Source organism: Acinetobacter sp. 161(2023) (genome assembly GCF_037027805.1).
In the GTDB taxonomy this organism is placed as follows: Bacteria; Pseudomonadota; Gammaproteobacteria; order Pseudomonadales; family Moraxellaceae; genus Acinetobacter.
Genome location: NZ_JAZEYD010000015.1, coordinates 1 through 115,343 on the forward strand (window position 1 = coordinate 1; position 115,343 = coordinate 115,343).

105 protein-coding genes and 4 pseudogenes (1 of these 109 running past the window's edge) are annotated in these 115,343 nt (G+C 38.5%); 62 read left to right on the plus strand and 47 right to left on the minus strand.

Annotated elements, in window-relative coordinates; all coding sequences use genetic code 11:
- Window positions 1-675: 675 nt before the first annotated feature.
- The gene (locus tag WA249_RS14750) at window positions 676-1,827 is read right to left on the minus strand and encodes an alpha/beta fold hydrolase (protein WP_336169788.1); all 1,152 of its coding nucleotides are present in this window, start codon (window positions 1,825-1,827) and stop codon (window positions 676-678) included.
- A 360-nt stretch (window positions 1,828-2,187) separates the two neighbouring features.
- On the opposite strand from WA249_RS14750, the gene gltS reads away from it, so the two are divergent.
- Together gltS and WA249_RS14760 are read left to right on the plus strand one after the other, a co-directional pair.
- The gene (gene gltS / locus WA249_RS14755; RefSeq protein WP_336169790.1) at window positions 2,188-3,423 is read left to right on the plus strand and encodes a sodium/glutamate symporter; all 1,236 of its coding nucleotides are present in this window, start codon (window positions 2,188-2,190) and stop codon (window positions 3,421-3,423) included.
- A 208-nt stretch (window positions 3,424-3,631) separates the two neighbouring features.
- On the plus strand, window positions 3,632-5,461 hold the full coding sequence (locus WA249_RS14760) for a monovalent cation:proton antiporter-2 (CPA2) family protein (protein ID WP_336169792.1): 1,830 nt from the start codon (window positions 3,632-3,634) through the stop codon (window positions 5,459-5,461).
- An 86-nt stretch (window positions 5,462-5,547) separates the two neighbouring features.
- Here WA249_RS14760 and WA249_RS14765 read toward each other — a convergent pair whose 3' ends face one another.
- On the minus strand, window positions 5,548-6,381 hold the full coding sequence (locus tag WA249_RS14765) for an SDR family NAD(P)-dependent oxidoreductase (RefSeq protein WP_336169794.1): 834 nt from the start codon (window positions 6,379-6,381) through the stop codon (window positions 5,548-5,550).
- Window positions 6,382-6,431: 50 nt separating this feature from the next.
- Window positions 6,432-6,809 carry a DoxX-like family protein gene (locus WA249_RS14770; RefSeq protein ID WP_005046200.1) on the minus strand — a complete coding sequence of 126 codons (378 nt, stop codon included), beginning with the start codon at window positions 6,807-6,809 and terminating at the stop codon, window positions 6,432-6,434.
- Between the two features lie 841 nt (window positions 6,810-7,650).
- Between WA249_RS14770 and WA249_RS14775 the strand changes: the two genes are divergently transcribed.
- Window positions 7,651-8,211 carry a TetR/AcrR family transcriptional regulator gene (locus WA249_RS14775; protein ID WP_336169796.1) on the plus strand — a complete coding sequence of 187 codons (561 nt, stop codon included), beginning with the start codon at window positions 7,651-7,653 and terminating at the stop codon, window positions 8,209-8,211.
- Window positions 8,212-8,434: 223 nt separating this feature from the next.
- On the opposite strand, the gene WA249_RS14780 is transcribed toward WA249_RS14775, so the two are convergent.
- Window positions 8,435-8,764 (minus strand): hypothetical protein, encoded by a 330-nt coding sequence (locus tag WA249_RS14780; RefSeq protein WP_336169798.1) that lies wholly within the window; start codon window positions 8,762-8,764, stop codon window positions 8,435-8,437.
- 149 nt (window positions 8,765-8,913) lie between these two features.
- Window positions 8,914-9,495 carry a TetR/AcrR family transcriptional regulator gene (locus tag WA249_RS14785; protein ID WP_336169800.1) on the minus strand — a complete coding sequence of 194 codons (582 nt, stop codon included), beginning with the start codon at window positions 9,493-9,495 and terminating at the stop codon, window positions 8,914-8,916.
- A gap of 160 nt (window positions 9,496-9,655) precedes the next feature.
- Here WA249_RS14785 and WA249_RS14790 point away from each other — a divergent pair, with 160 nt between their 5' ends.
- The 11 genes and pseudogenes from WA249_RS14790 (at window position 9,656) to WA249_RS14835 (ending at window position 21,506) form a co-directional block, all read left to right on the plus strand.
- Window positions 9,656-12,718, plus strand: a complete 3,063-nt coding sequence (locus tag WA249_RS14790; protein WP_442891979.1) for a DUF2345 domain-containing protein — start codon at window positions 9,656-9,658, stop codon at window positions 12,716-12,718.
- Window positions 12,715-14,145 carry a hypothetical protein gene (locus WA249_RS14795; RefSeq protein ID WP_336169802.1) on the plus strand — a complete coding sequence of 477 codons (1,431 nt, stop codon included), beginning with the start codon at window positions 12,715-12,717 and terminating at the stop codon, window positions 14,143-14,145. Before WA249_RS14790 ends, WA249_RS14795 begins: the two co-directional genes overlap by 4 nt.
- A 2-nt stretch (window positions 14,146-14,147) precedes the next feature.
- A complete protein-coding gene (locus WA249_RS14800) occupies window positions 14,148-15,215 on the plus strand; it encodes a PoNe immunity protein domain-containing protein (protein ID WP_336169804.1) in 1,068 nt (355 codons plus the stop codon).
- A gap of 57 nt (window positions 15,216-15,272) precedes the next feature.
- A pseudogene (locus WA249_RS14805) lies at window positions 15,273-15,368 on the plus strand (GAD-like domain-containing protein); the annotation flags it as partial.
- 75 nt (window positions 15,369-15,443) lie between these two features.
- Entirely contained in the window at window positions 15,444-16,583 is a 1,140-nt protein-coding gene (locus WA249_RS14810) for a hypothetical protein (RefSeq protein WP_336169805.1), read from the plus strand.
- Window positions 16,584-16,615: 32 nt separating this feature from the next.
- A pseudogene (locus tag WA249_RS18965) lies at window positions 16,616-16,705 on the plus strand (hypothetical protein); the annotation flags it as partial.
- A 2-nt stretch (window positions 16,706-16,707) separates the two neighbouring features.
- Window positions 16,708-17,583, plus strand: a pseudogene (locus WA249_RS14815) (PoNe immunity protein domain-containing protein); the annotation flags it as partial.
- 136 nt (window positions 17,584-17,719) lie between these two features.
- Entirely contained in the window at window positions 17,720-18,328 is a 609-nt protein-coding gene (locus WA249_RS14820) for a paraquat-inducible protein A (RefSeq protein WP_336169807.1), read from the plus strand.
- Window positions 18,325-19,134 (plus strand): paraquat-inducible protein A, encoded by an 810-nt coding sequence (locus WA249_RS14825; RefSeq protein ID WP_336169809.1) that lies wholly within the window; start codon window positions 18,325-18,327, stop codon window positions 19,132-19,134. Before WA249_RS14820 ends, WA249_RS14825 begins: the two co-directional genes overlap by 4 nt.
- A 7-nt stretch (window positions 19,135-19,141) precedes the next feature.
- Window positions 19,142-20,809 carry a PqiB family protein gene (locus WA249_RS14830; protein ID WP_336169810.1) on the plus strand — a complete coding sequence of 556 codons (1,668 nt, stop codon included), beginning with the start codon at window positions 19,142-19,144 and terminating at the stop codon, window positions 20,807-20,809.
- Window positions 20,799-21,506, plus strand: a complete 708-nt coding sequence (locus WA249_RS14835) for a PqiC family protein (protein ID WP_336169811.1) — start codon at window positions 20,799-20,801, stop codon at window positions 21,504-21,506. Before WA249_RS14830 ends, WA249_RS14835 begins: the two co-directional genes overlap by 11 nt.
- A gap of 56 nt (window positions 21,507-21,562) precedes the next feature.
- Here WA249_RS14835 and uraH read toward each other — a convergent pair whose 3' ends face one another.
- Together uraH and WA249_RS14845 are read right to left on the minus strand one after the other, a co-directional pair.
- Window positions 21,563-21,964 (minus strand): hydroxyisourate hydrolase, encoded by a 402-nt coding sequence (gene uraH, locus WA249_RS14840; protein WP_336169812.1) that lies wholly within the window; start codon window positions 21,962-21,964, stop codon window positions 21,563-21,565.
- A gap of 10 nt (window positions 21,965-21,974) precedes the next feature.
- Window positions 21,975-22,442, minus strand: a complete 468-nt coding sequence (locus WA249_RS14845) for a GlcG/HbpS family heme-binding protein (RefSeq protein WP_336169916.1) — start codon at window positions 22,440-22,442, stop codon at window positions 21,975-21,977.
- 125 nt (window positions 22,443-22,567) lie between these two features.
- On the opposite strand from WA249_RS14845, the gene WA249_RS14850 reads away from it, so the two are divergent.
- The 10 genes from WA249_RS14850 to WA249_RS14895 all read left to right on the plus strand — a co-directional run bounded on the left by WA249_RS14850 (window position 22,568) and on the right by WA249_RS14895 (window position 32,883).
- Window positions 22,568-23,239 (plus strand): heavy metal response regulator transcription factor, encoded by a 672-nt coding sequence (locus WA249_RS14850; RefSeq protein ID WP_336169813.1) that lies wholly within the window; start codon window positions 22,568-22,570, stop codon window positions 23,237-23,239.
- Entirely contained in the window at window positions 23,236-24,639 is a 1,404-nt protein-coding gene (locus WA249_RS14855; protein WP_336169814.1) for a heavy metal sensor histidine kinase, read from the plus strand. Before WA249_RS14850 ends, WA249_RS14855 begins: the two co-directional genes overlap by 4 nt.
- Before the next feature lie 96 nt (window positions 24,640-24,735).
- Window positions 24,736-25,299, plus strand: coding sequence for a lipocalin family protein (locus WA249_RS14860; protein ID WP_336169816.1), 564 nt, complete (start codon window positions 24,736-24,738; stop codon window positions 25,297-25,299).
- Between the two features lie 119 nt (window positions 25,300-25,418).
- Entirely contained in the window at window positions 25,419-26,390 is a 972-nt protein-coding gene (locus WA249_RS14865) for an acyl-CoA desaturase (protein ID WP_336169817.1), read from the plus strand.
- The gene (locus WA249_RS14870; RefSeq protein ID WP_336169819.1) at window positions 26,387-27,649 is read left to right on the plus strand and encodes an NAD(P)/FAD-dependent oxidoreductase; all 1,263 of its coding nucleotides are present in this window, start codon (window positions 26,387-26,389) and stop codon (window positions 27,647-27,649) included. The genes WA249_RS14865 and WA249_RS14870 overlap by 4 nt, the downstream gene beginning before the upstream one ends.
- Window positions 27,650-27,670: 21 nt before the next feature.
- Window positions 27,671-28,462 (plus strand): DUF1365 domain-containing protein, encoded by a 792-nt coding sequence (locus tag WA249_RS14875; RefSeq protein WP_336169821.1) that lies wholly within the window; start codon window positions 27,671-27,673, stop codon window positions 28,460-28,462.
- Window positions 28,459-29,658, plus strand: a complete 1,200-nt coding sequence (locus tag WA249_RS14880; protein WP_336169823.1) for a cyclopropane-fatty-acyl-phospholipid synthase family protein — start codon at window positions 28,459-28,461, stop codon at window positions 29,656-29,658. Before WA249_RS14875 ends, WA249_RS14880 begins: the two co-directional genes overlap by 4 nt.
- Window positions 29,659-29,687: 29 nt before the next feature.
- A complete protein-coding gene (locus tag WA249_RS14885; protein ID WP_336169824.1) occupies window positions 29,688-30,467 on the plus strand; it encodes a DUF1295 domain-containing protein in 780 nt (259 codons plus the stop codon).
- A gap of 8 nt (window positions 30,468-30,475) precedes the next feature.
- Entirely contained in the window at window positions 30,476-31,525 is a 1,050-nt protein-coding gene (locus WA249_RS14890; protein WP_336169825.1) for an SAM-dependent methyltransferase, read from the plus strand.
- 29 nt (window positions 31,526-31,554) lie between these two features.
- The gene (locus WA249_RS14895) at window positions 31,555-32,883 is read left to right on the plus strand and encodes a sensor histidine kinase (protein ID WP_336169826.1); all 1,329 of its coding nucleotides are present in this window, start codon (window positions 31,555-31,557) and stop codon (window positions 32,881-32,883) included.
- On the opposite strand, the gene WA249_RS14900 is transcribed toward WA249_RS14895, so the two are convergent.
- The 3 genes from WA249_RS14900 to WA249_RS14910 are packed head-to-tail and all read right to left on the minus strand — an operon-like array spanning window position 32,880 to window position 34,626.
- The gene (locus WA249_RS14900) at window positions 32,880-33,575 is read right to left on the minus strand and encodes a response regulator transcription factor (protein ID WP_336169827.1); all 696 of its coding nucleotides are present in this window, start codon (window positions 33,573-33,575) and stop codon (window positions 32,880-32,882) included. The genes WA249_RS14895 and WA249_RS14900 overlap by 4 nt on opposite strands.
- A gap of 17 nt (window positions 33,576-33,592) precedes the next feature.
- A complete protein-coding gene (locus WA249_RS14905) occupies window positions 33,593-34,087 on the minus strand; it encodes a chalcone isomerase family protein (protein WP_336169829.1) in 495 nt (164 codons plus the stop codon).
- Complete coding sequence (locus WA249_RS14910; protein ID WP_336169831.1) at window positions 34,054-34,626, minus strand: nuclear transport factor 2 family protein; 573 nt, start codon at window positions 34,624-34,626, stop codon at window positions 34,054-34,056. Before WA249_RS14910 ends, WA249_RS14905 begins: the two co-directional genes overlap by 34 nt.
- Before the next feature lie 279 nt (window positions 34,627-34,905).
- Here WA249_RS14910 and WA249_RS14915 point away from each other — a divergent pair, with 279 nt between their 5' ends.
- The 8 genes from WA249_RS14915 to WA249_RS14950 all read left to right on the plus strand — a co-directional run bounded on the left by WA249_RS14915 (window position 34,906) and on the right by WA249_RS14950 (window position 42,188).
- On the plus strand, window positions 34,906-35,649 hold the full coding sequence (locus WA249_RS14915; RefSeq protein ID WP_336169832.1) for an aspartate/glutamate racemase family protein: 744 nt from the start codon (window positions 34,906-34,908) through the stop codon (window positions 35,647-35,649).
- 136 nt (window positions 35,650-35,785) lie between these two features.
- Complete coding sequence (locus tag WA249_RS14920; RefSeq protein ID WP_336169834.1) at window positions 35,786-36,772, plus strand: quinone oxidoreductase family protein; 987 nt, start codon at window positions 35,786-35,788, stop codon at window positions 36,770-36,772.
- An 11-nt stretch (window positions 36,773-36,783) separates the two neighbouring features.
- A complete protein-coding gene (locus tag WA249_RS14925) occupies window positions 36,784-37,632 on the plus strand; it encodes a TauD/TfdA dioxygenase family protein (RefSeq protein ID WP_336169836.1) in 849 nt (282 codons plus the stop codon).
- Window positions 37,633-37,690: 58 nt separating this feature from the next.
- Complete coding sequence (locus WA249_RS14930) at window positions 37,691-38,743, plus strand: 3-keto-5-aminohexanoate cleavage protein (RefSeq protein WP_075383652.1); 1,053 nt, start codon at window positions 37,691-37,693, stop codon at window positions 38,741-38,743.
- A 116-nt stretch (window positions 38,744-38,859) separates the two neighbouring features.
- Window positions 38,860-40,209 carry an MFS transporter gene (locus WA249_RS14935; protein ID WP_336169838.1) on the plus strand — a complete coding sequence of 450 codons (1,350 nt, stop codon included), beginning with the start codon at window positions 38,860-38,862 and terminating at the stop codon, window positions 40,207-40,209.
- Complete coding sequence (locus tag WA249_RS14940; RefSeq protein ID WP_336169840.1) at window positions 40,206-40,862, plus strand: DsbA family oxidoreductase; 657 nt, start codon at window positions 40,206-40,208, stop codon at window positions 40,860-40,862. The genes WA249_RS14935 and WA249_RS14940 overlap by 4 nt, the downstream gene beginning before the upstream one ends.
- A gap of 14 nt (window positions 40,863-40,876) precedes the next feature.
- Window positions 40,877-41,185, plus strand: a complete 309-nt coding sequence (locus WA249_RS14945) for a Rieske (2Fe-2S) protein (protein WP_336169919.1) — start codon at window positions 40,877-40,879, stop codon at window positions 41,183-41,185.
- The gene (locus tag WA249_RS14950) at window positions 41,178-42,188 is read left to right on the plus strand and encodes a YeiH family protein (RefSeq protein WP_336169842.1); all 1,011 of its coding nucleotides are present in this window, start codon (window positions 41,178-41,180) and stop codon (window positions 42,186-42,188) included. Before WA249_RS14945 ends, WA249_RS14950 begins: the two co-directional genes overlap by 8 nt.
- 92 nt (window positions 42,189-42,280) lie before the next feature.
- Here WA249_RS14950 and WA249_RS14955 read toward each other — a convergent pair whose 3' ends face one another.
- On the minus strand, window positions 42,281-43,291 hold the full coding sequence (locus WA249_RS14955; RefSeq protein ID WP_151827611.1) for an AraC family transcriptional regulator: 1,011 nt from the start codon (window positions 43,289-43,291) through the stop codon (window positions 42,281-42,283).
- A 290-nt stretch (window positions 43,292-43,581) separates the two neighbouring features.
- Between WA249_RS14955 and WA249_RS14960 the strand changes: the two genes are divergently transcribed.
- The 5 genes from WA249_RS14960 (at window position 43,582) to WA249_RS14980 (ending at window position 49,371) form a co-directional block, all read left to right on the plus strand.
- Entirely contained in the window at window positions 43,582-44,187 is a 606-nt protein-coding gene (locus WA249_RS14960; protein WP_336169921.1) for an RBBP9/YdeN family alpha/beta hydrolase, read from the plus strand.
- Between the two features lie 100 nt (window positions 44,188-44,287).
- Entirely contained in the window at window positions 44,288-46,117 is a 1,830-nt protein-coding gene (locus WA249_RS14965; protein WP_336169923.1) for a DUF1302 domain-containing protein, read from the plus strand.
- A 67-nt stretch (window positions 46,118-46,184) separates the two neighbouring features.
- Window positions 46,185-46,595, plus strand: coding sequence for a PH domain-containing protein (locus WA249_RS14970; protein WP_336169844.1), 411 nt, complete (start codon window positions 46,185-46,187; stop codon window positions 46,593-46,595).
- 70 nt (window positions 46,596-46,665) lie between these two features.
- Entirely contained in the window at window positions 46,666-48,039 is a 1,374-nt protein-coding gene (locus WA249_RS14975; RefSeq protein WP_336169846.1) for a PQQ-dependent sugar dehydrogenase, read from the plus strand.
- Window positions 48,040-48,219: 180 nt separating this feature from the next.
- On the plus strand, window positions 48,220-49,371 hold the full coding sequence (locus WA249_RS14980; RefSeq protein ID WP_336169848.1) for a sterol desaturase family protein: 1,152 nt from the start codon (window positions 48,220-48,222) through the stop codon (window positions 49,369-49,371).
- Between the two features lie 45 nt (window positions 49,372-49,416).
- On the opposite strand, the gene WA249_RS14985 is transcribed toward WA249_RS14980, so the two are convergent.
- Window positions 49,417-50,070: a glutathione S-transferase family protein gene (locus WA249_RS14985; protein WP_336169850.1), complete on the minus strand. Its 654-nt coding sequence runs from the start codon at window positions 50,068-50,070 to the stop codon at window positions 49,417-49,419.
- Window positions 50,071-50,296: 226 nt separating this feature from the next.
- Window positions 50,297-51,499 carry an MFS transporter gene (locus WA249_RS14990; RefSeq protein ID WP_336169851.1) on the minus strand — a complete coding sequence of 401 codons (1,203 nt, stop codon included), beginning with the start codon at window positions 51,497-51,499 and terminating at the stop codon, window positions 50,297-50,299.
- A gap of 134 nt (window positions 51,500-51,633) precedes the next feature.
- On the opposite strand from WA249_RS14990, the gene WA249_RS14995 reads away from it, so the two are divergent.
- Together WA249_RS14995 and WA249_RS15000 are read left to right on the plus strand one after the other, a co-directional pair.
- Entirely contained in the window at window positions 51,634-52,206 is a 573-nt protein-coding gene (locus WA249_RS14995) for a TetR/AcrR family transcriptional regulator (protein WP_336169853.1), read from the plus strand.
- Between the two features lie 446 nt (window positions 52,207-52,652).
- Window positions 52,653-53,951, plus strand: coding sequence for a dicarboxylate/amino acid:cation symporter (locus WA249_RS15000; RefSeq protein WP_336169855.1), 1,299 nt, complete (start codon window positions 52,653-52,655; stop codon window positions 53,949-53,951).
- Window positions 53,952-54,118: 167 nt separating this feature from the next.
- On the opposite strand, the gene WA249_RS15005 is transcribed toward WA249_RS15000, so the two are convergent.
- From WA249_RS15005 to WA249_RS15055, 11 genes are all read right to left on the minus strand, one after another.
- Window positions 54,119-54,322, minus strand: a complete 204-nt coding sequence (locus WA249_RS15005) for a hypothetical protein (protein WP_016137675.1) — start codon at window positions 54,320-54,322, stop codon at window positions 54,119-54,121.
- A 344-nt stretch (window positions 54,323-54,666) separates the two neighbouring features.
- On the minus strand, window positions 54,667-55,398 hold the full coding sequence (gloB, locus tag WA249_RS15010) for a hydroxyacylglutathione hydrolase (RefSeq protein WP_336169857.1): 732 nt from the start codon (window positions 55,396-55,398) through the stop codon (window positions 54,667-54,669).
- 160 nt (window positions 55,399-55,558) lie between these two features.
- Window positions 55,559-56,254 carry a methionine ABC transporter permease gene (locus tag WA249_RS15015; RefSeq protein ID WP_336169859.1) on the minus strand — a complete coding sequence of 232 codons (696 nt, stop codon included), beginning with the start codon at window positions 56,252-56,254 and terminating at the stop codon, window positions 55,559-55,561.
- The gene (locus WA249_RS15020) at window positions 56,251-57,276 is read right to left on the minus strand and encodes a methionine ABC transporter ATP-binding protein (protein ID WP_336169861.1); all 1,026 of its coding nucleotides are present in this window, start codon (window positions 57,274-57,276) and stop codon (window positions 56,251-56,253) included. Before WA249_RS15020 ends, WA249_RS15015 begins: the two co-directional genes overlap by 4 nt.
- A gap of 75 nt (window positions 57,277-57,351) precedes the next feature.
- Entirely contained in the window at window positions 57,352-58,224 is an 873-nt protein-coding gene (locus WA249_RS15025; RefSeq protein WP_336169863.1) for a MetQ/NlpA family ABC transporter substrate-binding protein, read from the minus strand.
- A 486-nt stretch (window positions 58,225-58,710) separates the two neighbouring features.
- On the minus strand, window positions 58,711-59,994 hold the full coding sequence (gene purD / locus WA249_RS15030; RefSeq protein WP_336169865.1) for a phosphoribosylamine--glycine ligase: 1,284 nt from the start codon (window positions 59,992-59,994) through the stop codon (window positions 58,711-58,713).
- Window positions 59,995-60,118: 124 nt separating this feature from the next.
- Window positions 60,119-61,693: a bifunctional phosphoribosylaminoimidazolecarboxamide formyltransferase/IMP cyclohydrolase gene (gene purH, locus WA249_RS15035; RefSeq protein WP_336169867.1), complete on the minus strand. Its 1,575-nt coding sequence runs from the start codon at window positions 61,691-61,693 to the stop codon at window positions 60,119-60,121.
- Between the two features lie 85 nt (window positions 61,694-61,778).
- Window positions 61,779-62,048 (minus strand): DNA-binding transcriptional regulator Fis, encoded by a 270-nt coding sequence (gene fis / locus WA249_RS15040; RefSeq protein WP_001086304.1) that lies wholly within the window; start codon window positions 62,046-62,048, stop codon window positions 61,779-61,781.
- Between the two features lie 376 nt (window positions 62,049-62,424).
- Complete coding sequence (locus WA249_RS15045; protein ID WP_336169868.1) at window positions 62,425-63,270, minus strand: zinc-ribbon and DUF3426 domain-containing protein; 846 nt, start codon at window positions 63,268-63,270, stop codon at window positions 62,425-62,427.
- Window positions 63,271-63,283: 13 nt separating this feature from the next.
- Window positions 63,284-64,192, minus strand: a complete 909-nt coding sequence (gene prmA / locus WA249_RS15050; RefSeq protein WP_336169869.1) for a 50S ribosomal protein L11 methyltransferase — start codon at window positions 64,190-64,192, stop codon at window positions 63,284-63,286.
- 156 nt (window positions 64,193-64,348) lie between these two features.
- Window positions 64,349-64,639 (minus strand): hypothetical protein, encoded by a 291-nt coding sequence (locus WA249_RS15055; protein ID WP_336169870.1) that lies wholly within the window; start codon window positions 64,637-64,639, stop codon window positions 64,349-64,351.
- Window positions 64,640-64,871: 232 nt separating this feature from the next.
- Between WA249_RS15055 and mnmG the strand changes: the two genes are divergently transcribed.
- On the plus strand, window positions 64,872-66,752 hold the full coding sequence (gene mnmG, locus WA249_RS15060) for a tRNA uridine-5-carboxymethylaminomethyl(34) synthesis enzyme MnmG (protein WP_336169871.1): 1,881 nt from the start codon (window positions 64,872-64,874) through the stop codon (window positions 66,750-66,752).
- A 377-nt stretch (window positions 66,753-67,129) separates the two neighbouring features.
- Here the strand turns inward: mnmG and WA249_RS15065 are convergent, their stop codons facing one another.
- Window positions 67,130-68,137, minus strand: coding sequence for a helix-turn-helix transcriptional regulator (locus tag WA249_RS15065; protein ID WP_336169872.1), 1,008 nt, complete (start codon window positions 68,135-68,137; stop codon window positions 67,130-67,132).
- Window positions 68,138-68,364: 227 nt separating this feature from the next.
- On the opposite strand from WA249_RS15065, the gene WA249_RS15070 reads away from it, so the two are divergent.
- The 4 genes from WA249_RS15070 to WA249_RS15085 are packed head-to-tail and all read left to right on the plus strand — an operon-like array spanning window position 68,365 to window position 72,067.
- A complete protein-coding gene (locus WA249_RS15070; protein ID WP_336169873.1) occupies window positions 68,365-69,915 on the plus strand; it encodes a circularly permuted type 2 ATP-grasp protein in 1,551 nt (516 codons plus the stop codon).
- 22 nt (window positions 69,916-69,937) lie between these two features.
- Window positions 69,938-70,534, plus strand: coding sequence for an alpha-E domain-containing protein (locus WA249_RS15075; protein ID WP_336169874.1), 597 nt, complete (start codon window positions 69,938-69,940; stop codon window positions 70,532-70,534).
- A gap of 2 nt (window positions 70,535-70,536) precedes the next feature.
- Entirely contained in the window at window positions 70,537-71,316 is a 780-nt protein-coding gene (locus WA249_RS15080; protein WP_336169875.1) for a transglutaminase family protein, read from the plus strand.
- A gap of 16 nt (window positions 71,317-71,332) precedes the next feature.
- Window positions 71,333-72,067, plus strand: a complete 735-nt coding sequence (locus WA249_RS15085) for a proteasome-type protease (protein WP_016137690.1) — start codon at window positions 71,333-71,335, stop codon at window positions 72,065-72,067.
- 58 nt (window positions 72,068-72,125) lie between these two features.
- On the opposite strand, the gene alr is transcribed toward WA249_RS15085, so the two are convergent.
- The 12 genes from alr to ppsA form a co-directional block, all read right to left on the minus strand.
- Window positions 72,126-73,196 (minus strand): alanine racemase, encoded by a 1,071-nt coding sequence (gene alr / locus WA249_RS15090; protein ID WP_336169876.1) that lies wholly within the window; start codon window positions 73,194-73,196, stop codon window positions 72,126-72,128.
- Between the two features lie 32 nt (window positions 73,197-73,228).
- The gene (gene dnaB / locus WA249_RS15095; protein WP_336169877.1) at window positions 73,229-74,674 is read right to left on the minus strand and encodes a replicative DNA helicase; all 1,446 of its coding nucleotides are present in this window, start codon (window positions 74,672-74,674) and stop codon (window positions 73,229-73,231) included.
- 201 nt (window positions 74,675-74,875) lie between these two features.
- A complete protein-coding gene (rplI, locus tag WA249_RS15100; RefSeq protein WP_003652485.1) occupies window positions 74,876-75,322 on the minus strand; it encodes a 50S ribosomal protein L9 in 447 nt (148 codons plus the stop codon).
- Window positions 75,323-75,330: 8 nt separating this feature from the next.
- Window positions 75,331-75,558: a 30S ribosomal protein S18 gene (gene rpsR / locus WA249_RS15105; protein WP_003652483.1), complete on the minus strand. Its 228-nt coding sequence runs from the start codon at window positions 75,556-75,558 to the stop codon at window positions 75,331-75,333.
- 11 nt (window positions 75,559-75,569) lie between these two features.
- Entirely contained in the window at window positions 75,570-75,953 is a 384-nt protein-coding gene (rpsF, locus tag WA249_RS15110; RefSeq protein WP_002119610.1) for a 30S ribosomal protein S6, read from the minus strand.
- A gap of 184 nt (window positions 75,954-76,137) precedes the next feature.
- Window positions 76,138-77,016, minus strand: coding sequence for a heme o synthase (gene cyoE / locus WA249_RS15115; RefSeq protein ID WP_336169878.1), 879 nt, complete (start codon window positions 77,014-77,016; stop codon window positions 76,138-76,140).
- A gap of 10 nt (window positions 77,017-77,026) precedes the next feature.
- Window positions 77,027-77,356: a cytochrome o ubiquinol oxidase subunit IV gene (locus WA249_RS15120; RefSeq protein ID WP_016137694.1), complete on the minus strand. Its 330-nt coding sequence runs from the start codon at window positions 77,354-77,356 to the stop codon at window positions 77,027-77,029.
- On the minus strand, window positions 77,356-77,976 hold the full coding sequence (cyoC, locus tag WA249_RS15125) for a cytochrome o ubiquinol oxidase subunit III (protein WP_005306751.1): 621 nt from the start codon (window positions 77,974-77,976) through the stop codon (window positions 77,356-77,358). The genes WA249_RS15120 and cyoC overlap by 1 nt, the downstream gene beginning before the upstream one ends.
- Window positions 77,977-77,980: 4 nt before the next feature.
- A complete protein-coding gene (cyoB, locus tag WA249_RS15130) occupies window positions 77,981-79,972 on the minus strand; it encodes a cytochrome o ubiquinol oxidase subunit I (protein ID WP_016137695.1) in 1,992 nt (663 codons plus the stop codon).
- Between the two features lie 3 nt (window positions 79,973-79,975).
- Window positions 79,976-81,010 carry a ubiquinol oxidase subunit II gene (cyoA, locus tag WA249_RS15135; protein ID WP_016137696.1) on the minus strand — a complete coding sequence of 345 codons (1,035 nt, stop codon included), beginning with the start codon at window positions 81,008-81,010 and terminating at the stop codon, window positions 79,976-79,978.
- 313 nt (window positions 81,011-81,323) lie between these two features.
- A complete protein-coding gene (locus WA249_RS15140) occupies window positions 81,324-82,082 on the minus strand; it encodes an RDD family protein (protein WP_336169879.1) in 759 nt (252 codons plus the stop codon).
- 64 nt (window positions 82,083-82,146) lie between these two features.
- Entirely contained in the window at window positions 82,147-84,534 is a 2,388-nt protein-coding gene (ppsA, locus tag WA249_RS15145; protein WP_171068103.1) for a phosphoenolpyruvate synthase, read from the minus strand.
- 147 nt (window positions 84,535-84,681) lie between these two features.
- On the opposite strand from ppsA, the gene ppsR reads away from it, so the two are divergent.
- The 5 genes from ppsR to pgaD all read left to right on the plus strand — a co-directional run bounded on the left by ppsR (window position 84,682) and on the right by pgaD (window position 91,875).
- Complete coding sequence (gene ppsR, locus WA249_RS15150) at window positions 84,682-85,518, plus strand: posphoenolpyruvate synthetase regulatory kinase/phosphorylase PpsR (protein WP_075431463.1); 837 nt, start codon at window positions 84,682-84,684, stop codon at window positions 85,516-85,518.
- Between the two features lie 384 nt (window positions 85,519-85,902).
- Window positions 85,903-88,341 (plus strand): poly-beta-1,6 N-acetyl-D-glucosamine export porin PgaA, encoded by a 2,439-nt coding sequence (gene pgaA / locus WA249_RS15155; RefSeq protein WP_336169880.1) that lies wholly within the window; start codon window positions 85,903-85,905, stop codon window positions 88,339-88,341.
- The gene (gene pgaB, locus WA249_RS15160; protein ID WP_336169881.1) at window positions 88,341-90,167 is read left to right on the plus strand and encodes a poly-beta-1,6-N-acetyl-D-glucosamine N-deacetylase PgaB; all 1,827 of its coding nucleotides are present in this window, start codon (window positions 88,341-88,343) and stop codon (window positions 90,165-90,167) included. Before pgaA ends, pgaB begins: the two co-directional genes overlap by 1 nt.
- Window positions 90,167-91,414, plus strand: a complete 1,248-nt coding sequence (pgaC, locus tag WA249_RS15165) for a poly-beta-1,6-N-acetyl-D-glucosamine synthase (protein ID WP_336169882.1) — start codon at window positions 90,167-90,169, stop codon at window positions 91,412-91,414. Before pgaB ends, pgaC begins: the two co-directional genes overlap by 1 nt.
- On the plus strand, window positions 91,411-91,875 hold the full coding sequence (pgaD, locus tag WA249_RS15170) for a poly-beta-1,6-N-acetyl-D-glucosamine biosynthesis protein PgaD (protein WP_336169883.1): 465 nt from the start codon (window positions 91,411-91,413) through the stop codon (window positions 91,873-91,875). Before pgaC ends, pgaD begins: the two co-directional genes overlap by 4 nt.
- Before the next feature lie 39 nt (window positions 91,876-91,914).
- Here pgaD and WA249_RS15175 read toward each other — a convergent pair whose 3' ends face one another.
- The 5 genes and pseudogenes from WA249_RS15175 to WA249_RS15195 all read right to left on the minus strand — a co-directional run.
- On the minus strand, window positions 91,915-92,478 hold the full coding sequence (locus tag WA249_RS15175; protein WP_336169884.1) for a flavoprotein: 564 nt from the start codon (window positions 92,476-92,478) through the stop codon (window positions 91,915-91,917).
- 149 nt (window positions 92,479-92,627) lie between these two features.
- Window positions 92,628-93,632 (minus strand): LLM class flavin-dependent oxidoreductase, encoded by a 1,005-nt coding sequence (locus WA249_RS15180; protein ID WP_336169885.1) that lies wholly within the window; start codon window positions 93,630-93,632, stop codon window positions 92,628-92,630.
- Window positions 93,633-93,765: 133 nt separating this feature from the next.
- Window positions 93,766-94,287, minus strand: a complete 522-nt coding sequence (locus tag WA249_RS15185; protein WP_336169886.1) for a hypothetical protein — start codon at window positions 94,285-94,287, stop codon at window positions 93,766-93,768.
- A 236-nt stretch (window positions 94,288-94,523) separates the two neighbouring features.
- Window positions 94,524-94,943, minus strand: a complete 420-nt coding sequence (locus WA249_RS15190) for a hypothetical protein (RefSeq protein WP_336169887.1) — start codon at window positions 94,941-94,943, stop codon at window positions 94,524-94,526.
- Window positions 94,944-95,140: 197 nt separating this feature from the next.
- Window positions 95,141-95,245, minus strand: a pseudogene (locus tag WA249_RS15195) (LysR family transcriptional regulator); the annotation flags it as partial.
- 181 nt (window positions 95,246-95,426) lie between these two features.
- Here WA249_RS15195 and prfA point away from each other — a divergent pair.
- Together prfA and prmC are read left to right on the plus strand one after the other, a co-directional pair.
- Window positions 95,427-96,515 (plus strand): peptide chain release factor 1, encoded by a 1,089-nt coding sequence (prfA, locus tag WA249_RS15200; protein ID WP_336169888.1) that lies wholly within the window; start codon window positions 95,427-95,429, stop codon window positions 96,513-96,515.
- Window positions 96,515-97,330 carry a peptide chain release factor N(5)-glutamine methyltransferase gene (gene prmC / locus WA249_RS15205; RefSeq protein WP_336169889.1) on the plus strand — a complete coding sequence of 272 codons (816 nt, stop codon included), beginning with the start codon at window positions 96,515-96,517 and terminating at the stop codon, window positions 97,328-97,330. The genes prfA and prmC overlap by 1 nt, the downstream gene beginning before the upstream one ends.
- Window positions 97,331-97,332: 2 nt before the next feature.
- On the opposite strand, the gene WA249_RS15210 is transcribed toward prmC, so the two are convergent.
- From WA249_RS15210 to WA249_RS15220, 3 genes are all read right to left on the minus strand, one after another.
- Complete coding sequence (locus WA249_RS15210) at window positions 97,333-98,172, minus strand: ABC transporter permease (protein ID WP_336169890.1); 840 nt, start codon at window positions 98,170-98,172, stop codon at window positions 97,333-97,335.
- A 3-nt stretch (window positions 98,173-98,175) separates the two neighbouring features.
- Entirely contained in the window at window positions 98,176-99,150 is a 975-nt protein-coding gene (locus WA249_RS15215) for an aliphatic sulfonate ABC transporter substrate-binding protein (protein ID WP_336169891.1), read from the minus strand.
- A gap of 237 nt (window positions 99,151-99,387) precedes the next feature.
- Window positions 99,388-100,416, minus strand: coding sequence for an AraC family transcriptional regulator (locus WA249_RS15220; protein ID WP_336169892.1), 1,029 nt, complete (start codon window positions 100,414-100,416; stop codon window positions 99,388-99,390).
- 169 nt (window positions 100,417-100,585) lie between these two features.
- Here WA249_RS15220 and WA249_RS15225 point away from each other — a divergent pair, with 169 nt between their 5' ends.
- Window positions 100,586-101,356 carry a 3-hydroxyacyl-CoA dehydrogenase gene (locus WA249_RS15225; protein WP_336169893.1) on the plus strand — a complete coding sequence of 257 codons (771 nt, stop codon included), beginning with the start codon at window positions 100,586-100,588 and terminating at the stop codon, window positions 101,354-101,356.
- A gap of 177 nt (window positions 101,357-101,533) precedes the next feature.
- Here WA249_RS15225 and WA249_RS15230 read toward each other — a convergent pair whose 3' ends face one another.
- Entirely contained in the window at window positions 101,534-102,112 is a 579-nt protein-coding gene (locus WA249_RS15230) for a flavin reductase family protein (RefSeq protein WP_336169894.1), read from the minus strand.
- A gap of 173 nt (window positions 102,113-102,285) precedes the next feature.
- Here WA249_RS15230 and WA249_RS15235 point away from each other — a divergent pair, with 173 nt between their 5' ends.
- The 9 genes from WA249_RS15235 (at window position 102,286) to WA249_RS15275 (ending at window position 113,265) form a co-directional block, all read left to right on the plus strand.
- Window positions 102,286-103,062, plus strand: a complete 777-nt coding sequence (locus tag WA249_RS15235) for a HesA/MoeB/ThiF family protein (RefSeq protein ID WP_336169895.1) — start codon at window positions 102,286-102,288, stop codon at window positions 103,060-103,062.
- A gap of 58 nt (window positions 103,063-103,120) precedes the next feature.
- Window positions 103,121-104,419 carry an ABC1 kinase family protein gene (locus tag WA249_RS15240; RefSeq protein ID WP_336169896.1) on the plus strand — a complete coding sequence of 433 codons (1,299 nt, stop codon included), beginning with the start codon at window positions 103,121-103,123 and terminating at the stop codon, window positions 104,417-104,419.
- Window positions 104,420-104,434: 15 nt separating this feature from the next.
- Window positions 104,435-104,815: a dihydroneopterin aldolase gene (gene folB, locus WA249_RS15245; protein ID WP_336169897.1), complete on the plus strand. Its 381-nt coding sequence runs from the start codon at window positions 104,435-104,437 to the stop codon at window positions 104,813-104,815.
- On the plus strand, window positions 104,772-105,209 hold the full coding sequence (locus tag WA249_RS15250) for a 2-amino-4-hydroxy-6-hydroxymethyldihydropteridine diphosphokinase (protein ID WP_336169898.1): 438 nt from the start codon (window positions 104,772-104,774) through the stop codon (window positions 105,207-105,209). Before folB ends, WA249_RS15250 begins: the two co-directional genes overlap by 44 nt.
- A 258-nt stretch (window positions 105,210-105,467) precedes the next feature.
- Entirely contained in the window at window positions 105,468-107,177 is a 1,710-nt protein-coding gene (kdpA, locus tag WA249_RS15255) for a potassium-transporting ATPase subunit KdpA (RefSeq protein ID WP_336169899.1), read from the plus strand.
- An 8-nt stretch (window positions 107,178-107,185) separates the two neighbouring features.
- Entirely contained in the window at window positions 107,186-109,225 is a 2,040-nt protein-coding gene (gene kdpB, locus WA249_RS15260) for a potassium-transporting ATPase subunit KdpB (RefSeq protein WP_336169900.1), read from the plus strand.
- A 13-nt stretch (window positions 109,226-109,238) separates the two neighbouring features.
- On the plus strand, window positions 109,239-109,844 hold the full coding sequence (gene kdpC / locus WA249_RS15265) for a potassium-transporting ATPase subunit KdpC (protein ID WP_336169901.1): 606 nt from the start codon (window positions 109,239-109,241) through the stop codon (window positions 109,842-109,844).
- Window positions 109,845-109,882: 38 nt separating this feature from the next.
- On the plus strand, window positions 109,883-112,537 hold the full coding sequence (locus WA249_RS15270; RefSeq protein WP_336169902.1) for a sensor histidine kinase KdpD: 2,655 nt from the start codon (window positions 109,883-109,885) through the stop codon (window positions 112,535-112,537).
- 11 nt (window positions 112,538-112,548) lie between these two features.
- Complete coding sequence (locus tag WA249_RS15275) at window positions 112,549-113,265, plus strand: response regulator transcription factor (protein ID WP_336169903.1); 717 nt, start codon at window positions 112,549-112,551, stop codon at window positions 113,263-113,265.
- Between the two features lie 75 nt (window positions 113,266-113,340).
- On the opposite strand, the gene WA249_RS15280 is transcribed toward WA249_RS15275, so the two are convergent.
- Window positions 113,341-114,765 carry a glutamine synthetase family protein gene (locus WA249_RS15280; RefSeq protein ID WP_336169904.1) on the minus strand — a complete coding sequence of 475 codons (1,425 nt, stop codon included), beginning with the start codon at window positions 114,763-114,765 and terminating at the stop codon, window positions 113,341-113,343.
- A gap of 408 nt (window positions 114,766-115,173) precedes the next feature.
- Between WA249_RS15280 and WA249_RS15285 the strand changes: the two genes are divergently transcribed.
- Window positions 115,174-115,343 carry the 5' end (the start) of a DUF2799 domain-containing protein gene (locus WA249_RS15285; RefSeq protein WP_336169905.1) on the plus strand. 379 nt of this gene lie beyond the right edge of the window, so the window shows 170 of its 549 coding nt (coding positions 1-170); the start codon lies at window positions 115,174-115,176; its stop codon lies beyond the right edge, outside the window.

The following is a 115,343-nucleotide window of genomic DNA, read 5'->3' on the forward strand; positions in this document are numbered from 1 at the left end:
TTCCTCTGTTTCCAGAGGAAAGATAGTACATATTAATTTTTTGAGATTCTTTTTCTATTATTAAGAATTTTTATATTAATAAAGATAACGTTACCGTTTCTCCAGATCTCTTCATTAATATTCAGCTTTCTATTTAATAGTAAAGAGTGCTTATATGTACTGAAATTAATTATAGAAAAAACAATTAGTTGTGTTGTACGCTTTGGCTTACATAGTTGTGAGAAATTACCTACAATTGTGTAAAAAATAGGCAAAAGTTACAGAATCATATTTAATAAAAATTATATTTAATAATGACTTATATGATTTTACTTTTAAAATAAGCTTTACATAAATAACAAAAAGTAACATACGTTGGATTAGGATAATTTTAAAAAATGAAAAGTATTAATTTAATGGTAGATACTTTGTTTAAATAATTTTTAACGATTGATAAAATATTTTATTCTTAAAATATATTTTTAATAAATAAAATTTATATTTTTGGATAATTTAAATACTTTTTTGAGTTAAAATATCATTATATTTTTATAGTATATTTAAAAATAAGTTACTTTTAAAATTTCGAAGAAAACTACGGTTCAATATAAATAGAGCTAAAAAGAATAGTTTCGCAAAATTTGAATATTGGCCAGTGTAGATATGACTACACTGGTTTTAGGATGTGCGTGTGTGTTAATCTGAACGCGTAGTTAACCAAGTACTCATTTCTGGCCAGACCGCAGTAGGTGCTTGGCTTCCAGAAACGACACCCATATGGCCACCTGGAACGACTTTAAATGTTTTGTCTTGGCTGCTAATTAAATCCATGAGGGGTTTAACAGCATCAGCAGTCACAATAATATCTGTGCTGCCACCGACTGCGAGTACTGAACATTCAATATCTTTTAGATAGGCTGTAAGTTCACCGAATTTAATTACACCGTTGGATAGTTCATTATCAATCCAGAAACGAAGAATAATGTCACGCATGACACCGCCGGGATAGGCGAGCATATTATCGATAAATGAACTTGAGGTTGCATGGTCGACAATAAATTCTCGGTTATCAAGATTCTTAAAAAGTTCCCAATATGTTTTCAAATTTCCAATTGGGTCGGTTAATTTGAAACCTAGCGTATTTTGCCAGCCATGAATATGAAATGCTTCACTTGGCACATGGTGACGAATACGAAATGGCGTATGTTTACGAACCCATTCGGCAGGTTTAGTCAGACTGCCATAAAGTTTCCCCATATAACCCGCTTTATGGGTATCGATAGGGGAAGCGAGAATAATTAAATTTTTAATATCTTTATCTTTAAATAATGCGGTATAGCAGAGCGAAAGTGCGCCGCCTAAACTCCAGCCATGTAAAGAAAGCTGTTGCTGACCACTATGCTCGCGCACCTGCTTTAACATTTCAGGCATAAAAACTTTAATGTAGGTACCGAAATTGTATTTTGCTTGGTGGCGGGTTGGCACGCCCCAGTCAATTAAATAGACATCAAACCCTTGTGCTAAAAAGAAGCGTACAAAACTGCGAGTAGGAAATAAATCATAAATGAGCATGTTCACTGCCAATGGTGGAACAATCACTAACGGCACGCGGTGCTTAGGTGTAGAAATATTCGTCTCATTTCTATAATGGCGTAAGCTAATAATTTCATGCTTATAAATTACGTCAAAGGGTGTTTTTCCTGACAAGGCAATTTCAGGACCTCGGAAAAAGAGATCCGATGCATTGATCAGCATGTGAGGTATTTTTTGACCAGCACGTGTCTGAAGAGATTTTTTAATGGACTGTAGCTGTGGAACGTTCTTTCGAACTTTAAGCAATAAACTCATTGAATATAAAACCTATAAAGATGTTGCCCAGAGCAATAACGAGCTGGTCTTTTAAGAATATTAAAGGGAATGAGTTCTAAGTTCAGTGACTTAAAAGACAGTATTTTTTGCTTAAGGTATCAAGGAATAGTTTTTTTGAATTAAGAATATTTTTTATTAACTTTTTGAAATTAAATAATAAATTTAATCTAATTAAGATTTTTGTATAAAATATTTAGAAATTTAAGATTTTTTTAAGAATAGCGAAAAAGTTATTGCTAGGGTAATTTTGTAAAGTTTATTTGTGTTTTTTTTACATATTAAAAAATAAAATATAATTATTTTACAATCCTTTAGGAATGTAATTAGAAAGTAGTATATATGGAATTTGTTTTTAATGGTTTTTATACACTAATTTCCGCGGTCATTGTTTTATTGTTGGGCCGCTTTCTTGTTAATCGTATTGATTTTTTGAAACGCTACAATATTCCAGAACCTGTAGCAGGTGGTTTGGTGGCCGCGGTCATCTCGCTACTTGTCCATACAATATGGGGATATAGCATTGTTTTTAGTAGCGAATTACAAACCAGCTTTATGCTCGTATTCTTTGCTTCTATTGGTTTAAGTGCCAATTTTATGAAGCTTAAAGAAGGTGGTATGGCTTTGGTTATCTTCTTAGTCTGTGTAGCGTCGTTCATTGTTGTACAAAATGCAGTCGGCATGAGCCTTGCGACTTTGCTTGGTCTTGACCCATTGATTGGTTTAATTGCGGGTTCAATTACCTTAACAGGTGGTCATGGTACTGCCGGAGCTTGGGGTGAAATTTTAGAAACTCAGCATGGGATTCAGGGCGCCCTAGCTTTAGGAATGGCGAGTGCAACTTTTGGCTTGATTATTGGTGGGGTAATTGGTGGCCCATTAGCAAAATTGCTTATCAATCGTTATAGCCTCGCACAACCGAAAACCAACGCTGAAATCCAACATCGCGATACGCATGTTGATCAAAATTCGGATGCCCTCGCACCGTTTGAGAACCCGCATCAAGTTCGTTTAATTACTGCTGATAATGCAATTACCACACTAGGTATGTTTGCAGCGTGTTTGGCGTTTGCTGAATTTATGACAGGCTTTAGTAAAGGAACTTGGTTTGAGCTGCCAACCTTTGTATGGGCGCTCGGTGGCGGCGTTATCTTAAGAAACATTTTAGAAAGCGTGTTGAAAATTGATATTTTTGACCGTGCGATTGATGTTTTTGGTAATGCGTCTTTATCACTTTATTTAGCAATGGCATTGCTTTCATTAAAGCTTTGGCAACTTGCAGATTTGGCTGGTCCACTTGTGGTAATTTTGGGTGCTCAAACCATTACGATGGCGTTATATGCAGCATTTGTGACGTTCCGTGTAATGGGCAAAAACTATGATGCAGCGGTGTTGTCAGCAGGGCATTGTGGTTTTGGTATGGGTGCAACGCCAACAGCGGTTGCAAATATGCAGGCGATTACCAACATGTATGGTCCATCGCATAAGGCATTTTTAATTGTTCCGCTTTGTGGTGCATTCTTTGTCGATTTAATTAATGCGACAGTCATTCAGCTCATGTTGAAATTTGTTGTTTAATCAAAAAAGCCCGTAAGGGCTTTTTTTATGAGTGCTTAATTATGAACCTTAAAATAGAGATATATTTTGTTCATACAGATACTCTAAATTTTCATTTTCGGACGATTTAAGTCATTTTATTTTTAGGATACTTTTTCTCAAAACTAATAATCGCCCTTAAACGTCGTTTCACATAGAATAAATTGCAGATAAATAAAATGAGAAATGTATGAGCGCAGAAGCACATTCAATTAGCTTGGTTGCTCCAGTGGTTTTATTGGCAGCGGCTGTCATTGCAGTTCCTATTTTTAAACGTATTGGTTTAGGTTCGGTATTAGGTTATTTAATTGCGGGTCTGGTTATTGGCCCATTCGGTTTTGCTTTTTTTCAAGATTCCACCGCAATTTTGCATATTGCCGAGTTGGGCATTGTGATGTATCTATTTTTGATTGGCTTGGAAATGCAGCCATCACATTTATGGAGTCTTAGGCGCGAAATTTTTGGACTTGGCACACTACAGATCGTCATTTGCGGACTGGCTCTGACAGGCGTTGGGCTGTTGTTTGGTTTTACGTGGCAAGTTGCTTTTATTGGTGCGGCAGGGTTTGTATTAACCTCGACTGCGATTGTGATGCAGTTGTTGGGTGATCGAGGGGATTTGACCCAGCCTCGTGGGCAAAAAATTGTAGCCATCTTACTTTTTGAAGATTTATTGATTGTACCTTTGCTGGCTATTGTCGCTTTTATGGCGCCGAATCATGTAGTCGAAAGTACTTCTGTACGTCTAGAGAACATAGGAATTGGTTTAGTCGCAATAGCGGGTCTGATTGCCGCAGGGTATTGGTTACTTAACCCATTATTTAGACTCTTGGCTGCTGCTAAAGCGCGTGAAGTCATGACTGCTGCCGCATTATTGGTGGTGTTGGGTGCGGCGCTGCTCATGCAAGTCAGCGGTTTGTCCATGGCGATGGGTGCTTTCTTAGCGGGTGTGCTTTTATCTGAATCAACCTTTAGACATCAAATTGAAGCTGATATTGAACCATTCCGAGGAATCTTGTTGGGCCTCTTTTTTCTTGGGGTTGGCATGTCATTGGATTTATCAGTGGTTGCTCAAAACTGGCAGCTCATTGTCAGTGGCGTAATTGCCCTCATGTTTGCCAAAGCGCTCATGATTTATATTGTCGCCCGAATCACTAAAAGCCCTCATACTGAAGCGTTGGACCGTGCCTTACTCATGGCTCAGGGTGGAGAGTTTGCTTTTGTACTTTTCTCTGCCGCGTTAAGTGCACAAGTTATTGACAGCACTATTAAATCTAATCTTACCGCTATCGTTGTGCTTTCAATGGTGTTGACTCCAATTGTCGGTATTATTTTTAAACGGTTTACTCAAACTAAAGCGGATGTTTCATTAGAAAACGTCAATATTGCCGAGGGTTTAAGCGGTAGTGTTTTAATGATCGGATTCGGACGCTTTGGGCAGGTCACCAGTCAATTATTGTTAGCAAGAGGTGTAGATGTCACCATTATTGATAATAATACCGACATGATTCAAAACGCCGAAAAATTTGGTTTTAAAATTTATTATGGCGATGGCTGCCGTCTAGATATTTTACATGCTTCTGGTGCTGCAACAGCGCAAGCGATTGTGGTGTGTGTGGACAGTAAAGAAACCACAAATAGAATTGTGGAACTCGTGACCCATGAATTTCCTTTAGCGAAATTATTAGTCCGTTCATATGACCGTGAGCACTCACTGCATTTAGTCAAACAAAAAGTAGACTTTATGATCCGTGAAACATTTGAATCTGCGATTAAGTTTGGCGGCGTGATTTTACAAGAACTGGGTGTAGATGAAGACGAAGTAGAAAGAATTACCGAGGAAATTCGAGATTTGGATAACGAGCGTTTTGAAACTGAAATTGCAGCAGATGACGTAAATGCGGGAGTAGGTATGCAATATACACATACGCATCATCCACGACCAACAGCACCATTGATTCGACCAAAACGGGAAGGGCGGATTTTAAATAAAGAAGATAGCTCAGATAGCGATTCTTGATGAGTATGAAGTTCAGTAGAAGCTTTGTTAGAAGAACTTCTACTGAAAAATTTTATGGTGAGAAGATTTTACAGCGCTAAATCTGACTATAAGTGCTCTAATGCTGTGCCTCTAACTGGGTTTCTACGCCAGTAATAAGGTTGCAAAAATCTAAGAAAAAGCTTCCACGGTGTGATCCATGCAATGCGTCGGTTGGTTTTTTTATTTTGCATAATTTGTTTTGCTAAATATGCACAAACAATTTCTGGCGGGTCAATCACAAAGAAAAATAACCGTTTCATCTTTTTCCAATTTTGGATGTTTCCATTGGTCCAAGAAGAAACTAATAGGTCTGTTGCCACCATGCCCGGGCTGAGTGTACCGGTTAAAATAGGGGTCGATTTGGTCTCTTTATAAAGTGCTTTACTAAAATAACTTACCGCTCGTTTGGTGGTGGCATAGGGGGTCATTCCTGCACTCCATTCGCCGTTGCTTCCCCAACCTTCCATGTTAAAGATTTGACCATAACCTTGTTTGAGCATTCCCTTTAAAGCGACTTGCGAACCCAGCATCGTACCTAAAATATTAGTTGAAACAGCCGCGTTTAACTCTTCTGGCTGAAGGTTAATAAAGTCTTTGGTTGGATGACAACTTCCTGCATTATTGATCCAAACATTTACATGGCCGAAATGCTCAATTGCACCATCCCATAAGGTTTGTACATCGGAAATTTGAGTCACATCGCAGCATAGACCCATAAATTTTTCTTTATTGAAATGAGTTTCTAAGTGGGTGAGGGCATGATTTAAGTGCTCTGCGTTTCGTCCAGCAATCACAACTGAACATTCCAGCTCTAAAAAAGCGTGGGCGAGTGCTAAACCAATACCTTTGGTACTTCCTGTAATGACCACACTGCAAACTTCACTTTTAGGTAGACTCATTGAACTCTCTATATAAAATCTTTAAAAATAGTTAAATGAATGGCTGTAAGTTAATTTTGCTCACTTAATAAGATGAGATAGACAATAGATAAACTTATCATCGAAAGATTCATTACGATAGGGTTATAGGGCAAGATCAGGGTAGAGGGTATTAAAAAACCAATTAAAAGAAGCAGCCCAAGCAAACCCAAAATACTTAAATAGTGAATATATTTATGTGCAGTAAAGAGAAAACATAAACCAAAAATCATTTCAGCTATTCCACTCGCATGGCCTGCAAGTTTTGCATGTTCAAGTGATAGTCCCACCCATTGCCACACAAAAATTTCGTCAGAATTAAGAAATAGAAATTTCGGAACCAGACCTTGATAGATCCATAAAAAGGCCAGCACAAGGTTTATAAATTTGAAAATATTAATATTTTTCATGAAAATTACTTTAAGAGTTTAAAATGTATATAATTTCATATTCGTTATGGTAGGGTGAAAGAGGGACACTTTAGGGTGTACTAGGGTCTAACTAGTCTGTCAACCTTCTTTCGTTTCACCACCATCTATAATAACTGCATTATAGATTTGCAATATATTTACCGATAATGAATAAAAAATATAGCTAAATATATCCTTTAAAATAAATTCTATTTTAATTTTTAGCATAACTATATTTAAGCTCATATACTATTTAGCTTAACTATCTAATTAAATGAAAAACAATAATTATTTAATTATTTTCTATTCAATATCACATTGACACTCTAAAGCTTGCCGATTATCCTTTGCCTGCTGGCCACATTGCCAGTCGGTTTTAGCAGACCGTGATGAAAGATCGCATCAGAGTTATTCCTTCTGAGGGATAGTCTTATGCGTAACTCCTCGTCTCCTCCCGTTGCGGTAGGACGGGAGAGGGACACCTTCGGGTGTGCTGGTTATATCTTTCACCAGTCTGCTAACCCTTTCTCGTTCTGCCACCATAATTCTATAAATGTCTGGCAGAACTCCCAATAAAAAGGAGTTGGCTTTGCACATCCATTATTTCTTGGCAGCTTTTGCCAAAAGCTATAACGACACAACTTAAATCATCTTTAAACAGTTTGAAGGCCTATAAGCTTTTCAGACTTTAAGTCATTACGGCTCAAAAAAACTTGCATCAACAATAAAACTTGAGATGTGCCAAGCACAGTCTTTACGGCTTTGCTGTGCCTTTTTTTCTCCCAGAAAGGGCACAGTTTTTTTATCACTACATACAACAAGAATTTATAACGGAAAAACTATGCCACATTTAGAAATCTCTTCCAAAAAACTAAAGGTCGTTCAAACGGCAATACGCTTATTTACCACTCATGGTTTTCACACTGTGGGTGTAGATCTGATCGCCAAAGAGTCCAAAATACCAAAAAGCACCTTGTACAACTACTTTCACTCAAAAGAACGCCTTATTGAAATGTGCATCGTCTTTCAAAAAAAACTCCTTAAAGAAGACGTACTTTCGATTGTCTACTCAAGTCGTTATCGCACCTCAAGCGATAAACTCAAAGAAATTGTGCGCTTACATGTCTGTTTTAATAGCCTGTATCACTTATTACTCAAAGCCATCTTTGAAATTAAAATCGCTTATCCTCAAGGCTACCGTATGGTGGTTGAATATCGAAAATGGCTACTTCGAGAGATTTTTGATTTGATTTTTAGCTTGGAAACTCGTGTGTTAAAACCCGATGCCGACATGGTTTTAAACCTAATAGATGGCTTGATGTTTGAGTTTTTAAGTACAAATAGTCTAGAGGAAAGGGATGTGGTGGTGGAGTGCTTTTTTAAACCTACTTATTTAAGGTGAATAAATTAAATGATAGGAATATGAAGGTTTACATGGCATGGCTATAACCATGCCAATTTTAAGGGTAAAGGTAACAGACTACTTTTGGGGTTTTACGATACGACTCTCAGAAAAAGTTGGTAAGTTATGATGAATAAAGTAGAACCACTATTAGATTCATCTAACCAAAAACTATTGGGTTATAAGAACAAAAAGATTTAAAAGCCAAAATAATGATGTATTTTTATATAGATGCGAAAAAAGTTAAGCCAAAGACACTTAGGATTCCAAATATGGCCACAAAAGTAGGGAGAGCCTTAGCATATTTTTTTAAAAGAATAGACAGAGTAATCAAACAAGCGAAATAGATGAATGGGGATACAATTATAAATAACCATATCCAAATATAACCGCTTCTTCCTTCAAAATAGGATATGTTAATTATCAAAAGTTGGGCAATTAAGCTACCAAGCGCCAAGCTGGCTGGTAAACCCAATATGAGATAACAGATAATAAGCCCCATGGGTGTACGTTGCTTGACGGATGAATTTAGTAAGTTATTATCTGTTTTCATAAAGTATTACTCTTAATGCTAATGTATTTTTTACCGCCCTTTAAATATATGCCTGTTATTGTAATAAATGATGACAGCCTCATTTTAATCAGAGGCCATCTGAAATGAACGTAAATTTATTTTTTAGAGATATGGCGTTTGATTTACATTTAAATTGTCTCTAGTTCAATTAATGTACTGATATAGTTCCATGTTTTCTCTGGTTCAATCGAACCTTCTTCGCAAACAGATCCGTTGATTAAGCCATCCAAAAGAGAGAGAAATAGGTAAGTTAGTGTTATCGGGTCCCTTATTTCTAATTCCTTAAAAATAAAAATGGTGGTATTGAATAACCAGTTCCGATATTCATCTATTACCACATGAATAGACGGATATAAGCTGCCTACATCCATTCGTGCTTTATGAAATGGACAACCTCTGGCGCCATTTTTATTTACCCAATTGATATACCACATATAGAGTTGTTCTAATTTTTCTAAAGGAACTGATCGTGTCGAGATCTGCTCTTCTACAGCAATCTGAATATCGAGTTTTAACTCCTTTAGGCAAGCGACCACCAGTTCTTCTTTTGATGGAAAATGCTTATAAAAGGTTGCTTTGGCAATATTGGATTCCGTAATAATACGATCTATACCAACAGCAATATAGCTTTCCTGAATAAAGAGCTGAGTTGCAGTAGTTAGAATAATTTCTCGTTTTGATTGTTTTTTAAAATTTATTTTTGCATTCATAATAGGTTAGAGCAATATGCTGAAGTATTAAGCTACTATTTTAGTTTATAAATAAGATGCTCGACTAGTCATCAGAGGTGAAATTAATATAAAAAATAGACAGAACTGTACGTATTTTATAAAATATAATGGATTAGGTCCCAAATTTATAAATAAAGTGATGTTTAATAATATTTCCCAGATTTTAGAGAGTATTGGTTTTCTCTCACAGCATCGTTCGGTGTATCTCCAGTTTTCAGATGCATCCCTGAATAGTCAGGTTTTTTTACAACGTATAGATGGGCAACATTATCTTAATCAGGGCCTGAACGCTGAGCTGATTTGTTTATCCACAAATGCTCATATTTCACTCAAGAAATTTATTGGAGTGCAAGTTGCTGTTGACCAAGTAACAGATCAAGGAAGTTTTTTCCGTACTACAGCTATTATTACGGGAGCATCGCAAGGACAGAGTGACGGTGCTCTAACCTTATATAAGCTCACAATAAGTGATCCAACTTATCTCTGGCATAAACGCAGAAACAGCCGTGTGTTTATGAACAAGAGTGTGAAAGAAATTAGTGAAATTCTGTTTCAGGAATGGCAAGGGAAAAGTGCATTATTTGCATCTAGTCTGACTTTAGATTTGAGCGGGTTGAAACAGACATACGATATCCGTCCTTTTGTTATGCAGCTCAATGAAAGTGACTATGACTTCTTGACTCGCTTATGGCGTAGTGAAGGCATTAACTGGCTTATTGATGAAGCGGAGCTTACTGTACCGAGCAATACAGATCATATTCAGCCACAAAAACTACGTCTCATTGATGATAATAACCAATATCAAGCGCTGACAAGAAGAGCGATTCGTTACCATCGAAGTCATGCAACTGAACAATTTGACAGTATGACTAGCCTAATGGCTGATCGTAGTTTACAGCCGACTTCTGTTTTTGTGCAGCGGTGGCAGTCAGATGTATTGCAACAAACAGATGGGGCAGGCAGTGTACAAAGTACACATCAACATAGTGCCAACTATGACAATCAAAGCTTAAGTCTTGAAGATGCATGGCACTTTAGCCTGGCATGGATGCAGGATTTAAAAGGCGAAGATGGTGCAACCTCAGCAAGTAATCAACAACTAGAAAAGTTCAATCAGAACCTAAGCGCTTACCATGATGCTCAGTCTAAGCAGTTTATTGCAAAAACCACAGTACGAGATACCCAAGTTGGCTATTGGTTTGAGCTGAACGAACATCCTGAAATTGATCTTCATGACGGTGCAGATAAAGAGTTTCTGATTGTTGGGAAGCATTACTACAACCAAAACAACTTACCGAAAGATTTAAACCAGCAAATTCAAGCTTTAGTTCAACAAAGCCATTGGCAAGTTGGTCATACAGACGAGCGCCAAGGCAATGAACTGATTTTACAACGCCGTAATATTAAGGTTGTGCCTGCGTATCAACCTTTAGAGAATCGACCTCAAGCTTCTGTGCAACGTGCCATAGTCGTAGGGCCAGAGGATGAGCAAATTCATGTCGATCAATGGGGACGGATAAAAGTTCGTTTCTTGTTCACTCGCAGTGATGACCATCGCCATGATGGGGGAGCTGGAAGTAACGGCAATGACACCGATTCGGCTTGGGTCGATGTGGTAACTCCGTGGGCTGGAAAGGGGTATGGGGCACGGTTTTTACCACGTGTGGGTGAAATCGTTGTCATTAATTTCTTTGACGGTAATATTGACCGCCCGTTTGTGGCGGGCCGCATTCACGAAGCTGAACGGCATCCAACGCAGTTTGACCAAAAAGGACAACTACCCGACACTAAAAAATTGAGTGGTATTCGGTCAGAAGAAGTTGGTGGTAAAGGTTTTAACCAGTTACGTTTTGATGATACAACTGGACAAATTAGTGCCCAGTTACAAAGTAGCCATGCTGCTAGCCAGTTAAACTTAGGTAACTTAAGCCATCCAAAAGCCAGTGCGACAAGTGATGGTCGTGGTGAAGGTTTTGAACTGAGAACTGACCAATGGGGTGCAGTTCGAGCTGGTAAGGGCTTACTTCTTACTACTCATAAACAAGACCAAGCTCAAGGCACACATTTAGATGCAGCCAACGCCAAGCAGCAAATAGAAGGTGGCCTTAATAATGCGAAGGCACTGAGTGAAGTTGCTAAAAACCAGCAAACTGACCCATTGGAAATGCTTGAGAACTTAAAAAGTTTCTTAGAACAAATTGAGCAACAAGATAAAGACAAAGCGGCCGCTTTCAAGCAAGCCTTGATGGTATTAACCGCACCTAACAGTATTGCTCTAGCCAGTAATGAAGACATTCATTTAAGTGCAGATGCTCAGTTAAGCCACAGTGCTGGAGACAGCATTAACCTAAGCACCCAAAAGAACCTGATTGCACACGCCCAAAACAAAATCAGCCTTTTTGCAGCTCAACAGGGCGCACGGCTTTATGCGGGCAAGGGGAAAATTGAAATACAAGCGCAAGCGGATGGGGCAGACTTTATTGCCCGTAAAGGCATCCAGATTATTTCTACAGAAGACAAAGTTGAAATTAATGCTTCTAAAGAAATTGTGATCACCGCAGGTAGTTCTCAAATCAAGATTAATGGTTCGGGCATTTTCCCTGTTACGGGTGGCAAGTTTGAGGTGAAGGCTGGACAGCATGTGTTTATGGGAGGCGGTAGTGCTTCGAGTACTTTGCCTGCTTTACCTCAGTTGAATATGCCTGCTAAAGAGCTTGAACTTAAGTATGTGTATGACGATTTAAAGCCAGTCGCTCAAGCCCCTTATAAACTTATATTTCAGGATGGCTCAATGCAAGAAGGCATTCTGGATAGTAGTGGTTATGCAAAAGTCCAAGTTCCTGCTGATAAAATCCAGCCAAAGGTCTATTACGGTTTTAGCAATATGGAGGCTAAACCTGATCAGCCTAAACAGCAGAATAGCTTTAAAGATAAAAAAGTGATGAGTATTGTGGATGCAGAACAATTGATCGAACAATATAACAAGCAAGAGCTTGACCACTTATTAGATGAATATTTCCCTGATGAAATACAAGCCATGATCGATGGGCAGGGTGTTGAGTATGATGACCACATTAATGATTATGAGGAAAAAGATTTAGAACAACAAAATAATCCAGATGATGCTATTGCTGATCATGCAGAAGAAATTCCGCTGAATGAACACGCAGCTCCACATGTGGGGCTTGGGGAAGATTTATGAGCACAGCCATTGCAAAGTCACCTGCTAAAACGATTAGAGTCACTAAAAAAGGGGAACAATCGGCAGCCGACTGGATAAAGGGAGTACTAGATGGGAGTGGGTCAAGCCCAGCTCAAATCATTGTGGCTGTAGTGATTGGCTGTATCCCTTTCGTAGGGCAAGGCGTCGATGTTGGTAATGTCATTGTTTCAATTGTCAAAATTTCAGAAAACCCGAATAACAAAGACAACTGGTTTGATTTGGTCTTTAATTTAATTGCATTTGTTCCTGCTGCTGGAGATGGACTTAAAATTGTATTCAAGCAAATGCGCTCAGGTAAATCTATGGGAGCAATATTAGATGCAATTCCAAGCAAAACCTTGCGTGGCGATGTTGAAAAATGGTTTCGTAATTTAAACTGGAATGCTTATACCAAAGAGCTACAGAAAACCGTTAATAAAATGATAGATGGACTCATTAACGTTTTTGATAGCTGGATGACCAGAGCGGTCTTGGGACAGGCCCGATTAAAGACTCTTGTGGTGCAACTGAGAAAAATGAAAACAGTTGCGAACAAGCAAATTGAAATGGTGATGAAAGATCTGCAATTAGCCCATAAAAAAGCTTTGGCAACACCTTATCCAAATACCACAGCGAAGGCACCAATCCATAAATCGGGTTCAAAGAAACCTAATTCTACTTCTGCTCCTCGTACACAGCAGAATGGTCAGGTTCTTAAAAATACCAGTGGTAATACAGCGAAGACAGGGACGCAGAATACTTCAACCAAAAGAGAATCAAAAAAGCGAAGTAATCAGGAATTAGGATCAGGTGGTGAACACATCACGGATTATTATTTTGTGAAGCGGAAAAAGAACCGTAGCAAAATTAATAATAATGGTGTGCTGTATGAATATCACGATACTGGGCACAATGGTATTGACCATGTCTGGCATAGCAATAGTATTGGACATCAATACCGTGTTACAGATAGTAAATCGACGAATTTAGCCAGCCATAAAAAACTCATGACCCCTAAAGCAGCAATGGCTGCTTTAAGAATGGGGCTGGATGTTTACATGAAATCTGATCAGGAAAATAAAGCCAAACGGTCAGTAGGTACAACAGTAGGTGATGGTGTACAAATGTCACATCTTTGGATTGCGAGTAAAATTGATGGCGCAAAAATCACTCCAAATCATAGTTCCATTGTAAAAAAAATTAAAGCTTGGAGACGAGTTAATTTCAAACCGAGTACTGAAAAAAGAGTAGGTAAAACAGTTGCGGTACAGTGCCCTTATGATCGGAGTTTAGTGACGATTACGGGAAATCTATTTGATCATCATAGTCAGTGTAAAGGACTGGATAAACCGAAATGTACCCGTACCGTGACTGCACATGCAATTACTTTAGAATTTGTATTGCCCAATGAAATGCTGGAGCGTTAAGAATGTCAATAACAGTCAATGATCAAGAAATAGATTGGCAAAAATGGCTAGACTTGGAAATTACTGATGAGAGCAATTTTAGAGATAATCATTTATTAAAACAGGATTATCATGAAAACTTTGATGAGCTTGTAAATGGATTGTATTCAGTTACTGATGGCTTTAGCAATTATAAAAATGGAAAGAAGTTTGGTGGATACATTGCTGCGGGTCATCAACGTTTAAGAGATGCTTTAGATTTGATGTCTTTGCAATATTCGGCGGGTGGGGATATTGGCTTTATTAAAGAGCTTTATCCTTACTTACTCCATTGGACTGAAGAATATGCTGAAACCAGTCATTTATATAATCTAAGTCCTGATGCAGGTGGACGTTATGTCTGGCATATCAGTTTAGGAACTGAAGACTACTGGTATGTTGCTTTACGTTTGATTTGTTTTGGCTTGTTGACTGGTTATGCAGACCAAATGGCACGTATTATGCCGATTATTGACTATGTTGAAGCCACACCTGAAGGGCAGGAAAAAGATGGTTTAATTGAGCGTCTGATTGCTCCATTTGTAGCAGACCGTGGCACTCCACCAGATGAAGCCAGAAGACATTTGCCTTATCGAAAGTTAATCAAGGTGTTTAATGCTGCACCTGAGCAACGCCCCGCTTTAATATTGCAATATTTAGAAAGCTGGTATGAGGCGAGTCGTAGAGAGCCTTATCATGATCAACATCCACAAACTGATCTTAGATCGGGCGTTAGCTATTATGGTTATTGGTCATGGGAAGCAGCCGCGGTGACTTGGCTGTTAGAAATAGATGATGCTTTATACCGTGATCACGAGTTCTATCCAAAAGACTTAGTTGATTTTGCGCGTTCACAATCAAATGTAGTTCAAGAAGAGAAACAGCCAGAACTTATAAAAGTAAAAGGTGGTGAAGCTTGTATTAAAACAGGTCATTGGATTACTCCAGCTAAACCTGATACACGACTTTATTTTACGCAAGGTGCCATATTGCCTATCCTTTCAGAAACGGACTGGGGTGAAGTGTATTGGTACTGGGATGGTGAAGATTAATAGATTGCCCGAAAGGGCATCTATATAAAACATAATGAAAATATTTAATTTTGAACTAGCTTGTTAGAGTTTTTAGCTTCTCTTGATACACCACGAATGATGCTCGATATCGGAAAATTTGTGGATGAACAAGGTCTAGGAAAGAATGATTAAAGCCCGTTAGGGCTTTTCTTTATTCTATTTTGTATTTCCTTGCAAAATTGTGAAAATAAGTGAAGTTATTGCAATATGAAAAAAACACCTATTACTTTTAATGCAGCATATGCTATCTCAGATGATATGGTGTATGTAACAAGCTCACTGGATAACTTTGATGACAATCAACAATTTAGTCGATTGTTTATGTACGATTATACTGAAGAGAATGGAGAGGGATGGTATTATCATGATGTTAATTTTATTGTAGTTGATGTATGTTTTTATAATGTTGAAAATAATAAAAAGTTAATAGCATTAAGTGATGAAGGTGAAATTGAAGAGTTTGATGGTGAAGATAGTAATTTTAAACACATAGATGGAGCTGGTTTAAATCAAGAGTGGAGCAAAGATCGTGGTTATCTTTCCACAATAAAATTTCAAAATAACAAGTTATTTGCTTGTGACTATGATGGACAAGTTTATATTAACGAATTTAACTGGTTTGACTTATCAAATGGTCTAAGCCTTAGTAATAATCAAATACTAGATTTTGAATCTCTTGAAAATGAGGATGATATTTCTGTTATCGATATATGTGAAATAAATGGTAATTATTTTTGTGTAGGTCGTATCGGAGATAATGGACTAATTGCTAATTATGATGGCAAGCAATGGAATATATTGAAAATATTTACACCTGCTACATTATATTCAGTTATTCCGAAAAAAGATGGAAAATTAATTGCATGTGGAACATATGGGAATTTAATAGAAATTAATAATGATGCTACTCTTAGTCGGAAAACAAACTTAAGTATAAAAGATGATTTTTATTCTTTAACTGAATTTAATGATGTGCTTTATATAGGTTCAGCATGTGGCTTATATAAATTCCATGAAAATGAAATTACTAAAGTGAATATTCATGAGGAAATAGATAATACTCTTGTGTTTAAAGTAGATTCTACTGAAAATACATTATGGATTTTTACGAATAAAGTTATAGGTAGATATGATGGAAATTCTTGGAAGATTCTTGATCATCCAGATAACAAAGAATATAAAAAAATATCTTTAACTGTAAGTGCAAATGAGAAATGTCCTAGGACTGGATATTGGTATACAGTTGTGAAACCTAATTCGAGAGCTTACTTTAAACAAGGCGATGCTTTTCCTCAGTTAGTAACTGATTGGGGAGAAGTTTACTGGCAGTTTAATGGTGATGAATAAAAGAATGCCCGAAAGGGCATTTTTATTTGTAAGGAATTTATAAAACAAAATCTACCCTTACCGTGACCTCACATGCGATTACTTTAGAATTTGTAATGCCAAATGAAATGCTGGAGCGTTAAGAATGTCGATAACAGTCAATGATCAAGAAATAGATTGGCAAAGATGGCAAGAATTGGAGATACAGGATACGCATTTATATCGAGATACTTTGTTGCCTGAAGATATATATCTTGAAAGGTTTGATATATTTCTAAATGGATTGTATTCGGTTACAGATGGTTTCTGTAATTATAAAAACGAAAAGAAGTTTGGTGGATATATTGCCGCAGGTCATCAGCGTTTAAAAGATGCACTGAATTTAATGTCTTTGCAGTATTCTGCTGGTGGGGATATTAGCTTTATTAAAGAGCTTTATCCTTACTTACTGCACTGGACTGAAGAATATGCTGAAACCAGTCATTTATATAATTTAAGTCCTGATGCTGATGGGCGTTATGTTTGGCATATCAGTTTAGGTACAGAGGACTACTGGTATATTGCTTTACGTTTGATCTGTTTTGGTTTGTTAACGGGCTATGCAGACCAAATGTACCGGATTATGCTGATTATTGACTATGTTGGAGCTACACCAGAAGGGCAAGAGAAAGATGGCTTAATTGAGCGTCTGATTGCTCCATTTGTAGCAGACCGCGGAACTCCGCCAGATGAAGCCAGACGACATTTACCTTATCGAAAGTTAATCAAGGTGTTTAATGCTGCACCTGAGCAACGCCCAGCGTTAATGCTGCAATATTTAGAAAGCTGGTATGAAGCAAGCCGTAGAGAACCTTATCATGATCAACATCCTCAAACAGACTTAAATGATGGTTTTACGTATTACGGCTATTGGTCATGGGAAGCGGCAGCAGTGACATGGTTGTTAGAAATAGATGATGATTTATACCGTGATCATGAGTTCTATCCAAAAGACTTAGTGGATTTTGCGCGTACACAATATTTCTTAACTTGAAAGTTGATATACCAATGATATAAGTTAAATTTCGGAATGATATTTGCGTGTAGTAAGTCATCGTTTTAGGTAAAACAAGCTCGTTGAAGAAAGTAATACAAACTATAAATTTCAGAGTATAACTATGAAGCTTAAAGAATTAGCAGGTTGTGAGGAGTGCGATACTGTCTATCGTAGAAGCCCGCTTGCTTATGGAAAAAGAGCTTATTGCGTATGCTGCGGTGCTGAACTTTATCGGCACACCAAACCTTTTTCGACATTGTTGGCTTTGATCTTAACCGCCTTAATTGTATTTGTTATTGCGAATAGCTTTCCCATTGTAAAAATTGAACTACAAGGAAATACATCTGAAACCACCTTACTTGGCGCAGTTTGGGTGATGTTTCATTACGATCGGGCTTTCGTTGGCGTACTCATCTTAATCACTACCTTTATTGTGCCGCTTTCTTATCTTCTATTACTTTCCTATGTACTGGGTACGGTAAGCGTATTGAAGAAACGCCCAACGTTTTTAGTGATTGCCTTACGCACACTTTTCTTTATGAGAGTGTGGGGAATGGTTGAGGTGTTCTTAATTGGAATTTTGGTTACGCTTGTGAAATTAATGGGAATGGTGTTAGTGATTCCCGAGATTGCTTTATGGGCATTCGCAGTTTTAAGCATATTGTTGGTCTATATTACTTCCATAAAGGTGAGTGATATATGGAACGAAATTGATAGGTCACTGCCATGAAAACGATAAAAAATGTGACTCAAACAAAAAGTTCGCACCATGGGTTGGACTTTAAACAATACCCAAGAGCCAAAGATCTCTCATTAATTGTGTGTCACTGCTGTGGTGTCGTAAATTCTTCTAAAAATGGAAAAAAACGACAAGACAAAAGCCATCAAGTCTTACGCTGTACTCGGTGTAAGAGTGTATTGCATTCACGTAAGCCAGCGAGTTTAAATCGAACTTTTGCTTTAGTGGTAGCTGCAACCATTCTCTATATTCCGGCCAATGTACTTCCAATGACGGTGACTGACTCACTTTTGGGTAGCCAGCAAGATACCATCATGAGTGGGGTAATTTACTTTTGGCAAAGTGGAGACTATCTGGTTTCAGTCGTCATTTTCATGGCCAGTATTTTTATTCCGATGCTGAAACTATTTATTTTGTATTTTTTATTATTTGCGGTATATCTACAGAAATCGGCAGGTTGGAAGTTCTTACCAGAGCAATGCGTTAAGTTATATCGAATTGTAGAGTTTATCGGACGTTGGTCGATGATTGATGTTTTTGTGGTAGCACTTTTAACAGCACTCATTCAGATTCAATCGCTTGCTACAATTTTAGCAGGGCCGGGTTCGATTGCTTTTGGCGCGGTTGTGGTGTTAACCATGTTCGCATCCTTAAGCTTTGACCCACGTATTATTTGGGATAATTTCTATACATCTCAAAATACAAACAAACCTTCTTTTTTTGCTTCTGAAAAAACAACAGTTATTCAGGCAGAACATCCGCCGTTGAATAATGATCCTATTAATCCCAGTCAATAAAAGAACAATGAGTATGTCTGAAAATGAAATAACCACTGGTAACTCAGATCATCGTGATCCGGATGTTGAACTGGATAGCATGAATGATTTACCAGAACCCCAAGAAAAGAAAAGTCGATGGAAGCCTTTATTAATCTGGCTTATTCCATTAATTGCTCTTTTAATCGCGCTGTCATTAGCTGTAAAAGCGTTACTGTCTCATGGCCCTACCATTGATGTGTCTTTTCGGACAGCAGAAGGGTTGGTTGCTGGTAAAACAACAGTCCGTTATAAACAGGTGGATATTGGTGTAGTACGACAGATTGATCTTTCAGATGACCGTTCACACATTATTGCAAGAATTGATTTGCGCAAAGGGGCAAGTAACTTTGCAGCAAAAGATTCACGATTTTGGGTCGTGCGACCGCGTATTGGGACGAGTGGGGTTTCAGGAATAGACACATTATTGTCAGGTGCATATATTGAAGTGGATGGAGGCAAATCACAAGAGCAAAAGCTTGAATTTACAGGGCTAGAAGTACCGCCAGTGATATCTTCGGATGTACCTGGGAAAATCTTTTTCTTAAATGCAAATGATTTGGGATCGTTAGACGTAGGCTCTCCAATTTATTATCGTCGAATTAATGTGGGGCAAATTACAGCCTATAAATTATCCAATGATGGTAAGAATGTAGAACTGCAAACTTTTATCCGTGCGCCGTATGACAAGTTTGTAACCACCGATGCGCGTTTTTGGCAAGCGAGTGGTATTGATGTGACCTTAAATGCTTCAGGCTTTAATTTAGATACTCAATCTCTGGCAAGTATTGTCGCTGGTGGTATTGCTTTCGGATATCCTGAAAGCTCGCATGCCACTATGGCAGCGAATCAGAGTCGCTTTAATCTTTGGGACTCAAAATCTGAGGCATTAAAAGAGCCTGACGGGCAACCTCGTGGCGTGATTATGTATTTTGATCATTCATTGCGTGGGCTTTCTGTTGGTGCGCCAATTGATTTCATGGGTATTGAAATTGGTAATGTTAAATCAATTAATGCCGAGTTTTATGACCACTATAAACAGATTCGTATGCGTGTTGAGGCGGTTATCTATCCTTCACGTGTTGAAAATGGTCAGGCGCTTAATCCAAACAGTGAAATTTTCAAAGATTTTGTTGAACATGGATGGCGTGCTCAAATGCGAACAGGCAACCTTCTCACGGGTCAAAACTATATTGCCCTAGACAAGTTCCCTAAAGCCAAACCTGCGACATTACAAATCTTAGGTGATAACCGTGTGGTGATGCCAACTACACCAACCGAATTGAGTGGCTTACAAGCTCAAGTTTCTCAGATTGCTGACAAGTTAACGAAATTCCCGTTAGTTGAAATTGGGCAAGATGTGCGTAAAACGCTTAACAATATGAACACAGCGATTGAGTCTACCGACAAGCTGGTTAAGCAGTTAGATGGCAAAGTTGCACCTGGTTTACAAGCAACTTTAGACGATGTTCGTAAAACTGTAAGGTCATCTGAGTCTATTTTGTCGAGCGATGCGCCGTTGCAACAAGACGTACGTAAAGCATTGCAGCAAATGACACGTGCGGCAGCTTCATTACAGTTAATGTCAGATTATATTGAGCAACATCCTGAATCAATTATTCGAGGTAAGACACCAGAGGCTGATGATGAAAAATAAAAACACTCTATCTTTTCAACATCCTAAAGCAGCCAAAGGGCTGCTTGGGAGCGGCCTGTTTTTAACGGCAGTTGCCATGACGGCATGTTCGAGTTCGCCAACGCCGAACTACTATACGATTAGTCCTAAAATTACTCCGGCAGTTAGCTCGAGTATTCGAGTCATTGAAGTTTTACCAGTTGGACTGCCAGACCGTTTAGACCGTGCGCCTTTGGTGCTCCAAGACAGTAGTGGTAAGTCTACGGTGTTAAACAATGAGCGTTGGACATCGACCATGAGTACACAATTACGCGATACTCTGTCGGCGGGTCTGCAACAAAAATTAGGGGCAATTGACAGTTATAGCAGCGGGCTTGCTGGAAATAATCAGCCTTTATATCGAGTTTCTACAGACTTTTCTCATTTTGATATTGTAGATAAAAGCAATATTAACGTTGCGGTGTCTTGGGTGGTGAAGCGTCAAATACCGCCTACTCAGTTAGAGTCTTCTAATCCAAAAGTTATTACCAATGCAGGGTCTCAGTTAAATTGTCGAATTGCTTTTAAACAGCCGATTGATCAAAAAGCTAAAAAGATGGATGCGATTGTGAATGCTTCAAGTGAAGCGATGACTCAAATTATTAACACAGTGTCTGCTTCAATTGTTGCGCTCGATTCGAATAAAAAATCAGTTATTAGTAACGGTGTTTGTTCCTAATAAAACTTTGAACAGAAGCCTTTATCTGTCAAAAAACAGATAAAGGCTTTTTTATTTTAATTGCCTCGATAGGTTGAGTAACCGTAAGGGCTCAGTAATAACGGAATATGGTAGTGGTTTACGCTTCCATCTACTTTAAAAATTACAGGTACTTCGGCAAAAAAAGTTTGTTGTTTATTCTTTTTAAACCAGTCTTCAGTTTTAAAGGTAACTTTATAAACTCCTTGCTCTAGTTTTTTATTTTCTGGATAGAGCGCAGTAATACGGCCATTTGAATCGGTTACTTGCTGGTTAAGTTTAACCCACTGGTTATTGGTGTTTTTTTCTAAAACCACTTCAACCTGAGAAGAGGGCAAACCCGTCTCTAGATTTAATACATGCACACTTAGCGGATTAGTTTGTGCAAATGTAGCCGAAGTAATAAATAACGAAGATAAAGCAATAAATGATTTAGGCATGTTGAACTCCTTATGAATGAAAAACGGTTTCAATGGCTTTGTTTGCGCATTGGTTGTCATTTTGTGCGCCGCCAGCACCCGCAACCCCAATCGCTCCGATCACTTGGTTCTCAAAACGAACAGGTACGCCGCCCCCTAACAAAAGTAAACTTGCTACGGTGGTTAGATTTTTTGCATCGGGGTTTTGGTTACTGTTTTGGCTTAAAACCAAGGTTGATGTTTTGGTAGATAAAGCGGTATAGGCTTTTTTCTCGGCAGCCATTAAGTTATGCGGGCCCACCAGCTCATGCCGTTCGGCAGTTAAAGGATTACCACCGCGATCTACAACAACGACCGCAATGTTTTGATTTAATTTTTTGCATGCCTCTTTCGCACTGTCGGCTAGCAGGTGGGCAGTTTTTAGATCTAACGAATAAACTTGATTCAAAGCAGGGGGCTGTGCAAAAGTACTATTACCAAATAGCACGACTGTTAACATCAGCCAGTTCAATTTTTTCATAATGATTGCCTCTATGTCGCTTTGAAAATCTTAAACAAATTGCTTAACTTCAAGCGTGACAATCACATTACAAAGTTGTCATCTTTCAAATGAGTCTCTACAAAATGCGTATCCTTATTATTGAAGACGAGATCAAGATCGCCACTTATTTGGTCAAAGGATTAAAAGAGTCTGGATATCAAGCGGAGTGTGTTCACTTAGGGCTTCAAGGTTTGGAAATACTAAAGAGAGATCAATATGACTTGCTTATTCTTGATGTGATGTTGCCGGACATAGACGGTTGGAGCGTATTACAAGTACTACGCCAGTTTTCAAAAATTCCAGTGATTTTCTTAACGGCAAAAGATCAGGTAATGGATAGAGTGAAAGGTTTGGAGTTGGGTGCAGACGATTACTTGGCTAAACCATTTTCCTATATTGAACTGTTGGCACGTATTAAAAGTCTGTTAAGAAGACAGCAATATCTGCAAGAAAACGAGTTGTCTATTAGCGATTTAAAAATGGATGTGGTCGCTCATAAAGTATGGCGTAGTGGCAACTTAATTGAGCTGAGTAAGACCGAATTTAATTTGTTGCGTTACATGTTGCTCAACAAAGAACAAATCGTGACGCGCAGACAAATTGGTTCCGAAGTTTGGAATATTAACTTTGACACCGATACCAACTTTATTGACGTTGCAGTACGCCGTTTACGAAGCAAAATTGATGAAGGATATGAGTTAAAACTCATTCATACCATCCGTGGCTTGGGCTATAAAATTTCGGTTAGCTTATGAACTTTAAATTTCTGCGTTCTCTTGAAGTCCGTATTACATTATTGGTCACGCTTTGTTCTGCCTTAATTTTATGTTCAGTCGGCTTTATGACCTATTTAGGCATTAACCAGATTTTATTAAAGCAGCAAGATAAAGCTTTAGCAGACAGAATTAACCGTTTGGAAATTTTGCTGCAAGATAGTGAAAATGTAGAGCAAATCATTGCGCGGCCTAAGCTGTATCAAAACATGCTTGGCAACCAAGACAACTTGTTTCTGCTTATTCATAAAGACTCAACTTTAATTAATATCAATCCACTTCGCATTCAACTGCCTAAACTTGCACAGCGCGACAGCCTTCAATTTCAAGATTTAGTTAACAACTCATATCCAACACGAATTGCTTGGAAAACCATAAAAATTAATAACGAGCCTTATCTACTCATTGCAGGTAAACAGTGGTCGGAACGCATCAATATTCTTTTACCTTTTCAAGAAAGTCTCTTGATGTATGTGGTCGGGGGCGTGTTTTCAATCTTTTTGCTTTGCATTTTAGCGTGTCACCTAGGTTTAAGGTCGCTACAACAACTTCGTAAGCAAACTCATTCTATTAACGTAAATCAGCTACAGAAACGATTAAACCTCTCAAATTCACCTTTAGAAGTTGAGCTACTTTCAAAAGATATTAACCACATGCTTGAGCGTATTGAAAAGGGTTATACGCAGCTCAACCGCTTTTCTGAGGATATTGCTCATGAGTTCCGTACGCCTTTAAATAATCTGATTGGGCAAACCGAGATTGCTTTAACTGGCGAACGCTCAGTTGAGCAATATGAAGATTTGCTGGTGTCTCATTTGGATGATTACCACAGATTAAAACGCATGATTGATAGCATGCTTTTTTTAGCAAGAGCCGATCAAAAAATGGTTCTTGTAAACAAACAAGAAATAAACCTCCAAGATGTTATAGATAGCCTATGCCAGATTTTTGAATATCAGGCCGAGGAACAAGAATATTATTTTAGTTTCAACTTAGAAGCCCAGAAGTTATTTGCAGATCCAGAGTTATTTCAAAGAGCCGTTTACAATCTCATTTTAAATGCGCTGGTACATGGTGGTGACAAGCGAACTATTTATATCGCCACTAAGCATAAGATGAGTGAGCATAGGCAATGGGTCAGCCTGACAGTGGTAACGGGTGGGGTTTCAATTGCTGAACATCAACTCGAATATGTCTTTGAAAGATTTTACCAATGCCACTCAAGTCGAAGTGATGAGAACCAGACAGGTGGATTAGGTCTCTCTATTGTTGCTTCAATTATGGATCTACATCATGGCCTCTATCGAGTTTATAACACGGTCGAAGGTGTGTGCTTTGAGCTTGATTTTCTAGTTGTAGATGCTCCAAATAAATACAATTAAATCCTTATTAATGTTCCTTAATTTTTAAAATTCACACTTTGTTCACAGCCCTCTGGCGTATGTTTAAACGTATGAAATAAACAGAAGAGGGTAGTCATGAAATTATTATTTAAGTCACTTGTCATCAGCAGTAGTCTTGCAGCGGCCAGCTTAATCCTTCCTTTGAGTACTTATGCAGACACGACCACTAAACCTGTCGCTGTTGATTCTATCGATATTAATAAATACGCAGGTAAGTGGTATGAGATTGCGCATTTACCTATGTTTTTTCAGCGTAATTGTGTAGCAAATACAACTGCAAACTATTCCATTAACGCAGACAAAACCGTTGGTGTTTTAAATAGTTGTACCAACAAAGATGGCAAAATGATTTCATCTGAAGGCGTTGCTTATTCGCAAAATGAAGGCAACAGTAAATTAAAAGTGAGCTTTTTACCTTCTGGCCTAAGATGGATTCCTTTTACAAAAGGCGATTACTGGGTTTTAAGAGTTGACCAAGATTATCAGGTCGCTTTAGTGGGTGGCCCAAGCCAGAAATATTTATGGATTCTTTCTCGTGGTCCTCAAATTGATGAGGCGACATATCAGTCTTATCTGCAAACCGCAAAAAGCTATGGCTACGACGTTTCTAAACTTGTTAAGACCACACAGACTAAATAGCGAAGTGCTGGTTGCGTAGATGCATATATTTATCTCGTAACCGAGTGAACTTCACATAAAATTCATTGCGCATTTTCTAAATTAGAACCAAAAGAAATGCTTTAGATCAGGAAGAATCAATGTCTAAATTTTTTCTGCGCTGGATCGATAGCTGGTCAGATTCAGAAAATGCGCAAGTGGATACTTCTGGCGAATATGTCATTGAAAAGAACATTCAATGGTTAAGAATAATTCCTTTTATTTTATTGCATATCGCTTGTTTAACTGTGTTTTGGGTGGGCGTATCTTGGTTTGCAGTTGTCTTCATGCTGGGGTTTTACTTTCTTCGCATGTTTGCAATTACTGCTTTTTTTCACCGCTATCTTTCACATAAAACTTTTCAAACATCACGTATTGTTCAATTCATTTTTATACTGATCGGAACCATGAGTGCACAGCGTGGGCCGTTATGGTGGGCAGCACATCACCGTTATCACCATCACTTTACCGACACCGATCAGGACCCGCATTCAGCGAAAGCAGGCTTCTGGTATTCGCATGTAGGCTGGTTTTTAAATGAGCAGAATTTTGCTACTCGAAAAAAAGTGATTAAAGACTGGTTGAAATATCCTGAGCTGATTTGGCTTGACCGATTTAGTTTGCCTATTGTGATTTTTACAGCTTTGGCAATTTATGGTTTTGGTTCGTGGCTTGCGCAACATTTCCCTGAGTTGGGAACCAATGGTTTACAGCTTTTGGTGTGGGGATTTGTGATTTCTACCGTTCTATTAACGCATGCAACCTTATGTATTAATTCACTCGCGCATCGTTATGGTTCACGAGAGTTTAATACTCCAGATGACAGCCGTAATAACTTTTTACTTTCTTTAATTACCTTGGGTGAAGGATGGCACAACAACCATCACTTTTACTCAGGCAGTGTGCGTCAAGGCTTTTATTGGTGGCAGATTGATATTAGCTTTTATGTGCTCAAACTGATGTCTTTATTGGGTTTGGTATGGGGGTTAAAGCCAGTACCAGCGAAGGTTTATCAATATAAAAAGATTAAAGATCTACCGATAGAAAAAATTGAAAATGGGGAAGTGTTATGAAAATTGCCATTCTGGGTTCGGGTATATCGGGACTTTATGCTGCATGGAAATTGTCAAAACAACATCAAGTTACCGTATATGAAAAAAATAACTATTTTGGTGGTCATTCTGACACTCATGAGCTGGATATAGAGGGCGATAAAGTTGCGGTAGATAGTGGTTTTATCGTATTTAATGACTACAACTATCCGTTATTTACCGACATGCTTAAAAAATTAGGCGTAGAAACTCAAAGTAGCGATATGAGTTTTTCGGTAAATAATCTGGTGAGTGGACTTCAATACAATCCTTCAAAAAAATGGTCACTCTTTGCCCGTCCGCAGAACTTTTTAAATCGTAAATTTCTGCAAATGCTCTCAGATTTGCTGCGTTTTTATGATGATAATAAAGATATAGATGTTGCAGATATTGATCCTAATTTATCGATTGAAGAATATTTAGACCTCCACAAATATAGTTATGAGTTCCGTTATGAGCATCTTTATCCGATGTGCGGCGCTTTATGGTCGGCACCTGTTGAGCAAGTAGGACAAATTCCATATCGATTTGTGGTGAGCTTTTTTCAACATCACCGCATGTTACAGCTAAAAGAGCGGCCACAATGGCAAACGGTTAAACACGGCTCAGCAAGCTATATTCGTGCTATTCAAAAGAATTGCCCATCCATTGAGTGGAAATTTGCAGAAGTAAAAGGTGTGAGCCGTTCACAAGAAACTGTGTTTATCGAAACGACTGAAGGGCAAGCCGAATATGACTGGGTGATTTTCGCAAGCCATGCGGACGATAGCCTAAGTTTAATTAAAGATGTGTCAGAACTTGAACAGGAAATATTAAGTCAATTTATCTATCAAGATAATCACATGGTGGTTCACCGTGATCTTTCAATTATGCCTAAAAGCCGTTTGCAGTGGGCAAGCTGGCATGTCCATGTAACTTCTGCATCTCAAGTTCAAAACGAAGTATCCGACATACATTATGGTTTTACCTACTGGATGAACAATTTGCAGAATTTATCCTGCGCTACTCAGATTTTTTCTACGTTAAATCCGAATATGAAAATTAAAGCTGAAGACATCTTGGTTGAGCGTAAATATCGTCATCCTGTATTTGATGCAAAAGCAATTCAAGCTCAATCTCGTTGGCAAGAAATTAATGGACAGAATCGGACTTCATTTTGTGGAGCGTATTGGGGCTGGGGCTTTCACGAAGATGGTGCCCGCAGTGCAGCACGTGTTGTAGAGCAACTCTTAGCGTTATAAAAATAGGTAAGGAGCTTTCAAATGTTATTAAATAAACTTGCTATCGCTCCTGCACTTATTCGTCACAGACGCTATAGCCCGAAACAGCATGAGTTTACATCGACCTTAAATTATTTATGGTTCGATCCAGATCAATTAGATGATATTACAAAAGATTGTTCACTTTGGTCGACCGATCATTGGAATGTACTAACACTATCTGAAAAAGATTTTTTAAACATGTATCGGGGTTCTATAAAGGATCGAGTCGAGAAAGCGATACTGCAAAATAACAACTCACATCTTCGGCCAGACTGGCAAATCAGAGTCTTGGCTTTACCTCGTTGTTTAGGTTTTAGGTTTAACTCGGTCGTATTTTATTTTGTTTTAAATAAAACCGGAAAACCCGTATTTATTGTCAGTGAAATTACCAACACCCCTTGGAATGAAAGAAAAGTTTACATACACGACTGCTCAAAACAACAAAAAAATATGGGTGATTATCAGAGTTTTGATTTTCATTTTGAAAAATCATTTCATGTTTCGCCGTTCATGCCCATGCAGTTGACTTACCACTGGCGGTTTAGTTTTTCAGATCAGCAAAATGTCATTCACATGCAGCTCTTTGAAGAGCAAAAACAAGTGTTTGATGCAACTATGCGGTTTGAACTTGTGCCCATCACATTTCCTTCACAGCAGTATCGATATGCTCTTATGAACAGCCTGGCCCCTTTTAAAATGTTGTTTTCAATATATTTAGAGGCATTTAAGTTGTGGCGAAAAAAAGTTCCATTTTATCGTCATCCTAAAAAGATCAAGGTAGATAAGACATGATAAAAACATTTCTTTATGGTGAAGATGACTCACTACCGTTACTGCTCAAGAGTCTTCTTAAATTACGTCATGGACAGATTACTTTTCAGGGCGCGTGGAGTGGTACGGTTGGCGAGGTTTCAGACTTACATGCAGTGATTGAAGTTCGCAATCCTCTACTGATGGATCTGATTTTAAAAAATGGAGTTTTAGGGGCAGCAGAAGGCTATATCCGTGGTGACTGGAGTAGCGAGCAACTTGTAGAGTTGGTTCAGATCTTGGCACGTAATCGAGACGTATTGGACCAGTTCAACCAGAATGTTATTGCACAAGCAAGTCAGCTTTTTCTTAAAGCTTGGTATAAAAATAGAAAGAATTCTTTAAGCGGTAGCCGTAAAAATATTGCTGAGCATTACGACTTAAGCAATGACTTTTTTAAATTATTTCTAGATCCATCTTTAATGTATTCGAGCGCATTTTTTGAAAATGAAAATATGACACTCGAAGACGCATCTGATTTAAAAAAAGAGCTCATCTGTAAAAAGTTAGATTTAAAGCCATTGGATCATTTGGTTGAAATCGGAAGTGGTTGGGGCGGTTTTGCTATTTATGCGGCTCAACATTACGGCTGTAGAGTGACCACCATTACCATTTCACAAGCTCAATACGATGAAGCCGTGACTCGTGTAAATGAAGCAGGCTTGGCACATCGAATTGATGTGCAACTCAAAGATTACCGCTTGCTAGAAGGAAAGTTCGATAAGCTAGTTTCAATTGAAATGGTTGAGGCCGTTGGTGCGCAATATTTATCGACATACTTTGATCAGTGTAAAGCACTATTAAAACCCAAAGGTCTAGCCTTTATTCAAGCCATAACCATTGAAGATTTCCGTTATAAAAAAGCATTAAATACAGTTGATTATATTAAGAGGTATATCTTCCCTGGTAGCTTTATTCCTAGCGCGAGTGTATTGACTCAAACAGCCTCTGAGAGTGGTTTAAGGCTAAAGCATTTAAATGATATCGGTTTAAGTTATGCACAAACAATTCATCACTGGCGAGCACGGTTTTTAACCGCACGAGAAGAAGTATTGGCTCTGGGTTTCGATGAAAACTTCATTCGCATGTGGGATTTCTATTTATGTTATTGCGAGGGTGGTTTTAAAGAAGGCGTGATAAGCAATGTTCACTTGTTGTTTGAGAGTGCTAGTTACTAACTCAAACAGCTCAAGTAGGGAGACTGCTGATGTTTTGGAATTTACTGATTCTAGATTTAATGATCATGTTGCTGAGCTGGCTACTTGCTACTCTAAATGGCCGAGCTGGAATTGTAGATGCCGCATGGAGTTTTTGTCTGGCAGTAAACATTATTGTGTCTTCTTTACTCATTTCAGTTGCTCCTGTTGAAGTGCGTCTGTTTATTGGTATTTTTAGCGGCTTATGGTTTCTAAGATTATTTTGGCATCTGTTAAGACGTTATCAATCTGAACAAAAAGAAGATGGTCGCTATGCAAACATGCGTCAGGCCATGGGAAAGTTTCAGCATTTTGGCTTCTTCTTATTTTTTATCTTTCAAACACTTTTAGTGCTTTTGTTCTTCTTACCAATGTGGACGCTACTCAATGTAGAAGCAACTGAATGGAGTAGTGGATATAAAGTCACTTTAGTGATTGCAGCCGTCATCATGGCGATTGCCTTTATTGGAGAGCAGATCGCTGATCAGCAATTATATCGCTTTAAATTAAATCCAGATCATCATGGGAAAACCATGGATCAGGGTTTATGGCGTTATTCACGTCACCCCAATTATTTTTTTGAATGGTTACATTGGTTTGCCTATCCAATCATTGGTTTAGCGGCAGGCCAATATTTATTGTGGATTTATCCGTTACTGATGTGGCTGTTTTTATATTACGTCACGGGTATTCCATTTAGTGAAAAACAAGCAATTAAAAGTCGCGGTCAAAATTATCGTGATTATCAGCAAAAAACATCAATGTTTATTCCGCGAAAACCCAAAAAATAGGTGCGCATATGGATTTTATTGTTCATCAGTCTTTGAAAATTGTTGAAAGTGGTGTACTTCCAGATCATGCAATTCGAGCTGCAATCCGTGCTTTAAGCAAAAAACGCTTAATTCAAGAAGGCCGTTATGACCCTGAACAAGGGGCGCAGCGATACATGGATGTGCTTAATATGCTGAAGAAGAGCGAAATTGCTGTGGAAACGGACAAGGCAAACGAGCAGCACTATGAATTGCCGACCGAGTTTTTTCAGGCGGTGCTTGGAAAAAGACTTAAATATAGTGCATGTTATTTTCCGACTAAAACAACAACTTTAGATGAGGCGGAAGAGCTCGCACTTCAGCTTTATTGTGAAAGAGCACAACTTAAAAATGGCCAACACATTTTAGAGTTAGGCTGTGGCTGGGGTTCTTTAACCTTGTGGATGGCAGAAAACTATCCGCGCTCACAGATTACTGCTGTTTCAAACTCTGCAACCCAGAAAAAGCATATTCTTGGGCAAGCAAAGTTGAAGGGTTTAAACAATATTGAAGTGGTCACATGTGATGTGAATGTGCTCGAATTAGACCAAGATCAATTTGATCGGGTTGTATCGGTTGAAATGTTTGAACACGTTCGTAACTATCAACGTCTTTTTGAGAAAATTCAGGGATGGTTGAAGGCAGATGGGCTACTTTGGTGTCATATTTTTTGCCATCGCTTTTTACATTATCCTTTTGAAGTAAAATCAGATTATGATTGGATGTCCAAGTATTTCTTTACTGGCGGTTTAATGCCTGCGACGTCAACTTTTTTGCATTTTCAAGAGCATTTAGAATTGGCTCAACAGTGGCAGTGGTCGGGTGAGCACTACATGAGAACTGCAAATGCTTGGCTTGATAATATGGATAATCAAGAAGTTGAATTGAAGCCTCTGTTTAAAAAAATCTATGGAAAAGATGCCAATATTTGGTGGCAACGTTGGCGTATTTTCTTCATGGCTTGTGCTGAGCTGTTTGGTTTTGAGCAAGGACAAGAATGGGTAATTGGTCACTTTTTATTTAGAAAGAGATCATTGTAATTTCTACAGCCTATCCCGGCGATAAAGATATGATAAAAACTCGAAACGATGGCAAAGCGAGTCATCCATTAGCCCAAATGTTCAATCGATATTATTGGTTGCAGATTGGTCTGATTGCATTATCGATCGTGGTCGGGTTGGCTTGTAGTGCTTGGGTTATTAAAGGTTCTTTACTTAAAACTGCTTTAGAGCAGGAAATGGAACATTACTGGTTACGAATCGAGCGTAATCCAAATGCAGATTTACCAGATACCAAAAATTTATATGGATATCGGTGGAACACAGAGGTCGCACCTCAACCTTTTAAAGACATGCGTTTAGAAAGTGGTGTGCACCGAGTATTTGTTGATGGTAAAGAACGGATGACGGTCTATGGTGAGCATAACGGTCAGCATGTTCTATTAGTATTTGGCGAAAGTAATGTCAATAAGCTGATCTGGTTATTTGGACTTGCTCCACTCATGTTCAGTTTATCTGTTTTATATAGTTTTTTATGGTGGTCAAACCGAAGAGCAAGACGCTATTTTTCCCCAATTACGCGTTTAGCGAATGCCTTAGAAAATATTGATTGGGCACATCAAGACACTCAAGCTTCTCCTTTTAGAGATATTAATACCAATGGCAATATGGAAGCAGAATATCTCAAACAAGCCTTGGAAAAATATCATCAGGTTTTAAGCGATTTTATTCGACGCGAAAGGGAGTTTACTGGAGATGTGAGTCATGAGTTACGAACTCCGCTCACAATCTTAAAGGGCAATGTGCAACTGTGTCAGGCGAAATATGGAGAGGATAAAGCCTTAGTTCGGCTTCATAATACAATTGAGGATATGCAGTTATTAGTCGATACCTTACTGGCAATCGCACGTAATACAGTAAAAAGTTTACCATCTGAAAAGAATTTTTTATCCAGAATTGTGAAGGATTTAGTCGAAAGTTTAGATGCGGTCAGCGAGAGTAAGGGCATACATATTCATATTCAACCCGATCTTTCTGAACAGCCGCGTTGGTTATATCCCTCTATGACACAAATGGTGTTAAGCAATATTTTACGTAATGCGCTGAACTATTCTCAAGGCTCACAAATCGACATCATTCAACAAAAAAACAGCCTAATTATTGCAGATAATGGAATTGGAATTTCTTTACCTAACGATGTGAAAGTACAAGAGCTCAGCGATTCACAACTCTCGCTAAAGGCTAAAGGCCATGGAATTGGTTTGCAATTGGTGCAAAAGCTTTGCAAACAATTAGGATGGCGAGTCGAGTTATTTGATCGACAATACTATTTAACTACCCATCCTGAACTCGATTTGGAACCGACCACGGGCTTAATTGTTGTGGTCTATTTGAGTTAACTTGTAGAACTATCTAAAGCAATTTTTAAACCGACACCTGCTACTGTGTGTAATAGTTTAGGGTCAAAAGGTTTATCAACCATTTTTCTTAAGTTATAGATATGACTTCGTAACGCATCACTTTCAGGTTCTTCGTCGCCCCATAGCTCCATCATCAGTTCTTGTTTTGTCACTACTTTAGGAGACTGACGCATCAAAATTTTTAATAGTTTAAATTGAATAGGGGGTAACTCAATATTATTTCCGGCACGAACCACAGTTTGAGTTGCACTATCAAGAATTAAGTCATGAATTTGAATTTTATGATGAGTAACTTCACCAGCTGCTCTTTTTATTAATGCACGAATCCGCATCACTAATTCATTAAAATCAAAAGGTTTTACCAAATAATCATCTGTGCCAGCAGTAAAGCCTTTAAGTTTATCATCTAAAGTATCTCTTGCTGTTAGCATAAGAACGGGAATATCAACACCTTGTTCGGTGCGTAGCCAGTTGCACAGGTCATAACCAGAGCCATCGGGCAAATTTATATCGAGCAGCAAAAGATGATAATGCTGAGATTTAAGAAGAGTCCGTGCAGCATCTAAATTACGTGCATGATCGACGACATAACCATGCACTTCAAGAAATTCGCAGACCGTTGCTGCAAGTTCGAAATGGTCCTCAACCATGAGGATAAAATGATTACCCATAAGATTTTATTAAGCCATTAATTTAATAATTGTTGTTTTAATTTAGCATTAAATGGTTCGCTACCAAACCAGATTTTAAAATATTGATTTGCATTCGGATTGTTTAAAGAACCGAGTAGCTTCTGGTTTAATTTGAGTTCTAGTTTTTGATTTTCGTGCTGATAATACAAACTATATAAGTCTCCATTTTTGATGGGTCTATAAAGTTCATTAATATGATTAAGTGGAGATTTTGCATCAAAGCCGCTAACATTTTTCTTCAAAAAGTGGGTTGCTGCGCGTTTAAATGCCCACTCGGGAATATCGCGGTTATAGCTAAAATCCATTTTGATGCTTTGGCTCTGCCAATTTTTTAGGCAATCTTCAGCAAAGTAACTGACATTTCCAACCTTTTTGCTCGTCACCATTAAAGGCGCTGAACTGCATTTTTTTAGTTCAGCCGCATTCGCTTGAGATACGATTAAGATTCCCAGAAATATCAAGATTCGACTTTTTTGAACGGTAATACCCATTTATATACTCCTCCGAATATGGGTAAAGAACGGTAAAGGCCATTCGCTGGGTCCCAATAATCTTGCTGGAAAATAATTTTTTGTTGGTCATTAATCTTAATTTGACTAATTCCATAAGAAGCCATAGTTTTTGAGCGACCTAGCATTTTAAAGTCATAGGTCATGTACCAATGAATGTAGGCTGTATCTTGGTGATGAGTTGCACTAATGAGTTTTACAGTGACATTACTCACTCGGACATTCATACCTTCAAAATGCTTAATCAGATCTTTTTTCTGAGAGAACTGTGAGAGTGTATCGTTGATATAAAGTTGATCAGCGTAAAGATGACTCGCGTTATTCACAAAAGAAGGGGTGCCAAGCGTATTAAATGCGGCAACAAAACGATTGCCGATATCTAACGCCTGTTGGTCATTTAATTCTATTCCAGTAATTTTTTGTTCGGCTTTGGCGTAGTCGCCCGAGTAGCTAGGCACACTTTTACACGCTGTTAAACCTACCAAGGTAATCAGCCCTAGGGCTGTAGTTATAATTTTCATGTCTATATCCGAGCCAACTTTATAAGATTAAATTAAAGAGCTAGTCGTGAAGTTTGCGTGAATTCTTATGTTTTATGATTTGGGTTTTATTAGGGTGTTTTATGTTTTGGAAATTTTATCAATTAGGTCTATTCAACTTAGAAATTTCTCTGGACTCCACAGCTTTTTATATTAATAAATAGGAGAAGCTAGAAAAAATTTAATAAAGCAATTTTATTCTAGCTGCACTTTACTCATAAGAGATATAGATAAGTTTTGTATAAATAGAAGGATTCAATAATGAAAACAATCGGCTTATTAGGCGGAATGAGTTGGGAGTCTACAGCACTTTATTATCAGCAAATCAATAAAATGGTTCATCATAAATTAGGAAAATTACACTCTGCTAAGGTCATTATTAATAGTGTCGATTTTGAAGAAATAGCAGCTTTGCAAGCGAAGGGTTTATGGCAAGAAGCTGGCGCGTATTTAGCTGAGCAAGCACAAAATTTAGAAAAGGCAGGGGCTGATTGTATTTTGGTGTGTACCAATACCATGCATAAAATTGCACCGCAGATTGAGGATGCTATTATGGTTCCTTTTATACACATTGCCGATGCGACAGCAAAAGAAATTGTGAGTCAAGACATTGGTAAAGTCGCACTCTTGGGGACAGCTTTTACAATGGAGCAAGATTTTTATAAAGCTCGATTACAGGATCATGGAATTGATGTGATTATTCCAAATGAAGCCGACCGAAAGATAGTACATCGTATTATTTATGAAGAACTTTGTTTAGGTGTGATTAACCCCGATTCAAGGCAAAAATACGAGACTATTGTAGAGGCGCTCATAGCTGAAGGTGTAGAAGGAATTATCTTGGGTTGTACCGAAATTTGTATGTTGATTGGTGAGCTTAAATTCTCGGTTCCTTTATTTGATACAACCGCCATTCATGCAAAAGAGGCAGTCAGTTTTAGCTTAAATGAAAATAAAAACTCTAATAGCATTGATCTAGCGATGCCTGCTGCGAATATTCTTTAGCAATATTTCGAATATCCTTTGTCATTAATCGTTAAGCCTGTGTCGTCAAATGTAAAGTGGCCCATGTCCTTCTTATTGTAGTTTTAGTTATTGCTTTTATAGGCACTTAATAAAAAACCAAAATATGGAATAGGACATGACGTTGACGAAAGCTATACGTTTCTATGGAACAGGAACGCCAGAAGTAATGCGCTATGAAGACGTAGAAGTAGGAGACCCAAAAGCAGGGGAAGTACGTCTACGTCATGTGGCAGTCGGTTTAAATTATGCCGATACATATTTTCGTAATGGAACATATAAAATTCCAATGCCTAATGGCATGGGCGTTGAGGCTTCAGGCGTAGTGGAAGCCTTAGGTGAAGGCGTGACTCAGGTCAAAGTAGGTGATCGAGTTACTTATACAGGTTTTTTAAATACGTTAGGTGCATATAGTACCCACCGTCTAATTCCAGCAAATGCTTTAATTAAATTACCCGAAGAAATTTCTTGTGAAACAGCGGCTGCCATGACCATGAGAGGGCTGACTGCTGCTTATTTAATGCGCCGTATTTATGACTTTAAAGCGGGCGATTCAATTTTATTACATGCAGCCGCAGGTGGTGTTGGGCTGATCGTTTCTCAATGGGCTAAATTACTTGGCTTGACTGTTATTGGTACCACATCTTCAGAAGAAAAGGCTGCCGTAGCGCGAGCTCATGGTTGTGATCATGTTATTAACTACAGCTATGAAAATGTTGCTGAGCGCGTACGTGAGTTAACAGGCGGCGTGGGTGTAAATGTCGTTTTCGATAGTGTTGGCCAAGCCACTTTTATGAGTTCATTAGACTCTCTCAAGCGCCGTGGTTTGTTGGTCTGCGTAGGAACAGCGTCTGGTCCAATTCCTGCTTTTGATCCGGTATTACTCGCCGTGAAAGGATCATTGTTTGTCACACGTCCAGCTTTGGCAGATTACATTGCAGATCCTGCCGAGAAGAAAGAACTGGCAAATGAATTATTTGATCATGTTCGACATGGACGAATCAAAATTGAAATTAATCAGCGCTATGAGCTAAAGGATGCCGTGCAAGCTCATCGTGATTTGGAAGCACGTAAAACAATAGGTTCATCAATCTTTGTAATTTGAAGGGATTTCTTATGCAAATTGAACAGTTAACTTGCAATATTGGTGCAGAGCTCAGTGGCGTCAAACTTGCTGATGCGATTTATGATGATGGATTATTTGCTGAAATTCGCACACAACTACTTAAACATCGTGTGTTGTTTTTACGAGATCAGCACTTAACCCGTCAGGATCATGTCGCATTTGCAGAAAAATTTGGACAGTTAGAAGATCATCCTGCGGTAGGTAGTCACCCTGACCATCCGGGTTTAGTACAGATTTATAAACATCCTGAAAGTCCTGTCGATCGTTATGAAAATGCTTGGCACAGCGATGCAAGCTGGCGCAAGGTTCCGCCAATGGGATGTGTGCTGCACTGCGTTGAATGCCCACCTGTAGGTGGCGATACCATGTGGACCAATATGGTCATGGCCTATGCGTCTTTACCCGAAGATATTAAAAATAAGATTGCTGAATTACGTGCTTATCACAGCATAGAAGCGAGTTTTGGGGCAGCGATGCCACTTGAAAAACGCTTGGACTTAAAAGCAAAGTTCCCTGATGCTGAGCATCCAGTGGTACGTACTCATCCTGAAACGGGCGAGAAAATTTTATACGTCAATGCATTTACCACCCATTTCAGCAACTATCACACCAAAGAGCGCGTCAGATTTGGACAAGATGCCAATCCGGGCGCAGCTGAACTACTGCGTTACTTAATTTCTCAAGCGTATATTCCAGAGTTTCAAGTGCGTTGGCGTTGGAAGCCTAACAGCATTGCCATTTGGGATAACCGCAGTACACAACATTATGCAGTCATGGATTATCCACCTTGCCACCGAAAAATGGAGCGGGCCGGCATTATTGGTGACGCAACCTATTAAGTCTATGGGCTAAATAATTTTATCTAATTGAAATTCTAAAAAATATATGGAGATGCACATGCAATTCTTTGACGACTCATTGCACCCGGAAAATATGGAAAAAGTGGTGATCACGGTTGCGCCGTATGGACCCGAATGGATGCCAGAAGACTTTCCCGAAGATATTCCAGTGACCATGGATGAGCAAATACAAAAAGCGGTTGAGTGCTATGAAGCGGGCGCGACAGTGCTGCATTTACATGTCCGTGAGCTTGATGGCAAAGGCTCTAAACGCTTGTCAAAATTTAACGAGCTTATCGCAGGTGTTCGTGAGGCTGTGCCTGACATGATTATTCAGGTGGGTGGTTCGATTTCATTTGCACCAGAAAGCGAAGGTGAGGCAGCTCTATGGTTAAGTGATGACACCCGACATATGTTGGCTGAACTTACACCAAAGCCTGATCAGGTTACGGTAGCAATTAACACTACCCAAATGAATATTATGGAATTGCTCTATCCTGAATATTTAGAAGGGACTTCATTGGCACATCCAGCGACTCAGGCAGCATATGCAGAGATGACTGTGCCAGCAGGGCCTGCATGGGTGACCGAGCACATCAAGCGCTTATGTAAAAACAATATTCAACCGCACTTTCAGTTAACGGGTATGCATGGACTTGAGACGCTAGAACGTATGGTGCGTAGAGGCTTATATATGGGGCCATTAAACTTAACTTGGATTGGAATCGGTGGCGGTTTTGATGGTCCAAATCCATTTAATTTCTTTAATTTTATTCATCGCGTACCTGATGGATGTACGTTGACATCAGAATCTCTGCTCAAAAATGTGTTGCCTTTTAACACCATGTCGATGGCAATGGGTTTACATGCCCGTGTAGGTAACGAAGACACGATCATTGATCATCACGGACGCCGTTTTTCATCTGTAGAGCAAATTAAGCAAACCGTTCGGATTGCCCATGAATTAGGCCGTGAAATTGCCTCAGGAAAAGAAGCCCGTGAAATTTATCGTATCGGTGTTCAATACAACAGTATTGAAGAAACTCTAATCGCAAATGGTATGGCACCCAATCGTAAAGCAGGGCAAAAAGGCGTGCCGCAGCGTAACTAATGTAACAAGGTCTAACGGAATTTAGACCTCAAATGTAGTGCAGCTTATTCGCTTTGTTTTAAAAGTGCGCTGCTGCACTAGCTAAATAGAAATTATAAAAAATACAAGGAGGTCTTATGAATGCACATCAGTATTCAGATCAGATGAGCGATGTTGATACGCCAATCAGTATACCTCGTCGTTATGCATGGCTTGTTTTTGCTTTGACATTTGGTTTGCTCATTTCAGATTACATGTCACGGCAAGTCCTAAATGCAGTTTTTCCTTTACTTAAAAGTGAGTGGTTACTCAGTGACAGTCAGCTAGGTTTGCTCAGTGGTATTGTCGCTTTAATGGTAGGTTTATTGACTCTGCCGTTGTCTTTAATGGCAGACCGTTTTGGGCGAGTGAAAAGCTTGGCCATTATGGCGGTTTTATGGAGTTTGGCGACTCTAGGATGTGCACTGGCTGAAAATTATGAGCAAATGTTTATTGCTCGTTTTATGGTTGGTGTGGGTGAGGCTGCTTATGGCAGCGTTGGAATCGCGGTGGTTGTGGCTGTTTTCCCAAGAGAAATGCGTGCAACACTTGCCAGTGCTTTTATGGCGGGCGGCGTATTTGGCTCATTTTTGGGTGTGGCTTTAGGTGGTGTACTCGCACAGCACTTCGGTTGGCGTTGGGCTTTTGGAGGTATTGCTTTATTTGGTCTCATTTTGGCTTTTCTATATCCAGTTTTAGTGAAAGAAAACAGAATAAACGCAGCACCTCAAAACAAAATTCGTAGTAAAACCCAGCACATTAAAAGCCCTTTAAAAACTTTATATTCAAGTCGTTCAGTCATTGCCACTTACATTGGTAGTGGCCTGCAATTATTCGTTGGCGGCACAGTGATTGTCTGGATGCCGAGTTATCTCAATCGCTATTACGGCATGAGTACCGACAAGGCAGGTGTGATGGCAGCGGTCATTTTACTATGTAGTGCAGTAGGCACAATTCTATGCGGCATGTTGTGTGATTATTTGGGCCGTAACTGTCCAGATCGTAAAGTCAGTTTAGCGATTACATACTGCTTGCTCGGTTGTGTGCTTTTATTAATTGCTTTTGCTGTGCCTGCGGGACACAGCCAGTTACTTCTCATCTGCCTAGGAATGTTTATTGCCCTAGGAACCAATGGGCCATCTAGTGCCATGGTGGCCAATCTCACACATAACTCAGTTCATGGCTCTGCATTTGCAACACTCACTTTAGCTAATAATTTTCTTGGTTTAGCGCTTGGTCCTTTAGTCGTTGGCAAAGTATCTGATGTGATTGGTTTACACAGCGCATTTCAACTCATGCCATTGGTCAGTATTGCAGCCGCAGCCGTATTTTTTTATGCCAAACGCCATTATCACAAAGATATCGCACGCTTTGAGCAGCAAGGAATAACTGGGCTTAAAAATCATTCAGGTAACCAAATACAAAAATGCGGGATGAATAACAAATGATGATTCGGCAATTACACATTGATGTATTTTTTGACTTTATTTGTCCTTGGTGTTTGATCGGAAAACGTCAGTTACTGATCGCTATAAATAGATTTTATCAGCTTCACCCCAAAGTCAAAGTTGTCGTGCACTGGCGAGGTGTTCAGCTCATACCAGATTTAGCTGTTGAAGGCGTACCGTTTCAAACGTTTTATTTGAAACGGTTAGGTAGCTTGACAGCAGTTCGTATGAGACAAGAACAGGTCAATAAAGCCGCTAATAAAGTTGGACTCAAGATTGATTTTGAGCAAATTAAACGCATGCCAAATACGGCCAAAGCTCATCGCTTATTTGATAAAGCTTTAAAGATAGGAACTCCTGAGCAGTGCAATGCGTTGTTAGAACAACTCTTTGCTGCATATTTTTATGATGGGTTAGATATCGGAAATACCACCACTTTATACAAAATCGCGAAACGTTGTGGCTTCTCACCTGAGCTTATCAAAGATTTACTTATTCAAGATCATCAAGATTTTATCTCTGCAAGTACAGGAGGTAATGGCGTGCCTTACTTTATTTTTGATCGGGCTTCTGCCTTAGTGGGCGCGCAATCAGCAGATGCACTTTATCAAGCGATGCAAGAGACCATGCTGGCACAAGGAGAGTTGATATGACCAACCGATTTGAAGTGCCTGTTGAGAAAATACCGAATTCAGGTGAGCGGGCTTTTTTAAAAATTGGAGATAAAACTCTCGCATTATTTAACGTTGCGGCTCAGTTTTATGCAATCGATGACAGCTGTCCTCATCAGGGCGCATCGCTATTTAGTGGACGTCTAGAAGGACGAGTGATTCAGTGTTGTGCCCATGGTCTACGCTTTGATTTAACAAATGGCTGTTTAGTTAATTCTGCTCAGCTCAAAGTTGCAACCTATCCCGTAGAAGTAATCGAGGACAAGGTATTTATTGTGATGGGTTGTGGGGAAAATCATGAGTAGTTTAGTTTTGAAAAATTTTTCCCAGCGTACAAGAGAATTAGCACCAGGCTTTGTGGTCAGTTCGGTCGTTGCTGCGGCTGCCTGTTTTTTATCAGAGCACTATGGTGCGCCAGTCATGCTATTTGCACTACTGCTCGGCATGAGCGTGAATTTTTTAGCGGCTGAAAGTAAATGTAAGGCAGGTATCGAGTTTACCGCACGTAGTGTCCTGCGGATGGGCATCGCGTTACTCGGAATGCGTATAACTTTGGGACAAATCACCGCACTAGGTTGGCAGCCTGTTGCGTTAGTCGTTACTCTGGTTATTGTCACAATCTCCGTTTCTGTTATTGCCGCTAAAATCTTAGGTTTCCAAAAACTATTTGGCATGCTCACTGGTGGATCAACGGCAATCTGTGGTGCTTCAGCTGCATTGGCACTATCGGCTGCTTTTCCAAATCATCCGCAAAAAGAAAAAGCGACCTTGTTTACCGTGATTGGCGTGTCGGCACTTTCAACATTTGCAATGATTGTCTATCCGATGATTGCGAAGTGGTTAGAGTTATCGCCACAAGCGGCTGGTGTGTTTCTTGGTGCTACGATTCACGATGTGGCGCAAGTGGTGGGCGCTGGTTATAGCATGTCTACTCAAACAGGTGATACAGCGACTGTAGTTAAACTGATGCGTGTAGCAATGCTGCTTCCAGTAATTGTTTGTGCGGCTATGATTACGCGTATGCAAGGTGCTGATTCAACAGGGGAGCGGCCACCATTGCTGCCTTGGTTTGCGGTTGGCTTTTTAATACTGGCTGGTATTAACAGTACAGGATGGGTGCCGACTATCGTTCAAAATGGAATTAATGACTTATCACGCTGGTTTTTAGTCATTGCAATTAGTGCTTTAGGAATGAAAACTCAGTTAAAAGAATTAGCATCTGTCGGAATTAAACCGATTCTTTTAATGATCGGCGAAAGCATCTTTTTAGTGGTATTGGTTCTTGGACTTATGCGCTTGTGGTTTTAATTTTAAAAATTAGATTTTTAAGGAAGTTCTGGAGTAGCTCTCCAGCTTCCTTATATTTTGAATGACTTCATTTGGCTTCAAATAAAGAGAACTTAATTGAGCAAGGCTTTATTGTGACTACGCCAGGTATTCGGTGACATACCAAATTGGCTAATGAACCAACGCGTAAAAGAACTCGGCATTGAGTAACCTAAAATATCAGACACTTGAGCAAGTGAATAATTTAGATTTTTTAAATAACGAAATACGAGGTCTTTACGTACTTCATTCATTAAATCACTAAAACTCGTTTGAGCTTCTTCTAATCGACGTTGTAAAGTCCGCACATGAATACCATGTGTTTGAGCGACTTGATCAATCGTAGCGCGGCCCATTGGCAAAAGAAGATAAATACTTTTACGAATATCAAAAATCATGGTCGATTCATTGCTATTCTGCAAAATATCTAAATAACGCTGTGCATGGTTAGCCATAGCCAGATTTGCTTGAGGGTTTGTGGTATCAAGTTCGGCCGCTGTACAAACAATACCATTAAAGTCACTACCAAACTCGAGCGCACAGCCAAAAATCCGCCGATGCAAAGTTAAATCACTAGGCGGGTTATGAGTGAAGTGTACACTTAACGGCCGCCATTTTTGCATCATGAGTGCTGCACAAAAACGATGGGTGATTCCTAAAGCAAGTTCTGTAGCTTGACGGCTATACCCGCAAGTTGTTGTCACAACTTCTTCTCGAATAACTACTGTATCGTCAATTTCTTCAATATATATTTCAAGTGAATTATTGAGTAAATTCCTATAACGAACAATCGTTTGCAGCGCTTCTCTCAAAGTATATTGGTAACTTAATAATAAGCTTAGTTCACCAAAATCCGCGATTTCACGTTGCTCAGCCATATGTAAACCGAAAACATCGCAATTACTCATTTGGGCTGAGTCTTCAAGCAAGGTAATCGCTTTATCTACAGGAATACGTTGTTTAAGATCATTCAATTGAGTTTGGCTAAGCCCAACACGTGATAATAAATGGTAGGGATTTAGATCTAATTGCTGAGCAACTGCCAAATAATTTTTTAAAGAGGCGGTATGCGCAAGAGGCACCATTTTATTATCTCCTGTTCTTAATCAGCCATATTCCTTACAGCTCATATCTAGTTATAACTAAAATATCTACATTACAAAAGCTTTTATTTAAGCGCCTCATCGTGATGTCTATTTAATTTTAAAGCTATTCTTTTAATTCATTTGTAATTACAAAAACTATTTTAATTAATTTACGAAATTTTAAAAAGATGTGTCGTCAAATGAAAAGTCCGTGACGTCTTATGTACACCATTAACTGAAATGAGCCTTTATTGTGAATGGAGTTTTATAAAAATTCTTATGCATCCTAGATAGCAAAATTCACAGGCGTCGAAATGGAAAAAATACAAACTAAAGCAACAATTTTAATTATTCCGGGGTTACGCGATCATGTTCCCGAGCATTGGCAAACGATCTTAGAAACAAAGCTAGCAAAGGTTCGCTCTGTACCACCTGTGCAAACCAATAAACTCAATTGTGAAAATAGAGTTGCTGCTATTCAGGCACAACTCGAAAAAATACAAGGTCCTGTCATTTTAGTTGCCCACAGTGCGGGTGTTCTGATGACTATACACTGGGCTGCAAAATACCAACGACCAATCCATGGTGCTTTACTTGTGGCTCCGCCAGATTTAAACAAAAGCTGGCCAGAAAATTATCCAAGCCCAACTGCACTTCATCAAGAAGGATGGAGTCCTTTACCAGATCAAACACTACCTTTTCCCAGCATTTTGGTTGCAAGCACCAATGACCATTTAGCTCGTTATGAAGCTGTAAGTGAAATGGCAGAAAAGTGGGGGAGTCAACTCGTAAATTTAGGTGAAGTGGGACATTTAAACCCTGCATCTGGCTTTGGCTATTGGCCTTTAGCTGAACAATTCATTCAACAGTTAGATCAGGTCGAACAACCTGCCTAGTACAAAAAATACCTGCTTATGTAAAGCATTTAAAGCCAAAGGATGGCTTTGAGTAATAAGCAATAAATAAAAAAGATCATATTTATAGGGAGATAATATGATGGGTCATTACGTCTATTTAAATCAAAGAAATAATCACGTTTTATATATTCAAAAAATAGGCGTTTCATTAAGTCTGATTTTATTGGTGTCTAAAGCAAACGCAGCCAGTTTTGATATTGATAAAGACTGGAAGGTCGATACAAAAACGACATTAAGCCTAGGTGCCAGTTGGAGTACACAAGACCCATCCGTTTCATTACTTTACCGGCCTGACGCAAACAAAATAGGGAAACAAGGCGCTAGCATTGATGTGAATGGTGATGATGGGCGAATGAATTTTAGTAAATATGATGCCATTTCACAGATTATCAGAGGTATAACTGAAGTTAAGCTAAATGGACAACAACAAGGTGCGGTCATTAGCACTAAATACTGGTATGACCATGCCTATGAGACAGGACAAGGAGACTTTAAACCCTTTAATGATTCAGCGTGGCCAAGGCTCGCAAAGTTCAAAGGTATCGATTTATGGAATGCCTATATATGGAAAGATTTTGAATTAGACGATGGAAAAAGCATCAATTTAAAGTTAGGCAAACAGACTTTAAATTGGGGGAAATCTCAGTTTTTCCAAAACGGATTAAATTCGGTAAGTGCATTTGATTTTGCCGCAATTAACCGACCGGGTGGTGATGCAAAAGAAAGAATCATTCCAACCGAAATGTTTTCCTTCGACACAAGCATTAATAAAAATTTGAAAATAGAAGGGTTCTATCAATTTAAATTTAGACCTTCAGTTGTTGATGGAAGCGGAACTTTCTTTGAGATTTCAGACTTTGTGCCCGAAAACGCAGGTCCAGTTCTGATTGCTGGAGGTGGAGATAAATTATCGGATACCGCAACTCGTTTACGTACCTATATTCCACGTGCAGAAAGTAGAAAAGCAAAGGATAACGGCCAATATGGTATTGCTTTAAAACAGACATTACCAAGTTTAAATAATGCTGAGTTAGGTATTTACTATGCGAACTACCATAGCCGTAATGCAAACTTTGATGGAACGGCTGTAACAGCAGCAGGACCTGAACATTTTAATACTGCGAGTTATTTTTCTATCTATCCTGAAAATATCAAAATGTTTGGATTAAGTCTGACTGGGAAAGTTGGAACAACAACCGTTTTTAGTGAATTAACCCACAAACCTAATCAACCTTTACAACTAAACGGTACAGACATTGTCTATGCTCAAGTGCTATCGGAAGGAACACCATTTGCACCGCCGGGAAAAACTGTTGAATTAGGTCAATATATTCAAGGATATGTACGCTTGCCTGTCACACAATTTTCGGTTGGAGCAACTGACAGTATATTCAATATTTGGGGCGCGAATTCGTTGACATGGTCGACAGAGTTTGGCTTAAACCATATTGCAGATATTGCTAATCATCGGATTGGCCGGACAGGAGCATTTGGCCGTAGTGAGCTTTCAACAGGTGCTTATAATCCTGAAACAGGCGAATTTAAATGTACGCCGTATGGTACAGCCCATCTTACAAATGCAGAAATAGACAATTTAAATGAACGCTTTTGTAATAAAAATGGTTTTTTTAATGAATGGTCATTTGGCTACCGATTACGTGGCGCATTAAATTATCAAGATATTTTACCCTCTACAGTGATTACGCCAAGTCTTAGTTTTAGACATGATGTTTATGGATATAGCCAAAACTTTCAAGAAGGACAAATGAGTGTAAGTGCCGCGTTATCTATGACTTATCAGCAAAAATATACAACAGAGATTGCCTATAATAACTTTTTTGGTTCTAATGAATTTAGCACGATAGATGATCGAGATTTTATATCTTTAACATTTAAAGCTAATTTTTAGTTCAATTATTTTATAAAAAATATAGAAAGACTCGTTATAAATGATATTTAGATGTGGAGGATAACTTTTGAAATTTAGATCAAAAATTGATTGGTGGCTTTTATTAATATTTATTGTTACTACTGCCATCATTGTTATGAAAATTTATGAAGCAAATCATCATTATTCTTTAGCTTCAAATTTTCCGCATCTTATTATTTATAGTTTAATTATTTTTGTCATTTGGCTTCCAATTTTTAATACTTATTACGTAGTAGAAAACGACACATTAATTATTAAGAGCTTGGTATTTCGATGGAAAATTAATATTAATGATATTACTCAAATAGAACCTACTCATAATCCACTTTCATCTCCAGCGCTATCGTTAGATCGACTCAAAATTTATTATATGAAAAATGGAGAAATTACTTCAGTGATGATTTCACCAAAAGATAAAGAACGTTTTTTTCAAGCCATAAACAAAATACTCCATTAAAGTTGCTTGTTTAATTGCAAACATAAATTACGCTATTTCCATGACGACAAAAAATAAATGGAGATAACCCATGGCGACACGTTTTTTACTGCCAATTTTTGGCACTACGGTTTTAATTACATTAGCTGGATGCGCTTCATCCTCTCAATATCCAATTACCGACAGTTATGGGCCAGATCCAAAACTTCCTGAGCCTAAATCAAGCCTATTACCAACAGTTAATATAGCGCCAGCAGAAGGCTGGCCGAGTGGGGTAATGCCAAAACCAGCAGAAGGTTTAAAGGTCAAAGCATTTGCCAAAGGACTTGAACACCCACGCTGGCTTTATGTATTACCAAATGGCGATGTATTAGTTGCTGAAACTGATGCTCCGCCTAAACCAGAAGACAGTAAAGGGATCAAAGGTAAAATTATGAATTTCGTGATGAGACGGGCAGGGTCATCTCATCCAAGTGCAAACCGTATTAGCTTACTTCGTGATACCAATGGGGATGGTGTCGCTGACCAGAAAACGGTATTTCTTCAAAACTTAAATTCTCCATTTGGTATGGCATTGGTCGGTAATAACTTATATATCGCCAATACAGATGCACTGGTGCGTTTTCCTTATCAAGAGGGTGAAACAAGAATTGCTGCGAGTGGCACTAAAGTATTGGACCTTCCAGGCGGTCCTTTAAACCATCATTGGACCAAAAATGTCATTGCCAATCGTGAAGGAACCAAGCTCTACATTACCGTTGCTTCTAACAGTAATGTTGCTGAAAATGGGCTAGATCAAGAAAAAGGCCGTGCACAAATTATGGAGTTTGATATTGCAAGTGGGCAGTCACGCCCATTTGCAACAGGACTACGTAATCCAAACGGTATGGCTTGGCAACCTCAAAGTGGAAAACTCTGGACGGTTGTCAATGAGCGCGATGAGATTGGTAGTGACCTAGTACCCGATTATATGACATCGGTTCAAGACGGCGCTTTCTATGGTTGGCCTTATAGCTACTATGGCCAACATGTTGATGTGCGAGTAAAACCACAAAATCCAGCAATGGTTGCGCGTGCAATTAAGCCCGACTATGCATTAGGCAATCATACAGCTTCTCTAGGCCTTACATTTTATGCAGCTGAACTCATGCCGCAATTTCGAGGAGGTGCATTGATTGGCCAACATGGTTCTTGGAACCGTAAGCCGCACAGTGGTTATAAAGTCATTTTTGTACCATTTAGAAGTGGTCAACCTTCTGGTCCACCGCAAGATATCTTGACTGGATTTCTCAGCGGTAAAGGCAAAGCGTATGGGCGTCCTGTGGGTGTGGCAATTGATTTCTCAGGTGCTGTGTTAGTTGCAGATGATGTGGGTAATACAATCTGGCGTGTTTCACCAGTTGCTGAGACGACTTATGAAGCCCCAATGAAACATGCTATTGGAACCCCGCCAGGCACACCATAAAATGTATTAAAGATCATTTATTAGTATGGGCGGTCTTTAAATTTTATAGAGGCTTGCCCAAATGGCTATTATTTAATTTTTATATTAATAAATTAGATCTGACGAATCAAAGTTCTTTCCAAATTATTATTAAATTTTGATAGCATTCGCGTCATAGACAATAAGAACTGTATATGAATTATGACCGATCAATTAAGAGCAAAATTTGAAAATTTAGAACTTAACGCAGGTTTAGGGAAAATCAGCGCCTTTATTTCAATGTCACTCAGCTTACTTTGTCTGTTTGGTGCATTATGTTTTTTATTTCCCAGTGTATTAACGACCCCAGAACTCCGTCCTCTTTACGCAAAACACCATAGTCTTTTTTATTACGGTCTAATCACGGGCATTATTATCAGTGCTGGTTTTGGTGCATTTAGTGCAATTGTCCGTCAAAATCGATATGGCTTTTACGGACTATGTTTTTCACTGATGGCAGCCATTTTGGGTTGCGGTGTAATTAAAGCACCCATTTTACCAAGTGTACCGTTTTATGCTGGCATCGACTATTTTGTATTGACCTTATTCATTTTAGCGTTTGTTTTTATTCCGCTTGAAGGCTTTTTTGCTAAAAATCCTGAACAAAAAATATTAAGAGTAGGCTGGGTAACCGATATGAAATATTTCATGGTTAGCCATGTTGGGATTCAATTATTCAGCTTTTTAACGGTTATGCCGATTCAATATTGGATTACACATTTACCTGATAACCCGATTGTGCCTTATGTACAAGCTCAACCGATTTGGCTGCAATTTATTGAACTATTAATTGTGGTCGACTTTACGGTGTATTGGTTGCACCGCGCTATGCATGAAGTTAATTTCTTATGGCGCTTTCATGCGATTCATCATTCGACTGAATATATGGATTGGTTAGCATCTTCTCGTTTACATGTCATAGAAGTGCTAATGACGCGCTTTATTGCGACTTTACCGATTTTCCTGTTGGGTTTTCATACTTCGGCTGTTTTTGCTTATTTAGTTTTTATTTCGTTTCACGCTATTTTCATTCATTCCAATGTACGTTTTCGGTTTCCCTATTTGCGCTGGATTATCGCAACACCAGAATTTCACCATTGGCATCATTCTTCGGAAAAACCTGCCATTGATAAAAATTACGCTGCTTTTATTCCTTTTTATGATGTTATTTTCAAAACTGTCTATATGCCTAAACATTTGGCAAGTGTGTATGGAACAGTAGGTTATAAAATCCCAAATAGTTTTGTGAAACAGTTTACTTGGCCTTTTAAAAAGTATGTAAAGCGGTTTTTAAAACCTTGGCGTGATCAGTAAATCTTATGTGTTAGCTTATAAATGTAGAATGCATAAATAACATGTTTAAGCATTCTTCTTGGCATCTGCCGCTGCAAAATGAGCCATTTGGTCAGCATACGCTTTTTGAAAAGCAGGGCGTGTAGTCGCTCTCTGAACATATGCGAGACAATGGGGAAATTCTGTTAACCCATCAAATTTATTCACCAAACGTAATACGTCAGCCATAACAATGTCAGCAATAGAAAATAACTCCGTTAGCCATTCTCGTTTAGCAAGAATTGACTCCATATGTTGGAGTCGAGAGTGAAGAAAGGCATCAAATTGTTTGTGGGTGGGAGTATCTGCCTGAGCATTAGAAAATTTTAATAAAGCCCAAGGAAGGCTCGCCATTTCTACTGAATTAAGCGCTGCAAATAACCATTCTATAACTTCATTACGCTGTTTCGGATTTTTAGGTAAAAGCACATCGCTAAGTTCACCCAAATAAAATAGGATAGCGCCACTTTCAAAAATTGAAATATCACCATCTGTTAACCAAGGAACTTGTCCAAAAGGTTGATGAGAGAAATGATCATCTCCTCGTTCATAAAAAGATACGCTATTTATTTGATAGGGCATTTTTGCCTCTTCTAATGCCCATCTTATTCTTATATCTCTTACAAAACCTCGTGGTAATTCTGGTACCCAGTCAAAAGTTGTCAAAATGAAATTATTCATAATAAATTTCCTTATATTTTATGATGATAACTAAAAAATCCTTTTGAGCATTTTACTTGTTTTGTATCGAAACTCATCTTGCGAATGAATTTTAATATTAAAAATAGTCTAACGAATTTCAATAGGCATCAATGTAGTAATCAGAAGCTAAATTATTTATTTAAGTATCATTTGTTTTAAATTATTTAAGTCAGCTTCATTTGAGGCTGACTTTTTTAACACATCATTATTTGCTTTTAATATTTTTAAAAATCATTACAAGGGCAATCAGAGCAAGGCCAATAATTAAACTCATATAAATATTGGCACTGTTCATAAGTCCAATTTTACCCACAAAATAACCTGCAAGAATTGCCGGAATACTAAAAGCCAAATAGCTTTCAACAAAAAATGCGGCCATAAGACCAGCACGTTCTTCTGGTAACGCAAGCGGCATGACTGTGCGAATTGCTCCCATAAAAGCGGTACCAAAACCCACTCCAGTGATAATAGAGCCTAAAAATAAAACCACTGCACTTGTAAAATTAATCGCTAAAAATAAAACGGTTGCTCCAATAATGATGGATAAGGTACCCGTGAGCAAAATACGAAAATTTGTAGATTTTCTTAGCGTTAAAATACCTGCTGCACCTGAAAGTGCAAGCGCCATAAACATAATCCCGTTTAACCATGCAGAAGAGGTTTGAAAAATCTTTGCGAGTAAAGAGGGCATAAGTGATAAGAAAAAACCACTGACCATCCAAAGTGCAATGTTAATAGGGCTAATACTTAATAAAGCACTTCTCGCTTGAGGAGGAATAGCCATGTTGGGTTTTAAAGAAGCAAGCGCACCCGATCTTTTTTGTGCAGTTTCAGGATTAAAAAAACTTAAAATGAGTTGAAATGTAAAGAGGACACATAAAAGCTCAAAAACCAGCTGCAAAGGTTGTGATGAAAATTGCAAAATAGTACATGTAATAAAGATGCCAGCTGCCATACCGACCATTGGAGCAATACTATTAATCAGAGAACCCTGATGCTTACTGAAATCTAAAATTGCGGCGCCTATGGCAGAAACGGCAAGTCCTGTTGCGATGCCTTGTAGACCACGCGCAATAAACAACATAGAAACATCTGATGCAAAAAGGAAAAAGCTCATTGAAATAATTTGAAGAAAAATCGCCGAAAGAATGACAGGTCGACGTCCAATATAATCAGATAAAGAACCAATAATGAGTAAAGAGGCAAGTAAGGTAAATGCGTAGGTTGCAAAAATTAAGGTTAATGTAACAGGCGAAAATTGCCATGCTTGCTGATACAAGCGATATAGAGGGGTGGGAGAGCTGGATGCAGCCATAAAGGTCATGAGCGTAACCGTGTTTAAGGTCAACGCAATTCTTGAATCTAATCGAAAAACAGATCTAGACCCTTTCGAACTTGAATTGTTCATATAAGATGAATAACATAAAAGCGAATATTTAGCTTTTATACATTATTTTTACACTAAAGCAAATCCTTTGCTTTAGTGTATTTTGTATATACAAATAATATTTTAATTGTTTCTTATTTAAGTAGAGCTGATTAATGGCAAAAGTTGTTACTGGGTTACGACCGGGCGGCCGTAGTGAAAGAATTCAAACTGCAGTGCATCAAGCAGTAAAAGAGCTTCAAAAAAATTTGGAGCAAAGTCAAATTACTATACCCATGATTGCTGATGAAGCAGGAGTAACGCCTTCCACAATTTATCGTCGTTGGGGAGATATTAATCAGTTATTTTCAGATGTAGCCCTTAATGAACTGAAACCTGATATGGAACCAAAAAATTTAGGCTCATTTCAGCTTGATATCACAGCATGGGTTGAACAATATTTCGAAGAATACTCTTCTGAAGTAGGGCAAACATTACTACGAGATGTGCTATATGCAACTGAATCTTCAAATGCTCGAAAGTGTGAAACTTTAATTATTCAACAGCTTAATATTATTCAAGAAAGAGCTAAAAATCGTCGTGAAGAGACTATAAAAAATCAAGAAATTATTGAAGCTGTGATTGCACCTATGCTATTTCGCATTTTATTCACTGATCGCGCATTAAGCTTAGACTACGTTTATATTTTATTGGAGCGTTTATTTAAGACGCATCCCAATTTTAATTAATTTATAGCGATCTATTAGCCTAAATCTTTAACAAGAAATAGGCATTTTTTCTTGTTAAAAAATTATATATCAATTTTTCTTATTATTTTTAAATTAAATTTTCATAATTTATATTTAACATGTTTGTGATAAAATCATTTATTTAATAAATGGTTGTCTTGAGTAAGATAAACAAGTTCTTAAAGTGGGATTTATTAATGTTTAAAGTGAATAACTTTAATATAAATAATGAGTTATTGATTAATTTGGCCGGTTTTTCGATTTTTGAAATCTAAAAATGAAAAGTATTATATACAATTTAATGCATGATTTTTTAATTTGACATTTTTTAAATTTATAACACAGGATGTTTTTTATTCTTTACAATGACTTTTCCTTGTTAAAGCAGCTTGTGGTGCTCGCTTTATATTTTATTTTTTTATCCCCACCGAAAAGGTATTTAGATAATGGATTTCAATACCCTTGACCAAGAAACGGTACAGAAAAAACAGAAATTTCACCAAATTTTGTATGTACAGGTCATTTTTGCAATTATTTTAGGCGTTTTAATTGGTCATTTTTACCCTGAGCTTGGGCAGAGCTTAAAACCGCTTGGTGATGCATTCATCAAGATCGTTAAAATGATTATTGCTCCCGTCATCTTTTTAACGGTTGTTACAGGCATTGCCAGTATGACAAACATGAGCCGAGTTGGTCGTGTGACTGGTAAGGCTATGCTCTATTTTCTGACCTTTTCAAGCTTGGCTCTTGTGGTTGGTATGATCGTGGCAAATATTATCCAACCTGGTAAAGGTCTAAACATTGACCCAGCGACCTTAGTCAGCGATAAGGTAAATACTTACGTTGAGAAGGCTCATGCCACCAATATTACTGACTTTTTCATGAATATTATCCCGCAAACCTTGGTCAGTCCTCTGGCAGGTGGCGAGATTTTGCAGGTATTATTTGTCGCTGTACTATTTGGTATTTCTTTGGCTGCTTTGGGCGACCGTGCACGTCCAATTACCGATTTCTTAAATAACTTAACAGCTCCAGTTTTCTACTTGGTTGGTATGTTAATGAAGCTTGCTCCAATCGGTGCTTTTGGCGCGATGGCTTTCACGATCGGTGCATATGGAATCCAATCAATTGGTAATTTATTGCTGTTGATCATGACGTTCTATATCACTGCTGTATTATTCGTATTAATTATTTTGGGCGCTGTTGCTCGTTACAATGGCTTTTCAATTATTGATTTAGTGCGCTATATCAAAGACGAGCTCTGGTTGGTTTTAGGTACAAGTTCATCTGAAGCAGCTTTACCATCTTTAATGGATAAAATGCAAAAAGCAGGTTGTGAAAAATCAGTTGTAGGTTTGGTCATTCCAACAGGTTATTCATTTAACCTTGATGGTACAAATATCTATATGACGATGGCAGCTTTGTTTATTGCGCAAGCCTGTAATGTGGATTTATCAATTAGTGAACAATTTGCATTGCTTTTAGTCGCAATGGTAAGTTCTAAAGGTGCAGCAGGGGTGACTGGTGCAGGTTTTATTACTTTAGCGGCAACTTTATCGGTTGTACCAGCTGTTCCTGTTGCAGGTATGGCTTTAATTCTCGGTATTGACCGTTTTATGTCTGAGTGCCGTGCATTAACAAACTTAGTCGGTAATGCTTGCGCAACAATTGTTGTGGCACGTTGGGATAAAGCTTTAGATAAAGATCTTCTTGATAAAGCATTAAAGAACCATAAAGCAGATTAACCTTACAAAAAAATCTGTAGCTAAGGGCAATTTGGGAGAGTAGCCCTGCTACAGATTTTTTATTTAATAACTAAAAAATATATTTTAATTAAGCCATTCTAAAGTTCTGCAACATTATTTATCTTTCAAGAAAGACAATACTGTAATTAAAATCGGGTCGTAAAAAATTATGCTTTTAAGTGATCCTCAAACTCTTCACCTAATTGCATCGCTAATGAATTGCCAGACAACTCACAGGTTACCAAACCATATTCTTTTTTAAAACTAAATGTAAAACCTTTCCCATCAGCAAGATTTTTAACTGAATACCCTAACTTTTCTAACCAAATACGAAACGCAATCAAATTTTTAGCTTTAACAACCTTTTTCACGTGAGAACTCCTTCTATCCGTGGCATTACATCTTATTTATTAATAGGGTTTTAATTAGATTTTTTAAAGGGGAAAAACTTTTTTTTATTTTGCAACTTGTAAAAAAGTAAGAAAAGATTTTATTTTTATAAAATCATTAGTGTGTTATGTGACTAAAAAATAATAACTTTTATTTGAAGGGCTGTTTTGTTGAGTGTTTTTTTTAAATATAAATTCCACGTTATTTTTAAAATAATGAGCAAATAAAAAACAGAGTAAATGTAAAAAATAATTACAGACAACAGGTAATAAGCAAAAAGATACAGCTCTCAGAATGAAACTGTATCTTCTTTAAAAGCTTAATTTTAGAAATTATCTTTAAGAGCACGCAGGTGAGCGAAGTCTTCAACACTTTCTGCACGAAGAAAGGGGTTGGTTGCTAATTCAAGTTCAATTGTACTCGGTAGAGTGATTGATCCTTTTTTACGTAGCTCACGGACCTCTTCAGTTCGTTCTGATAGGGCATGGTTATGCGGTTCTACCGTTAAGGCAAATTCGGCATTTGAAAGCGTGTATTCGTGTGTGCAATATACTTTTGTGTGAGTTGGTAATGCTGCCAGACGACTCAGTGAGTGATACATTTGTTCGGCTGTGCCTTCAAATAATCGACCACATCCCATTGCAAATAAGGTATCGCCGCAAAATACAGCTTCTAACTCTTCAATAAAATAGACAATGTGGCCTAAGGTATGACCTGGGGTTGCAATAATCTCTACTTTCAAATCATTAAATTTTAGATGATCGTCATGTTGTAAGGGGTGGGTAATTCCCAGAATTTTTGTGAGCTCATCACGTGGACCATAGACAGTAATATTTTGAGCAGTTGTTAAACCAGCCACACCGCCAATATGGTCTTTATGCCAATGAGTAAGCCAGATTTGTTTTAAATTTAACTGATGATCCTGACAAAATTGGGTGACCAATTCGGCTTCTGTGGGGTCGACTGCTACAGCTTCTTGGGTTTCAGTATCTTCTAAAATCCAGATATAGTTTTGGAGAGCATTCTGCACATCAATAAAATGAATTCTATAACGCATTGTTTTATCCTGAAACTAAATCCAACGAGTAAATGAATAATAATGACTAAGTCTGATCATACCAGAAAATGGTATTGAGCCATGTACTCAACTATCATTAAGAAAAGAGTTGTATAAAACAAAAGAAGCCCCCTAGAAGAGAGCTTTTTTTATGGATGATTTAACGGATCTTGGCTAACCAGTTCCCTAGCGTTTGTACAATCTGTACTAATAGCAATAGGATAATAACTGTTAAAATCACAACGCTTGTATCAAAACGTTGATAACCATACGAAATCGCTAAATCACCAATACCACCTGCGCCAACTGCACCAGCCATGGCGGTTGCACCAATAAGGCTGATTGTCGCTGTGGTAAGGTTTAAAATAAGTGAACTGCGTGCTTCAGGCAAAATAAAGCGATAGATAATTTGCCAAGGTGTAGCACCCATCGCTTGAGCAGATTCAATAATTCCTTCATTGACTTCAAGTAATGAAGTTTCAATCAGACGTCCCATATAAGGGCCAACATAAATAGTTAATGGAACAATAGCTGCCCATGTACCAATTGAAGTGCCTACTAACAGCTTAGTAAGAGGAATTACTGCAATAAGTAAAATAATAAAAGGGAGAGAGCGTAAAGCATTTACAATTGGATTAAGTAAATGATAAATCACTTTATTGGGTAAAATGCCTTCTGGACGGGTAACTAATAAAATAATTCCCTGAATAAAGCCCCATATACCACCAAACAAAAGTGCGAAGAAAACCATATGAAAGGTTTCTTGCAAAGCTGTAACGAACTGATCAATAGAAAGGGAACTCTGCCAGAAAGGTTGAGTGAGTTCAGTTAACCACTGTACGATTAAATCTCTCATACTTGATCTCCTGATTGAACTACACCTACTTCATTTTGTTCCAAAAACTCAATAGCCTGTTTAATTAGCTGAGGATCACCTAAAAGCTGCACAAACATTTGACCAATGACTGTGCCATTAATTTCAGTCATGTTGGCAAATAAAATATTTAAGCTAATATCGAATTTTTTAATCAGTGACTGAATTACAGGTTCTTGAGCAGAACGCCCTAAAAACTGTAAACAGTAAATACTATGATGATGCTGGTTTTCGAGCTGATTTAAAATATTTACAGGCAACTGTTGATGTAAAACAGTTTGAATGAAGTTTTTAGTGGTTGGATGTTGAGGTTTGCTAAAAATATCAATCGTTGAACCTTGTTCAATGACCTTACCTGCTTCCATAACAGCCACATGATCACAAATAGTTTCAATGACATCCATTTCATGGGTCACCATAACAATCGTGATTTTTTGCTCCTGATTAATTTTCTTTAGTAGTTCTAAAACTGACTTGGTTGTTTGCGGGTCTAGGGCAGAGGTTGCCTCATCACACAAAAGAATTTTTGGATGATTTGCTAAAGCACGGGCAATACCAACACGTTGCTTTTGACCGCCAGAAAGTTCATCTGGGTAAGCATCTTTTTTATGCTTAAGATCAATGAATTCTAATAACTCATTCAAACGCTTTTCACGTTCTGCCTTTTTGTAATTCAGCAGACGCATTGGCATTTCAATATTTTCAGCAACTGTCTTAGTTTGTAATAAATTGAAGTGCTGAAAAATCATTCCTATACTTGCACGTTCCTGACGTAATGAGCGCGCATCCAAAGCGGTGAAATCTTTCTGATTAATAATGATTTGACCTTCTGTTGGTCGCTCAAGTAGGTTGATCAGGCGAATTAGGGTACTTTTACCTGCACCACTATAGCCAATAATGCCAAAAATACTGCCCTCCGGAATCTCTAAATTGATTTGGTCGAGTGCGCGTATGGTTTGACTTTTGAGCTGATAGTGCTTTGAAATGTTTTTAAATTGAATCATATCGTCAGAAGCTATGCTGGAAAGAAAAAACAGGCAAAGAGAATTTGCCTGTTTCACGTTTGGGCTATTATATTACTATTTAGCTTCTGAGAGATAGCTGATTGGTTTGTCTACGTCAACTTTTGTTCCACCAAAGTGCTCTTCAATGTATTTTTTAACAGCTGGATTGTGGTAAAGCTTACCAACTTTTTGCAAGACAGGATCATTTTTACGTGATTCAGCAGTTGCTAGAACGTTTACACTAATTTTTGAGATTTGATCAATAGGTTCATAGAACATAGAATCTTTGAGTACGTTTAAACCTCCCTCGAGTGCTATGGTATTATTTAATACAACTGCATCAAATTCATTTTTAAGACGTAATGCAGTTTCCATTTTGATTGGTTTGATGTTGATCTTTTTGGGATTTTCGATAACATCAATTGGACTGCCCTGAATAGGATTAAAGTCAGCTTTAAGCTTGATTAAGCCAGCAGTTTGTAACAAGAGTAGCGCACGAGATTCGCTGGCAGCATCATCTGGGATTGCAATAGTTGCGCCTTCTGATAGCTCTTCAACTTTTTTGTATTTACTTGAATAAATCCCCATTGGTTCAATATAAGTGGTAGAAACCGCTGCAATCTTATCCGGGTTTGAATTATTAAATGCAGTAAGATAAGAATAAGCTTGGAATGCGTTCAAATCTACTTCTTTATTTGCAATCGCTGTATTCATTGAAATGGAGTCTGAGAAGTTTTTCACTTCTAACTTTAAGCCAGCAGCTTGGGTTTCAGGTAAAGTTGCGATATAACGCCAAATATCAGCATCTGAACCTGTAGAGGCAATCACTACCTTTTGTACTTGGGAGCTATCATTGTTTTGTTCGGCTTGTTGAGCATTTTCTTGTTTGCTACATGCTGTCAATAATACTACTGACATGCTTAAAAAAAGGCTGATCAGCTTTTTCATTTAAAAAAGTCCTGATTAAGATATAGAACAATAACGATTGATCTATATCAATATGAAAAGAGAGGAGTTGGAATTACAACTAGTCTAAACTCTGTGATCTTTTTCTGGGGTTCCATAATTTGCTTGCATATTTTGGCTATAACAGAGGGTAATTGTTTAATAAACAAAAACTGTTTCCCCAAACAGTTCATCCCCAACAGTAACCAAACGAGCATTCATAAATTTAGAATATTAAAAAACTCTCTACAGGCATAATTTGTAGAGCAAGTCTTTATGGAAATTATTAAAACAGCAGTGTCTGATGACAGTTACAACTATGTGCTAATGATAGCAATAAAAATGTAGTTGATATAGAGGGCTTTTTTTCTATTTATTGATATCTTTAAGAATATGATAAAGATTTATACGATTCCCTTATATTGTAAGACATAATAAAAAAGCCTCTATATAGAGGCTTTTTTATTAGCATTTTAAACTTGTAGAGTTTTAAGCTTTTTCACGTGCAATTGCGCGGTAACCAATGTCGTTACGATATTGCATACCCGTAAAGTTAACTTGCCCACATACTTCTAGCGCATTAATTTGTGCTTCAAGAACACTGTCACCCAATGCTGTTACACAAAGAACTCGACCACCAGAAGTCACGATGTGACCGTCTTCACGAGTTGCAGTACCTGCATGGAAAATTTTAGTATCTTCTGGTGATTGTCCGATACCAGAAATTACATCGCCTTTACGTACACTATCAGGATAGCCTTCTGCTGCGAGTACAATACCGATTGACTTGCGTTCATCCCATTCAGCTTCTTTTGGTAAATTACCAGCAATACCAGCTTCTACCAATTCAACAAGAGATGATTTTAAACGCATCATGATCGGTTGAGTTTCAGGGTCGCCAAAACGACAGTTAAACTCAATCACACGAGGTTGACCTTGCTCGTCAATCATTAGACCAGCATATAAGAAACCCGTGTAAACATGTCCGTCAGCAGCCATACCTTCAACAGTCGGGCGCATGATTTCAGTCATAACGCGTTCAAAAATGTCAGAAGTTACAACAGGGGCAGGAGAGTAAGCACCCATACCGCCAGTATTAGGACCTTGATCACCTTCAAAAATACGCTTGTGATCTTGTGACGTTGCCATTGGTAAAATATTTTTACCATCAATCATACAAATGAAAGAAGCTTCTTCACCTGCAAGGAATTGTTCAATCACAACGCGTGAACCAGCATCACCAAATTTGTTGCCAGCAAGCATGTCATCAATTGCTGCAAAAGCTTCTTCGTTGGTCATTGCAACGATTACGCCTTTACCAGCAGCAAGACCATCCGCTTTAATTACAATTGGTGCACCATTTTTTTCAACATACGCTTTAGCTGCATCTACTTCAGTGAAAACGTCATAGAAAGCAGTTGGAATGTTGTGACGCTTTAAAAAGTGCTTAGCAAATGCTTTTGAACCTTCAAGCTGCGCTGCATATTGAGTAGGTCCCCAAATTTTTAAACCTGCTTCACGTGCAGCATCTACCACACCATTAACTAATGGCGCTTCTGGACCAACAATAATAAGATCAACATTATTTTCTTTAGCAAAAGCAATGATTGCTGAGTTGTCTAAAATATCAAGTTGAACATTAACACATTTATCTTCTGTTGCAGTTCCAGCATTACCTGGTGCAACAAAAACTTGAGTAACATTGGTATCTTGCGCAATTTTCCATGCTAAAGCATGTTCACGACCACCACTACCTAAAACTAAAATATTCATTTTTAATTTGTTCCTTAACTTTAATCCTTTTCATCTCCCTCTATCCCTCAAGTTGGAGAGTTAGCTCCATTATTGTGGAAAACCCTCCTGAATAAAAGGAGGGTTAGGGAGGACTAAATTTAAATTAGTGGCGGAAATGGCGCATACCAGTGAAGACCATTGCAATACCAGCTTCATCAGCTGCTGCGATTACTTCTTCATCACGCATAGAACCACCTGGTTGAATAATGCATTTAATGCCAGCTTTAGCCGCATTATCAATCCCATCACGGAACGGGAAGAATGCATCAGACGCCATTACAGCACCTTCAACAACCAAACCAGCATGTTCAGCTTTAATAGCAGCAATACGAGCTGAGTTAACACGGCTCATTTGACCTGCCCCAACACCAATAGTTTGGCGGTTTTTCGCATAAACAATTGCATTTGATTTTACATATTTCGCAACTTTCCAAGCAAAGATGAGGTCATCAATTTCTTGTTCAGTTGGTGCGCATTTAGTTACTACTTTAAGATCATCTTTAGTAATCATACCTAAGTCTTGATCTTGAACTAATAAACCGCCATTAACGCGTTTGTAGTCAAGTTGTGGTGCACGTGTATCAATCGCAGGTAATTCACCACATACTAAAACACGTACGTTTTTCTTAGCGCCAGTAACTTCAAGCACACCATCAGCAATACTTGGAGCAATAATTACTTCAACGAATTGACGGTCAACGATTGCTTGAGCAGTTGCAACATCTAACTCACGGTTGAATGCAATAATGCCACCGAAAGCAGATTCTGGGTCAGTTGCATAAGCTAAATCGTAAGCAGCTTTAATGCCGTCTAAAGAAACAGCAACACCACAAGGGTTAGCATGCTTTACAATTACACAAGCAGGTTTTGCGAATGATTTAACACATTCAAGTGCAGCATCTGTGTCAGCAATGTTGTTATAAGACAATTCTTTGCCTTGTAACTGTTTTGCTGTAGAAACTGATGCTTCTTTTGCATTTGCTTCAACATAGAAAGCAGCAGATTGGTGTGGGTTTTCACCGTAACGTAAATCTTGTGCTTTGTTCAATTGGGTATTGAACGTACGAGGAAATAAATCAGCTTCACCTTCGGTCTTACCAACGCGAGCGCCTAAGTAAGAAGCGATCATGCCGTCGTATTGAGCAGTATGTTCAAATGCTTTAACAGCTAAATCAAAACGTGTTTCATAAGAAAGTGAACCAGCAGTTTTTAATTCATTGATTACAGTATCGTAATCTGAAGCATTTACTACAATACCTACTGAAGCATGGTTTTTAGCAGCCGCTCGAACCATTGTAGGACCACCGATGTCGATATTTTCGATTGCATCAGCAAGAGTACAGTCAGGTTTTGCAACTGTCGCAGCGAATGGATAAAGGTTTACAACAACTAGATCAATCGGATCAATGTTGTGTTCTTCCATTACTGCTTCGTCTAAGCCGCGACGAGCAAGAATACCACCATGAATTTTTGGATGTAATGTCTTAACACGACCATCCATCATTTCAGGGAAGCCAGTATGTTCAGATACTTCAACCACTGCGATATTATTATCTTTAAGCAACTTGTATGTGCCGCCTGTAGATAATAATTCTACCCCTAAAGCTGCAAGGTTTTGAGCAAATTCGACAATTCCTGTCTTATCAGATACAGAAATCAAAGCACGTTTAATAGTCATGATGTTTAATTCAACAATTTCAAGTCTACGGATTAAAACCAATAAGCATAAAAAAATGCCCACGAAGTCGTGAGCATTTTATCATTTATTCACTCATTAAACCGTGAGCTTTTAACTTTTTACGTAAAGTGCCACGGTTGAGTCCAAGAATCTCTGCAGCACGGGTTTGATTACCACGTGTATATTCAAGAACTACAGATAAAAGAGGTTTCTCCATTTCTGCTAGCACCATGTCATATACCTGAGATGGTTGCTCACCTTGCAATTGTGCAAAATAATGGCGAACTGCGCGATCAACGTGGATGCGAAGAGCAACATCAGATTGTGCAGTAAAAATAGGAGATTTGCTATTCATGCGAGTTAATCCGAAAATCAAATACTAGCTTGGATAAAGTAGTATATAAATGTGGTCTAAAAATACGGAGTCCTGTTTTAGATCCTAAAACAGTGACTCTAAAACATAAGAACAATTAGCTTGCCATATTTCTTCGTATTGAATAAAAAATAAGCGTAACAATAGTTAAATATTTGTTACAGCTCCCTCAAAAACAAAAAAAGTTAGGCTATGTGCTTAAAGTAGAAAAGCACACATGCTTAACAGTATTTTTTTTGGATTGAGAGCGAGGAGTATATGAGTCAAAGCTTTCGTGGCGCGTATCATACCATTGTCTAGGAAAAAGTGAGCAAATTAACTGCATTTTTTTTTATTTTTTTTTCACTTTTTTTACATTTTAGGGGTGGACAATTTCTAATCGATAATTTAATAGGCTTTTTTTGCTTTTGTTTAGCTCAAATTGGAATCGGAAAGGCGTGTCAGAGGGAATTCTCTGAATACCTCGTAAGTTTTCAACAAGATATTGTTGAGGAGTCAAAATAATTTCTTCTGTTTTGTTTGGCTCTATTGTAAAACTTAACTTTAAGTTGGGAAGTTCAATACTTTTATCATTCTGATTAATCAATATCCCGGAGAATTGTGTATGACTTGTGTCCACTTTGCGGAGTTTTAATTTTTCTATATAAATAAGTTGATATTGTTCGGCTGACTTATTGCAGTGCAGTATTTGGCAAGCATAGTTAAATGCATGGCTTACGGTTGGGCTTGCATGCATGAGCTTAGGATTAAACCAGAGAATTTGAAAAGTAAAAACTAAAATTAAAATAAGGTTAGCAGAACTCCAGAGCGTATAGTACAGCCAACTATGCTTTTTGTTGTTGTCTTGTTCCTGTGAGGATGTTTGTTCAGCTAGATTAAGATTGGGTAGAGCGTTAATAGCTTCGTTGTGAAAATAATTTAAGTTGTTGAGATAAGTTAAAAGATCAATATTTGAATTCTCAACTTTTTGATCAAAGATATCTAACACGTGAGAATGTGTCATATATCTCGTTTGCATTGAACCGTTGACTAATGTAGATGAGTTAACCATAACAGGCTGTTCAATATTAATCAGATGGGTGAGTGCATTAAAGTTTGAATCACATTTCGGGCAACAAACCATACCCTGAGCAACAGTCAATTGAGTAAGGGATACTTTATAGACTGTTAAGCACTTGGGGCAGCGGGTTTGTTTTTCATTCATGAATTAAAAAATCTCAATTTATTGTTTTACGTTTTCCTGAAATGCGACACCAGTTTTCTTCGCGTTTTTCGACATCTAATATATCAAAAAACTCAGAATAAACACTTGAAACATCAGCAACTTGCTCTTCAATTACACCTGCAAGTGCGAACTCACCTTCAGATTTAATTAAATTTGCAAACTCTGGCGCAAGTGCCATTAATGGACCCGCTAAAATATTTGCAACTAAAACATCTGCCTGTTGAGGTTTAAAGTCTTGATCGAATTCTTCAGGCAGGCCTACATATAGTCGATCTAATACGCCATTAAGTTCGGCATTTTGTTTTGTTGCTAAAACAGCTTGAGGGTCAATATCAGTGGCATATACTTTTTTTGCACCTAACAATAAAGCAGCTACACCTAAAATGCCTGAACCACAACCATAATCAATCACGATCTTATCTTTAACGTCAGTTTTACCTAACCATTGTAAGCATAAGAAGGTACTTGCATGGTTACCTGTACCAAACGCAAGACCTGGGTCTAACTTAATGTTAGTTGCATCAGCTTCTGGTGGCTCTAGCCATTCAGGTACGATCCAGAACTTTTCCCCAATTTGGATTGGTTCGTAATAATCCATCCATGCACGTTCCCATACTTGGTCTTCAAGTTCTTCGTGACGTATAGTAGGAGCATCTGGAAGTTGAGCTTTTAAGAAAGCTTCTAAAGTGTCGACATCAATTGGGTCTTGTTCGTCTTGTTGATAAATGCCTGTCACAATTACTTTGTTCCATAAAGGTGTTTCACCTGGTAATGGTTCAAGTAAAGCCTGATCTTCAGCATCATCCAGAGTTACGCTTACCGCACCTAGAGACATTAAAAGTGTTTCTGTAAACTCAACTTGTTCTTGATCAACGGTAATGTGTATTTGTAACCACTTCACGAAAAGGACCTAAAAATTTTATTTAAAGGCGTATTGTAGCGGACTAGAGAGTTTTAAAAAAGAAAGCGGCCCATCTTTAATGGACCGACTTTAAAAATACTGATGAGATATAGCGGAAAATAAATTGTTTCTTCTATACCTTATGTCAAAAACGGATTAAGGAGCAGGAGCTTTAAATTGTAGTTTACCGTTTTCGTTTGGTTGGCAAGTACCATTAAAGGTTGCGCCATTATGGCTGTAAGAAACCCATTCACCCTGACGTTTTTTAGCACAAGCTCTCAGCTGTTTTTGCATCTCTGATTTGCTTGACTCAGCAGCATGATGAGCTGTTTTGCTTTTAGCCATATGAGTCGATTTAGCAGTGTGATCAGTCGCAGCGTGGGTCAGCGTTACGCCTGAAAAACAAAGGAGAGATGCGGTTAAGATTTTTAACATAGTCGTTTTCATTTTGTGTTCCTTCTTGTTGCGTTAATTCTAAAGTGATAGAAGTACTGTACGTTTTTTATTCTAGAATAAAAAATTCTTAAAAACATTCACTTTGTATTGAATTCATGAAACAAAATGTCAAAAGATGTGGTGTAGCGTAAATCATGTGACGACAATTTTGTAATTATATACATCAACAAGCAGATAATTTTGCTATAATGTTCCGTCTTTTTTTTCTGGTGTTTTTGTACTCATGCACTATCCTAAAGTTTATGATGTTATCGTTATCGGTGGCGGTCACGCAGGTACGGAAGCGGCCCTCGCTGCTGCGCGTATGGGACGACAGACTTTGCTTTTGACCCATAACATTGAGACTTTGGGCCAAATGAGTTGTAACCCAGCAATCGGTGGTATTGGTAAATCACATTTAGTACGTGAAATTGATGCACTTGGCGGTGCAATGGCTTTAGCTGCCGATAAAGGTGGTATTCAGTTCCGTATTTTAAATTCGCGTAAAGGTGCAGCAGTGCGTGCAACACGAGCTCAGGCTGACCGCGTTCGCTATAAAGCTGCCATCCGCGATACTTTGGAAAATCAAGCAAATCTTGATATTTTCCAGCAAGCGGCTGATGACCTGATTGTTGAAGGTGATACGGTTAAAGGTGTTGTTACCCAAATGGGTGTTCGCTTTGATGCTAAAACTGTCGTGTTGACTACAGGTACATTCTTGGGTGGTGTAATCCACGTTGGTTTAGAAAAATCAAGTGGTGGTCGTGCGGGTGATCCGCCTTCTATTGCGCTTGCTCAGCGTTTACGTGAATTAAAACTACCTGTGGGTCGTTTAAAAACGGGCACACCTCCACGTATTGATGCACGTTCAGTTGATTTTTCAGTCATGATTCCACAGCCTGGCGATTTCCCATCTCCGGTTATGTCATTCATGGGTGATGCTTCTATGCACCCTGAACAAGTAAATTGTTATATCACGCATACGAATGAAAAAACCCATGACATTATTCGTGGTGGTTTAGATCGTTCACCAATGTATACCGGTGTTATTGAAGGTGTAGGGCCACGTTACTGCCCATCAATCGAAGATAAAATTCACCGTTTCGCTGATAAAGACTCACATCAGGTGTTTTTAGAACCAGAAGGTTTAGATACACACGAGCTTTATCCAAATGGTATTTCGACTTCGCTTCCATTTGATGTGCAGTTTGAGCTGGTTCGCTCTATTCGTGGTATGGAAAATGCCCATATTTTGCGTCCGGGCTATGCGATTGAATACGACTATTTCAATCCACAAGCTTTGAAATTTACTCTCGAAACTAAAGCGATTAGTGGTCTATATTTTGCTGGCCAAATTAATGGTACAACAGGTTACGAAGAGGCTGGTGCTCAGGGTTTACTTGCTGGCTTAAATGCTGCGCGTCGTGCGTGGGAGCAAGAAGAGTGGACACCTAAGCGTGATCAGGCTTACATGGGTGTATTGGTTGATGACCTTATTACTTTAGGTACTAAAGAACCATACCGTATGTTTACCTCACGTGCTGAATATCGTTTGATGTTGCGTGAAGACAATGCGGATCAACGTTTAACGACTGTTGGTCGTGAACTTGGTCTGGTTGATGACGTACGTTGGGCTACTTATTGTGAAAAAATGGAAGCGGTTGAGCGTGAAACTTCCCGTTTACAACATTTGTGGGCGGCACCAAATAACCCTATGGGTAAAAAATTCGTTGAGATGACGGGTGCTGACTTAAGTAAAGAATGTAGCGCGATTGATTTGCTTAAACGCCCTAATATTAACTTTGGTCAAATTGCAGAACTTACGGGTTCTGAAGTTTCTGAGCAAGTTGGCGACCAAATCGAGATTGCTGTGAAATATGAAGGTTATATTAACCGTCAGCATGAAGATGTGGCACAGTTAAAGCGTCTTGAAGAAACTAAAATTCCTACCGATTTTGATTATGACGTAGTGTCTGGTTTGTCGCGTGAAATTACCCAGAAATTAAAAATGGTTCTTCCTGAAACATTAGCTCAAGCAAGCCGTATTCCTGGTGTTACACCAGCAGCAGTTCAGCTTGTAATGATCACAATTCGTAAGAACAATATGATTAAGAAGACAGCTTAATCTTTTAAATGTAAAAAAAGCCCAGTTAAGACTGGGCTTTTTTATTTTTTGTTCCAAAAATATATGCAAACTTCCTAAGGAGGAAAATAGATTTCACTTCCTTTTTTTCTTATTTCACATATTTAAAGCAGCCCGTTATATTAAATTTACGTTCAAACAAGAGGGCTTTAACCATGACAATGAAATCAATTCGCTACAATAGAGATGAAATGGCATGCCAATGTTCATGTTTAAAATAGCGCAAAAGAAAGAGTAGATCAGTTTTGTAGGAGGAGAACAGATTGATCTGAAACAACTATAAATATAAGAGCCAATATAAAATTAAGAAAATTATAATTCAAAATCTAAAGAGAACCTTATGGTTCTCTTTTTTATATCTATTTATTCTCAGATTCAATTTCTCGTACAGCGTTGTGTACTTGAATAGGTTCGATATGTAGTAATTTCTTGCCAAAACTACGTAACCACCACACTAGTTGAGATGTAAAAGGTACTGTCGCTGTAACTTCTACGATATTTTCTTCAAGTGGAATTATAGTTTGGTCCTTACTTAAATGACTTTCATAGAAAGTTCTGGCAGTTTGCTCTGTCATGGTTAATGTGAGTTGAATTGATTCAGTTGGCTGTTTGTAGTCCACTCTAAAGCCTAAAGCACCTGAATCGATATAATCATCAATATCAAAATTGACTGGGTGTAGAGCTCGACTATCTAAGACTTTTGCTGATTTAAAACGGTGCAAAGCAAATGTTTGTACTTCAGTTTTGTCATGTCGTGTGCAAATTAAATAAATTACTGCACCTTTTTGTACCAGAGCCAAAGGATTTAAAACATAAGTTTTGTCTTCTCCTTGATTGACTCGTGCGCGATAAATACATTCTATTTGTTTGTCTTGGAGTAGACCTTCATAAATTGCTTGTTGAGCAGCACGGTCGACTACAGGTGGGATAAGCGGTTGGCTTGCTGGTACGATGCGTACTCGGTTAATCCATTGCCTCACATTATTTTGTGTAGAGAGGCTGCGTTTAGCTAAATCAAACCAAGGCCCCATCTCATCAAGCAGGCTAGGTGGAAGTAAGTGTTTTAGATGCTCCTCAACCATCATAAATGTTACTGCCTGAGAGCTAGTCATGTGAGGTAAGCTTTGAATAGGCGCATCTGATTGCCACCGCCAGCCCTGAGGTACAGCCTTATTACTTTCAATTGGAAAGCGCTGAGCAATTTGATTTAAATCACGCTGAATAGTCCTTAAACTGATATCAATACCTTCACGTTCAAGCATTTCTTGTAATTCTCGAGTCCCGATCCATTTACCGGTAGGGAGGCGAGATAAAATCTGCCATTGGCGATATAAACTATTTGAAGTTTCTTTTTCTATTACAGACATAAGCGTAATACATCTATATCCAACTGCTTTGGTGTCAACACAATAAAAAATCTTTACACATTTAGCAAGTTTGTCAGATTCGGTTTATGGGTCCTTTTACAATAGATGTTAAGATTGAGAAGAAGAAAGCTATAACAAAACACCATAAAAATATTAAAGATATATAAATGGCACTGAAATTGCTTATTTAAAAATGAAATATAGATAAATGATAAAACGAGGTGGTTATGTCAGAACAAGAGCATGAATTACATACCGAAAATGATTTTTTTATACAAGAACAGACGACTAAGGCACTCATTAATCCAACCTCTTTTTTAGAACATATTTCCGTACAAACCAATCTATTTGAGCAGCTAAAATCACAGTTTTTTAATGAGATGCTGGATGATGTAACATCAAATGGTGTGGCTTCTAAAAAAATTGAGCAATGGTTGAGTATCCGTACTCTAGATGAGCTAAAAGAATTGAATGCTCAAGCGAAGCAGCATTTTCTTTATCATGGAATTACTTTTAACGTATACGGTGATAAAGATGGTACAGAGCGAACAATTCCTTTTGATTTAATTCCACGGGTAATTGAAAAAAAACAGTGGGAGAAAATAGCTTCGGGCTGTGCACAGCGTGTTAAAGCATTAAATTATTTCCTCGATGATATTTATCATGGACAGCATATTTTAAAAGAACGACTCATTCCCGAAGAGCAAATTATGGGGAATGAGGCTTTCCAACCCCATATGCTTAAACATTCTCTGAAAGGTAAAATTTATTCGCAAATTAGCGGAATTGATATTATCCGTGATGGTGAGGGAGAGTTTTTTGTATTAGAGGATAATTTAAGAACACCTTCTGGCGTATCTTATATGATTGAAAGCCGAAACATTAGCCAACAATTGATGCCTGAGTTATGTGCAGCCAATAATTTGCAGGGAATTGAGCATTATCCAAAACTTTTAAAAGAAATATTGCAAGAGAACTCACCTGTGGACCAACCTTTTGTGGTGGTACTAACACCGGGGCGTTTTAACAGTGCTTTTTATGAGCATGCTTTTCTAGCACGTGAAATGGATGTACCACTGGTTACAAATCGGGATTTATTTGTCGAAAATGATCAAGTTTTTGTCAAAACTATTCGTGGACGTCAAAAAGTAGACGTAATTTACCGCCGTTTAGATGATGATTTTCTAGATCCTTTAGCATTTAGACCAGACAGTGCTTTAGGTGTAGCAGGCCTTATGTCTGCTTATTTGCAAAAAAATGTTGTGATTGCAAATGCGCCTGGAACAGGCGTGGCTGATGATAAATCCATTTATCCTTATGTGGATCAAATGATTCAATATTATTTGGGTGAAACGCCAATTCTAAAAAATGTACCTACTTATCAGTGCCGTAAAGATGAACACTTAGATTATGTGCTGTCTAATTTAGATCAATTGGTTGTTAAAGAAGCACAGGGATCGGGTGGCTATGGCATGTTAATTGGGCCTCAAGCAAGTTCGTGTGAAATTGATGATTTTAGAAAAAAATTGATCGCCACGCCTCATATGTACATTGCACAGCCTACCTTAGCCTTATCTGTAGCTCCGACTTTAACTACAGGAGGAGTGGCTGAACGTCACATTGACTTACGTCCATTTGTATTGAGTTCACCTTATCGTACAGAAATAGTACCGGGTGGCTTAACACGAGTAGCCATGCAGGCTGGCTCTTTAGTCGTAAATTCGTCCCAAGGTGGCGGTATAAAAGATACATGGGTTGTCGAAACATTACATTCCTAATTGTGGGTTAAAGAGGAACTTTATGGTTTTACTCAATTCGAGTGCACATCAAATATATTGGTTGGGTCGATATTTAATGAGAGTTCAATTTGCAGCCTCTCATTTACCCTTTACACAAGATGAGAAAGCAACAAAATTTGCAGCAGCATTTGGTCTGGTAATAGAAAATGCTGAATTACTAAATCACTATATGTTAGACAAGAAGCAAACATTTTCATTACTGAACCAGTTGGTTATTGCTAAAGATAATATTCAGGAACTAAGAGGCATATTGTCATCAAATGCTTATGCAGAATTAAATCATGTTATTAACACGCTTCAAGGCCAACCGGAAATTTTGAGAAAAGCTGTTGAAAAATGTACTCAAATATTAGAAGCAGAGAATGAAGATGTGGGTTTATTTCTGCATTTAGGTCAAAAAATAGAGCAATTTGATATAGAGCTACGTTTCGGGCAGGATTTATCAGCCTTGGTGTCAGAGCTAGATGTCATCGTGCAACGGCTTGCTGGCTTAGGTTGGGAGAATATAGATCAAAATTGGCAAGTACTAAAGCATCAGCTCACGTGGGATGCTTATTATACTTTTACGCAGCAGTTGGAAAATATGTTTGAGGTCTGATTATGAAATTGATGGTTAATCATCAAACGCATTATAGCTATACTGAAACTGCTCAAAACAGTATTCAGTATATTAAAATGATGCCTCAAACATCGCCGCATCAACATGTTATGAATTGGGCAATTAGCGTGCCGGGTGACAAAACGATCAAAAGAGACATATTTGATAATGTATGGATGACAGCTAGTCAACGCTATCAATACCAACATCTTACATTTATGGCTCAAGGAATCGTTGAACTCCAAAATGTAGAGCTGGGTTGTGTAAATCTATCTACACCTACAAATTTGTTTTTGCAGATGACGAGTGCAACCCGATGTGATGCAGAAATGTTGGACTTTGCCAGAAATATTGTAGTGATCAAAGACCGACAGCATATTGCGTTATTAAGTGAATACATTTTGCAGAAAATACTTTATCAGCCTGAAAGTACATCGGTTCAGACAACTGCAACTGAAGCGTTTCATGCGGGACAAGGAGTGTGCCAAGATCATGCTCATGTTTTAATTGCAATGTGTCGTGCGTTACAATTACCAGCACGTTATGTCTCTGGTTATCTATTTGATCAAAACTATCCGCACCTTGCCAGTCACGCTTGGGCGGAAGTATTTTTAGAAAATCAGTGGTATTGTTTTGATGTAAGCAATCAGTTGTTTACACCCAAACATCATATCTACCTTGCGGTTGGCCGTGATTATCTTGATGTAGCACCTATTCGTGGTGTAAGAGAGCAAGGCGGGGTTGAGAACATGATGTCTGTGGTTCAAGTGTTGGCATGTTGAATGTAAAGAGAATGAGATGACCTATTGTTGTGCGCTAAGACTGGAACAAGGTTTAGTGTTTATTAGTGACACGAGAACTAATGCAGGAGTTGACCATATTTCTGTGTTCCGAAAATTGCATACTTTCGGTGTTACTGGAGAGCGTTTTATTGCCTTGCAAACAGCAGGTAATTTAGCAACAACGCAGGCCGTTATCGGTCATTTACAAAATGCCCTTACTTTGCAGCAAGAGCCTAATTTATATAGTGTTAATACGATGTTTGAGGCAGCTGAACTGATTGGTAAAACCTTGAAAACTGTTTTAGAGGATATTAGTTCAGATACTCAGGAACAAATGAATTATGCCTGTAGTATTTTGGTGGGTGGACAGATTAAAGGTGGTGACATGCAACTTTATAATGTCTATCCACAAGGTAATTTTATTTGCGCGACTACAGATACACCTTACTTTCAAATAGGCGAGAGTAAATATGGCAAACCTATTCTAGATCGTGCTTTATATTATGCAATGCCACTAGATGATGCATTACGTTGTAGCCTAATTTCTTTTGACTCAACTTTGCGTTCAAATGTTTCTGTTGGCTTGCCACTTGATGCATTGATTTACAATAAAGATAGTTTTGTGATCCCAATGGGAAAACGAATTACAGAAGATGATCCTTATTTTTCACAGATTAGTAAACAGTGGTCAGATACTTTGCGTCGCGGTTTACAGGAAATGCCAAAACCAACTGATGATTACTGGCGATAAAATTTTAAAAACTAATAAAAAAATCCAAGCAAGCTTGGATTTTTTTATATTTTATTATTTAACTGCTTTTGCGAGTAGGGCGATTGCTTAGGCGACAGAGTAATTCATATCCTATCGTTCCGTTTGCATCCGCAACATCATCCACTAAACGGTGTGCACCCCAAAGTTCGACTGGCGTACCTAATTTTACTTGCTTGCCTGTCACATCGATTGCAAGCATATCCATGCTCACTCGGCCTACAACTGCACAGAGTTGTTTATCAATAGCCACATAGTTTTGTTTGATATAAGCCCGTGGATAACCATCACCATAACCTATAGAAACAATAGCGATATCCATTGCTTGTTTGGCACTAAAAGTAGAGCCATAACCAACATGTTCATCAGTTTGAATATGATTGAGTGCAATCACTTCTGCTGAAAAAGTCATGACTGGTTTTAAATCAAGATCATGGACTGTTTTATCTGCAAAAGGCGAAGCGCCGTAAAGCATAATACCTGGACGAACATAATCAAAATGTAATTCTGGCCATTTATAAATAGCAGCAGAGTTACAGCAAGATGCTAAAACTGGATCACAAGCTTGTTTAACTTGTAAAAATTGTTGCTTTTGTTGTTCGTTAAGCGGGTGGTCTACATCTGCATTTGCGAAATGCATCGCCAGCACACAGGTAAATCCTTCGGCTTTTAAAGTTTTAATAACTTCAATAATTTCAGTAACTTTAAAGCCTAAACGGTTCATGCCGCTATTAAGCTTAACCCAGACTTTTAAACCTTGAGCGATGTATTTTTGCTTATGTTTAATTAACCATTCAAACTGTTGTTGATGGTGAATCACACATTCAAATTTTTGTTCAATTGCAATTGGCATTTCATCTTCAGAAAATACCCCTTCAATTAAAGTAACAGGTTGTTGAAATCCGAGTTCACGAATTTCTAAACCTTCTTGTAGGCAGGCGACACCAAAGGCATCTGAGGCATTTAAGGCTGCTAAACAGTCTTTGATTCCATGTCCATAAGCATTAGCTTTCACCATACTTACAATTTTTGAATTTGCTGCGAGTTGTTTGACACGGTTTAAATTATATTGAAGTGCATTGCGATCAATATAAACTGTTGCTTGGCGCACCCTCATTTACTCCTTTGGGCTAGAGATAGAGTTTATTCTTCATCATCATATTGGCTGTAATACTCAGGAGAGAGATTACTAAATCGAGTATATTGACCTTCAAAAGCAAGACGAACTGAACCAATTGGACCGTTACGTTGTTTACCAATAATAATTTCTGCAGTGCCGGCTTCTTTCGACTCTTTGTTGTAAACCTCATCACGGTAAATAAACATAATCAAGTCGGCATCCTGCTCAATCGCACCAGATTCACGTAAGTCGGACATTACTGGGCGTTTATTTGGTCGGTTTTCCAGACTTCGGTTGAGCTGGGAAAGTGCGATAACAGGGCAGTGCATTTCTTTTGCTAAGGCTTTCAAGCTACGTGAAATTTCTGAAATCTCACCCACACGGTTATCACCCATTCCTGGAACTTTCATAAGCTGCAAGTAATCGACCATGATACAACCGATTTTACCATCGTGCATTTTGGCAATGCGTCGAGCGCGGGCACGAAGTTCCGTTGGAGGTAGGGCAGATGAGTCATCAATGTACAAATGCATTTGTTGAAGTTGCAAAATGGTACCAGTTACCTTGGTCCATTCATCTGCATCTAAGTTACCCGAACGTAAATGTCCTTGGTGAACTTTACCCATTGCAGAAATAAGACGCATTGCAATTGAGTCCGCTGGCATCTCCATTGAAAATACTAGAGCGGGTAGCTTGTTATATTGCAGAACGCTTTCAACCAAATTCATAGCGAAAGTGGTTTTACCCATGGATGGACGTGCGGCAACAATAATTAAGTCGCCTGCTTGCATACCAGATGTTTTATTATCAAGTTCTAAGAAACCTGTGGTTAAACCTGTGATATTGCCATCTAGTTTTGAGAGTTCATCGAGTTTACTAATTACATCGGCGGTAACAGAGCTAATAGATTTAGGACCTGCATCTTTTTTATTGTTATTGTGTTGCTCTGCTAAAGAAAAAATACTGGTTTCTGCGAGGTCTAGAATTTCACTAACACCACGACCTTTTGTGTCATAAGCATTTTGTAAAATTTCAGTACTGACTTTGATCATACTACGGAGTGTAGAGAACTCTTTAATTTTACTGGCATACGTTTCTAAGTTATAGAAACTTGATGGTGAATCAGCCATAAGCTGCATTAAATATTCTTCGCCACCAATAGCATCGAGTAAATTTTGTTTTAAAAGCCAGTCATTCACCAAGACTGCATCATAAGGAGAGTTTTCTTGTGCCAGTTTCTCAATGGCACGATAGATATATTTGTGACGTGTTGCATAAAAATCATTTTCTTTTAATAAGTCACTGACTTGCTCGAATGATTCGGCAACTGTCATTAGGGCCGCAAGAACAGCTTGTTCAATAGCTAAATTGTGTGGGGGAGTGCGAAACTCTTTAAGTTGGCCTGATTCACTCGTTTTGTTTTCTTTTGGAGATGAAAGAGTTAAAGAAGTGGCATTCGCCTGAGACATAATTAGACCTGATGATAAAGAAAAAGTGTACGCAAATAGCCTGTGAGGCCGAGAACTATCTTAAAACAAAATTAAATAAACTACCTAATTAAAAAACCAATAAAACTGAAGAACTGATCAGGAATTAATATATCTTATTTTAAAAATAGGGCACATAAAAAAAAGAGCATGCAAAAGCATGCTCTTTTTTTTGATGAGAAATTACTCAGATACGATAGTAACGAGAACTTCTGCAGCAACATCATGATGCAATTGGATTGCGATGTTGAATTCACCAGTGTGACGAAGCGCGCCATTCGGTAAACGAACTTCTGCACGGTCAACTGTAAGACCAGCATTCGTTAAAGCGTCAGCGATGTCACGAGTACCGATAGAACCGAAGAGTTTACCTTCGTCACCAGCTTTAGCAGTGATAACGATGTTAACTTCATTCAATTGTTCAGCACGTGCTTGAGCAGCAGCTAAAATTTCAGCTTCTTGCTTTTCAAGTTCAGCGCGACGAGCTTCGAAAGCAGCAGTGTTAGCTTCAGTAGCTGCAACTGCTTTACCTTGAGGGATAAGGAAGTTACGGCCGTAACCAGCTTTAACTGATACTTTATCGCCTAATTTACCAAGGTTTTTAATGCGTTGTAATAAGATAACGTCCACAGATCACCTCACTTATGGTTGTCAGTGTACGCAATCAAAGACAAGTAGCGAGCTTGCTTGATAGCAAGTGCTAATTGACGTTGATAACGAGCTTTAGTACCAGTGATACGGCTAGGAACAATCTTGCCGTTTTCAGTGATGTACTGTTTTAAAGTATCGATATCTTTGTAGTCGATGTACACAACATTCTCAGCTGTAAAGCGGCAGAACTTGCGACGACGGTAAAAACGTGCCATTGATGTTCTCCTTATTCAGCTTCTTGAGCAACTTGCTGTGCTTCTTCACGTTGAGCTTTACGCGCACGCTTTTCTTCAGCACTTTTAGCAAGCAATGACTCTTCAGTGATTGCGTGTTCACGACGGATGATAAGGTTACGAATGATCGCGTCATTATAACGGAACAATTCTTCTAACTCATCAAGAGTAGTTTGGCCACACTCAACATTCATAAGAATGTAATGTGCTTTGTGAATTTTGTTAATTGGGTAAGCCAATTGACGACGGCCCCAATCTTCTAAACGGTGAATTTGACCTTCAGCTTCTTTGATCTGAGAGATATAGCGTTCAACCATACCTACAACTTGATCGCTTTGATCTGGGTGTACTAAAAGTACGATTTCGTAATGACGCATTGTCAGCTCCTTACGGTTTAAACAGCCCCTAATAAATAAAAAATTAGAAGCAAGGAGTCATAACTTAAAAGTTATGTCGCAAAAATTGCGAAGGCTGAATTATAAGTAAAAGTTCGACTAAAAACAAATCTTTTGATGAGAAAAGTAAAAGTTCTTTACTCTTAAGGAGGAAATCCTCCCTTATTTAAAAGAGAGGAAGATTTGGAGCAGGGGATTGATAGGTAAAGCTAAAGCTCAAACTTAACAGGGTGATTAATATGACCGAGTAGAGGAAAAAACGTTTAGCCCAAAGTTGGTCATTTTCAGCTTTAAAACCAATAATTGATAAATAGAGCCAATATGCTGTTAATGCATTAAAGGTGACTAGAAAGAATATATTGGTATAGCCAAAACAATATAAACCATTCAATACGGCTGCAAACAACAGAATATAAATGACACACTCTACTTTCGTGCGATAAATAGAACGTGCAACTGGCAGAATCGGGATTCCCGCGTTTTTGTAATCGTCAAAGCGATAAATAGCAATTGCCCATGAATGTGGCATTTGCCATAGCGCATAAGCCAAAAACAAAAGTAAGGCGGCTACATCAAAATGATGAGTTACTGCTGTATAACCAATAACAGGGGGACTCGCTCCGGAAATGCTACCAATGACGGTTTGATGGATTGAGGTACGTTTTGTCCACAAACTATAAAAACCGACATAGACAATAAAACCAATTATTGCAAACAAGAAAGCGTAAGCATTTACACCGAACCACAAAATACTAAAACCGATAAGTCCAAGAACGAATGCATATATAAGTGCAACAGTAGGAGAAATGGTTTTTTTGACCAATGCACGGTTTTGCGTGCGCTGCATTTTGGTATCGATGTCTTGGTCTATAACATTATTTACGACACAACCCGAAGCAACAACTAAAGTAGTTCCAAGTAAGGTGAGTAGTAATAATAAGATGTCTATAGAGCCTTGGGCGGCTAAGAAAAAGCCGCCCAAGGTGGTAATGAAATTACCGAAGAGAATTCCTGGTTTAGTCAGGAATAGATATTTTTTCAACATGACAATCAGTTTAGATCATCATATTGTAGTGAAGGTAATTCATAATCCACACAGAACCAATCAAAAGTACAGCGATACATAAGATTGTGTAGATGAATGCGATCATATTCCAGCGTTGTTCAGATGATGTATTCATGTGTAGGAAGTACACAAGCTGTACAAGAACCTGAGCAATAGCAGCGATTGCAATTACTGTAACTAAGATGCCACGACTGAAACCACCCGCCATCACCATCCCGAACGGGATGATGGTGAGGATAACAGAAAGGATAAATCCAACAGTGTATTGCTTAAAGTTACCGTGTGACGCACCTGCAGCATTATGGTCATGACTACTCATTAGAGAACTCCCAGTAAGTAAACGACGCTGAATACACAGATCCAAACGATGTCAAGGAAGTGCCAGAACAAGCTTAAGCAAGCTAGACGACGTGTATTCGGTAATGTCAAACCTTTAGTTTTGATTTGATACATTAATACCAACATCCACACTAAACCAGAAGTTACGTGGATACCATGTGTACCAACCAAAGTAAAGAACGATGATAAGAATGCACTGTGAGTTGGACCATGACCTTCTTCTACAAGGTGATGGAACTCATAAAGTTCCATTCCAATGAACGTTGCACCAAAAAGGAATGTAATAAATAACCAAGTGATAACTTGATTTACATTCTTTTTATAAGATGCAAGTACCGCAAAACCGAAAGTTACCGATGAAATCAATAAGGCAAATGTTTCAGTTAACACGTAGCCTAAAGAATCATGGAATAGGTCATATGCACTTGGAGTTCCTGGTGGAATATGACTGCTTAATACAGCGAACGCAATGAAGAGTGATCCGAAAAGAATCAAGTCACTCATCAAGTATGTCCAGAAACCAAAGACCGTTAAGTCAGTATCATCATGTTCATGATGACCATCGTGGCCGTGGTTGTCGTGATGAAGTACTTCAGCCATTTCCTTAGTCCTTCTTCAAGTGTTTTTCAAGTAAAGCATAGCGTTCGTTTTCAATACGCTCAACTTCAGCAGCTGGAACATAGTAATCAACATTCTTAGTGAATGAGCTTACGATCAAGCTAACAACAGCTGAAACGAATGAAACAACAACAAGCCACCAAATATGCCAAATGAGTGCAAAGCCAAGGATCGTAATGAACATTGCAATGACAAAACCAGCAGCACGATCAGTCGGCATGTGGATGTCTTCATATTTAGTGTTACGTGCGTATGCTACACCATTTTCTTTGTCAGTCCAGAAACGGTCAATACCGCTAGCATCTGGTTCATGCGCAAAGTTATAGAACGGAGCAGGGGAAGAGGTTGCCCATTCAAGCGTACGTGCATCCCATGGATCGCCTGTAAGGTCCATGTTGTCTTTGCGTTGTAAGAAACCAACAATGATTTGCATTAAGAAACATGCAATACCAATCGCAACGAGAACAGCACCAAATAATGCAATTGCAAGGTAAGGATCCCATTCAGGGTTGTCATATGTATTCAAACGACGAGTCATACCCATGAAACCAAGGATATAAAGTGGCATGAATGCAAAGTAGAAACCGAAGAACCAGAACCAGAACGCAGCTTTACCCCATGCTTCATTGAGCTTCCAACCAAACATTTTTGGCCAATAGTAAATGATGCCGGCAAACATACCAAACACCACACCACCGATAATTACGTTATGGAAGTGAGCGATCAAGAATAATGAGTTGTGTACAAGGAAGTCCGCAGGTGGAACAGCCATAAGTACACCAGTTAAACCACCAATACCAAATGTAATAAGGAAGCCAAGCGTCCATAACATTGGAGTAGTAAAGGTGATGCGACCTTTATACATGGTGAATAACCAAGAGAAGATTTTCACACCAGTAGGAATCGCAATAACCATGGTCATGATACCGAAGAACGCGTTAACGTTCGCACCAGCACCCATGGTAAAGAAGTGGTGAAGCCATACAACGAACGCAAGAACTGTAATTGCGATAGTTGCATACACCATAGACTTATAACCGAACAACGCTTTACGAGAGAAGGTTGCAACGATTTCTGAGTATAGGCCAAATGCTGGTAATACTAAGATATATACTTCAGGGTGACCCCATGTCCAGATCAAGTTCACATAAAGCATTGGGCTACCGCCAAGCTCATTTGTGAAGAAATGGAAACCGAAGTAACGGTCTAGAGTTAACATTGCAAGTGTGCCTGTTAAGACAGGGAAAGATGCAATGATTAATACAGCCGTACAAAGTGCAGTCCACGTAAAAATAGGCATATCCATCAATTTCATGCCAGGTGCACGCATTTTGATGATGGTAACGAAGAAGTTAACACCAGATAAAAGCGTACCTAGACCAGAAACCTGAAGTGCCCAGATATAGTAGTCAACACCTACACCAGGAGAATATTGAATGCCAGACAGAGGAGGGTAAGCCATCCAACCAGTCGCAGCAAATTCACCTAATACAAGAGAAAGCATCATCAAACCAGCAGCACCGGCGAATAACCAGAAGCTTAAAGAGTTCAATAATGGGAAAGCAACGTCACGAGCACCAATCTGTAAAGGTACAGAGATGTTCATCATACCTACAACGAGACCCATTGCTACGAAGAAGATCATAATTACACCGTGTGCGGTGAAGATCTGGTCGTAATGGTCTGGATGTAGATAACCTTCGCCGCCGCCTTTAGCGAGGAAAAGTTGTAGACGCATCATAATTGCATCGGCGAAACCACGCAAAAGCATGACTACAGATACAAGAATGTACATGATACCAATTTTTTTATGGTCTACCGTAATAAACCACTCATTCCACAAATATCCCCATTTTTTGAAATAGGTGATACCGCCAAGCACAACAATTCCACCAAGTGCCATAAGGACCATGGTGACAAGCACGATTGGCTCTGTCGGGATAGAGTCCCAACCCAGTTTACCAAAAATCATATCCATGTCTTATTCCCCTTGAGCAGCGTGTTCAGCTGTTGCATGCGCAGCAGAGTGGTCAACACCATGATAGTTACTCATATAATGGTTGATAATTGTTTCAAACAATTTTGGTTCAACTGAAGAGTAATAAGTCACAGGGTGTGGCTTAGTCGGGAACGGTTTCATAGCTTCAGCTTTAGCAAACGCTTCTTGATCACCATCAGCTTTAGCACGATTTGCTAAATGCTCGATTTGGTGCTTAGAACGGTTACCATCACGTAAGGTTGCTAATTCAGCTTGGTCAAGCGTAGTTTTTTGAACTGCTTCTGGATTAATAGTAGAACCATTACCTGCTTTTACAGCTGCTACCCATTCGTTGAACTGTTGCTCTGTAACACTATGCGCCTTGAAACGCATTTGAGAGAAACCGTAACCTGAGTAGTTAGAAGAGAAACCACGATATACGCCAGTTTCATTTGCTAACAAATGAAGGTGAGTCTGCATACCTGCCATTGCATAAATCTGGCCGCCTAACTGTGGAATGAAGAATGAGTTCATTGTGAAGTTAGAGGTGATTTTAAAGCTTAACGGAGTTTTTTCAGGGAAACGTACTTCGTTAACAGTAGCAATGTTTTGTTCAGGATAAATGAAGATCCACTTGAACTGTTCAGCAACAACTTGAATAGTTAAAGGAGCTTTATCTGATTCTAAAGGACGGTATGGGTCATACTTGTGGGAACCCCACCAAGTTAACCAAGCTAAAATACCAATAATAATGACAGGGATACCCCAAACTACAACTTCAATTGTAGTTGAGTGTGCCCATGTAGGTTTATAGTCTGCATCTTTATTTGACGCGCGATATTTCCAACCAAACCATAATGCCATGATGATTGAAGGAATCACCACAAGTAACATTAAATAGATCGCAGTCATCATGAGGTCGCTTTGACCTTGACCAACTGGACCTTTAGAGTTTAGAAGTACCATATCACCACCACACCCAGTCAAAAGTGCGGCAAGCGTTGATAAAGACAATACAGCTAAAATCGTTTGTCTCATTTTACAACCTCGGTGAAGAGTCCCATTCCCTAATTAAATATGGGATAGCGATTAAAGTGTCGCATGATTGAGAACGCTAATCCTTAAATTTAGACTTCTCAATTATATGACACCGCTACGTTGTAGGGCATTATGCCTCATATCAACAAACTAAGCTATACATAAAGTCGCCTGAAATAATTGTTTTAAAACCCGATTTTTTTTGTAGGGTATCGAATCTGTATGGAGCTTTTATTTAAATATCAACTCTCTATAGAAAAAAGGAGGCGAGGTGCCTCCTTTTTTTTTAGACCTTAAATGAATGAGTAATTCACTATCGTTTGATCACTTTTGTTCTTGCAATTTTGTCGTGTAGCGCTTGTCGCTTTTGTCCTAATGCAAAAGCATAGTCAATAATTGTACTAATAGGCATAAACAACAAATTGAGTATGATGAAAACAATACTTCTTAATAAGAAGACGCGAGTTAAATTAACTTTACTATTGCTCTCGGCATCTACAATTTTAATTCCAACAATTTTCTTACCTATACTTTGCCCATATTTGGTTAAAAGAAAGGCTTGAATGGCAAGCATGATTACTACGTAAGCAAGCATAGAATGCCAAGCTTCGATAGGAATTAAAGTAAAAAGTTGCTGTTGTAATTCTGCTGCTTTAGTTGATGCAACTTCCGCAGATTGCATTTGTTTTTGTAACTCAAATAATTGCTTGTATTGAGCTTCGTTAAAGAAAAAAGAAGGAATCGCAGCTATTGGTAACCAAAGCAATAAATCAATAATTTTTGCCAAAGCTCGAGATGGAATAGAGGCAAGTTCGTGAGTTTTAGGCTCTACACGAATTTGACGAATAGTTTCATTAACCGAGCTGTTTGTGTTTATGACAGGTGCAGAATAACCGATAGGTTGATATACAAGTTTACCTTGGGTTAATTCTCCTAAAGCTTTCCATTCTGTCATGCCTTCATGCCAAGCTAAATCAGTTAACAAAATTTGTTGGCTAACCAACATTTGATTTACTTGCTCTAAGGTGTAAGGCCCAGCTTGTTGATTATTACGTGCCAAGTAAATTTGCATAAATAAAAATTCTCTGTTCTAAAGATGAAAAAAGACCCACGGATGGGCCTTTTTTTATAACATATTAGATTTGCTTGATTTTTTCTTCAGCAAGGAAGAACCATGTATCTAAAACTGAGTCTGGGTTGAGAGAGACAGACTCAATACCTTGTTCCATTAACCATTTTGCAAGATCTGGATGGTCTGAAGGACCTTGACCACAGATACCTACATATTTACCCGCTTTGCGGCAGGCATGGATTGCCATTGAAAGAAGGGCTTTCACTGCTGCATCACGCTCATCAAAAAGGTGTGAAACAATGCCAGAGTCACGGTCAAGACCGAGAGTTAACTGAGTTAAGTCATTCGAACCAATAGAGAAACCATCGAAATGCTCTAGGAATTGTTCAGCTAACAAAGCGTTAGTTGGTAATTCACACATCATGATTACTTTTAAGCCGTTCTCACCGCGTCTTAAACCATTTTGTGCGAGTAACTCAATAACGCGTTTTGCTTCAGATACAGTACGTACAAAAGGAATCATGATTTGAATATTGGTTAGACCCATTTCATCACGAGCTTTCTTAAGTGCACGGCATTCTAATTCGAAGCAGTCACGGAAGTTATCAGATACATAACGGCTTGCACCACGGAAACCGAGCATCGGGTTTTCTTCTTCAGGCTCGTATAACTTACCGCCAATCAAGTTTGCATATTCGTTTGATTTGAAGTCAGACATACGAACAATAACTGGCTTATCACCGAATGCAGCAGCAAGAGTTGCAATGCCTTCAACCAATTTTTCAACATAGAAATCTACAGGTGAAGCATAACCCGCAGTACGAGTCAGAACCGCAGCACGAGTTTCACGTGGTAGGCTATCAATGTTGAGTAGGGCTTTAGGGTGCACGCCGATCATACGGTTAATAATGAACTCAAGACGAGCAAGACCAATACCTTCGTTTGGAATTTGGGCAAAGTCAAATGCGCGGTCAGGGTTACCTACGTTCATCATAATTTTGAACGAAAGTTTAGGCATAGATTCAATTGAGTTACGTTGAACTTCGAAATCTAAAGCACCTTCGTAAATGAAGCCAGTATCACCTTCAGCACAAGAAACTGTTACTTCTTGACCATCAGTCAATACTTCTGTTGCGTTACCACAGCCTACAATAGCGGGTACACCAAGTTCACGTGCAATAATTGCCGCGTGACATGTACGACCACCACGGTTAGTAATAATTGCCGCAGCACGTTTCATTACCGGTTCCCAATCAGGGTCGGTCATATCTGATACAAGAACGTCGCCTTCTTGAACCTTGTCCATCTCTTTAATTGAGCTGATGATGCGGACTTTACCAGAACCAATACGTTGGCCAATTGAACGACCTTCACAAAGAACAGTGCCTCTTTGTTTAAGAAGATAGCGCTCCATTGTGCCTACATTTTGGCGGCTTTTTACCGTTTCAGGACGAGCTTGAACAATATAAATTTGACCATCATCGCCATCTTTTGCCCATTCGATATCCATTGGCGCACCGTAGTGCTGCTCAATAATAAGCGCTTGTTTAGCTAGCTCTTGTAACTCATGATCATTTAAAGCAAATTGTTGGCGCTCTTGTTTCTCAACATCAACAACGACAACTGATTTACCAGCAGAACCTTCTTCACCATAAATCATTTTCTGGTGTTTTGAACCAAGGTTACGGCGTAAAACTGAATGTCTACCAGCATTTAATAATGGTTTAGATAAGTAAAATTCATCTGGGTTAACTGCGCCCTGTACAACCATCTCACCTAAACCATAAGATGCTGTAATAAATACAACTTCACGGAAACCAGACTCGGTATCAAGTGTAAACATTACACCCGCAGCACCAGTTTCAGAGCGAACCATACGCTGAATGCCAGCAGAAAGTGCAACGACATCATGGTCAAAACCTTGATGTACACGGTAAGAAATTGCACGATCATTATATAAAGAAGCAAATACTTCTTTAATTGCAATAAGAACGTTATCAATACCGCGAATATTCAAGAAAGTTTCTTGCTGACCTGCGAATGAAGCATCTGGTAAATCTTCAGCAGTTGCAGATGAACGAACGGCAACCGCGATTTCTGGGTTGCCGTTAGAAAGTGTTGTAAAAGCGGCGCGAATTTCTTGTTCTAGGGCTGCAGTGAGTGGAGTCTCTACAATCCATTGACGAATTTTAGCACCTGTTTCTGCAAGGGCATTTACGTCATCAACATTGAGTTGAGCAAGTTCTGCTTGAATTCGAGCGTTAAGACCGCTTTGATCTAAGAACTCACGATAGGCATCAGCAGTAGTTGCAAAACCGCCAGGTACCGATACACCAGCATTTGATAAATGGCTGATCATTTCACCCAAAGATGAGTTTTTCCCACCTACGAGTTCGACATCGTGTTTCCCTAATTTTTCTAGACCGATTACGCGCGCTTCCAAAGTTTTCACTCCACTTTTGCAGTATTAATGTCTATCTTGGCATGAAATTATAAAAATAAAGTGCTTAGTTGAGAATTATACTAAGCGACAGTCATGTAAGATCAGTTTACTATAAAGATTATATAGCACTAAGACAAATGTTTAAGGAGAATTTTAATGTCAGAAAGTAAACAGTTTAGACGGAGCGTTTTTTTTATTTCTGATGGAACTGCAATTACTGCCGAGACTCTTGGACATTCGTTATTAGCACAGTTTCCCAATGTAGATTTTGATATTCATATCATGCCGTATATTACAACTGAAGAGGCGGCAATGGATGTTGTGATTGAAATTAATAGATGTCAAACCAAGGATGGTTGTCTACCTTTAGTCTTTGATACTTTAGTTGATCCAAACGCGCGAGAAATTATTAATACTGCTAAAGCAGTTAATCTTGATGTGTTTGAAGGCTTAATCAGTAAACTCGAACAAGAATTAGGTACACCGCCTACCACATTGGTTGGACAGACCCATGCCGTAACTGATTCTGAGTCTTATAAAGCCCGTATTGATGCCGTTCATTTTGCGCTTGATAATGATGATGGAGCGCGTACTCGTCATTATGATAAAGCGGACTTAATCTTAATTGGCGTTTCTCGCTCGGGTAAAACACCAACCTCTATTTACTTATCTCTTCAATTTGGTATCCGTGTTGCAAATTATCCATTAACAGAAGAAGATTTGGATGATAACCGTTTGCCAGCAGTACTAAGACCACATCGCAGTAAACTATTTGGTTTAATGATTGATGCTGAGCGATTAGTTGCGATTCGTAGTGAACGTAAGGCGAATAGTCGTTATGCAAGTTTTAGTCAATGCCAAATGGAACTTAGAGCAATTGAAGGAATCTATATTTCAGAAGGGATTAAATATTTAAACGTGACTGAAATGTCGATTGAAGAAATTTCAACGCGTGTTTTACAAATGACAGGATTAAAACGTCGTATTGGTTAGTTTAATCAACTGCTTATTTTAACCATTCAATTTATATATATTTATTTTTGATTAAATTGAATGGTTTTAAATATAAAACATGAGAAAATAAAAGTTTTAAATATAAAACAAAAAGTTATTAAAACGTTTTTATTGGTTATCGACCTGTAAGGTTTTTATAATCTAATTGTGAAATAAAATAAGAATATTGAAAAGAAATGTATATGTTTGAACAGATTTAAAAATTCTAATTATTTAATTTTACTAAATATTTTAAAAAAACAATCAACAAAAATCCATAATTCAAAAATGTTAAATAGGTCACACTATTTTGCTGTTGTGTGATTATTTATTTATTTTTAATTATACTTTCCCACCTCGATATGGGACTATCCGATTATCAAAATGCTAAAAAAATGTGTTTTTTCATTGGTATACATCTTGCCTCTCAATTTATATGCTGCTCAAGTGGATGAGTTGCGAGAGCAGGCTATTCACACTTACAAAACTGGACAAACTCACCAAGCAATATTGCAACTGGATCAATTGCTAAAAACCTATCCGCATGATCAAAAATTGCTAGCTGATTATTTAGTTGTAATGTCAAATGAAAAAAAAGATCTTGTAAATTTTTCACAGCATCTAGCGAATATTAATTTGGTTAGTTTTCCAGAATATGGACAGCTACCTTTAATACGTAATTTTCGTGATTTTAAACACTTTAAAAATGCGATTGATTGGTCGAATAAATTTAATATTCAAAAAACGCCTGATGGGCAGATTTTGTTAGCAGTTTTATATGCTGAAGCTAAAGATGTGGTAAATGCCAAAGCGCAGTTAGCAAAAGTTAATAGTAAAAGTTTGAAGACTGATCAACTTGTACAAATCGCCTATGCCTATCGTCTTATTAATTCGCCTGTAGATGCTTTATCTGCAATTGAACAAGCATATAAGCAGCAGCCCAAGTCTTTTGCAGTTTTACAAGAATACAGTTATGACTTAGCAGCTGTGGGGGCTTATAACAAGGCTCAGCAGTTGTTGCTAGCTAGCGATAAAAATGCACAAATAGAATCGTTACAACACTGGCTACAAGTCAGTGAGTTTTCTCAACGTGTAAGTAATGCAATTACTCGTTATAAATATTTGAATCGACAAGGTATGTCGGATAGTGAAGGTTTTGCTGAGCTTGATGCTGTGTTGAAACAAGGTGAGCAAATGCAGCCTTTAATTCAAATTTCAGATCCTAATTATTTAAGATTCCATTATGACTATATATATGGGTTAGATTTCCGCGGACGTAGCCGTTCAGTACTGGATCAATTTACTAAATTAAATATACCTTTAGAAAAACTACCTGCTTATATTCGTCATGCAATAGCTGATAGTTATTTGGCTGAAAGACAGCCACAAAAAGCTGAACTTGCTTTTAAAACTTTGCTTACTGAAAAAAACTATTCAGATATGACGGTATATACGGGGCTTTATTATTCATATATTGAACAAGAAAAATATAAACAAGCTGAACAGTTTTTGAGTGAGGTTGATCGATTGATCCCTACGTATAAATATAGTCAAGCCAAAGGGGTAGATAAATCAAGCCATCCTGATCGTGATGATTATATTGCTTTACAAGGTATGCATTTAGCTTATGCAAATCATCTTGATCAATCAGAAAAACATTTCCAGAAGCAAGTGAATCTTGCACCTGCCAACGGAGGCTTAATTAATAATTTAGCTCGTGTTGAGCGTTGGAGAGATAAACCTCTACAGTCCAAGCAAACTATTTCTCGTTTAAATGGTTTAACACCGGTTGCTAAAGATACACGAATTAATCAAATGCAAAATGCGCAGGCTTTAGGGGATATTCCTGAATGGCGCAAAAACACAGAAACTCTTTTGCAATATTATCCTGAAGATAGTGGCGTAGTTAAAAGTCGAAAAGAGTTGGATGATCGTGATAGAGCAACCATTTCGCACTCAACGACTTGGGGCCAGAGTAAAGCAGAGAACAGTGATTCTGTGAGTGGGCAAAATGGTTTAAAAGACCGCGAAATGGAAACTCGTCTTAATAGCCCGTGGATTAAAGATAATTATCGTTTATTTGCTTGGCATCAAGATCGTTTTGGAGAATACCGTTTTGGTGATGTGCATGACCAACGTTATGGCGTCGGTGCTGAGTGGCAAGCAAACCGTAAGGCGTTGTCGGCAATTTTGTCGCAAAGTACAGATGGCGGGCAAGCAGGGGTTCGTCTTGATTGGTCGCAATGGTTAAACGACCACTGGCAGTATCAATTGCAATATGACAGTCAAGCTAATATTCCATTACAAGCAATTGATGCTGGTGAAGATGGACAAGCTTACCGTGCCGCTTTGACATGGCAAAAAGATGAGTCACGTCAAATTGGGACGAGTTACGGTTTGACTAATATTAGTGATGGTAACAAACAACAAGAATTTTCAACTTTTTGGCGAGAAAAGTTATTTGATGCTCCACATCATATGACCTATGGAACCGTTCGTGGATTTTATGGCAGCAATAGCCAAGATCAGACCGCTTACTTTAGCCCAAGCAATCACTACAGCGCTGAGTTGAATTTAAGCCATGACTGGGTCACTTGGCGAGAATATGAGCGCTCATTCAAGCAGCATTTTGAGGCTGGAGTTGGACTCTATAAACAAGCAGATTACTCAGCTAGACCAACATACTCTCTGCAATATCAGCATCAATGGCAACTCTCACGGACTTGGCAGCTCAATTATGGAATTGGTTGGCAATACCATCCATACGATGGTCATGATGAACAGCATACCTACGGTATTTTTGGATTTGAAGGGCGTTTTTAATGAATAATTTATTGTCGAAAATGTTGGGCTGTGCTTTGACTTCAACATTATTACCTCTGCAATTTGCATATGCCCGTATTGAAACTGAACTGCCAAAAAATCATACGGTTTCTTTAACTTTTCATGATGTCAGAGATGATGTTTTAAAAGAAGGTGATCGGGATATTTATGCAATTCAAAGTAAAAATCTAGCACAATTCTTTGACTGGCTCAGTCAATCTGACTGGAAGCCTGTTCGCTTAAAAGATATTGAAGAGGCTCGTCAGCAGGGTAAGGAACTACCTCATAACTCTATTTTATTAACTTTTGATGATGGTGCTTTAAGTAGCTACAGCCGGATATTCCCATTACTTAAGCAATATCAGATTCCAGCAGTATTTGCACTTCCCACCAGTTGGTTAAATGGTAATACGAAAGCGGGTTATGAAGCTTATGGACAAGGGAACTTGGTCGATTGGAAACAAGTTCGAGAAATGCAAGCCTCAGGTTTAGCTGAGTTTGCAAGTCATAGTGACGATTTGCATCATGGTGTGTTGGCGAATCCTCAAGGAAATGAACAACCCGCAGCAAATACATATATGTATTTAAAATCACAAGCGCGTTATGAAACTGATCTTGAATATCAGCAGCGTGTTTTTAATGATTTAAAAAAATCTCATGATGTCTTGAAAAAAGAATTGGGCGTAGAGCCTAAAGCGATTGTATGGCCATATGGTGCTGTAAATCAGCAGCTAGAAAAACTAGCTCAGCAAGCAGGTTTTACTTTCTCGTTTAGTCTGGGGCGTGATGGGATCAATCAGATTAATGATCTGACCTTTAAACGCACACTCATGGTAGATAACTCTACAGCTGAACAGTTGTCTGAGACATTGCTTAGTATTTTGAACTCTACTGATAAAGATTTATATAAGCAACCAAAACACTTTGTGAGTATGGATTTAAAACAATTAGCTGCTTCAACCAATGCCCAGTCAGATCAAAAATTAGGGGCACTGTTAACCAATCTCTATAGCTTAAAAAGCAACGCATTGATATTGAAGCCTTTAGATGATCAGGACGGAGATGGACAATATGATGTTGCTTATTTCCCTACAGATAAAATGTCTGTTCAACAAGATATTTTAAACCGGAGTTTATGGCAGGCACAAACACGTGCAGGGCAGGCGGTTATTTTAGAATTACCTGCGTACCCGCAAAAAAATAAACCATTCTTAGTGGCAGATTTAGCTAAAGATATTGCGCGTTTTAATAGTAATTTAAGTGGGATCCAACTGAATGCAGGAGCCTCGTTAAATTGTGCAATGCAAACTGCACCTCTAAAAGAAAGCAGCTGTGTTGAACAAGTAAAGCAACTGGCACAAGTGAGTCAGCTTACTCAAAATGCTGCGAAGCCTTATTTGAATATGAGTAATCAGGCTCAGTTTAGTTTATTGCTTACACCTGATTTGGAGCATATAGACAATCTACCAGAGCTATTAACCTCACTTTTATCTCAACATGATTTAGTGAATCTTAAATTTAATATTATTGGTAAGCAAAAACAGTTTAATCATGCATTAACACTTTTGAATACATTGGATAAGAAATATAAGCAAAGAATTATGCTGACCTTAACATTGCCAGAAAATGACCAGAAAAATGCTTGGCAGGAAGTGAAACAAGGGCTTTTCTCAATTCAACAGATAGGGATCCAAAAATTTGGGATTGATGGCTATAGTTTTGAAAAATCAAAAGATGTACATCAATATTTATATAATCCGATCAGTCTAAATGCTAGCCCTGTCATGTATCAGCCTTTTGCTGGATTAGTAGAGGGGAAAAAGTAATGAGAGTATTACTCGATATTCTATTTGCTTTTGCCTTTTTATATCCTTTACTCATGGCTTGGACATGGATGGTAGGAGGACTTTGGTTCTTTTTTAAAAGGGAATACCGCGAACAAACGCTTCCTTCACCCACCAGTGAAGGGTGCAGTATCATTATTCCATGTTTTAACGAAGAAGCTCAGGTACGAGAAACGATTCGTTATGCGCTGCAAACAAAATATCCTAATTTTGAAGTGATTGCTGTCAACGACGGGAGTAGTGATAGGACAGCTGAAATCCTTGATGAATTATCAGCGCAAGATTCACGACTCCGGGTTGTACATTTAGCAGAAAATCAGGGTAAAGCGGTAGCTTTAAGATCGGGTGTACTGGTCAGTAAATACGAATATCTGGTTTGTATTGATGGGGATGCTTTGCTACATCCACATGCTGTACTTTGGTTAATGCAACCCTTTTCAAACTTTCCACGAATTGGCGCCGTCACAGGTAATCCTAGAATTCTAAATCGCTCAAGTATTTTAGGAAAATTACAGGTAGGTGAGTTTTCTTCGATTATTGGTTTAATTAAACGTGCACAGCGTACATATGGCCGTATTTTTACAGTTTCGGGCGTGATCGCAGCGTTCCGTAAAACAGCACTCGTTCGAGTTGGGTTTTGGTCAGACGATAAAATTACTGAAGATATTGATATCTCGTGGAAGCTTCAAATGGATCATTGGGATATTCAATATATTCCTCAAGCACTTTGTTATATCTATATGCCTGAGACATTCAAAGGTCTATGGAAACAGCGTCTTCGCTGGGCGCAAGGTGGGGTGGAAGTATTATTGGAATACATCCCTAAAATGTTCAAAATCCGCTTGCGTCGTATGTGGCCTGTTATGCTTGAGGCTTTGGTCAGCATTGTTTGGTCATATGTCATGATTTTGATCTTTATTCTATTTTTTGTGGGATTATTCATTGACTTACCTCAACAGTTTCAAATTAATTCACTCATGCCTCAGTGGTATGGGGTAATACTGGGTGGAACTTGTCTTATCCAATTTTTAGTAAGTTTATGGATAGATCATCGCTATGATCGTGGCCGATTTTTTAGAAATTATTTTTGGGTAATTTGGTATCCATTATTTTTCTGGCTACTTACTTTGTTTACCAGTGTTGTTGCAGTACCTAAAACTATATTTAACACGAAAAAGCGTGCTCGTTGGGTCAGCCCAGATCGAGGCTTCCGTGGAGATAATTCATGAAAAATGAAAAAATTACTGAAATAGAAGTTTTAGATATACCTGAATATATTGATCAACCTGAATATGTGAAAAATAAAGCCGCAAACTATACATTGCAGACAATTGGCTGGGTTTGCTTGATGTGGTTGCTTTTTCCACTTGTCTCATTATTTTTGTGGTTTTTCGAAGGACATCTCATTTATGACTATGTGTGGGTAGATAATATTGCAGAAGTAAAAACTTTGCTGCATTTACTTCTTTTAATATGCCTAAGTGCTTTGGTTCTAATTTTATGGGCAAGCTATAACTGGCTTAGATTTCATGGGGATGATCGCCGTAGTAAGGCACCCAATAGCTCTGTTGAATTATTGGCTTCACAATTTACAGTAAGTACTGAGTCATTATCAGAATTACAAAAGGCTCAGCGTGTTGTCTTACATTATGATGATCATGGTCATTTAAAAAAATATGATTTGAAATGAGTTAAAAAAACATGGTTTATTAACCATGCTTTTTTATTTTTAAGATGTTGTTCTAATAATCACATCAACAGAGTGTTGTGTCCCATCCATACTACAAATAGCGGTTTGGATAATTTTCACCACGGGCCATGTTTGTAGCTTGCAATTTGATCTTTGCAAGGCGGTGTAGTAGTCGTCAGATTTAAAGAATGTTTTATTGGCTTTTGCAGTATTGGGCGTTAAAAGGCGTTTAAGCCATGTTTCACTAACCTGAGTATCAAGAAAACGTAAGGCCAAAAGACTTTTTACTCGATTGTTAAATAATCTCCGGTTTTTAATAATGAGTGGATGAGTAATTAACGTATTGGTGCTCATTTGACTGTGGGGCAAAATAAAGTGAGGCGTAATTTGAAATACAGTTACAAATTTTGCTTGTTGGCAAATTTTTTCAAGATGGGTCACGGTGTCTTGATTTGTACCAATAATCGCAACTGATGAATGTGAAAAATCAAACTCTTTAATTGAGGTAGATGAAATCACTTGACCAGCAAAGTCTTCAAAATCTTGAGACGTATTTTGAAAAATTACTGATTTTGAAGCGTTATTTTTAATATTAATACTCATTTTTCCAAAAGTCCTTTTGGTTTTTCAATCATGATGTTTTTATCGTTTTAATATAAATAACCAAGCAGGAAGTTGGGGTAAAGTCTTTTCAGATAGATGGTTATCCCATACTCGAAATCAATTCAAATATGGGCATGTGTAGCAGAATCTTAATTTTCTGTTTTTACATTCATTAATTGTGTAAAGCTTTCTAAACGTTTAGCTGTATCGTATACATCACATGTAAAAATAAACTCATCAACATCGTATGTCGCTAAAAGCTTTTGTAAACCAGTGCGTACAGTCTCAACTGAGCCTATTTGTGCCATTGCATAGAAGTTTTCAACAGAAAGCTGTTCTGCTGTATTCCATAATCCCTGCATTGATTCAACTGGTGGTTTAAGCTTTAAGCTTTCGCCGCGAATTAAACCTAATACGCGTTGATATGCACTTGTTGCTAAAAACTGTGCTTCTTCATCAGTATTTGCCACTACAACGGGTACACCCATAGAAACGTAAGGCTTATCTAAGTACTCAGAAGGCTCAAAGTTCTCACGATAGAGTTGAATAGCCTGACCTAGCATACGTGGTGCAAAATGTGATGCAAATGAGTAGGGTAGACCAAGTTTCGCTGCTAATTGTGCACTAAATAGGCTAGATCCAAGTAACCAAACAGGGACATATGTATTTTGCCCTGGCGTTGCAATAATCTTTTGACCTGCTTGAGGGGCTCCAAAATATTTTAGAATTTCGACAACATCTCTTGGAAATTGATCTTCTGTTTCTTGATGCCCACGACGTAAAGCTCGCATGGTGAGTTGGTCTGTACCGGGAGCGCGGCCTAACCCCAGTTCAATACGATTTGGGTATAAAGTAGCAAGTGTTCCAAATTGTTCTGCAACAACTAAAGGAGCATGGTTAGGAAGCATAATGCCGCCTGAACCTAAACGAATATGCTGAGTATGTGCTGCAATAAAACCGAGTAAGACAGCTGTAGCAGAGCTCGCGATTCCATCCATATTGTGATGTTCTGCAAGCCAGAAACGTTCATAACCTAGTTTCTCTGCATGTTGTGCTAACTCTAATGCGTGGCGTAACGAAAACTCGATGGTTTTATCATTACGAATAGGAGCAAGCTCCAAAATTGAAAATTTGGTGTCTTGAAGTGATCGCATGCGATATTCTCAAAAAACGTTATATCGGAATAATACGATATAAAATGGATGATGTATATCGTTTTTTTTCGATATAAGTCTCACTCCCAAAGAAAAAAGCACCGTTAGGGTGCTTTTTAAGTTTTTATATCAATTAGTGGTGTTTATACCAACCGCGGTGTAAGCCATTATCATGACGATAATAAGCGCGGTCATCGCGATCATAACGACGGTCTTCGCGATTATAGTGACGATCATAACGACGGTCATCACGATCATAGCGACGATCGTAACGATCATCATAGTTACGGTCTTGACCAACTTTACGACCTAAAGCAGACCCACCAGCAGCACCCACTGCTGCACCAATGTAACCACCATTAGTACCGCCCATGTTTTTACCAACGGTATAACCAGCCCCACCACCTAAAGCACCGCCAATTGCAGCTTCGGTACGGTTGCGACGGTCACTTGCAGCAGCTGCACCACCAGCACCACCTAAAGCAGCACCAATTGTTGCGCCTGTTGTACCACCCATGCTTCTACCAAGAGCTGTACCTACCACACTACCTAATGCAGAAGTTGCCGCTACACGGGTACCATTGTCTGCATGCGCAACTGACACCATAGATGATGTTGCAATTAATGCACTAGCTAACCAAATATTCATTTTCATCTTGCAGCTCCATGTCCTTTTTTATTGAGAAGGACGGTATTTTTATCTTGAGATAAATGTAATCAAAAATTTCGTGATAATTATGGAGAACCCCAAAGGCGATACGATAGTTTTGTGTCTGTTTGTATTGTTTGTATTAATCTATGGATAAATCATGAGCAAAAGAGAGGCGGTGAGTATTTGTTAGCCCTAATAAAAAAGCACCCGAAGGTGCTTAATTGTTTCATCAAATTTGATTAGTGATGATGACGGTGTTTTTTCTTCCAGTGTCTAGAAGATCGATCAGCATCACGGTCTTTAGAAAGTTTATTACCTAAAGCACCACCACCTGCAGCACCTAAAGCAGCACCGACATAACCGCCATTTGTACCGCCCATGCTTTTACCAACGGTATAACCAGCACCACCGCCTAAACCACCGCCAATTGCAGATTCTGTACGGTGACGACGGTCACTTGCAACTGCTGCACCACCAGCACCACCTAAAGCAGCACCAATTGTCGCGCCAGATGTACCACCCATGCTTTTACCAATTGCAGTACCAGCAACACTACCTAAAGCAGAAGCAGCTGCTACATGTGTTGTATTGTCAGCATGTGCTACAGTAACCATAGAAGTTGCTAAAACAGCGCTACATAACCAAGCATTTAATTTCATTTTTTACTCCGTGTCCTTAGCAGCAGGACCCTAATATCTTTTGTTACGGCAAATGTAACAAAACACATTTCTTAAAATATGGAGAACCATCCATTCATTATTGTAGTTTAGTGTCTGGTTTGTATGTTTTCTATTAAAATAGAATATTTAATACCCATATAAAAAAATATGAGTCTTATTTAATTTTAATGAGTTGATTACTCTCGATCTGAACAAAGAAAATTGATCAAAGCTCTTGTCGCAGAAGACATATGTTTTTGTTGTGCATAAAGTAAAGAGAAGGGATGTGAGTGACCTGCAAATCTCATCTGAAATCATTATATTGATAAGTCACTATTTATAGTGAAAGTTGATGAATTGGCTGATTATATATGTCATTTAAGCAGCATAATCTGTAAACTATGCGCTATTTTTACGATTTTGCTTATCTTCTATTTACATAGCATTTGATAAGCTTTCTGGACTTTTGAGATATTTCCTCTTATGAAAGCGTCACTCCGTTTACGACTTGATCAACTCTGTGATCGACATGAAGAACTTACCGCATTGCTTGCAGATGTGGAAGTCATCACCGATAACAAACGTTTCCGTAAATTGTCTCGTGAACATAGTGATTTATCTGAAATTACCGAAGTTTGGGGCAAATACCGTCAAGCAGAAGAAGATATTGAAACTGCTGAAATGATGAAGTCTGATCCTGACTTTAAAGATATGGCAGAAGAAGAAATTCAAGCGAATAGAGATTTGCTTGGAGAATTAGAAAGCCAGCTCAATATTTTGATGATTCCAAAAGATCCAAACGACTCTAATGCAGCTTATTTAGAAATTCGTGCCGGAACCGGTGGTGATGAGGCTGCAATTTTCTCTGGTGACTTATTCCGCATGTACAGTAAATATGCCGAGACACAAAATTGGCGTATTGAAGTACTTTCTGAAAATGAAGGTGAGCATGGCGGTTTTAAAGAAGTCATTTGCCGTGTGGACGGTGATGGAGTATATGGTCGCTTAAAATTTGAAAGTGGTGCGCATCGTGTGCAACGTGTTCCAGCGACTGAGTCACAAGGCCGTGTGCATACTTCAGCTTGTACAGTTGCTATTTTGCCTGAGATTGATGTTGATACAAATGTCGAGATTAACCCAGCAGATTTACGTATTGATACTTACCGTGCATCTGGTGCAGGTGGTCAGCACATTAACAAAACTGATTCGGCAGTACGTATTACCCACATTCCAACAGGTACAGTAGTTGAGTGCCAAGAAGAACGTTCGCAGCATAAAAACAAAGCCAAAGCGATGGCCTTGTTAGTATCACGTTTAGAAAATGCAAAACGTGCGGCAGCTGATGCAGCAACTTCTGAAATGCGCCGTGATTTAGTTGGTTCTGGTGACCGTTCTGAGCGTATCCGTACTTATAACTATCCGCAAGGTCGTATGACTGACCACCGTATTAACCTAACTTTATATAAGTTAGACGCGATTATGGAAGGTGATTTAACTGAATTACTTGATAGCTTACATCGCGAATATCAGGCAGATCAGCTTGCGATGCTTGCACAGGAAAATGGCGGCTAATGAATATTGCTCAAGCGCTTGCAATTCGTGGTGAGCCTGACAGTTATGAACGACAGGAAAATGCTTGGTTACTTGAGCATTTTCTAAAAATTAATTCGCTTGAATTAAAGTTCAAACTTGAGCAAGAGTTAACAGCTCAACAAGAGCAAGACTATGTAGTTGGTGTTGAGCGTATTCAAAATGGTGAGCCTTTAGCTTATGTAACGGGTTCACAGCCATTTTGGACGCTCGATTTAAAAGTAACACCTGATACTTTAGTGCCACGTCCGGATACTGAAGTTTTAGTTGAAACTGTTTTAAATCTAAATTTGCCAAATACTGCAAATATTGTTGATTTGGGAACAGGTACTGGAGCTATTGCGCTTGCGTTAGCAAGTGAACATCCAGCTTGGTTCGTCACAGCAACTGATATTTATGCGCCTACTTTAGAAGTGGCAAAAGAAAATGCACTAGCTCATAATTTGCAACGTGTAAAATTCGCTTGCGGCGCGTGGTTTGAAGCACTAGAGCCACAAAAATTTGATTTAATTGTTTCTAATCCGCCGTACATTGACCCTGAAGATGAACACATGCAAGCTTTGGTAACAGAACCACGCCGTGCATTGGTTGCAGATCATCAGGGACTGGCTGATATCGAAATTATTATTGCTCAAGGGAAAAACTGGTTAAAACCACAAGGCTGGATTGCACTAGAGCATGGTTATGATCAGGGACAAGCTGTTCGAGATATTTTCACAGAGCATGGTTTTAGCCAAATTAAAACCATTCAAGACTATGGCCAAAATGATCGAGTCACTTTGGCATGCTGGATTTAAAATTACTTTTGTAGCGTATCACGCCAACGTAATAACCAGTTTTCTATAAGTTTCATTAAAGTATCGGTTACTTTACCCAATAGGGCCAGTAAAATAATTGCAATGATAACAATATCTGGTCGAGACGTTTCTCGACCATCACTGAGTAAATAGCCAATTCCTTGAGTGGCTGCAATCAGTTCAGCTGCAATCATAAACATCCAAGATAAGCTTAAGCTGTTACGTAAACCGGTTAAAACTCCAGGAGATGCTGCCGGTAAAATAATAGATACAATGCGTTGAAAACCATTGAGCCGATAAACTTTTCCAACTTCAATCAGTTTTCTATCTACGTTATGAATCGCTGCAACTGTATTGGTATAGGTTGGAAAAAAAGCTCCGATTGCAATCAATGTAAGTTTTGAACCCTCATCAATTCCTAACCAAAGCAGCAATAATGGAATCCATGCAAGACTTGGAATTGATTTAATTGCTGAAAAAGTTGGTTCCAAATAAGCTTCGGCTTCTTTACTTAATCCAACCCAAATCGCAAAAAATAACCCTAAACCACTCCCTATAATGAAACCTACTAAAACACGCCATGTACTAATATAAATATGGGCAAATAGGTCACTATGAGCTAAATCTAAAAAAGATTGCCATAAACTAGAAGGTGCAGGGAGTAGATAAGCATCGATATAGCCATTTCTGACTAAAAATTCACAAGCCCCCAAAAAGATGAGTGGAATGAGTAGCGCTTTAAACCAACGTGTAAATCTATTGTTTAAATGCTTTTTCTGCGATTTTAAAGCTTGCTGAGCTAAGAAATGATTTAGCTCAGCTTTGTTAATGGAATTACTCATAACCTATTTCGCGACTTTTTGAGCAAAACGAGGGTCTAACAACTGATCAACCACTTGATTGATGTTGGTGCCTTTTCTAACTAAGTCTTCTTCAGTCAAAATTTTCCCAGAACGTTTTAGCGCTTGTGCTTGAGTTGCCGATGGAATGCTTTGATCAAAATTGGTTCGGCTCAGTTGTAGCTTAGCTACAGGTAAAGGAAGTTTTGATTCTTGAGCTAAAAGTGCTGCCACTTTATCTGGATTGGCTTTTGCCCATTTTCGGGCTTGTTCGTAGGCTTTAATAACAGCTTCTACCGCTTCAGGGCTTTGCTTTGCAAAATCTTCTTTAACACTCAGTACGCTATAGCTATTAAATCCAACGTTGCGATATAGCAATTTGGCACCCGATTGAATTTGAGCTGAAGCCATTAAAGGATCAAGTCCAGCCCAAGCATCTACTTGACCGCGTTCTAATGCAGTTTTTCCATCTGGGTGTTGTAAATGAACCAGCTGTACATCGCGTTTACTCAAACCTACTGTGTCTAGCGCTTGTAGTGTAAATAAGAAAGGGTCTGTGCCTTTGGTGGCTGCAATTTTCTTACCTTTTAAGTCTTTTAGGCTTTTAATAGGTGAGTCTTTTGCAACAACAAGGGCGGTCCATTCCGGTTGGCTTTGTACATACACAGTTTTAATTGGGCTACCATTTGCTCGGCTTAATACAGCTGCTAATCCAGCGGTAGACGCAAAATCGATGCTGTTACTATTAAGGTATTCTAATGAGCGATTGCTGCCTTGACTAAAAACCCATTTAATTTGAGTATTTGGAAATGCTTTCTCAAGAAGTTTTTGATCTTTGACGACTAAACTGGTTGGTGCATAGTAAGCGTAATCAAGTTTAAGTGTAGTCGGAACTGCTGCAAAAGCAGATGAAGCAAATACAAACCCCAATGTTGATGCCAACAAAGTCTTTGATAAAGAAAATTTTGATTTTAAAGACATGATAAAAATAGAACCGAAATGAAATAAGAGATTATCCTTTCACGCGTTTGGTGGCTTACAAACTTAGTTATTTTGATTTATAAATCAGATTGAAAGATAAAAGGTTAGATAAAATTATAAATAGCTGTTTCTATAGTAATTATTAAGTTTCAAGTAATGCACTTAGCTGAAATTTTGAATTTAAAAGATATAAATATCATAAGCTTAAGCATTATTTTTAAGCTTGTGATATTTATATTATTGCTTGTGTGCAGTTAAATTATTTCGATAAGCACCTGGGCTGACACCAGTCCATTTTTTAAAGGCACGATGGAAGGCGCTTGGGTCTTGGAAGCTTAAATCTTCACTAATCTCTTGAATTGAATCGTTGGTTTTACTTAAACGTTCAACAGCAATATCACAGCGAATTTCATTTTTAATTTGCTGGTAGCTGACACCTTCATGTTTCAGTCGGCGTTGAACTGTAGCTTCAGAAATATTGAGTTGCTGAGCAACGTCTTTGAGTTCGGGCCATTGGGCAGGGTGAAGTTTCAATAAGTGACGACGAATAAGAAGGCTCAGTGCATTTTCATTTTTAAAGCGGACTAAAAGATTTTGCGGAGTTTGCTCTAAAAAATCATAAAGTGCTTTTTTATCTTTTTTAATTCTAATATCTAGATAGTGGGCATCGAATTCAACTTGATTTGTCTTGGCATTAAACTGAATGTCTCCACCAAAACGTACTAAATAGTCCTGAATATCGTTCGGTTTAGGACAACGTACTCTAATACTATTTAAGCCAATTCGTTGGTCTATTAACCAGCACATAAGTCCGTGTACTAATATTAAAAAGGTTGCATAGGTAAACATGCGTTTAGGTTGTTCACGATCATGAATCACCAAATAAGCTTTTTCTTGATCTCGTATTAATTCTCCCTGTATATCATCAAGCACAAAATTAAAAAACTTCAAAATATCGTAGAGTGCTTTTTCTAAAGTTTCGGCCGTACTGACAAGTTTAGTCAAGAATTTATAACTACCTCGACGCATGGGATGACTATCCATACCAAAAAACTCGTCGTTCATGGCATTGGCAAGCTCTATCCATAATTGGGCATATGTCGTAACAGGTACTCGAGCCTTTGGAGACATCAGTAATTCAGCGGGGATGCCTGCTTTATTTAGAATTGTTTGTGTATTTAGGCCTTTGGTATAAGCCGCACTCAGTGCTTCATGTACTAGTGCAATCGAAATTGTGCCTTTACTTAAAGAAGATTGGACAACCATGTCAAAGACTCATATTTTCTTCATATATTTCAAGTGAAATATTTCATATTTAAAATTTGGATTGATCAAAAGCTGCAAGCATTTTGAGGCTTTTTGAAATTGTATCGGAAAACAACAACTTTTACTCTCACAACTAAAGTTAAAGAACATTTCTATAGGATAGTAAATAATGAAAATTCAAGGGAAACATTTCGTGATTACAGGTGGTGGCTCTGGTTTAGGTGCTGCTACAGCTGAGTATTTGGTAAAGCAAGGTGCTTCAGTCACATTGGTCGACATGAATGTAGAAGCAGGCGAGCAGCAAGTAAAACAATTAGGGACAAAAGCTGACTTCGTAAAACTTGATGTAACCGATGAAGCTGCTGCTGAGCAGTTCTTTAATGATGTTTTGGTGAAACATGGTCGTTTACATGGTTTGGTTAACTGTGCGGGTATTGGCCCTTCTGCAAAAGTAGTTGGCCGTGAGGGCGTTCATGATTTAGCGTTATTTTCAAAAACACTGCAAATTAATGTCACAGGTACATTTAACATGCTGCGTTTTGCAGCAGATGCGATGAGTAAAAACACGGTTGAAACAGGTGAAGAAGACCGTGGTGTAATTGTAAACACCGCTTCTGTTGCAGCATTTGACGGTCAAATTGGTCAGGCAGCTTATTCAGCATCTAAAGGTGCTATTGTTGCCATGACATTGCCGATTGCTCGTGAGCTTGCGCGCCATGCTATTCGTATTATGACCATTGCGCCAGGAATTATGGAAACTCCTATGCTTATGGGCATGCCACAAAATGTTCAAGATGCTTTGGGACAAATGGTGCCATATCCATCTCGTTTAGGAAAACCTGAAGAATTTGCCCGTTTAGTTGGACATATTGCTGAAAACTCATATTTAAATGGTGAAGTCATCCGTCTAGATGGTGCAATTCGCATGGCAGCAAAATAATAAGAACTTTTAATGATGATTCGTGAAGTACTCTCAATTGAAGTATTAGTTTTTTAAATTATGGAATTGACTGCAAAAAACCGCATAACAATTGCGGTTTTTTGCAATAGAAATTGTCTGGTTTGAGTCTGATTCAATACAATTCAGAAAGTTAAATAAAGCTAGTTTTTTTGATGATTAAAGCTGAGCTTTGACTTCTTCACCAATTAAATAAAAGGTTCCTCCAGCAATATAATGCAAGCTTCGAAGTTCTTTCGGTGCATCTTGAAAATGCCAGTGCCCATCTCTAAAAACGCGGCTATCTGCCCATGCACCCACAACAGAACCAATAAATAAGTCATGAGCAGATTGATTATGAGGCTCGGGAATAAGTTTACAGACAAGCCATGCAATGCAACCTGATACAAGCGGGCTGGTAAGACCTTCTTGATAAAATAACTCAGCTCCACAATGCTCAAGTTTTTGTGGGTCATCTAATTTACTAATTGTCCCAAGTTGATGAGTCATATTGAGCTGTGCATAGCAGGGAACTTGTAGTGTGAAATAGCCACTTTGTTCAACGAGCTGTCGGGTTTTAGTGCTTTTGTCGAGAACAACGGTCACCTTTGCAGGTGTGAGTTCTAAGGCACATGCCCAAGCGGCAGCCATTACATTGCGGTCGTCACCATGTTGTGCAGAAACAAGCACAGTTGGACCATGATTTAACAAACGATAAGCTTTTTCTAACTCTACAGGTGCAATATATGATTGCGTCATATTTAGCCTAAGTAATAAAGAAAATAGATATTTCTATTGTTGCAGAAAGCTTGATAGATGCAATGTGAGTAAATAAGCTTTATTAGAATAAAAAAGTTGTTTCTATTTTATAGCTTTCATAATGACGAACTTAGTCATAAAATCATTTCGCTTCTAAGTGAAAGGATTAACGCGTGACCGAGCTTCAAGATATCGATTTTGTAGAGTTAAGTGATGAAGAAATGCATCTCTATAGCCGTCAGATTTTACTTGATGGATGGGATATTGAAGCTCAGGAAAAACTCAAACTTGCTAATGTGCTGATTGTAGGTGCTGGTGGCATAGGCTGTAGCAGTGCAGAGCTACTTGCGCGAGCAGGTGTTGGGAAAATTACACTGATTGATGCAGATACAATCGAGATAAGTAATTTACAACGACAGATCGCATTTGGCCATGAAGATATTGGACGTTATAAAGCAGAAATTTTGGCTAAACGTTTACAGAAAATTAACCCTTATATCTGTGTTGAATACTATAACGAACGTTTAGACGAACATAACATTGATAGACTTGTTGAACATCAAGATGTGGTATTAGATGGATGTGATAATTTTACAACTCGCTATTTAGTAAATGCAGCTTGCAAGAAACATCAGGTCGCATTAATTAGTGCTTCAGCAATTGGTTTTCAAGCACAAATGTTTATGGTTGAAGGCGATTCAGCTTGCTATGAATGTCTTTTTCCAAAAGAATCACATGCCAATGAAGGGCTACGCTGTGCAGAATCGGGGGTACTTGCAACTACTCCTGTAATGATAGCGTCATTACAAGCACATCACACTTTGCTATATTTAGGGTTAAATCGTGTACCTTTAAAGCAGAAACTATTATTGTGGGATGGATTAAACATGACACAACGTATTGTTAGTTTTGATAAAGATGTAAATTGCCCACTTTGTCAGGCAAGCTAAACAGTAAATGAAATAAAATTTGCTACACTCAACCTGAATGATTTGGTTTTGAAGAAATATGAAAAAAAATATTTTGTTTGATGGGCTACGTTCCGTCGCCCGCATTGGTGAAACAGCAGTGGTTGCGGCCAAAGCTGGAATTAAATACGCAACTGAAAAACCAAGTAATGCCAAACTCATGCGAGAGACTTTTGAGTCGCTTGGCTCAACTTATATTAAGCTTGGTCAGTTTATTGCAAGTACTCCATCGCTTTTCCCTCGTGAATATGTAGAAGAATTTCAAGGGTGTTTAGACCAGACACCAACACTGCCATTTAGCTATGTTCAAGGTGTACTTGCATCTGAGTTTGAAGGGCGCGATTTAAATCAGATTTTTAGCTATATTGATGAAAAACCATTAGCTTCTGCATCAATTGCTCAGGTTCATGCAGCTAAACTGATTACAGGCGAAGATGTTGTTATTAAAGTACAAAAGCCTGGTGTGGAAACTATTTTATATACCGACTTAAGTGTAGTGCATTGGGCTGCCAAATTGCTTGAACGTGTCGTACCTAAAATCAAATTTGCTGCACTTTCTGAAATTGTCGATGAAATTAAAAGCCGTATGGTTCGCGAAGTTGATTTCATTGAAGAAGCACAGAACTTAGATGATTTTGTTGAATATTTAAATATTTCACAAAACAAAGCAGCCACTGCACCTAAAGTTTACCATCAGTTTTCTACACGCCGTGTTTTAACCATGCAACGCCTATACGGTGTGTCTTTGACAGATTTTAGTGTTGTAAAACAATATGCCAAAGATCCATCACAAGTACTGATTACTGCCATGAATACGTGGTTCGGTAGCCTAATGTTATGTAAGAGTTTCCATGCGGATTTACATGCTGGAAACCTAATGTTGCTTGAAGATGGTCGAATTGGTTTTATCGATTTTGGTATTGTAGGGCAGCTAAACCCAGAAGTCTGGACAGCGTGTATGGCCTTTATGGATGCATTGCAAAAAACTGATTATCAGGCAATGGCTGAAAACATGCTGAAAATGGGCATGACTCATAACAAAGTTGATGTTGATGTATTGGCACAAGATTTAGAGCGCTTGTTTAATGGCGTATTAATGTCTGACCCTCAACAGATTTTGGCTTCAAATCCAGCTGATTTAAATGACATTATGATGGATATGGTAGGGGTTGGTGAGCGCCACGGTATTAAATTCCCTCGAGATTTTGCTTTATTATTTAAGCAAATGCTTTATTTCGATCGTTTTATGCGCGTACTCGCACCATATACTGATATTTATGCAGACCAGCGTTTGAAAATGGTTCAAAATATGGAACCTGCTTCGTTGTTAAAGCACTAAGGTCAGTTTAAATTTATGGATGCCATTATTATTGAAGGCTTGAAGGTTGAGACAGTGATTGGCTGTTTCAACTGGGAAAGACAAATTATTCAACCTTTAATGTTGGATTTGATCATCCATAATGATTTGAGCCGAGCTGCAGAGTCTGACAAGCTTGAGGACACACTCAACTATGCTCAGATTTGTGAGTTATCGGCTCAAACAATTCAGCAAGCCAAACCTGAATTAATCGAGCATGCAGCCCATCTCGTTTTGCAATGCTTGTTTGAAACCTTTCCAACAATTGAAAAAATTACCATAACCATCCGTAAGCCCGCCATCATTGCAGAAGCTAATGCTGTAGGAATTCGTCTTGAACGCACCAGAAACAATTTTTGCGCTCGCTCTAGCGAGTAATTTAGACGCAGATCAGCACTTTACTTTTGCTTATACGCAATTGGCAACTTTGGGGAAAGTGCAGTTTTCATCTGTTTATCAAATTCCATGCCGAGATGGTATTGGAGATGATTACTGGAATTCAGCATGTCTATTAAAAAGTACTTTAACCTGTGAACAAATTGAGTCTTTTCTAAAAAAACTTGAGAAAGATTCTGGACGTGTTCGTCCATCACATCATATTTCTTTAGATATAGATTTGATCGCATGGGGAAATGATCTGGACCATATGCAATTTAATTCTAAAAAACTACCTTTAGCACTCGATGTAAAAATCCCTTTATATGAGCTTTGGCATTGTAAGACTTTAAAGGCTGATAACACGCTTTATCCAGTCGTTAACTTTAAATTTTAGAGCCTTTCAAACTAGATTTTACGCAAAATTTACGCGGTCTTTGAGTTCCTCAATAGAGAATTTACGAGCATTTTACCCATACTGAAATTCACTAAATTAGTGTTATTTCAGGACAATAAAGATGCTTATAAATTCTCAAATGCGCATCTTGCATCAGTCTGGCATAGTCTTATGCGGACTTAAAACAAATGATATTTCTTCATCTCTCCTTATTTCCAGTTTGGCAAATCAAGCCAAGGAACATAAAGGAGAATAGCCATGTTAGAACTTATACTTGTTTTATTTATTGCTATTTTTCTAGCATGGTGCCTGAGTAAATATCTATCCAAAGTGATGGCAAATCAGCCGATGTGGGGTGATGGATTATTTCGTTGGATTGAAAATCCTGTTTATCGCTTGTTAGGTATATCTCCACAACAACAAATGAACTGGAAACAATATTCTTTAGCATTTGTTGTTAGTTGTGTCTTTCTAGCTGTAGCCGTTTTCGCTATTTTCATGACACAAGCATGGCTACCATTAAACCCAAATCATGCACCAAACATGAGCTGGGATTTAGCATTACACACGACTATTTCATTTTTAACAAATACGAACCAACAGCATTATTCTGGCCAAGCTCAGTTATCTTATTTGTCGCAAATGACAGGTATTGTAGGTTTACAAGTCATTACTCCAATGATGGGGCTGGCTTTGGTGGTCGCGACTTTAAGAGCTTTCTTCTATCAACGTCCAAGCCATATTGCAGCCGATGTTGCCGAGCAGCCAGATCAAATTTTAATTGGTAACTATTGGGTAGATGTAATTCGCCCTACAGTCCGTTTTTTGCTTCCCCTTTGTTTTGTTTGGTCATTGTTGCTCAATAGCCAAGGTGTACCAGCAACTTTTCAGGGCGGGCCTGAAGTACAGCTGATTGATAAAGCCAATACAGTTCAAACTCAAAAAATTCCTTTAGGGCCAGTTGCGCCAATGGTAGCGATTAAGCAATTGGGTAGTAACGGTGGGGGCTGGTATGGTCCAAATAGTGCTGCACCTTTAGAAAATCCAACGCCACTATCTAACTTCTTGGAAATGCTCGCGATTTTACTCATTCCAATCACCGTGATTTTTATGGTCGGGCATTTTACCCAGCGTAAAAAATTTGCCTACTTTGTGTTTGGTAGCATGCTTTTAATGTCGGTTATTTCAGGTGCGGCGGCTGTCTGGTCTGAAAGCATGTCATCTACAGCAACTCAAATTGCCGTAATGGAAGGTAAAGAGCAACGATTTGGACCAGCATCATCAGCAGTTTGGGCTGCGCTTACCACTCAAGTGAATAATGGTTCGGTCAATATGATGCATGATTCTGCTGCACCACTGACTGGTTTAGTCGAACTCATTAACATGTTGATTAATGCCATTTGGGGTGGTGTAGGCTGTGGTCTGCAACAGTTTATGGTTTACCTGTTACTTGCAGTATTCATTGCAGGTTTAATGACAGGTCGTACACCTGAGTTGTTTGGACGCAAAATTGAAGCCGCTGAAATCAAGTTACTCGCAATTATTATCTTAATTCAGCCTCTCACTATTCTTGCTTTTACTGCTTTAAGTGTCAGCATTCCGGGCTTATCAGGCATCACAAACCCAGGACCACATGGTATTACCCAAGTGTTCTATGAATATGTCTCTGCATTTGCCAACAATGGTTCAGGTTTTGCAGGCCTTAAAAATACTACAGTCTGGTGGAATGTCACTTGTAGCATTGCACTTATTTTAGGACGCTTCCCAGCATTAATTTTGCCATTAATGATTGCGACACGTTTAGCAGCAAAAAGAAAAGCACCCGAAACAACAGGTAGTCTTCAGGTTGAAACACCAACCTTTGCGCTAACCCTGATTACGATTGTTGTGTTGCTTACCTTATTACAATTTATGCCAGTTCTTGTCCTTGGGCCAATTGCCGATCAACTTTTGTTGGTTAAAGGCTAAGGAGGCGAGTGAAAATGAATACACAAACTCATGTAAATAGCCATAAAACAACTGTGGCAGTACCAACTTTTGAAGTTTGGAAAAATGCTTTTGTGAAATTGCTACCCCAGCATGCAATTAAAAATCCAGTTATGGCAATTGTATGGCTTGGAACAGTAATTACTGCGCTAAGTACCTTAATGGGATATGCCACACTGGTGTTTGGTTTGGTCGTCACAGCAATTTTGTTTATTACAATTTTATTTGCTAACTATGCTGAAGCGGTTGCTGAGGCTAGAGGTCGTGGACAGGCATCTTCATTGCGTGCAGCAAGGGAAAACTTAACAGCTCGAAGACTTAATTCTTTGGTTGATCGTCAAACTACTCAAGTTCCAGCTACCCAACTTCATTTAAATGATTTCATTGAAGTTCATGCCGGTGAGCTTGTTCCAGCTGATGGTGAAATTGTAGAAGGCTTTGCCACTATTAATGAATCGGCTGTTACAGGTGAGTCGGCACCTGTGCTACGTGAAGCTGGAACTGACCGTTCGGGTGTTATTGGCGGGACTAAAGTCCTTACAGATCGTATTATTGTACAAATCACTGCTGAGTCTGGCCAAAGTTTCTTAGACCGTATGATTGCTTTGGTTGAAGGCTCAAATCGTCAGAAAACACCGAACGAGATTGCACTTGGCTTCTTGTTAATGGTGATGACACTCACGTTTTTAATTGTGGTGATTAGCCTGCCATTTATTGCTCATTATTTGCATATTGAGCTTGATCCAGTTGTACTCGTGGCACTGTTGGTCTGCTTAATTCCAACAACCATTGGAGGCTTGTTACCTGCGATTGGGATTGCGGGTATGAACCGTGCTCTCAAAGCCAATGTCTTGGCAAAATCAGGTAAAGCTGTAGAAGTTGCGGGCGACATTGATGTGCTTTTACTCGATAAAACAGGAACCATTACTTATGGTGACCGTCAAGCAACCTCATTTTATCCGTTAACTTCCGTAAGTGAGTCTGAATTAAGAGCCGCTGCTTGGGTAAGTTCACTTGCAGACCCAACACCAGAAGGGAAGTCGATTGTTAAGTTAGCAAAAGAGCAAGGTTTAAAACAGCAAGAACCTGAACAAGCCGAATTTATCTCTTTTAGTGCTTCAACTCGAATTTCTGGTGTGAATTTACAGAATGGTGATCAAATTCGTAAAGGTGCTTTAGATGCAATCTTGAAGTTTGTAGATGAAGATTATTCTCAAGATTTAGAGTTAAAAGCACGTGTTGAACAAGTTGCTAAAAAAGGTGCAACACCATTAGTCGTAGCAAATCAACATCATGTATTGGGTGTGATTGAGCTTTCAGATGTAATTAAACACGGCATTAAAGAACGTTTTGCACGTTTAAGAGAAATGGGTATTAAAACCGTTATGGTAACGGGTGATAACCCATTAACTGCTGCTGCGATTGCTGCTGAAGCTGGTGTAGATGACTATATTGCCGAAGCAAAACCAGAAGACAAATTGGCTTGTATTCGCACCGAACAACAACAAGGTCGTTTGGTTGCAATGGTCGGTGACGGAACCAATGATGCACCAGCCTTAGCACAGGCTGATATTGGTCTAGCCATGAACTCGGGTACACAAGCTGCAAAAGAAGCCGGTAATATGGTCGATTTAGACTCTGACCCAACCAAACTGCTTGCTGTGGTTGAGATTGGTAAACAGCAGCTGATTACCCGTGGTGCTTTAACAACATTTTCGTTAGCAAACGACGTCTCTAAATACTTTGCCATCTTACCTGCATTGTTCGCTGCTGCGATTCCACAAATGCAAGTATTGAATGTGATGCATTTAGCAAGTCCAAGCAGCGCGATTTTATCTGCATTAATTTTTAACGCGATTATTATCCCGCTATTAATTCCAATCGCACTTCGAGGCGTGAAGTTTAAACCTTCAACTGCAACTCAGTTATTACGTCGAAATATGTTGATTTATGGGGTGGGTGGTGTGGTTCTACCGTTCATTGCTATTAAAGCGATTGATGTTGTGATTGTTCAATTATTTAGTTTGTAATCTGGAGTTTGAAATGAAAACTTATGCACAAAATTCAGAAGCAAATTTGGGTCAGACCCTAAGAGCATCTTTCGGGCTTCTAATTTTTACTCTTGTGGGTTGCGGTGCTGTTTATAGTGCTATCGCCACAGGAGCGGGACAGGTGTTATTCAACAATCAAGCAAATGGTAGTTTGATTGAAATAGACCATAAAGTTCTAGGGTCAAAGTTAGTCGCTCAGCCATTTATTGGAGAGGCTTATTTTCATCCACGTCCTTCAGCGGTTGCTTATGATCCGATGTCTATGGGTGGTACAAATTTAGCCCTTACCAATCCAGATCTGCAAAAACAAATTGATGCACAGATTCTTGAAGTGAAAAAACAAGACCATACGGGCAATGCAGCTATCCCAAGTGATTTGGTGACTAAATCGGGTAGTGGTATCGATCCGCATATTAGTCCTGAAGCCGCTCAATTACAGGTAGCTCGAGTGGCTCAAGTTCGTCATCTAGAATCGAAAGTTGTAGAAGAGCTACTACAAAAACATATTGAACCAGCTCAGTTTGGTGTATTGGGGCAAGCACGTGTTAATGTATTAGAGCTAAATATCGCTTTAGATCAATTACAATCTACACATTAACTTGAAAATAAAATTGTTAGTTTACCGGATGATATCAAGTGCAAAGCAATCGCGAAAATCAGGCTGAGGCCTTATTAAATCATGTTAATAGATATCAAGCCGGTCGACTAACAATCTTTCTTGGTGCGGCGCCTGGTGTTGGAAAAACCTACGCCATGCTTGCTCGCGCTAAAGAATTATTCCAACAGGGTACAGATGTTGTTGTTGGTATTGTTGAAACTCACGGAAGGATAGAAACTCTAAAAATTTTGGAAGGGTTGCCTCAAATTGCTAGAAAGGAAATGCAATATCAGGGGCACACTTTAGAAGAAATGGACTTGGATGCTATTCTGCTTCGGCATCCAGAAATTGTTTTGGTTGATGAGTTAGCTCATCGCAACATACCGAACAGTCGCCATGAACGACGTTGGCAAGATGTCAATGAATTGCTAGACGCGGGTATTGATGTATTTACCACCATTAATATTCAGCATTTAGAAAGCTTAAATGATGTGGTGCATCAGATTACGGGGATTAGAGTAAATGAAACTGTTCCAGATCGGGTGTTTGATCGTATTCGAGACATTCGCTTAATTGATTTACCTGTTAGTGAACTCATTGAAAGGCTCCATCAAGGAAAAGTCTATGTGCCAGAGCAAGCAAATCTGGCATTACAAGGCTTTTTTAGCATTTCAAATTTAACAGCATTACGTGAACTCGCAATGCAATGCGTTGCGGAACATGTCGATTCAGATTTAAAAGAGAGTTATGCCTCTAAAGGTTTGAAATCTATATCGCTGCAAAATGAACTGATGATTGCGATAGATGGACAAGGCTCTTCTGAATATTTAGTACGGGCAGGGTGCCGTTTAGCGGAACGTTACGGAGCTACATGGACTGTAGTAAATGTTGCTAAAAGTCTGGACTTTGGACAGAGTTCAGGAAACTCATATAAAAAAGAATATATTGAGATTGATCGGGCGTTTGAGCTGGCTCGGCAACTCGGTGGCCGAACAGAAGTTTTATATGGGCATCGAGTTGCATCTGTTTTAATGGATGCCGCGGTTGATCGGGGAATTTCAAATCTAGTTATTGGCAAAAGTATTTCACCGTGGTGGCTAAAATTATTTGAGAAAAATTTAGCTCAACAATTACTAAATCAAGAAAATTCGATTGCTTTAACCATTTTGCATCCAGAACAGGGCACTAAAAAGATAACTCCACTCATAAAGCCATCATTTTTATCATTAAAAGAAAGTATTTTTGTTTTAGCTGTTACATGTGCCAGTATTTTTATAGCTCACTTTGCCGAAGTTCTCTTGGGTATTGAAGACTTTTCTGTCATTTTTATTATTTCAGTTTTAATTGTAGCAACGAAAACGAGAATGCTCGCTGCAGTAGTGGCAGCCTTAATCTGTTTCTTGTCTTATAATTTTTTCTTTATAGCTCCACGGTTTACCTTTCAGATTTCTGCACACCAAGGGGTAGTCACTGTTGTTGCCTTTTTTGCAGCAGCGTTAATTGCTGGACGTTTGGCCTCTCAATTACGTCAGCAAGTTTTATCTTTAAAAGCTGCCAATGCCTACACCACAGTGATGCAAGACTTGGCACGTAAACTTTCTAGTGCGGTAAACCTTGAAGAAGTCATGCAAACAGGGCGTATGACTTTAGAAACCCAGCTGCAAACTAAGGTGTGGATTTCTATTCAAGACAGAGTCATTTCATCTGATATTGAGCTAAACGATAAAGAAAAAGTAGCCGCAGAATGGTGTTTAAAACATCAGCAACCGTGTGGGCGTTTTACCGATACTCTTAGTCAATCAAACTGGTGGTTTTTACCACTTTTAGAACAGAAAAATAGCCTGGGTATTGTGGGAATTTACTTTAAGGATGAAGTGATTTCTCTAAATTTTGAGCAAAAGAAACTGACGGAAAGTGTAATTGAATATATTGCGCAGGCAGCACTTCGAACCCAATTGGTTAATGAGCTTGAACAAGCCAAAGTCACCAGTGAAACAGAGCGATTACGTTCTGCTTTATTATCTTCGGTATCACATGATTTACGTTCACCACTTGCTTCTATTATTGGAGCAGCAGACACGCTTGCCAATTTTAAAGCTGACATGTCAGAACAAGACCAGCAAGATTTACTTGAAACAATTCATTTAGAAGGTGAGCGTTTAGACCGTTATATTCAAAACTTGCTTGATATGACGCGCTTAGGCCACGAAGGTCTAACTTTAAAAAGAGACTGGATTGGGGTAGATGAATTAATTGGTTCAGCAACCCGCCGTTTAAAGCGTTATAAACCAGATACGCAAGTGGTCGTTCAGTTACCTGAGCAACCGATTAGTTTGTATGTCCACCCAGCACTGGTAGAGCAAGCTATTTTTAATGTTTTAGAAAATGCCGCAAACTTTTCACCTCCAGATGAGTCAGTCATGATTCGCGCTAATCTGTCATCAGAAGATGAAGTAAAAATTGAAATTGAAGACAGGGGTGCGGGAATTCCTGAAGAAGAAAGACACCGCATTTTCGATATGTTTTATACGATGGAGCGCGGAGATCGTGGAAAGTTTGGTACAGGTTTAGGGCTTACAATCGTAAAAGCGATCATTGGTGCTCATATGGGTACAATAGAAGCATTTTCAGGGCGCCAAAATAAAGGTACTTTAATTCAAATCAGATTACCCATTCACCCAGTAAAAGAATAAGTTGTAAATTCATGATAAGTTCAGAAACATCTCCAGTAGAAACACGCATTGTGATTATTGATGATGAGCCTCAAATCCGTAAATTTTTAGATATTGCTTTAAGAACTCAAAAATATAAAACCACGCTCTGCGAAACGGGTTACAAAGGCCTAGAGGCTTTGGCAACCCAAGGGGCTGATTTGGTTATTTTAGATCTAGGTTTACCCGATTTAGACGGGAAAGAAGTGCTTCAAGAGTTACGTAGCTGGTCAAATGTGCCGGTTATTGTGTTATCTGTACGCGCTGATGAATACGAAAAAGTTGCTTTGCTCGATGCTGGCGCAAACGATTACATGACCAAGCCTTTTAGTGTGCAAGAGCTTTTGGCGCGCATACGTGTCATCTTAAGAAATCAACCAATCCAGCAAGAAGCACATGTATATGACGATGGTTATCTTAAAGTCGATGTCACGCAACGTTTGGCTTGGGTCGAGCAACAGCCAATTACTTTAACTCGAAAAGAGTTTCAACTTTTGACGCTATTAATGCGCTATCAAGGCCAGCTTTTAACACAGCCACAACTTTTAAAAGAACTATGGGGGCCAACCCATCAAGAAGATACGCATTATTTGCGTATTTTGGTGGGTAAGTTGCGAAGTAAACTGGGGGATAACGCGATTCAACCACGCTATATTGCTACTGAGCCTGGTGTTGGATTACGTTTTTTAGCTCAACAGAAAAATCATTAATGAGATATAAAAAAACCTTAGGGGATTTCTCCCTAAGGGATTGCAAAGTGGTTTATATCTTTTAGCTTTTTTTATTTAAATATCCCAATGTTGTTCTGCTTCAGTCATTTGGCTGTAAATATTTTGATATTCAGCCTGTTTCACTGTGTACCAATGCTCTACAAAGTCGGCCCCTAAATATCCTTTTAAAATAAGACTTCCTTTAAATATTTTTAAGGCTTCTGGTTGGTTGTTGGCTAATAAAATATGCTCGTCTTGAAATTTTAAAAGATGTGCAGGTTTTGGTAGCGGTAACTTATGAGATAAGCCATAAGACACGCCAGCTAAAATAGTTGCTGTAACCAGATAGGGATTGCAGTCGGCTCCAGCAACCCGATATTCTAAGCGTTGATTTTGTATATCTGAGCATGGAATTCGGATTGCGACATTACGATTGTTGGTATCCCAATTGGCTTCTAATGGCACATGATGACCAATTTTAAAACGTCTATAAGAATTAATATTGGGCGCTAAAATAGCCATAGATGCAGGCATTAATTCAATTAGGCCACTAATTGCGCTTAGTAATTTGACGGAAAGCTCATCTTTTTCTTCTTCTGAGCTAAATATATTTTCATGGTATTGATTGAGCATACTCATATGAAAATGCATGCCGCTACCAGCTTTTGCCAAGTTTGGTTTCGCCATGAAACAAGCGGTTAAGTCATGCTTTCTTGCGACTTGCTTTACAATTCTTTTTAAAGCATTAATTTGATCGCAGAGCTTTAAAATATCATGGCTATGTTGGAGGTTTAACTCGTATTGTCCAGGAGATGACTCCGCAACAATAGCGGTAATTTCAATAGACTGTAGTAGAGCAGCTTTTTCAACTTCCTCTAGGACTTGTTGATAGTTATTCGGTGCATCTATATCGAAACATTGGTTTTCTATGCATGTTTCAGACTGATGCTGAGGTGAGAAAAGATAAAACTCTAGTTCGGCAGCCATAACAGGAAAATAATTGGTAGCATGTAACTGATTTAATAATTTTTTTAATATATTGCGTGGTTCATAGTGACAATCTGAACCATCTTCTTCTTGCATTGATAGGTAAAGCTGAGCATTCAATTCAGGAGATAATGCACTGGGTTGCAAGCTGCCTAAAATGGGTAGGCAAAGTCTGTCTGGTTCACCAATATATTTTCCTAAACCTGTCTCTTCAATCACTTTTCCATCAAGGCTCATTGCATAAACAGAAAGTGGAAAATAGCATCCATTAGAAAGATTCTTTAAACTTTTAACATCAATCCGTTTCCCACGGATATGTCCGTTTAAGTCGTACAGACAAATATCAATGTGCTGAGTGTGAGGATATAAAGTTAAATATTCATCAACCTCTTTTAAAAAAAGCTCGGAATTGAAAATGTGAGTTTGTATTGGAGGAATAAAATCATTTGATATTTTAAATGCCTTAAAGTGAGGATTTTGTAAGTTTAAACTTGGGTAAATATGCGTACTCATTATAAAAAACCTTGGTGGTTATTTAGCTAAAATCCTACCGTAGCCTGTGAATTTAATCGCGTAAAAAAAGAGTAAAATGATTAAAGAGTAATTTATGAGTGATTTTGATTTTTTATTTTAATAATCAAAATCTTGTAATTAATTTTTAAGATAATTATTTTAAGTAAAATTAGTGTATAAAGGTCGTTTAAGAGTGAGCGAATTTCTGCGAATTTGATTTTTTTTAATTAAACAATATTAACAATTATGACCTTTCAATTTGGTGAGATGATCAAACTGATTTAAACTTAAAAGCTTATCCAGTGAGTCACTTATTTTTGACGTCTTGAATAGAACAAGATCTTTTAGGGTATTTGCTGGAATTTTATTTTTTGCGTTTTTTAAATTTTATTTTCGAGTTCTATTAATATGAAAAATATCTTTTTAGCCATTTTAGCAATCAGCCTTTCAGGTTGTACTGCAATGAGCGTAGAAGAATGTAAGACTGCGAATTGGTCATTAGTGGGTGAGAAAGATGGTTCAAAAGGTTCGTCACCACGTTTAGATCAATATTATAAAGCATGTGGAAAAGCCAATAT

Excerpts from the sequence above, each read along its gene's own strand:
- WA249_RS15220 (WP_336169892.1), bottom strand. The coding sequence starts at position 100,416 with ATGGTTGTCCAATCTTCTTTAAGTAAAGGCACAATTTCGATTGCACTA.
- WA249_RS15000 (WP_336169855.1), top strand. The coding sequence starts at position 52,653 with ATGGATTTCAATACCCTTGACCAAGAAACGGTACAGAAAAAACAGAAA.
- cyoC (WP_005306751.1), bottom strand. The coding sequence starts at position 77,976 with ATGGCTGAAGTACTTCATCACGACAACCACGGCCACGATGGTCATCAT.
- WA249_RS14900 (WP_336169827.1), bottom strand. The coding sequence starts at position 33,575 with ATGGGTAATCATTTTATCCTCATGGTTGAGGACCATTTCGAACTTGCA.
- cyoE (WP_336169878.1), bottom strand. The coding sequence starts at position 77,016 with ATGTTGAAAAAATATCTATTCCTGACTAAACCAGGAATTCTCTTCGGT.
- WA249_RS14820 (WP_336169807.1), top strand. The coding sequence starts at position 17,720 with ATGAAGCTTAAAGAATTAGCAGGTTGTGAGGAGTGCGATACTGTCTAT.
- mnmG (WP_336169871.1), top strand. The coding sequence starts at position 64,872 with ATGCACTATCCTAAAGTTTATGATGTTATCGTTATCGGTGGCGGTCAC.
- WA249_RS14985 (WP_336169850.1), bottom strand. The coding sequence starts at position 50,070 with ATGAATAATTTCATTTTGACAACTTTTGACTGGGTACCAGAATTACCA.
- prmC (WP_336169889.1), top strand. The coding sequence starts at position 96,515 with ATGAATATTGCTCAAGCGCTTGCAATTCGTGGTGAGCCTGACAGTTAT.
- WA249_RS14925 (WP_336169836.1), top strand. The coding sequence starts at position 36,784 with ATGCAAATTGAACAGTTAACTTGCAATATTGGTGCAGAGCTCAGTGGC.
- gltS (WP_336169790.1), top strand. The coding sequence starts at position 2,188 with ATGGAATTTGTTTTTAATGGTTTTTATACACTAATTTCCGCGGTCATT.
- WA249_RS14855 (WP_336169814.1), top strand. The coding sequence starts at position 23,236 with ATGAACTTTAAATTTCTGCGTTCTCTTGAAGTCCGTATTACATTATTG.
- WA249_RS15210 (WP_336169890.1), bottom strand. The coding sequence starts at position 98,172 with ATGAGTAATTCCATTAACAAAGCTGAGCTAAATCATTTCTTAGCTCAG.
- WA249_RS15020 (WP_336169861.1), bottom strand. The coding sequence starts at position 57,276 with ATGATTCAATTTAAAAACATTTCAAAGCACTATCAGCTCAAAAGTCAA.
- WA249_RS14910 (WP_336169831.1), bottom strand. The coding sequence starts at position 34,626 with ATGAAAATTATAACTACAGCCCTAGGGCTGATTACCTTGGTAGGTTTA.
- WA249_RS15085 (WP_016137690.1), top strand. The coding sequence starts at position 71,333 with ATGACCTATTGTTGTGCGCTAAGACTGGAACAAGGTTTAGTGTTTATT.
- cyoA (WP_016137696.1), bottom strand. The coding sequence starts at position 81,010 with ATGAGACAAACGATTTTAGCTGTATTGTCTTTATCAACGCTTGCCGCA.
- WA249_RS14770 (WP_005046200.1), bottom strand. The coding sequence starts at position 6,809 with ATGAAAAATATTAATATTTTCAAATTTATAAACCTTGTGCTGGCCTTT.
- WA249_RS15275 (WP_336169903.1), top strand. The coding sequence starts at position 112,549 with ATGATAAGTTCAGAAACATCTCCAGTAGAAACACGCATTGTGATTATT.
- WA249_RS14860 (WP_336169816.1), top strand. The coding sequence starts at position 24,736 with ATGAAATTATTATTTAAGTCACTTGTCATCAGCAGTAGTCTTGCAGCG.
- WA249_RS14825 (WP_336169809.1), top strand. The coding sequence starts at position 18,325 with ATGAAAACGATAAAAAATGTGACTCAAACAAAAAGTTCGCACCATGGG.
- WA249_RS15230 (WP_336169894.1), bottom strand. The coding sequence starts at position 102,112 with ATGACGCAATCATATATTGCACCTGTAGAGTTAGAAAAAGCTTATCGT.
- WA249_RS14975 (WP_336169846.1), top strand. The coding sequence starts at position 46,666 with ATGGCGACACGTTTTTTACTGCCAATTTTTGGCACTACGGTTTTAATT.
- WA249_RS14980 (WP_336169848.1), top strand. The coding sequence starts at position 48,220 with ATGACCGATCAATTAAGAGCAAAATTTGAAAATTTAGAACTTAACGCA.
- WA249_RS15045 (WP_336169868.1), bottom strand. The coding sequence starts at position 63,270 with ATGAATGAAAAACAAACCCGCTGCCCCAAGTGCTTAACAGTCTATAAA.
- WA249_RS14775 (WP_336169796.1), top strand. The coding sequence starts at position 7,651 with ATGCCACATTTAGAAATCTCTTCCAAAAAACTAAAGGTCGTTCAAACG.
- kdpA (WP_336169899.1), top strand. The coding sequence starts at position 105,468 with ATGTTAGAACTTATACTTGTTTTATTTATTGCTATTTTTCTAGCATGG.
- WA249_RS14920 (WP_336169834.1), top strand. The coding sequence starts at position 35,786 with ATGACGTTGACGAAAGCTATACGTTTCTATGGAACAGGAACGCCAGAA.
- WA249_RS14785 (WP_336169800.1), bottom strand. The coding sequence starts at position 9,495 with ATGAATGCAAAAATAAATTTTAAAAAACAATCAAAACGAGAAATTATT.
- WA249_RS14760 (WP_336169792.1), top strand. The coding sequence starts at position 3,632 with ATGAGCGCAGAAGCACATTCAATTAGCTTGGTTGCTCCAGTGGTTTTA.
- folB (WP_336169897.1), top strand. The coding sequence starts at position 104,435 with ATGGATGCCATTATTATTGAAGGCTTGAAGGTTGAGACAGTGATTGGC.
- WA249_RS15175 (WP_336169884.1), bottom strand. The coding sequence starts at position 92,478 with ATGAGTATTAATATTAAAAATAACGCTTCAAAATCAGTAATTTTTCAA.
- WA249_RS15190 (WP_336169887.1), bottom strand. The coding sequence starts at position 94,943 with ATGAAATTAAATGCTTGGTTATGTAGCGCTGTTTTAGCAACTTCTATG.
- WA249_RS14850 (WP_336169813.1), top strand. The coding sequence starts at position 22,568 with ATGCGTATCCTTATTATTGAAGACGAGATCAAGATCGCCACTTATTTG.
- pgaA (WP_336169880.1), top strand. The coding sequence starts at position 85,903 with ATGCTAAAAAAATGTGTTTTTTCATTGGTATACATCTTGCCTCTCAAT.
- WA249_RS14895 (WP_336169826.1), top strand. The coding sequence starts at position 31,555 with ATGATAAAAACTCGAAACGATGGCAAAGCGAGTCATCCATTAGCCCAA.
- WA249_RS15280 (WP_336169904.1), bottom strand. The coding sequence starts at position 114,765 with ATGAGTACGCATATTTACCCAAGTTTAAACTTACAAAATCCTCACTTT.
- prfA (WP_336169888.1), top strand. The coding sequence starts at position 95,427 with ATGAAAGCGTCACTCCGTTTACGACTTGATCAACTCTGTGATCGACAT.
- dnaB (WP_336169877.1), bottom strand. The coding sequence starts at position 74,674 with ATGTCTCAGGCGAATGCCACTTCTTTAACTCTTTCATCTCCAAAAGAA.
- WA249_RS14780 (WP_336169798.1), bottom strand. The coding sequence starts at position 8,764 with ATGAAAACAGATAATAACTTACTAAATTCATCCGTCAAGCAACGTACA.
- uraH (WP_336169812.1), bottom strand. The coding sequence starts at position 21,964 with ATGCCTAAATCATTTATTGCTTTATCTTCGTTATTTATTACTTCGGCT.
- WA249_RS14875 (WP_336169821.1), top strand. The coding sequence starts at position 27,671 with ATGTTATTAAATAAACTTGCTATCGCTCCTGCACTTATTCGTCACAGA.
- WA249_RS14795 (WP_336169802.1), top strand. The coding sequence starts at position 12,715 with ATGAGCACAGCCATTGCAAAGTCACCTGCTAAAACGATTAGAGTCACT.
- WA249_RS14790 (WP_442891979.1), top strand. The coding sequence starts at position 9,656 with ATGTTTAATAATATTTCCCAGATTTTAGAGAGTATTGGTTTTCTCTCA.
- WA249_RS15080 (WP_336169875.1), top strand. The coding sequence starts at position 70,537 with ATGAAATTGATGGTTAATCATCAAACGCATTATAGCTATACTGAAACT.
- WA249_RS14935 (WP_336169838.1), top strand. The coding sequence starts at position 38,860 with ATGAATGCACATCAGTATTCAGATCAGATGAGCGATGTTGATACGCCA.
- cyoB (WP_016137695.1), bottom strand. The coding sequence starts at position 79,972 with ATGGATATGATTTTTGGTAAACTGGGTTGGGACTCTATCCCGACAGAG.
- fis (WP_001086304.1), bottom strand. The coding sequence starts at position 62,048 with ATGAATAGCAAATCTCCTATTTTTACTGCACAATCTGATGTTGCTCTT.
- pgaD (WP_336169883.1), top strand. The coding sequence starts at position 91,411 with ATGAAAAATGAAAAAATTACTGAAATAGAAGTTTTAGATATACCTGAA.
- WA249_RS15180 (WP_336169885.1), bottom strand. The coding sequence starts at position 93,632 with ATGCGATCACTTCAAGACACCAAATTTTCAATTTTGGAGCTTGCTCCT.
- WA249_RS14950 (WP_336169842.1), top strand. The coding sequence starts at position 41,178 with ATGAGTAGTTTAGTTTTGAAAAATTTTTCCCAGCGTACAAGAGAATTA.
- WA249_RS14800 (WP_336169804.1), top strand. The coding sequence starts at position 14,148 with ATGTCAATAACAGTCAATGATCAAGAAATAGATTGGCAAAAATGGCTA.
- WA249_RS15025 (WP_336169863.1), bottom strand. The coding sequence starts at position 58,224 with ATGAAAAAGCTGATCAGCCTTTTTTTAAGCATGTCAGTAGTATTATTG.
- WA249_RS14955 (WP_151827611.1), bottom strand. The coding sequence starts at position 43,291 with ATGGTGCCTCTTGCGCATACCGCCTCTTTAAAAAATTATTTGGCAGTT.
- purH (WP_336169867.1), bottom strand. The coding sequence starts at position 61,693 with ATGACTATTAAACGTGCTTTGATTTCTGTATCTGATAAGACAGGAATT.
- WA249_RS15055 (WP_336169870.1), bottom strand. The coding sequence starts at position 64,639 with ATGAAAACGACTATGTTAAAAATCTTAACCGCATCTCTCCTTTGTTTT.
- WA249_RS14965 (WP_336169923.1), top strand. The coding sequence starts at position 44,288 with ATGGGTCATTACGTCTATTTAAATCAAAGAAATAATCACGTTTTATAT.
- WA249_RS15075 (WP_336169874.1), top strand. The coding sequence starts at position 69,938 with ATGGTTTTACTCAATTCGAGTGCACATCAAATATATTGGTTGGGTCGA.
- WA249_RS15225 (WP_336169893.1), top strand. The coding sequence starts at position 100,586 with ATGAAAATTCAAGGGAAACATTTCGTGATTACAGGTGGTGGCTCTGGT.
- WA249_RS14995 (WP_336169853.1), top strand. The coding sequence starts at position 51,634 with ATGGCAAAAGTTGTTACTGGGTTACGACCGGGCGGCCGTAGTGAAAGA.
- WA249_RS14890 (WP_336169825.1), top strand. The coding sequence starts at position 30,476 with ATGGATTTTATTGTTCATCAGTCTTTGAAAATTGTTGAAAGTGGTGTA.
- pgaC (WP_336169882.1), top strand. The coding sequence starts at position 90,167 with ATGAGAGTATTACTCGATATTCTATTTGCTTTTGCCTTTTTATATCCT.
- WA249_RS14905 (WP_336169829.1), bottom strand. The coding sequence starts at position 34,087 with ATGGGTATTACCGTTCAAAAAAGTCGAATCTTGATATTTCTGGGAATC.
- WA249_RS15120 (WP_016137694.1), bottom strand. The coding sequence starts at position 77,356 with ATGAGTAGTCATGACCATAATGCTGCAGGTGCGTCACACGGTAACTTT.
- WA249_RS14865 (WP_336169817.1), top strand. The coding sequence starts at position 25,419 with ATGTCTAAATTTTTTCTGCGCTGGATCGATAGCTGGTCAGATTCAGAA.
- WA249_RS14845 (WP_336169916.1), bottom strand. The coding sequence starts at position 22,442 with ATGTTAACAGTCGTGCTATTTGGTAATAGTACTTTTGCACAGCCCCCT.
- ppsR (WP_075431463.1), top strand. The coding sequence starts at position 84,682 with ATGTCAGAAAGTAAACAGTTTAGACGGAGCGTTTTTTTTATTTCTGAT.
- WA249_RS14940 (WP_336169840.1), top strand. The coding sequence starts at position 40,206 with ATGATGATTCGGCAATTACACATTGATGTATTTTTTGACTTTATTTGT.
- WA249_RS15015 (WP_336169859.1), bottom strand. The coding sequence starts at position 56,254 with ATGAGAGATTTAATCGTACAGTGGTTAACTGAACTCACTCAACCTTTC.
- gloB (WP_336169857.1), bottom strand. The coding sequence starts at position 55,398 with ATGCGTTATAGAATTCATTTTATTGATGTGCAGAATGCTCTCCAAAAC.
- WA249_RS14765 (WP_336169794.1), bottom strand. The coding sequence starts at position 6,381 with ATGAGTCTACCTAAAAGTGAAGTTTGCAGTGTGGTCATTACAGGAAGT.
- WA249_RS15140 (WP_336169879.1), bottom strand. The coding sequence starts at position 82,082 with ATGCAAATTTACTTGGCACGTAATAATCAACAAGCTGGGCCTTACACC.
- rpsR (WP_003652483.1), bottom strand. The coding sequence starts at position 75,558 with ATGGCACGTTTTTACCGTCGTCGCAAGTTCTGCCGCTTTACAGCTGAG.
- WA249_RS14810 (WP_336169805.1), top strand. The coding sequence starts at position 15,444 with ATGAAAAAAACACCTATTACTTTTAATGCAGCATATGCTATCTCAGAT.
- WA249_RS14885 (WP_336169824.1), top strand. The coding sequence starts at position 29,688 with ATGTTTTGGAATTTACTGATTCTAGATTTAATGATCATGTTGCTGAGC.
- WA249_RS14750 (WP_336169788.1), bottom strand. The coding sequence starts at position 1,827 with ATGAGTTTATTGCTTAAAGTTCGAAAGAACGTTCCACAGCTACAGTCC.
- WA249_RS14915 (WP_336169832.1), top strand. The coding sequence starts at position 34,906 with ATGAAAACAATCGGCTTATTAGGCGGAATGAGTTGGGAGTCTACAGCA.
- purD (WP_336169865.1), bottom strand. The coding sequence starts at position 59,994 with ATGAATATTTTAGTTTTAGGTAGTGGTGGTCGTGAACATGCTTTAGCA.
- WA249_RS14990 (WP_336169851.1), bottom strand. The coding sequence starts at position 51,499 with ATGAACAATTCAAGTTCGAAAGGGTCTAGATCTGTTTTTCGATTAGAT.
- pgaB (WP_336169881.1), top strand. The coding sequence starts at position 88,341 with ATGAATAATTTATTGTCGAAAATGTTGGGCTGTGCTTTGACTTCAACA.
- WA249_RS14835 (WP_336169811.1), top strand. The coding sequence starts at position 20,799 with ATGAAAAATAAAAACACTCTATCTTTTCAACATCCTAAAGCAGCCAAA.
- WA249_RS15070 (WP_336169873.1), top strand. The coding sequence starts at position 68,365 with ATGTCAGAACAAGAGCATGAATTACATACCGAAAATGATTTTTTTATA.
- WA249_RS14830 (WP_336169810.1), top strand. The coding sequence starts at position 19,142 with ATGAGTATGTCTGAAAATGAAATAACCACTGGTAACTCAGATCATCGT.
- WA249_RS14870 (WP_336169819.1), top strand. The coding sequence starts at position 26,387 with ATGAAAATTGCCATTCTGGGTTCGGGTATATCGGGACTTTATGCTGCA.
- kdpC (WP_336169901.1), top strand. The coding sequence starts at position 109,239 with ATGAAAACTTATGCACAAAATTCAGAAGCAAATTTGGGTCAGACCCTA.
- WA249_RS15065 (WP_336169872.1), bottom strand. The coding sequence starts at position 68,137 with ATGTCTGTAATAGAAAAAGAAACTTCAAATAGTTTATATCGCCAATGG.
- WA249_RS14930 (WP_075383652.1), top strand. The coding sequence starts at position 37,691 with ATGCAATTCTTTGACGACTCATTGCACCCGGAAAATATGGAAAAAGTG.
- WA249_RS14880 (WP_336169823.1), top strand. The coding sequence starts at position 28,459 with ATGATAAAAACATTTCTTTATGGTGAAGATGACTCACTACCGTTACTG.
- WA249_RS15240 (WP_336169896.1), top strand. The coding sequence starts at position 103,121 with ATGAAAAAAAATATTTTGTTTGATGGGCTACGTTCCGTCGCCCGCATT.
- WA249_RS15215 (WP_336169891.1), bottom strand. The coding sequence starts at position 99,150 with ATGTCTTTAAAATCAAAATTTTCTTTATCAAAGACTTTGTTGGCATCA.
- WA249_RS15185 (WP_336169886.1), bottom strand. The coding sequence starts at position 94,287 with ATGAAAATGAATATTTGGTTAGCTAGTGCATTAATTGCAACATCATCT.
- rpsF (WP_002119610.1), bottom strand. The coding sequence starts at position 75,953 with ATGCGTCATTACGAAATCGTACTTTTAGTACACCCAGATCAAAGCGAT.